Annotated in this window: 112 protein-coding genes, 1 riboswitch and 1 other annotated feature (1 of these 114 running past the window's edge); of the genes, 20 read left to right on the forward strand and 92 right to left on the reverse strand. The window is 34.6% G+C overall.

Features of this window, described 5'->3' with window-relative positions; genetic code table 11:
- The 6 genes from rluB to FS935_RS03890 form a co-directional block, all read right to left on the reverse strand.
- Nucleotides 1–130, reverse strand: the beginning of a protein-coding gene (gene rluB / locus FS935_RS03865) for a 23S rRNA pseudouridine(2605) synthase RluB (protein WP_146946192.1). The gene continues 605 nt to the left of window position 1, outside the view; only the first 130 of its 735 coding nucleotides appear in the window; it begins with the start codon at nucleotides 128–130; its stop codon lies beyond the left edge, outside the window.
- A gap of 396 nt (nucleotides 131–526) precedes the next feature.
- Entirely contained in the window at nucleotides 527–1,057 is a 531-nt protein-coding gene (locus FS935_RS03870) for a spore maturation protein (RefSeq protein WP_146946193.1), read from the reverse strand.
- Between the two features lie 6 nt (nucleotides 1,058–1,063).
- Nucleotides 1,064–1,651: a nucleoside recognition domain-containing protein gene (locus FS935_RS03875; RefSeq protein WP_146946194.1), complete on the reverse strand. Its 588-nt coding sequence runs from the start codon at nucleotides 1,649–1,651 to the stop codon at nucleotides 1,064–1,066.
- Nucleotide 1,652: 1 nt separating this feature from the next.
- Nucleotides 1,653–2,795: a D-alanyl-D-alanine carboxypeptidase family protein gene (locus FS935_RS03880; RefSeq protein WP_146946195.1), complete on the reverse strand. Its 1,143-nt coding sequence runs from the start codon at nucleotides 2,793–2,795 to the stop codon at nucleotides 1,653–1,655.
- A gap of 176 nt (nucleotides 2,796–2,971) precedes the next feature.
- The gene (gene scpB / locus FS935_RS03885) at nucleotides 2,972–3,568 is read right to left on the reverse strand and encodes an SMC-Scp complex subunit ScpB (RefSeq protein WP_146946196.1); all 597 of its coding nucleotides are present in this window, start codon (nucleotides 3,566–3,568) and stop codon (nucleotides 2,972–2,974) included.
- Nucleotides 3,569–3,572: 4 nt separating this feature from the next.
- Nucleotides 3,573–4,316 carry a segregation/condensation protein A gene (locus FS935_RS03890; RefSeq protein WP_146946197.1) on the reverse strand — a complete coding sequence of 248 codons (744 nt, stop codon included), beginning with the start codon at nucleotides 4,314–4,316 and terminating at the stop codon, nucleotides 3,573–3,575.
- 656 nt (nucleotides 4,317–4,972) lie between these two features.
- Here FS935_RS03890 and FS935_RS03895 point away from each other — a divergent pair.
- Both FS935_RS03895 and FS935_RS03900 read left to right on the forward strand, forming a co-directional pair.
- Nucleotides 4,973–5,068, forward strand: a complete 96-nt coding sequence (locus FS935_RS03895; RefSeq protein WP_146946198.1) for a YjcZ family sporulation protein — start codon at nucleotides 4,973–4,975, stop codon at nucleotides 5,066–5,068.
- A gap of 176 nt (nucleotides 5,069–5,244) precedes the next feature.
- Nucleotides 5,245–5,766, forward strand: a complete 522-nt coding sequence (locus FS935_RS03900; RefSeq protein ID WP_146946199.1) for a DUF309 domain-containing protein — start codon at nucleotides 5,245–5,247, stop codon at nucleotides 5,764–5,766.
- 65 nt (nucleotides 5,767–5,831) lie between these two features.
- Here the strand turns inward: FS935_RS03900 and FS935_RS03905 are convergent, their stop codons facing one another.
- From FS935_RS03905 to FS935_RS03925, 5 genes are all read right to left on the reverse strand, one after another.
- Entirely contained in the window at nucleotides 5,832–6,200 is a 369-nt protein-coding gene (locus FS935_RS03905; protein ID WP_146946200.1) for a GNAT family N-acetyltransferase, read from the reverse strand.
- 261 nt (nucleotides 6,201–6,461) lie between these two features.
- Nucleotides 6,462–6,926, reverse strand: a complete 465-nt coding sequence (gene ribH / locus FS935_RS03910; protein ID WP_146946201.1) for a 6,7-dimethyl-8-ribityllumazine synthase — start codon at nucleotides 6,924–6,926, stop codon at nucleotides 6,462–6,464.
- 123 nt (nucleotides 6,927–7,049) lie between these two features.
- Entirely contained in the window at nucleotides 7,050–8,243 is a 1,194-nt protein-coding gene (locus FS935_RS03915; protein WP_146946202.1) for a bifunctional 3,4-dihydroxy-2-butanone-4-phosphate synthase/GTP cyclohydrolase II, read from the reverse strand.
- Nucleotides 8,244–8,279: 36 nt separating this feature from the next.
- Nucleotides 8,280–8,927, reverse strand: a complete 648-nt coding sequence (gene ribE, locus FS935_RS03920; protein ID WP_146946203.1) for a riboflavin synthase — start codon at nucleotides 8,925–8,927, stop codon at nucleotides 8,280–8,282.
- 382 nt (nucleotides 8,928–9,309) lie between these two features.
- A riboswitch (FMN riboswitch) is annotated at nucleotides 9,310–9,461 on the reverse strand.
- Nucleotides 9,462–9,730: 269 nt separating this feature from the next.
- A complete protein-coding gene (locus FS935_RS03925; RefSeq protein ID WP_146946204.1) occupies nucleotides 9,731–10,165 on the reverse strand; it encodes a peptidylprolyl isomerase in 435 nt (144 codons plus the stop codon).
- A 228-nt stretch (nucleotides 10,166–10,393) separates the two neighbouring features.
- On the opposite strand from FS935_RS03925, the gene FS935_RS03930 reads away from it, so the two are divergent.
- Nucleotides 10,394–11,281: a DUF1002 domain-containing protein gene (locus FS935_RS03930; RefSeq protein ID WP_193559343.1), complete on the forward strand. Its 888-nt coding sequence runs from the start codon at nucleotides 10,394–10,396 to the stop codon at nucleotides 11,279–11,281.
- 338 nt (nucleotides 11,282–11,619) lie between these two features.
- Here the strand turns inward: FS935_RS03930 and lysA are convergent, their stop codons facing one another.
- The 21 genes from lysA to spoIIM form a co-directional block, all read right to left on the reverse strand.
- Entirely contained in the window at nucleotides 11,620–12,942 is a 1,323-nt protein-coding gene (gene lysA / locus FS935_RS03935) for a diaminopimelate decarboxylase (protein ID WP_146946205.1), read from the reverse strand.
- Between the two features lie 352 nt (nucleotides 12,943–13,294).
- Complete coding sequence (locus FS935_RS03940) at nucleotides 13,295–14,764, reverse strand: spore germination protein (RefSeq protein WP_146946206.1); 1,470 nt, start codon at nucleotides 14,762–14,764, stop codon at nucleotides 13,295–13,297.
- Nucleotides 14,748–15,326 carry a stage V sporulation protein SpoVABEA gene (gene spoVAEA / locus FS935_RS03945; protein WP_146946207.1) on the reverse strand — a complete coding sequence of 193 codons (579 nt, stop codon included), beginning with the start codon at nucleotides 15,324–15,326 and terminating at the stop codon, nucleotides 14,748–14,750. Before spoVAEA ends, FS935_RS03940 begins: the two co-directional genes overlap by 17 nt.
- Nucleotides 15,327–15,334: 8 nt before the next feature.
- Nucleotides 15,335–15,685 (reverse strand): stage V sporulation protein AE, encoded by a 351-nt coding sequence (spoVAE, locus tag FS935_RS03950; protein WP_146946208.1) that lies wholly within the window; start codon nucleotides 15,683–15,685, stop codon nucleotides 15,335–15,337.
- Nucleotides 15,685–16,707, reverse strand: a complete 1,023-nt coding sequence (gene spoVAD, locus FS935_RS03955; RefSeq protein ID WP_146946209.1) for a stage V sporulation protein AD — start codon at nucleotides 16,705–16,707, stop codon at nucleotides 15,685–15,687. Before spoVAD ends, spoVAE begins: the two co-directional genes overlap by 1 nt.
- 17 nt (nucleotides 16,708–16,724) lie before the next feature.
- Nucleotides 16,725–17,180: a stage V sporulation protein AC gene (gene spoVAC, locus FS935_RS03960; RefSeq protein WP_146946210.1), complete on the reverse strand. Its 456-nt coding sequence runs from the start codon at nucleotides 17,178–17,180 to the stop codon at nucleotides 16,725–16,727.
- Between the two features lie 13 nt (nucleotides 17,181–17,193).
- Nucleotides 17,194–17,619: a stage V sporulation protein AB gene (locus FS935_RS03965; RefSeq protein WP_146946211.1), complete on the reverse strand. Its 426-nt coding sequence runs from the start codon at nucleotides 17,617–17,619 to the stop codon at nucleotides 17,194–17,196.
- Nucleotides 17,603–18,229, reverse strand: coding sequence for a stage V sporulation protein AA (locus tag FS935_RS03970; RefSeq protein ID WP_146946212.1), 627 nt, complete (start codon nucleotides 18,227–18,229; stop codon nucleotides 17,603–17,605). Before FS935_RS03970 ends, FS935_RS03965 begins: the two co-directional genes overlap by 17 nt.
- A 211-nt stretch (nucleotides 18,230–18,440) precedes the next feature.
- Nucleotides 18,441–19,199 (reverse strand): RNA polymerase sporulation sigma factor SigF, encoded by a 759-nt coding sequence (sigF, locus tag FS935_RS03975; protein ID WP_146946213.1) that lies wholly within the window; start codon nucleotides 19,197–19,199, stop codon nucleotides 18,441–18,443.
- Between the two features lie 13 nt (nucleotides 19,200–19,212).
- Entirely contained in the window at nucleotides 19,213–19,653 is a 441-nt protein-coding gene (spoIIAB, locus tag FS935_RS03980) for an anti-sigma F factor (RefSeq protein ID WP_146946214.1), read from the reverse strand.
- On the reverse strand, nucleotides 19,650–20,003 hold the full coding sequence (spoIIAA, locus tag FS935_RS03985) for an anti-sigma F factor antagonist (protein ID WP_146946215.1): 354 nt from the start codon (nucleotides 20,001–20,003) through the stop codon (nucleotides 19,650–19,652). The genes spoIIAB and spoIIAA overlap by 4 nt, the downstream gene beginning before the upstream one ends.
- 95 nt (nucleotides 20,004–20,098) lie before the next feature.
- On the reverse strand, nucleotides 20,099–21,265 hold the full coding sequence (locus tag FS935_RS03990) for a D-alanyl-D-alanine carboxypeptidase family protein (RefSeq protein ID WP_146946216.1): 1,167 nt from the start codon (nucleotides 21,263–21,265) through the stop codon (nucleotides 20,099–20,101).
- Between the two features lie 257 nt (nucleotides 21,266–21,522).
- Nucleotides 21,523–22,506, reverse strand: coding sequence for a nuclease-related domain-containing protein (locus tag FS935_RS03995; RefSeq protein WP_146946217.1), 984 nt, complete (start codon nucleotides 22,504–22,506; stop codon nucleotides 21,523–21,525).
- Nucleotides 22,507–22,783: 277 nt separating this feature from the next.
- Nucleotides 22,784–22,918 (reverse strand): hypothetical protein, encoded by a 135-nt coding sequence (locus FS935_RS24150; RefSeq protein ID WP_275669558.1) that lies wholly within the window; start codon nucleotides 22,916–22,918, stop codon nucleotides 22,784–22,786.
- Nucleotides 22,919–23,173: 255 nt separating this feature from the next.
- Nucleotides 23,174–24,475 carry a pyrimidine-nucleoside phosphorylase gene (locus FS935_RS04000; RefSeq protein ID WP_146946218.1) on the reverse strand — a complete coding sequence of 434 codons (1,302 nt, stop codon included), beginning with the start codon at nucleotides 24,473–24,475 and terminating at the stop codon, nucleotides 23,174–23,176.
- A 20-nt stretch (nucleotides 24,476–24,495) separates the two neighbouring features.
- Nucleotides 24,496–25,323: a purine-nucleoside phosphorylase gene (locus tag FS935_RS04005; protein ID WP_146946219.1), complete on the reverse strand. Its 828-nt coding sequence runs from the start codon at nucleotides 25,321–25,323 to the stop codon at nucleotides 24,496–24,498.
- A 12-nt stretch (nucleotides 25,324–25,335) separates the two neighbouring features.
- Nucleotides 25,336–26,520, reverse strand: a complete 1,185-nt coding sequence (deoB, locus tag FS935_RS04010) for a phosphopentomutase (protein WP_146946220.1) — start codon at nucleotides 26,518–26,520, stop codon at nucleotides 25,336–25,338.
- Between the two features lie 208 nt (nucleotides 26,521–26,728).
- Nucleotides 26,729–27,622 carry a site-specific tyrosine recombinase XerD gene (gene xerD, locus FS935_RS04015; protein WP_146946221.1) on the reverse strand — a complete coding sequence of 298 codons (894 nt, stop codon included), beginning with the start codon at nucleotides 27,620–27,622 and terminating at the stop codon, nucleotides 26,729–26,731.
- 6 nt (nucleotides 27,623–27,628) lie between these two features.
- Entirely contained in the window at nucleotides 27,629–27,856 is a 228-nt protein-coding gene (locus FS935_RS04020) for a YqzK family protein (protein ID WP_146946222.1), read from the reverse strand.
- A gap of 185 nt (nucleotides 27,857–28,041) precedes the next feature.
- On the reverse strand, nucleotides 28,042–28,515 hold the full coding sequence (gene fur / locus FS935_RS04025) for a ferric iron uptake transcriptional regulator (protein ID WP_146946223.1): 474 nt from the start codon (nucleotides 28,513–28,515) through the stop codon (nucleotides 28,042–28,044).
- A 118-nt stretch (nucleotides 28,516–28,633) separates the two neighbouring features.
- Nucleotides 28,634–29,287: a stage II sporulation protein M gene (gene spoIIM, locus FS935_RS04030; RefSeq protein ID WP_146946224.1), complete on the reverse strand. Its 654-nt coding sequence runs from the start codon at nucleotides 29,285–29,287 to the stop codon at nucleotides 28,634–28,636.
- Between the two features lie 125 nt (nucleotides 29,288–29,412).
- On the opposite strand from spoIIM, the gene FS935_RS24375 reads away from it, so the two are divergent.
- Both FS935_RS24375 and FS935_RS24380 read left to right on the forward strand, forming a co-directional pair.
- Nucleotides 29,413–29,622, forward strand: coding sequence for a hypothetical protein (locus FS935_RS24375; RefSeq protein ID WP_338036893.1), 210 nt, complete (start codon nucleotides 29,413–29,415; stop codon nucleotides 29,620–29,622).
- Between the two features lie 41 nt (nucleotides 29,623–29,663).
- Complete coding sequence (locus tag FS935_RS24380; protein WP_338036894.1) at nucleotides 29,664–29,975, forward strand: GNAT family N-acetyltransferase; 312 nt, start codon at nucleotides 29,664–29,666, stop codon at nucleotides 29,973–29,975.
- Nucleotides 29,976–30,040: 65 nt separating this feature from the next.
- Here the strand turns inward: FS935_RS24380 and FS935_RS04040 are convergent, their stop codons facing one another.
- Complete coding sequence (locus tag FS935_RS04040; RefSeq protein ID WP_146946225.1) at nucleotides 30,041–31,207, reverse strand: endonuclease Q family protein; 1,167 nt, start codon at nucleotides 31,205–31,207, stop codon at nucleotides 30,041–30,043.
- Between the two features lie 39 nt (nucleotides 31,208–31,246).
- A complete protein-coding gene (locus tag FS935_RS04045) occupies nucleotides 31,247–31,801 on the reverse strand; it encodes an NUDIX hydrolase (RefSeq protein WP_146946226.1) in 555 nt (184 codons plus the stop codon).
- A gap of 66 nt (nucleotides 31,802–31,867) precedes the next feature.
- Between FS935_RS04045 and mciZ the strand changes: the two genes are divergently transcribed.
- Nucleotides 31,868–32,053, forward strand: coding sequence for a Z-ring formation inhibitor MciZ (gene mciZ / locus FS935_RS04050; RefSeq protein WP_240050804.1), 186 nt, complete (start codon nucleotides 31,868–31,870; stop codon nucleotides 32,051–32,053).
- Between the two features lie 71 nt (nucleotides 32,054–32,124).
- Nucleotides 32,125–33,033: an aldo/keto reductase gene (locus FS935_RS04055; RefSeq protein ID WP_146946227.1), complete on the forward strand. Its 909-nt coding sequence runs from the start codon at nucleotides 32,125–32,127 to the stop codon at nucleotides 33,031–33,033.
- Between the two features lie 75 nt (nucleotides 33,034–33,108).
- Here FS935_RS04055 and FS935_RS04060 read toward each other — a convergent pair whose 3' ends face one another.
- Entirely contained in the window at nucleotides 33,109–33,342 is a 234-nt protein-coding gene (locus FS935_RS04060) for a YqkE family protein (protein ID WP_146946228.1), read from the reverse strand.
- A gap of 863 nt (nucleotides 33,343–34,205) precedes the next feature.
- Between FS935_RS04060 and FS935_RS04065 the strand changes: the two genes are divergently transcribed.
- Nucleotides 34,206–35,111, forward strand: coding sequence for an alpha/beta hydrolase (locus FS935_RS04065; RefSeq protein ID WP_146946229.1), 906 nt, complete (start codon nucleotides 34,206–34,208; stop codon nucleotides 35,109–35,111).
- Between the two features lie 149 nt (nucleotides 35,112–35,260).
- Complete coding sequence (locus FS935_RS04070; protein ID WP_146946230.1) at nucleotides 35,261–36,484, forward strand: MFS transporter; 1,224 nt, start codon at nucleotides 35,261–35,263, stop codon at nucleotides 36,482–36,484.
- A 188-nt stretch (nucleotides 36,485–36,672) separates the two neighbouring features.
- On the opposite strand, the gene FS935_RS04075 is transcribed toward FS935_RS04070, so the two are convergent.
- The 5 genes from FS935_RS04075 to FS935_RS04095 form a co-directional block, all read right to left on the reverse strand.
- A complete protein-coding gene (locus tag FS935_RS04075; RefSeq protein WP_146946231.1) occupies nucleotides 36,673–36,915 on the reverse strand; it encodes a DUF2552 family protein in 243 nt (80 codons plus the stop codon).
- A gap of 10 nt (nucleotides 36,916–36,925) precedes the next feature.
- Nucleotides 36,926–37,249: an iron-sulfur cluster biosynthesis family protein gene (locus FS935_RS04080; protein WP_146946232.1), complete on the reverse strand. Its 324-nt coding sequence runs from the start codon at nucleotides 37,247–37,249 to the stop codon at nucleotides 36,926–36,928.
- A gap of 306 nt (nucleotides 37,250–37,555) precedes the next feature.
- Nucleotides 37,556–37,888 (reverse strand): YolD-like family protein, encoded by a 333-nt coding sequence (locus FS935_RS04085; RefSeq protein ID WP_146946233.1) that lies wholly within the window; start codon nucleotides 37,886–37,888, stop codon nucleotides 37,556–37,558.
- Between the two features lie 33 nt (nucleotides 37,889–37,921).
- The gene (locus tag FS935_RS04090; protein ID WP_158638525.1) at nucleotides 37,922–38,572 is read right to left on the reverse strand and encodes a GDSL-type esterase/lipase family protein; all 651 of its coding nucleotides are present in this window, start codon (nucleotides 38,570–38,572) and stop codon (nucleotides 37,922–37,924) included.
- 182 nt (nucleotides 38,573–38,754) lie between these two features.
- Nucleotides 38,755–40,017: a Y-family DNA polymerase gene (locus FS935_RS04095; RefSeq protein ID WP_193559344.1), complete on the reverse strand. Its 1,263-nt coding sequence runs from the start codon at nucleotides 40,015–40,017 to the stop codon at nucleotides 38,755–38,757.
- Nucleotides 40,018–40,397: 380 nt separating this feature from the next.
- Here FS935_RS04095 and FS935_RS04100 point away from each other — a divergent pair, with 380 nt between their 5' ends.
- Both FS935_RS04100 and FS935_RS04105 read left to right on the forward strand, forming a co-directional pair.
- Complete coding sequence (locus FS935_RS04100; protein WP_146946235.1) at nucleotides 40,398–40,586, forward strand: YqzH family protein; 189 nt, start codon at nucleotides 40,398–40,400, stop codon at nucleotides 40,584–40,586.
- Between the two features lie 242 nt (nucleotides 40,587–40,828).
- Nucleotides 40,829–41,047, forward strand: coding sequence for a hypothetical protein (locus FS935_RS04105; RefSeq protein WP_146946236.1), 219 nt, complete (start codon nucleotides 40,829–40,831; stop codon nucleotides 41,045–41,047).
- Nucleotides 41,048–41,237: 190 nt separating this feature from the next.
- On the opposite strand, the gene FS935_RS04110 is transcribed toward FS935_RS04105, so the two are convergent.
- From FS935_RS04110 to FS935_RS04125, 4 genes are all read right to left on the reverse strand, one after another.
- Nucleotides 41,238–42,098: a TRM11 family SAM-dependent methyltransferase gene (locus FS935_RS04110; RefSeq protein ID WP_146946341.1), complete on the reverse strand. Its 861-nt coding sequence runs from the start codon at nucleotides 42,096–42,098 to the stop codon at nucleotides 41,238–41,240.
- A gap of 100 nt (nucleotides 42,099–42,198) precedes the next feature.
- Complete coding sequence (locus FS935_RS04115; RefSeq protein WP_146946237.1) at nucleotides 42,199–42,747, reverse strand: GNAT family N-acetyltransferase; 549 nt, start codon at nucleotides 42,745–42,747, stop codon at nucleotides 42,199–42,201.
- Nucleotides 42,748–42,941: 194 nt separating this feature from the next.
- On the reverse strand, nucleotides 42,942–43,736 hold the full coding sequence (locus tag FS935_RS04120) for an SDR family NAD(P)-dependent oxidoreductase (RefSeq protein WP_146946238.1): 795 nt from the start codon (nucleotides 43,734–43,736) through the stop codon (nucleotides 42,942–42,944).
- 15 nt (nucleotides 43,737–43,751) lie between these two features.
- Nucleotides 43,752–44,720, reverse strand: coding sequence for an MBL fold metallo-hydrolase (locus FS935_RS04125; RefSeq protein WP_439116619.1), 969 nt, complete (start codon nucleotides 44,718–44,720; stop codon nucleotides 43,752–43,754).
- Nucleotides 44,721–44,964: 244 nt separating this feature from the next.
- Nucleotides 44,965–45,170: a binding site (T-box leader), on the forward strand.
- A gap of 128 nt (nucleotides 45,171–45,298) precedes the next feature.
- Here FS935_RS04125 and proC point away from each other — a divergent pair.
- Nucleotides 45,299–46,138, forward strand: a complete 840-nt coding sequence (gene proC, locus FS935_RS04130; protein WP_146946240.1) for a pyrroline-5-carboxylate reductase — start codon at nucleotides 45,299–45,301, stop codon at nucleotides 46,136–46,138.
- A 369-nt stretch (nucleotides 46,139–46,507) separates the two neighbouring features.
- Here the strand turns inward: proC and FS935_RS04135 are convergent, their stop codons facing one another.
- Both FS935_RS04135 and FS935_RS04140 read right to left on the reverse strand, forming a co-directional pair.
- Nucleotides 46,508–47,248 (reverse strand): class I SAM-dependent methyltransferase, encoded by a 741-nt coding sequence (locus FS935_RS04135; protein ID WP_146946241.1) that lies wholly within the window; start codon nucleotides 47,246–47,248, stop codon nucleotides 46,508–46,510.
- An 87-nt stretch (nucleotides 47,249–47,335) separates the two neighbouring features.
- Nucleotides 47,336–48,955 carry a M20/M25/M40 family metallo-hydrolase gene (locus FS935_RS04140; RefSeq protein WP_146946242.1) on the reverse strand — a complete coding sequence of 540 codons (1,620 nt, stop codon included), beginning with the start codon at nucleotides 48,953–48,955 and terminating at the stop codon, nucleotides 47,336–47,338.
- 154 nt (nucleotides 48,956–49,109) lie between these two features.
- Between FS935_RS04140 and namA the strand changes: the two genes are divergently transcribed.
- Nucleotides 49,110–50,126, forward strand: coding sequence for an NADPH dehydrogenase NamA (namA, locus tag FS935_RS04145; protein WP_146946243.1), 1,017 nt, complete (start codon nucleotides 49,110–49,112; stop codon nucleotides 50,124–50,126).
- 554 nt (nucleotides 50,127–50,680) lie between these two features.
- Here namA and rnz read toward each other — a convergent pair.
- On the reverse strand, nucleotides 50,681–51,619 hold the full coding sequence (rnz, locus tag FS935_RS04150) for a ribonuclease Z (RefSeq protein WP_146946244.1): 939 nt from the start codon (nucleotides 51,617–51,619) through the stop codon (nucleotides 50,681–50,683).
- Nucleotides 51,620–52,273: 654 nt separating this feature from the next.
- On the opposite strand from rnz, the gene zwf reads away from it, so the two are divergent.
- On the forward strand, nucleotides 52,274–53,749 hold the full coding sequence (gene zwf, locus FS935_RS04155; protein ID WP_146946342.1) for a glucose-6-phosphate dehydrogenase: 1,476 nt from the start codon (nucleotides 52,274–52,276) through the stop codon (nucleotides 53,747–53,749).
- 453 nt (nucleotides 53,750–54,202) lie between these two features.
- Here the strand turns inward: zwf and gnd are convergent, their stop codons facing one another.
- From gnd to urtA, 15 genes are all read right to left on the reverse strand, one after another.
- Nucleotides 54,203–55,615: an NADP-dependent phosphogluconate dehydrogenase gene (gene gnd, locus FS935_RS04160; RefSeq protein ID WP_146946245.1), complete on the reverse strand. Its 1,413-nt coding sequence runs from the start codon at nucleotides 55,613–55,615 to the stop codon at nucleotides 54,203–54,205.
- A 170-nt stretch (nucleotides 55,616–55,785) separates the two neighbouring features.
- Nucleotides 55,786–57,021 (reverse strand): DNA polymerase IV, encoded by a 1,236-nt coding sequence (locus FS935_RS04165; RefSeq protein ID WP_146946246.1) that lies wholly within the window; start codon nucleotides 57,019–57,021, stop codon nucleotides 55,786–55,788.
- Between the two features lie 623 nt (nucleotides 57,022–57,644).
- Nucleotides 57,645–58,112, reverse strand: coding sequence for a chemotaxis protein CheW (locus tag FS935_RS04170; protein ID WP_240050805.1), 468 nt, complete (start codon nucleotides 58,110–58,112; stop codon nucleotides 57,645–57,647).
- A gap of 162 nt (nucleotides 58,113–58,274) precedes the next feature.
- Complete coding sequence (locus FS935_RS04175; RefSeq protein ID WP_146946247.1) at nucleotides 58,275–59,087, reverse strand: urease accessory protein UreD; 813 nt, start codon at nucleotides 59,085–59,087, stop codon at nucleotides 58,275–58,277.
- Nucleotides 59,084–59,701, reverse strand: coding sequence for an urease accessory protein UreG (gene ureG, locus FS935_RS04180; protein ID WP_146946248.1), 618 nt, complete (start codon nucleotides 59,699–59,701; stop codon nucleotides 59,084–59,086). Before ureG ends, FS935_RS04175 begins: the two co-directional genes overlap by 4 nt.
- Nucleotides 59,702–59,727: 26 nt before the next feature.
- Nucleotides 59,728–60,414, reverse strand: coding sequence for an urease accessory protein UreF (locus tag FS935_RS04185; protein ID WP_146946249.1), 687 nt, complete (start codon nucleotides 60,412–60,414; stop codon nucleotides 59,728–59,730).
- A complete protein-coding gene (gene ureE / locus FS935_RS04190) occupies nucleotides 60,407–60,853 on the reverse strand; it encodes an urease accessory protein UreE (protein WP_146946250.1) in 447 nt (148 codons plus the stop codon). Before ureE ends, FS935_RS04185 begins: the two co-directional genes overlap by 8 nt.
- 9 nt (nucleotides 60,854–60,862) lie before the next feature.
- Nucleotides 60,863–62,569 carry an urease subunit alpha gene (gene ureC / locus FS935_RS04195; RefSeq protein ID WP_146946251.1) on the reverse strand — a complete coding sequence of 569 codons (1,707 nt, stop codon included), beginning with the start codon at nucleotides 62,567–62,569 and terminating at the stop codon, nucleotides 60,863–60,865.
- A gap of 12 nt (nucleotides 62,570–62,581) precedes the next feature.
- Complete coding sequence (locus tag FS935_RS04200; RefSeq protein ID WP_146946252.1) at nucleotides 62,582–62,890, reverse strand: urease subunit beta; 309 nt, start codon at nucleotides 62,888–62,890, stop codon at nucleotides 62,582–62,584.
- A gap of 35 nt (nucleotides 62,891–62,925) precedes the next feature.
- Nucleotides 62,926–63,228 (reverse strand): urease subunit gamma, encoded by a 303-nt coding sequence (locus FS935_RS04205; protein ID WP_146946253.1) that lies wholly within the window; start codon nucleotides 63,226–63,228, stop codon nucleotides 62,926–62,928.
- A 13-nt stretch (nucleotides 63,229–63,241) separates the two neighbouring features.
- Nucleotides 63,242–63,943, reverse strand: coding sequence for an urea ABC transporter ATP-binding subunit UrtE (gene urtE, locus FS935_RS04210; RefSeq protein WP_146946254.1), 702 nt, complete (start codon nucleotides 63,941–63,943; stop codon nucleotides 63,242–63,244).
- A gap of 1 nt (nucleotide 63,944) precedes the next feature.
- Nucleotides 63,945–64,688 carry an urea ABC transporter ATP-binding protein UrtD gene (gene urtD / locus FS935_RS04215; RefSeq protein WP_146946255.1) on the reverse strand — a complete coding sequence of 248 codons (744 nt, stop codon included), beginning with the start codon at nucleotides 64,686–64,688 and terminating at the stop codon, nucleotides 63,945–63,947.
- The gene (gene urtC / locus FS935_RS04220) at nucleotides 64,663–65,736 is read right to left on the reverse strand and encodes an urea ABC transporter permease subunit UrtC (RefSeq protein ID WP_439116620.1); all 1,074 of its coding nucleotides are present in this window, start codon (nucleotides 65,734–65,736) and stop codon (nucleotides 64,663–64,665) included. The genes urtD and urtC overlap by 26 nt, the downstream gene beginning before the upstream one ends.
- Before the next feature lie 16 nt (nucleotides 65,737–65,752).
- Entirely contained in the window at nucleotides 65,753–66,655 is a 903-nt protein-coding gene (gene urtB / locus FS935_RS04225) for an urea ABC transporter permease subunit UrtB (RefSeq protein WP_146946257.1), read from the reverse strand.
- Nucleotides 66,656–67,013: 358 nt separating this feature from the next.
- A complete protein-coding gene (gene urtA, locus FS935_RS04230; RefSeq protein WP_146946258.1) occupies nucleotides 67,014–68,258 on the reverse strand; it encodes an urea ABC transporter substrate-binding protein in 1,245 nt (414 codons plus the stop codon).
- 367 nt (nucleotides 68,259–68,625) lie between these two features.
- Between urtA and FS935_RS04235 the strand changes: the two genes are divergently transcribed.
- The gene (locus FS935_RS04235) at nucleotides 68,626–69,090 is read left to right on the forward strand and encodes a BsuPI-related putative proteinase inhibitor (protein ID WP_146946259.1); all 465 of its coding nucleotides are present in this window, start codon (nucleotides 68,626–68,628) and stop codon (nucleotides 69,088–69,090) included.
- A gap of 355 nt (nucleotides 69,091–69,445) precedes the next feature.
- Here FS935_RS04235 and FS935_RS04240 read toward each other — a convergent pair whose 3' ends face one another.
- From FS935_RS04240 to mce, 5 genes are all read right to left on the reverse strand, one after another.
- The gene (locus tag FS935_RS04240; protein WP_158638527.1) at nucleotides 69,446–70,603 is read right to left on the reverse strand and encodes an FtsW/RodA/SpoVE family cell cycle protein; all 1,158 of its coding nucleotides are present in this window, start codon (nucleotides 70,601–70,603) and stop codon (nucleotides 69,446–69,448) included.
- Between the two features lie 127 nt (nucleotides 70,604–70,730).
- Entirely contained in the window at nucleotides 70,731–71,807 is a 1,077-nt protein-coding gene (locus FS935_RS04245; protein WP_146946261.1) for a CAP domain-containing protein, read from the reverse strand.
- Nucleotides 71,808–71,972: 165 nt separating this feature from the next.
- The gene (locus FS935_RS04250) at nucleotides 71,973–73,091 is read right to left on the reverse strand and encodes a tripeptidase T (RefSeq protein WP_146946262.1); all 1,119 of its coding nucleotides are present in this window, start codon (nucleotides 73,089–73,091) and stop codon (nucleotides 71,973–71,975) included.
- A gap of 18 nt (nucleotides 73,092–73,109) precedes the next feature.
- Nucleotides 73,110–74,663: an acyl-CoA carboxylase subunit beta gene (locus tag FS935_RS04255; RefSeq protein WP_146946263.1), complete on the reverse strand. Its 1,554-nt coding sequence runs from the start codon at nucleotides 74,661–74,663 to the stop codon at nucleotides 73,110–73,112.
- Entirely contained in the window at nucleotides 74,664–75,077 is a 414-nt protein-coding gene (gene mce, locus FS935_RS04260; RefSeq protein ID WP_146946344.1) for a methylmalonyl-CoA epimerase, read from the reverse strand.
- Between the two features lie 158 nt (nucleotides 75,078–75,235).
- On the opposite strand from mce, the gene prli42 reads away from it, so the two are divergent.
- Nucleotides 75,236–75,328 carry a stressosome-associated protein Prli42 gene (gene prli42 / locus FS935_RS23350; RefSeq protein WP_158638528.1) on the forward strand — a complete coding sequence of 31 codons (93 nt, stop codon included), beginning with the start codon at nucleotides 75,236–75,238 and terminating at the stop codon, nucleotides 75,326–75,328.
- Between the two features lie 105 nt (nucleotides 75,329–75,433).
- Here the strand turns inward: prli42 and FS935_RS04265 are convergent, their stop codons facing one another.
- The 17 genes from FS935_RS04265 to FS935_RS04345 all read right to left on the reverse strand — a co-directional run bounded on the left by FS935_RS04265 (nucleotide 75,434) and on the right by FS935_RS04345 (nucleotide 96,764).
- The gene (locus tag FS935_RS04265) at nucleotides 75,434–75,943 is read right to left on the reverse strand and encodes a L,D-transpeptidase (RefSeq protein WP_146946264.1); all 510 of its coding nucleotides are present in this window, start codon (nucleotides 75,941–75,943) and stop codon (nucleotides 75,434–75,436) included.
- 51 nt (nucleotides 75,944–75,994) lie between these two features.
- The gene (locus tag FS935_RS04270) at nucleotides 75,995–76,954 is read right to left on the reverse strand and encodes an aromatic acid exporter family protein (RefSeq protein ID WP_146946265.1); all 960 of its coding nucleotides are present in this window, start codon (nucleotides 76,952–76,954) and stop codon (nucleotides 75,995–75,997) included.
- Nucleotides 76,955–77,482: 528 nt separating this feature from the next.
- Nucleotides 77,483–78,205: an amino acid ABC transporter ATP-binding protein gene (locus FS935_RS04275; RefSeq protein ID WP_146946266.1), complete on the reverse strand. Its 723-nt coding sequence runs from the start codon at nucleotides 78,203–78,205 to the stop codon at nucleotides 77,483–77,485.
- Entirely contained in the window at nucleotides 78,198–78,860 is a 663-nt protein-coding gene (locus FS935_RS04280) for an amino acid ABC transporter permease (RefSeq protein ID WP_146946267.1), read from the reverse strand. Before FS935_RS04280 ends, FS935_RS04275 begins: the two co-directional genes overlap by 8 nt.
- Nucleotides 78,861–78,940: 80 nt before the next feature.
- On the reverse strand, nucleotides 78,941–79,732 hold the full coding sequence (locus FS935_RS04285; RefSeq protein ID WP_146946268.1) for a transporter substrate-binding domain-containing protein: 792 nt from the start codon (nucleotides 79,730–79,732) through the stop codon (nucleotides 78,941–78,943).
- 327 nt (nucleotides 79,733–80,059) lie between these two features.
- Nucleotides 80,060–80,497, reverse strand: a complete 438-nt coding sequence (locus FS935_RS04290) for a BrxA/BrxB family bacilliredoxin (RefSeq protein WP_146946269.1) — start codon at nucleotides 80,495–80,497, stop codon at nucleotides 80,060–80,062.
- An 88-nt stretch (nucleotides 80,498–80,585) separates the two neighbouring features.
- Complete coding sequence (meaB, locus tag FS935_RS04295; RefSeq protein WP_146946270.1) at nucleotides 80,586–81,602, reverse strand: methylmalonyl Co-A mutase-associated GTPase MeaB; 1,017 nt, start codon at nucleotides 81,600–81,602, stop codon at nucleotides 80,586–80,588.
- Nucleotides 81,603–81,604: 2 nt separating this feature from the next.
- Nucleotides 81,605–83,749, reverse strand: coding sequence for a methylmalonyl-CoA mutase (gene scpA / locus FS935_RS04300; protein WP_146946271.1), 2,145 nt, complete (start codon nucleotides 83,747–83,749; stop codon nucleotides 81,605–81,607).
- A complete protein-coding gene (locus FS935_RS04305) occupies nucleotides 83,746–85,644 on the reverse strand; it encodes a methylmalonyl-CoA mutase family protein (RefSeq protein WP_146946272.1) in 1,899 nt (632 codons plus the stop codon). Before FS935_RS04305 ends, scpA begins: the two co-directional genes overlap by 4 nt.
- Nucleotides 85,645–86,127: 483 nt before the next feature.
- The gene (locus tag FS935_RS04310; RefSeq protein ID WP_146946273.1) at nucleotides 86,128–87,426 is read right to left on the reverse strand and encodes a dihydrolipoamide acetyltransferase family protein; all 1,299 of its coding nucleotides are present in this window, start codon (nucleotides 87,424–87,426) and stop codon (nucleotides 86,128–86,130) included.
- 42 nt (nucleotides 87,427–87,468) lie between these two features.
- Nucleotides 87,469–88,452 (reverse strand): alpha-ketoacid dehydrogenase subunit beta, encoded by a 984-nt coding sequence (locus FS935_RS04315; protein ID WP_146946274.1) that lies wholly within the window; start codon nucleotides 88,450–88,452, stop codon nucleotides 87,469–87,471.
- Between the two features lie 12 nt (nucleotides 88,453–88,464).
- Nucleotides 88,465–89,457, reverse strand: coding sequence for a thiamine pyrophosphate-dependent dehydrogenase E1 component subunit alpha (locus FS935_RS04320; protein ID WP_146946275.1), 993 nt, complete (start codon nucleotides 89,455–89,457; stop codon nucleotides 88,465–88,467).
- A gap of 104 nt (nucleotides 89,458–89,561) precedes the next feature.
- The gene (lpdA, locus tag FS935_RS04325; RefSeq protein WP_146946276.1) at nucleotides 89,562–90,986 is read right to left on the reverse strand and encodes a dihydrolipoyl dehydrogenase; all 1,425 of its coding nucleotides are present in this window, start codon (nucleotides 90,984–90,986) and stop codon (nucleotides 89,562–89,564) included.
- A gap of 209 nt (nucleotides 90,987–91,195) precedes the next feature.
- Complete coding sequence (gene buk / locus FS935_RS04330) at nucleotides 91,196–92,305, reverse strand: butyrate kinase (protein ID WP_146946277.1); 1,110 nt, start codon at nucleotides 92,303–92,305, stop codon at nucleotides 91,196–91,198.
- 125 nt (nucleotides 92,306–92,430) lie between these two features.
- Nucleotides 92,431–93,528, reverse strand: coding sequence for a branched-chain amino acid dehydrogenase (gene bcd, locus FS935_RS04335; RefSeq protein WP_146946278.1), 1,098 nt, complete (start codon nucleotides 93,526–93,528; stop codon nucleotides 92,431–92,433).
- 22 nt (nucleotides 93,529–93,550) lie between these two features.
- Entirely contained in the window at nucleotides 93,551–94,447 is an 897-nt protein-coding gene (yqiS, locus tag FS935_RS04340; protein WP_146946279.1) for a phosphate butyryltransferase, read from the reverse strand.
- Between the two features lie 244 nt (nucleotides 94,448–94,691).
- Entirely contained in the window at nucleotides 94,692–96,764 is a 2,073-nt protein-coding gene (locus tag FS935_RS04345; protein WP_146946345.1) for a sigma-54 interaction domain-containing protein, read from the reverse strand.
- Between the two features lie 327 nt (nucleotides 96,765–97,091).
- Here FS935_RS04345 and FS935_RS04350 point away from each other — a divergent pair, with 327 nt between their 5' ends.
- Nucleotides 97,092–97,328: a DUF2627 domain-containing protein gene (locus tag FS935_RS04350; RefSeq protein WP_146946280.1), complete on the forward strand. Its 237-nt coding sequence runs from the start codon at nucleotides 97,092–97,094 to the stop codon at nucleotides 97,326–97,328.
- A gap of 69 nt (nucleotides 97,329–97,397) precedes the next feature.
- On the opposite strand, the gene FS935_RS04355 is transcribed toward FS935_RS04350, so the two are convergent.
- Nucleotides 97,398–98,132 (reverse strand): glycerophosphodiester phosphodiesterase, encoded by a 735-nt coding sequence (locus FS935_RS04355; RefSeq protein ID WP_146946281.1) that lies wholly within the window; start codon nucleotides 98,130–98,132, stop codon nucleotides 97,398–97,400.
- Between the two features lie 50 nt (nucleotides 98,133–98,182).
- On the opposite strand from FS935_RS04355, the gene FS935_RS04360 reads away from it, so the two are divergent.
- From FS935_RS04360 to FS935_RS04370, 3 genes are all read left to right on the forward strand, one after another.
- Nucleotides 98,183–98,335 (forward strand): YycC family protein, encoded by a 153-nt coding sequence (locus FS935_RS04360; RefSeq protein WP_146946282.1) that lies wholly within the window; start codon nucleotides 98,183–98,185, stop codon nucleotides 98,333–98,335.
- A 561-nt stretch (nucleotides 98,336–98,896) separates the two neighbouring features.
- Nucleotides 98,897–99,871, forward strand: coding sequence for a ketoacyl-ACP synthase III (locus tag FS935_RS04365; RefSeq protein ID WP_146946346.1), 975 nt, complete (start codon nucleotides 98,897–98,899; stop codon nucleotides 99,869–99,871).
- Nucleotides 99,872–100,051: 180 nt separating this feature from the next.
- Nucleotides 100,052–100,570 (forward strand): ferritin family protein, encoded by a 519-nt coding sequence (locus FS935_RS04370; RefSeq protein ID WP_146946283.1) that lies wholly within the window; start codon nucleotides 100,052–100,054, stop codon nucleotides 100,568–100,570.
- A 60-nt stretch (nucleotides 100,571–100,630) separates the two neighbouring features.
- Here FS935_RS04370 and FS935_RS04375 read toward each other — a convergent pair whose 3' ends face one another.
- From FS935_RS04375 to dxs, 7 genes are all read right to left on the reverse strand, one after another.
- Nucleotides 100,631–101,134 carry a hypothetical protein gene (locus FS935_RS04375; RefSeq protein ID WP_146946284.1) on the reverse strand — a complete coding sequence of 168 codons (504 nt, stop codon included), beginning with the start codon at nucleotides 101,132–101,134 and terminating at the stop codon, nucleotides 100,631–100,633.
- A 257-nt stretch (nucleotides 101,135–101,391) separates the two neighbouring features.
- The gene (gene spo0A / locus FS935_RS04380) at nucleotides 101,392–102,180 is read right to left on the reverse strand and encodes a sporulation transcription factor Spo0A (RefSeq protein WP_146946285.1); all 789 of its coding nucleotides are present in this window, start codon (nucleotides 102,178–102,180) and stop codon (nucleotides 101,392–101,394) included.
- Nucleotides 102,181–102,493: 313 nt separating this feature from the next.
- The gene (gene spoIVB / locus FS935_RS04385) at nucleotides 102,494–103,771 is read right to left on the reverse strand and encodes a SpoIVB peptidase (RefSeq protein ID WP_146946286.1); all 1,278 of its coding nucleotides are present in this window, start codon (nucleotides 103,769–103,771) and stop codon (nucleotides 102,494–102,496) included.
- A 327-nt stretch (nucleotides 103,772–104,098) separates the two neighbouring features.
- Complete coding sequence (recN, locus tag FS935_RS04390) at nucleotides 104,099–105,799, reverse strand: DNA repair protein RecN (RefSeq protein WP_146946287.1); 1,701 nt, start codon at nucleotides 105,797–105,799, stop codon at nucleotides 104,099–104,101.
- Between the two features lie 100 nt (nucleotides 105,800–105,899).
- Nucleotides 105,900–106,349, reverse strand: a complete 450-nt coding sequence (gene ahrC / locus FS935_RS04395) for a transcriptional regulator AhrC/ArgR (protein WP_146946288.1) — start codon at nucleotides 106,347–106,349, stop codon at nucleotides 105,900–105,902.
- A 230-nt stretch (nucleotides 106,350–106,579) separates the two neighbouring features.
- Complete coding sequence (locus tag FS935_RS04400; RefSeq protein WP_146946289.1) at nucleotides 106,580–107,431, reverse strand: TlyA family RNA methyltransferase; 852 nt, start codon at nucleotides 107,429–107,431, stop codon at nucleotides 106,580–106,582.
- Nucleotides 107,428–108,527, reverse strand: a 1,100-nt coding sequence (gene dxs, locus FS935_RS04405) for a 1-deoxy-D-xylulose-5-phosphate synthase (RefSeq protein WP_146946290.1), incomplete at its 5' end; no start/stop codon positions are given. The genes FS935_RS04400 and dxs, both read right to left, overlap by 4 nt.

The raw sequence follows: 108,527 nt of genomic DNA on the forward strand, positions 1-108,527 counted from the left end.
CTGATACCTTTGTACCCAACTCTTTAATTACTTTTCCATTTACTTTTACTTTGCCTTCTAGTATTAATTCCTCAGCTTTTCTTCTTGATGCAACACCAGCATGAGCAATTACTTTTTGTAAGCGTTCCATAACTTTCACCTCGATAATATATTACTGTTTTCATTTTATTTTCACAAGTTTCGACAATTAAGTATAGAAAACAGTTTTATTAGCTCTATATCAAAAAGACACATATCCCTTATGTATCTGTCCTGTTATCTAAAATATCTTATATCAATTTTGAAAAGAAGCAGAAGTTGTCAAAATATGCTTTCCTATCATAACATAATTAATCATCAAAGTACTATCTCTCGTAATAGTTAGTGATACTAAACAGTTCAACTCTAGTCAATTCAATTTTCGTTAACTCTTTGAATGCATTTCACTACACAACAAAAAACTTGGCTAAAGCACTAGCCAAGTTTTTAATTTATTTATTTATTTTATAGTTAATTATGTAGAAGAGGAAGCTGTCAAAAGTCTAACTTATGAAAACATTAACGTGACAACTACAATAGCTGCAATAATTCCTACAACATCTGCTAACAATCCAACTTTTAACGCATCACCCATTCTTCTTATTCCTACTGCTCCAAAATAAACCGTTAGTACATATAAAGTCGTATCTGTACTTCCTTGCATTGTTGCAGCTAACATACCAATAAATGAATCTGGGCCATAAGTTGAAATGATATCAGAAGTTAAGCCTAATGCTGCAGTACCAGAGATTGGCCGAATGAAAGCCAAAGGAACAATTTCAGCAGGAATATTTAAAACTTCAAGAGCTGGTTTCATAAAATTCATTAAAAATTCTAATGCACCAGAGGCTCTAAAAACTGAAATGGCCACAAGCATTCCAACTAAATAAGGAATAATGGAAAACGAGATATTTATCCCTTCTTTTCCACCTTCAACAAATGACTCATATGTTGGAACTTTCTTTAGTGTTCCATAAATTAATATGAATCCAATTATAACAGGTATGATCCATAGAGATATTACACCAATGACACCCATGTTCTATCACCCTTTTCTCTTTCTCCTATAATAAAAGTAACGATCGATCATAATAGCTCCAGTTGTAGATAGAAGTGTTGCAATTAATGTTGGTCCAACAATACTAGTAGGTGAGGAAGAGCCATAGGTCATCATAATTGCAATTACTGTAGTAGGAATAAGTGTTAAGCTTGACGTATTAATTGCTAAAAATGTGATCATTGACCTGCTAGCTTTATCTGAATTTCCATTTAACACTTTTAATTGTTCCATTGCTTTTATTCCTAGTGGGGTTGCAGCATTTCCTAATCCAAATAAATTTGCCATCATATTTGAAAGCATATAACCCATCGCTGGGTGTTCAGGTGGCACTTCTGGAAAAAGTCTTGTCACAATTGGCTTGAATAAATTACCCAATTTCTCTAGTAAACCTGCATTCTCTGCAACTTTCATTAACCCAAGCCAAAAAACTAATACACTGATAAACCCAATTGAAATGGTAACTGCTTCTTTACCACCTTTGAAAATAGCTTCATTTACTTCTTCCATTGTTCCATTAAACATCGCAAACACTATTCCAATAACAGTTAACATCACCCAAATAATATTAACCATTTTACTTCACACCTGAAACAGCAAAAAACAGATTTCGAAACATCTCCCAAAATGAGCCTTTAGGCTTTTCAACCTTGCCATTATCAAAATATATAGGTACTTCTGCTATTTTTCTTTCATCTATTTTAACTAGGAGATTTCCTACAACATTTGGTACTACTTCCTCCCTTTCCCACTCTTCATCTGGCTTTTGTAATTTCACATTAATATTCACCTTGTCCTGCTCTTCTTTTGTTAGAGGGTAGATAACATCTCTTTCAAGAAAAATTTTATTATGATAAAAATCCTCTTCTATTCCTTTAAGAGTACCTTTATCTTTTAATTTCACTAACTCAAAATGGCTGTAAGCATAGTTATGAAGATTCATATGATCCTTCCAATCATCAGGATCATTTAATGTAACAACAATTGTATCAAAACCATCTTTAGTAGCCGTTGATACTAAAGTTCTTTTTGCCCGAACTGTATAACCTGTCTTCCCACCAGTACTGTATTCATATAGTTGTGTTAATAATTTGTTTTTGTTATGCCATACTCTGTCCCATTTTTCATTTGGGTTTGGTGCACGATGCGTTTCAGTACCAGATATCTTTTGGTACGTTTCGTTTTTCATAGCGTATTGTGTCAAAATCGCCATATCATAGGCTGTTGAATAATGATTTTCATGATCATCAAGTCCATGTGGATTTGCAAATTCAGTGTTTGTCATACCAATTTCTGCAGCTTTTTGATTCATCATAATGACAAAACCTTCTAAACTTCCACCAACATGCTCAGCTATTGCCACAGCCGCATCATTTCCTGAGCGTAGCATTAAACCATAAACTAAATCTTCTAATTTAATTTTCTCACCTTTTTGTAAGTAAACAGAAGATCCCTCAGCTTTAAGTACTCTTTCACTTACAGTAACCATTTCTTCTAGTTTTCCTGATTCAATAGCCAAAATCGCAGTCATAATTTTCGTTATACTAGCAATTCTCATTTTTTTGTGAGCATCTTTTTCAAACAAAACTCTACCAGATTCTTGATCTATTAAAATGGCAGTTTGAGCACTTACGCCAACAGCTGAAGTCTGGTGTGGGAGTAATGTGATTAGAAGTAAAATGATGAGTATCCCTGTTGTCATTTTCTTAATTTGCAACATAATGCATCCACGTCCCCTTACTTGTTTTGTACAAGTTTATGCAGTGGGACAAAGCTTATGATAAAAACTTCAATTTCTGTTGATTGTTTTTCATTTTAAGTATCTTAATAAATAATAAAAAAAACTGGTAAGGTAATGGCTTTAAAACCATTACTTTACCAGTCTTTAACTTGGGATTATTTTAACTCTTCTAACGTTTCATTAAACTTTTCAAAAAATAAATCTGCTTCTTCCTGTTCGAATTCGTCGTCCGTTTTCTCTGGAAGTGGAGGTAATTCTTTAATAGATTTTAGACCAAAATATTCCAGGAATTCTCTTGTCGTTCCATATAAAATAGCACGACCTGTTCCTTCAGCTCTTCCAACTTCTTTAATTAAAATTTTTGATACAAGAGTTTGAAGTGGTCTTTCTGTTTTTACACCGCGAACTTCTTCAATTTCTGCCCTTGTTATAGGCTGCCTATATGCTACAATAGCTAACGTTTCTAGCGCTGCTTGTGACAGAGAACTATTAACAGGAGATTCAACCAATTTTTTAATATATGAAGAATGAATTTTCTTAGTTGTCAGTTGATAATGCCCCGCAACTTCCACCAAATCAATTCCGCGTTTTTTCTCTTTATAACTTGAAGACAATTCTCCTAAAATGTCCATTACTTCTTGTTCTTCTAATTCTAATACTGTCATTAATTGCTTGAGAGAAAGCCCTTCATCTCCGGAAGCAAATAAAAGAGCCTCAACAATTGAATTCCACTCAATAACACCTAAGGACATGATCCTACTCACTCCCCATTATAAAAATATCTGCAAAATTGTTTTCTTGTTCAATAAGGATTGAATGTGTTTTCATTAGCTCTAATATAGCCAAAAAAGTTACAACTAAATGATCTTTATTATCAGATGTAAATAAGTCTGTGAATTTGCGTCTACCTGGATTTGTTCTAAGGTCCAATAAAATTTCTTCCATTCTTCTCTCAATCGGTATTTCTTGTCTTGAGATTGTTGTTTGCATCGGTTTTTTAATTTTTTTCCGACGAAGCATTTTTTGGAAAGCACCTAACATATCGTAAATTGAAACATTTAAAGAATCCATTTGATTTGATGATTCGATTATATATTCACTTAAATCACTTGGAGCCTTTGTATAGACCTGCAAACGATCTTCTTCAAGAGTTCGTAAATCCTCTGCTGCTTCTTTATATTTACGATACTCAATAAGTCTTTGCATTAACTCATCACGAGGATCCTCTTCTGGTTCATTACCAAATTCATCCTCAAAAAGATCTTCCTCTTGTTTTGGTAACAGCATTCTACTTTTTATTGACAATAAAGTCGCTGCCATCACTAAGTATTCTGAAGCTATATCAAGATGCATCTCCTGCATTGTGTGAATATATAGCATATATTGCTCCGTTATCTCAGACACAGGTATATCATATATATCAATTTCTAAACGATTGATTAAATGTAGTAAAAGATCTAAGGGTCCTTCAAACGCATCTATTTTCACATGATATTTCATACTTTATCCCACCATTCTTACAACTAGCCAACATATAGTATAGAGTAAAACTTCCTCATGTCCAATATTTATTTAAAAACAAGTTGCTCGATGCTTGCTTCTTTACCATATTAGAGATTATTTTTTAGATTAACGTATTAAAAAGTCTTTCTGATGACGGATTTCTTTGGTGTAACCGCATTCTCAACGTAATATTTAACTCTTTCTCCAAATTAATCCTTTACAGAGCTAAGTTTTAGAAATTTATTTTCAGGGTTCTCCGGAATTATCTTCATTAGAGATTTCCGAAAAAATCTCACTTTAATTTTGTCTATGTTAAAGGTTAATGTTGATTTTTAGGACATTGTTGATTGGAGGTGAATATATGAGACTCCTGCTAAGAGAAGCGTGTCAAAGGGAGACCCCACAGGCGCGCAGCTTACGAGGAGGCTCCCGGACCTAGGAAGAATGGTCCTTATTCTTCCCTAGGAAAAAACGAACTGCATTTTTTCCCAGGAAAGCGAATGCCTGTAACGGAAATCAACAACAAAGTTTAACAGAGCCTTAATTTAATGCACCCTAAAAAATAGGTGAAAATAGACACTTGCCTATACAACTCAGCTTTTTCCTCATATATTACCAATGTAACAGCTAAACATAAGGGAGGTATTTAAAAAATGGGTGAAGCAGTAGTTGGTTACGGCGGAGGATTTGCGTTAATTGTTGTATTGTTTATTTTATTAATTATCGTTGGTGCTGCTTGGGTATATTAAAAAATAAAGCTGCTGAGGTATCAGCAGCTTTTATACATACATGGAATTTCATTTTAATCACTTTTTGTTCAGTTATCTATGTGGGTTGCGTTTAAAGTTTGTTGTTTCACTAACTTGAAAATAATATGATACACTTATTTAAAAAGCTTTTTTATCAAGGGGGATTTGCTATAAATATGTATGATCAAGCTTATGTTGATTATCTTATTTACTTTCATTGTGAACGAGATTATTTTGAATGTCATGAGGTTCTTGAGGAGCATTGGAAAAAAGACCCACCAAAAGAACGGAAAAAATATTGGGTCGGTCTTATTCAAATAGCTGTGGGGCTTTACCATCAAAGGAGAGGTAACTATTCTGGTGCTTACAGAATGATGTCTAACGCAATTAACCTACTAGAACACGAGAAAGACATGCTCAACTTACTAGGATTACAAAGTGATGAATTACTAAATCAACTAAAACATAGAAAACAAGAAATCTTCAGCAATCAACCTTATCATAGTTATAACCTTCCAATTGTTGATAAAAAGTTACAAACGATATGTAATAACCGATGTTTACATGAGAATCTTACTTGGGGGAAACATAGTGACTTAAGTAATGAATACTTATTACATAAACATATAAAACGTGACCGATCAGAGGTTATTACTGAACGTGAGCTTCAGCTCAAAAAGCGGCATTCTAATAAATGAATGTACACACCTTGTTCTTCCCATAAAAAAACAAGCCAGAATTCAACGAATATCTGGCTTGTTTTTTATTCACAATCTTGAGTAGAATCATTCGAACATTTTTCAAAGAATGCCTTAGTATCTTCATTTGGCACTACGGCTTTATTTTTATAAAGATCTGTAACTGCATTGACCATAGATTTCCCAACACCTTGATGACGGTGAGATGGATTTACAGTGATATGCTGTACTTCTACAGTATCTTCACCTTTGAAAATAACACCAATTGCACCAATTATGTCTTCCTCATATTTCCATAAAAACAGCTGCCAGTTATCTTCAACTTCATACTGTTTTATCGTCTGCTGCAATTGCTTTATTTCCTTTTCGGCCGGCATAAATGACAATAAACCCATGGCAATCTTTTCAAAAGTTTTTTTATAGCGAATTAACATATATACCCCTCATTAACGAAATAGCTTCCTTTTACCAGAAAGCAAAGTACTATACCTAAAAAGCACAAATTTAATCCAATTAAGGTCCTACTAGTATCTAACGTTATACTTTTTTGGTTTTTGACTGACGCATATTCCTTGCCTTTAACCCCTGTTGTATATGCGGATAAACTAAAAGTTGCATTGAGTATCTGTTATTATATAGTTCTTCTCAAGATATTATATACAGTTTTCTACCTTTTTTAAACACTTTTACGTAAATTATTCAAAAGTGTTAAGTAAATTAGCCATTTCAATTGCAGTTACTGCAGCTTCATAGCCTTTATTTCCTGCTTTTGTACCAGCTCTTTCTACTGCCTGTTCAATTGTCTCTGTTGTTAATACTCCAAAAATAACCGGCACTCCAGTTGTTAATGATGCTTGTGAAACACCTTTTGCTGCTTCGTTACAAACATAATCATAGTGAGTAGTTGCTCCACGAATAACAGTACCTAAAGTAATAACTGCATCATATTTACCTGATTCTGCTAACTTTTTCGCTACCAATGGTAATTCAAAAGCACCTGGTACCCATGCAACTGTTACATTTTCATTTTCAACTCCATGTCTTCTTAAACCATCCTCAGCTCCACCAAGAAGCTTTGATGTAATAAATTCATTAAAACGAGCTACTACTATTGCAACTTTTAAACCACTACCAATTAAATGTCCTTCAAATGTTTTCATTTTTATTCCTCCAAATTTTATTAGAAATTTTTTAAGTATATAACTACTGTATTATAGTCGAATGACATCTTTTCTTTAACAGATGGCATCCTCTGTATGAGATGTCTTCATACTGAAGACATCTTAGAAATGTAAGAAATGTCCTAGCTTTTCATACTTTGTACGTAAGTATTGTTTGTTTTCTTCTCGTTCTGGCATTTGAATTGGAATACGATCAACAACCGTTAATCCATATCCTTCTAACCCGGCAATTTTACGAGGGTTATTAGTTAATAACTTCATTTTTTGTATACCTAGATCTCTGATTATTTGAGCTCCAATCCCATAATCTCTAAGATCAGGAGCAAAGCCTAGCTTTTCATTTGCTGCAACTGTGTCATATCCTTCTTCTTGAAGCTTATAGGCTCTCATTTTATTAAGTAAACCTATACCTCTTCCTTCTTGACGCATATAAAGCAGTACACCTGTACCTGCTTTTTCAATTTGTGTGAGTGCAGCATGAAGCTGAGGACCACAATCACATCTAAAAGAACCAAACACATCTCCAGTTAAACATTCGGAATGAACTCTTACAATAATGTCTTCACTAGAGTCAATGTCACCTTTTACAAAAGCAACATGCTCTTTATCATCTAAAGTGTTTGAATATCCAATTGCTTTAAAAGATCCAAACTCTGTTGGTAGATCTATTTCTACTTCGCGTTTCACTAATTTTTCGGTTGTGTTTCGATATTTAATTAAGTCTTTTATTGTGATAATCTTTAAATTTAATTTCTCTGATAGTACTAATAAATCCGGTACTCTCGCCATTGTGCCATCTTCTTTAATAATTTCACAAATAACTCCACCTGGTTTAGCTCCACTTAGTAAAGATAAATCAACTGCAGCTTCAGTATGACCAGCACGTCTTAGAACACCACCTGTTTTTGCAATTAACGGAAAGGTATGTCCTGGTCGTTTAAAGTCAGCTGACTTTACATCTTCTGATAAAAGAGCTTTAACAGTGTCCGCACGTTCAAAAGCACTGATCCCAGTTGTGTTAGTTTTGTAATCTACACTTACTGTAAAAGCTGTACCATGTGGATCTGTATTTTGAGATACCATTGGCGTTAAATCTAATCTCTTAGCTTGTTCTTCTGTAATAGGAACACAAACTAGTCCTCTACCATGCTTAATCATAAAATTGATTGTTTCAGGTGTAACTCGATCAGCTAATGAAACAAAATCACCTTCATTTTCACGATCTTCATCATCCACCACTATGACAACTTTACCTTCCTTTAGATCTTCTATCGCTTCGTCTATTGTATGAAACATCTAAAAACCCCCTATCAAATTAAGTTTACATTCTAATTAAGCATATCCATTTTCTTCTAAAAACGATTTGCTTAGTGAAGAGTTTTTTGGAGTTATTTGTTGGTTGACGAACTTCCTAATATACTTACCCACCATATCACACTCAATATTTACAATATCCCCTACATCCTTTGATCCTAATATTGTTTCACTCAATGTGTGAGGGATAATTGAAATCGTCACTTTTTCTTTTTCTAGCCCGAAGATTGTTAAGCTAATACCATCGATTGTAATAGATCCTTTATGAATGAGTGTATCTGTTAAATGCTCTGAAATTTTCAAATCATAATAAACAGCATTTGAGAATCTTTGTTTTTTTATTATTTGAGCTGTTCCATCAACATGTCCTGATACAAAATGACCACCAAACCTACCATTAGCTGCCATTGCTCTTTCTAAATTCACTTTTGATCCTTGCTTTAATTGTGACAAAGAAGTACTTTTAACTGTTTCCGGCATTACATCAACTGAAAATGAGGATTCATTATATTCAGTTACTGTTAAACAAACACCATTAACCGCAATACTGTCTCCTAATTTTATATCTTGTAAAATTTTTGTCGCTTCAATTGAAAATACAATCGCTTCTTTAGAGCTTTGTAGTTTTTTTATTGATCCTATTTCTTCAATAATTCCTGTAAACAAATAAATCCCTCACTTTACAATATGCTGAGTCTAAATTATACCTCTCCTGAATTTTTGCCATATTATCGTTTACATAAAGTATTTAGGACTATTCATGGGTGGTATACATGTAAAGTAACAAATAAACCACTTATGTTTTACCTGCTTAAAAAGACACAAAGTAAAAAAGCCCGAAGTCATAGACTTAGGGCTTAAATAGTTAAGTAATTGATATTTGAGTATGTCAAATAAGAGTATTGTAATCCTTTTTTTGAAAAGTGTTGTAAAAACTCGTTACATTCAAGTTAAAGTTATTATCACTTCTCCCTATGGAGCGGATATCCCTGTACTTAATGAACACAGTTAAACACAAAAAGAAATTCAATACACCGCAAAAAATTGCGCAATTCTTCTCCCATCCAGACTTTAACTGTCGGCCCTAGAGTTTCACTAGATCCACCGCTAACTTGTTGTTAACGGGTCACGGACTTAGAAGTTACTATATTGTAACTCATCACCGCCGGTAGGGAATTTCACCCTGCCCCGAAGAATGTATAAAACGAAATATGAAATTGTAAGTTACTTGTAATACAACCAATAGTTCTGCTCAAGCTCTAGTCGTTAATTTGTTGCTTTAGAGAATAACTATAATTTATTTTATCTGTATAATGACCTACATGCAATAATTAAGAGCTTATAATTTAAATATTTTTTCAATCTGCTTTGTTTCTCATAACTGATTGAAATGAACTGATTCGGTTTTTCATAGAATTTCTACAAAAAAGCTAAAAAGCTGTACCTAATAAGGTACAGCTTTTTCACGCTTATTCTTCTGAGATTTTTACTTCTTTCATAACATCATTTGGTTTGATGTTATAAATGGCATCTAAATTATCTGTTACTTTTCCAAAAACAGTGTGAACACCATTTAAATGTGGTTGTGGCTCATGTACGATGAAGAATTGGCTACCACCTGTGTCTTTTCCTGCATGTGCCATTGAAAGTGATCCAGCCTCATGTTTATGAGGATTTCCTTGTGTTTCACATTTGATTGTATATCCAGGTCCACCTGTTCCTGTGCCGTTAGGGCATCCACCTTGAGCTACAAAGCCAGGGATAACACGGTGAAACGTTAAACCGTTGTAATATCCTTCATTTGCTAATTTCTCAAAATTTGCAACAGTTCCAGGTGCTTCGTTTGGATATAACTCAATACCAATTGTATCTCCATTTTCCATTGTAATTTGCGCTTTTTTCATATGTATGAAACCTCCAATAAGTATTATACGTCTAATAGACATGAACACCTATCTATTCTACTATAACTAAGTTGTAAACACCAAATAGATCAGCCTATAAAACATAAAAAGATTTTAAAAATCATGTTCTTTTACACTTCTTAACAAAAATAGGGTATTGACTATTGATAAAAAGCACTATAATAGATGTGATAGAATTAGTTTTGGAAAAACACGGAGGTATTTCACTTGAAAAAAATTATCCTAACCTTAATGGCTATTCTTTTGTTTGCTTTTCCATCTTTAAGTTTTGCAGATGCAGTTGTCGGAGATATGATTATTACACTTGGAGAAAATTTATCTGAACAGCAAAAACAAGCTCTTTTAAACGAAATGAATGCAACTGGAGAAGATCAAATCATCACAGTATCTAATAAGGAAGAACATCAATATTTAGGGAATTATATTCCTAAAGCTACAATAGGAACAAAAGCAATTTCTTCAACTAGTATCACAATTGAAAAAGCTGGATCTGGTCTTGAGGTCTCTACTAAAAATATAAACTGGGTAACTGATGAAATGTATTTAAATGCTCTCATGACTGCCGGTTTAAAGGACGCATCAATCTATGTAACAGCACCTTTTGAAGTATCTGGAACCGCTGCATTAACAGGTTTAATTAAGGCCTATGAAATTTCATCAGATGAAGTCATTCCAGAAGATGTAAAACAAGTAGCAAATGAAGAGTTAGTAACGACCGCTAAGCTTGGTGATGAAGTTGGAGCTGAAAATGCAGCAGCATTAATGGCTAAGATCAAAGACGAAATCGCTAAGAATGGTGTACCTGAAACAGAGGCGGATTTGCGAGCTCTTATTGAAAATGCAGCAAATGAACTTGGTATCACATTAACTGAAGAAGATATAAACAATTTAATTAATCTATTTAATAAAATGAAAGAACTAAATATTGACTGGAATCAAGTTGGTCAGCAGCTTGACCAAGCAAAAGATCAGATTTCAAATTTCTTAAATTCTGAGGAAGGTCAAACATTTTTACAGCAAGTGAAAGAATTCTTTATCGCATTATGGGATGCTATCATTTCAATCTTTACAAACAGTGAACAAAATGCAGCTTAAGAGCTAAATACTTTTACAAATCTATTGGCTATGTTAAAGGTTAATGTTGATTTTTAGCACATTGTTGATTGGAGTGAAAGGCATGAGACTCCTGCGGGAGAAGCGTGTCAAAGGGAGACCCCACAGGCGCGCAGCTTACGAGGAGGCTCCCGGACCGCCCGCGGAAAGCGAATGCCTGTAACGGAAATCAACAACAAAGTTTAACAGAGCCAATCTATTTAATAACTTCAAATCTAACAAAGTCAACACAAAAGAACCTGCAGATTCATCTACAGGTTCTTTTGCACTTGAGTTCAAGTGTATTCTCTTAAACTGAGCTGCTTATATTAGTTTACAACTTAATTTTGAATAACTTTCGATTTAAGCGGCAAATCATTCACTATAAGATCTTCAAAGCTTTCCCTTTTGATAACAAGCTGTTCTTCTCCATTTTCAACGAATACAACTGCAGGGCGAGGAATTCTGTTGTAATTATTTGCCATCGAGTAGCCATATGCTCCCGTACAAAATACAGCAAGAATGTCATTAGGGTTCACTTCTGGCAAAGGTAGGTCCCAAATTAACATATCTCCACTTTCACAGCACTTACCTGCTATTGAAACAGGTTGTTCATGTTTTTCGTTTACACGGTTCGCTAGTACGGCCTCGTATTTTGCTTGATATAGTGCTGGACGAATATTATCACTCATTCCTCCATCAATTGCAACATATTCTCTTATATTAGGTACTGTTTTTTGTGATCCGATTGTATACAGAGTAGTTCCCGCATCTCCTACTAGTGAACGCCCTGGTTCAATCCAGATTTCTGGCATTTTAATACCCATTTCACTTACTTGTTTCTTTACTGCTTCTACAATTTGTTCAACATAATATGTTGCTGGAAGTGGTTCATCTTCCTCGGTATATCTAATCCCAAAGCCTCCACCTAAATTGACAACCTCTGGGATGAATGAAAATTCACTTTTCCATTCTTCAATTTTTGCAAAAACACGTTCTGCAGCAAGCACAAAACCTGCAGTATCAAATATTTGAGAGCCAATATGACAATGTATACCTAATAAATGAATCCCCTCAATTTTCAGTACTCGATCAATCGCTTGCTCTATTTGTCCATTTAACAAACCAAAACCAAATTTCGAGTCTTCTTGACCAGTTGTAATATAATCATGAGTATGTGCTTCAACACCTGGTGTTACACGTAACAGTACTGGAACTTTTGTGGAATACTCTTTTGTAAGCTCTGCTAATAATTCGATTTCATAGAAGTTATCAACAACAATACAACCAACTTTTTGCTCTAAAGCCATTTTTAGTTCAGCTCTACTTTTGTTATTACCGTGTAAATGGATTCTTGAAGCTGGAAAGCCAGAAGCAATCGCTGTATATAGCTCGCCACCTGAAACTACATCTAAAGATAAACCTTCTTCATCAATTAACTGAAACATAGCAATTGAAGAAAATGCTTTACTTGCATATGCCACCTGTGCACGGACATTCATTTTTTCAAAGGCTTCTTTAAAACTCCGGGCACGTTCTCTTATTAAAGCAACATCATAAATATAAAGTGGTGTTCCATATTTACTCGCTAGATTTACAGTATCTACTCCACCTATCTCCAAATGACCGTTTTCATTAATTCTACTAGTACCATGTAAGAACAACTTGCTTCCCCTCTTTCTACAACTAGGCTCTTTCAAAGATCTAAAGTAACATGTTTTCATCTCGTTAATTTTTAACATCTATCAAACAAGTTTCGTTCTTATTTGTAACTTTTCTGAAGGATTGTTATTAATAATCGACCCAATAACATGTTAAAAAAGTGCTATTAACAAATGTAAGGTTCTATTATCACAAGAAAAGATGCCACTATACTTTTTTATACAGTGCTGTTTGCTAACCTTAAGGAAAAAGACAGTTAACACCAGTGGCATTAACTGTCTGTTATAAAAGCGAATCAACATTAAATTAAAGATACAATATCATAAAAGAGGGGTTCTTTCAATGTCACTTTACCTAATTCGACTGTTTTTTTATATTTTGGGGATGTACAATGCTTGGTCTTAGCTTAGCACCTGGTACAGATGTACGGATGATGATCTGCCACAATGCCTTAGCATTAAAAGGTAGAAATGGCCATAAGTAAGGAGTGTTTAATGATCTGATACTCGCGAGAAGTAAAACAAAAACTGTACTACCAACTACAAATCCTTCTAATTGAAACGCTGCAACAGAAGTTAGCAGCAGTAATCTTGCTATTTTATTTGCTCCACTAAGCTCATAGCTTGGTGTCGCGAATGTTCCGATTGCAGCAACTGCTACATATAAAATAACTTCAGGTACGAAAAGACCAACATCAATAGCTATTTGTCCAATTAATGCAGCAGCAATTAATCCCATTGCAGTTGATAGAGAGGTTGGCGTGTGTATGGCTGCCATCCTTAAAAATTCAATACCAAAATCGGCGAGAAATATTTGAATAACAATTGGTATATTCTTCTCCTCATTTGGTCCTATAAACGCTATTTCCTTTGGTAGCAATGATGGCTCTGATACGTATAAAAACCATAACGGCAGAAGAAATATGGATGCGATAATACCTAAAAAACGTACCCACCTTAGTAATGTTCCCACAGCTGGTGCTTGGCGATATTCCTCAGCATGCTGCACGTGATGAAACATTGTTGTTGGTGTTATAATCACACTCGGTGATGTGTCGACCATAATTAAAACATGACCTTCTAATAAATGATTCGCAGCTACATCTGGTCTCTCAGTATAGCGTACTAGAGGGTATGGATTGAATCCCTGCTTCACTAAAAATTCTTCGACAGATTTATCCGCCATTGTTATACCATCAATTTCAATAGCTTCTAATTCTTTTTTTATAATTTTAATTAATTCAGGATTCGCAACATCTTTTACATAAGCAACACAAACATCTGTTTTCGAGCGCTCTCCTACTTTTAACATTTCATATCGTAATCGTTCATCTCTTATTCTTCGTCTAATTAGCCCTGTGTTTACGATTATATTTTCAACAAAACCATCTCTAGCACCACGAACGATTTTTTCTGTATCTGGTTCCTGTGGCTGTCTTCCCGGATAGCTTCTAACATCCACAACTATCCCATAATCACTACCTTCAATCAGAAAGACAATTAAACCAGAAAGTAATTGATCAACTACTTCATCCAATGTTCTAATTTTCTCTACTGATTGATTGACAATACGATTTTCTAAAATTTCCTTGAACTTGACATGATCAACTTCATCATCACTGATAGCTGTTATTTTGTTTAAAATTTGCACAATGTAGGCTGTATCACATAAACCATTTAAAAAATACATATTTACTTGATAGTCCATAATATATAACTTTCTTATACCCAAATCAAAACTAGTATTTAATCCAACATGCTCTTTAAAAAATTTCTCATTCTCAGCTAAATTACCTGAAATGGGGTATTTATTTTTGGTTGTCATGATATCCGCTCCTTTCTAAAATTAATTCAACAGCTTTTAATGTAATTGGACATCCATTTTTCACACTATCTTTTCTCGCCATTTTCCCAATATCTCCTATTCCGACAATAATAGGAACATTCAGTTGATCTAGACAATAAACTGTGTCACCGCTTATCCTTCCTAATTCAAGGTCTTTTAATCCACTTTTATCTACTCCGTACTCTGTTAATTCTCCAAACCGATCTATACTGACATCTACTTTAGCCCACTCTGTTTGGTGAGTCTTTGAAGCAACTGCAATTATTCCTAACACCTCAATCTCGGAGTGCTCTGCCACATACTTTAAAGCTATTTCGCCAGCTCCTTCCCCAAGCAAGCCACAATCATCAAACATTACAAAAACAGGATCATTTTTGGCTTTGAGGATGAGCTGAACAATTTGTGATCCTGTTAATGTAGTTGGATTTCCCTGTGATTGTGATATTGCTCTTCCACCTATATTAGCCGCTACATGCTGAATTGTTCGGGCAGCATACTCATCACCATCTGTTACTAGAATGACCCTTCTTTTTTTTGTCAATGTTTATCCTATCCTTTCGGCTTAAAAATAATAGCCATTATAAAAGCAAATAAAATTGCTGAAGAGATACCTGCAGAAGTTAATTCGAAAATTCCAATACCAATTCCAATAAAACCATGTTCATTAGCTTGTTCCATTGCTCCATGCAAAAGAGAATGACCGAAGCTTGTTATTGGAACTGTTGCTCCTGCACCAGCAAATTCAATCAATTTATCATAAAGACCAAAGCCATCTAAAATGGCTCCAGTTACAACAAAGGAACTCATAACATGTGCAGGAGTTAGTTTAAATATATCTAAGAGTAATTGACCTATTACACAAATTGCTCCTCCAACTACAAAAGCTAATAAATATTCCATCAGCTATCAGCTCCTCTATCTGTTCTTTCAAATACTACTCCATGAGCAATAGTAGGAATTGTTTCTTTCTGCTGTACCATTGTTGGACTTAGAAGAGCACCTGTTGCAACAACTAACACTCTTGTAAGATTACCGCTTTGCAACTCATTAAAGATATGAGAATAAGTGACAACAGCGGAACATGCACAGCCACTACCTCCAGCAAATACCTTTTGATCAGGTCGGTAAATCATTAATCCACAATCATTATGTTTGTTATGAACGTCGTATCCTTCTTGCTTCAATAATTCCTTAACAATCGGACTACCAATACCTGATAAGTCTCCCGTTATGATCATGTCATAATCGTCTGGTGTACGATTTAAATCCTTTAAATGCTGTGTGATTGTATCAGCTGCAGCTGGTGCCATAGCAGATCCCATATCAAAAGGATCTGCAATACCTAGATCTGCTACTTGACCTATTGTTGCAGATGTAATTTTTATATTACTAACTTCTTTGTTAATAAGAACTGCACCTGAACCCGAAACTGTAAAGGTTGCTGTATCTGGCTTTTGACCTCCATATTCTGTAGGAAAACGAAACTGTCTTTCAGCTGTAGCATTATGGCTACTTGTTGCCGCTAATACAGTATTAGCAAATCCACCGTCAACTAATGCAGATCCAAGGGCAACGGTTTCCATTGATGTTGAACAAGCACCAAACATGCATAAAAATGGAACTTGTAAATGTCTTGCAACATAGTTAGATGTTACATTTTGGTTTAAGAGATCTCCGGCAAGAAAAAGGTCTACATCATCTGAAGTCTTGTTCCCCTTTTTCAAACATTGCTCAATAGCTTGTTCCATTAATCTTCTTTCCGCTAATTCCCAATTATCCTCACCACAATGTAGCTCTTTATGCTTGATATCAAAAAGCTGACCCAGGGGTCCTTCAGCTTCTTTTGGTCCTACAGCTGTACCACTAGAATGAACGAACAATGGATTTTCAAATTGCCATGTTTGTTTCCCTGTTAATTTCATGCTGATTCCTCCTCACACTAAAATGCTAGTCCATATAAATAACGAATAATTCCTACAACATAAGCTGCTACAACTCCAAATACAATGACACTTCCTGCAAGTTTAAACATATTTGTAGCAACTCCAAGAACAATTCCTTCACTTCTATGTTCCATAGCTGCACTTGTCATGGAATTAGCAAATCCCGTAATAGGAACCGCTGAACCAGCACCTGCAAACTGACCTAATTTGTCGTAAATCCCTAATCCGGTCAGAATAGCTGAAAGAAGAATTAACGTAGCAGCAGTTGGATTTCCTGCATCTTTTTCAGAGAAGTTAAATACTTCAATATAAAAGTTTTGTATTCCTTGACCGACCATACAAATAAACCCACCAATTAAAAATGCCTTAAGGCAATTCAAGAAATAAGGTGGTTTTGGTTGAAAATCCTTGATTTGATTTTTATAGTCATCCTTCATTTTTGATTTCGCCATTTTATTACCTCCCTTACTGATTAACAAAATAAATCCAATGGAATAAAGACCCAACTATCTTCCCAAGTACGATAGCCATTAGTAATATGATGATTTTTTCTCCGAATCCTATACGTTTAGCTAAAATCGGAAAAACATTTAATACTTCTGTAAGTGCTGCAGCCAGCATTCCGATAAAAACACCACATAAAAGTCCAATTGGAATAAGCCATAATTCTGATTGGAAAAGCTCTGTGTTTCTTAAACTCATCCAACCTACGATAACTGCACCTAATATGATTGCCCATTCATAAACGTGGATCAAACGATATGTTTTTGTCAGTTGAGTGAGTCTTGGAATAATTCCTAACACAGCTAAAAATGCAACAAAACCAGAACCTACAACAAGTCCCCCTGATAGGCCAACGATCATTAAAATAATGTTACTTAAGATCGTCATCAACACTATTTAAATTCTCCTTGTTTTCATTCATTGCAACATACTGATCTAAATCTAACTGATAATTAAAGATCTCAACTTCTAAGGGACTTGGTTCTTCGTTGATTCTCTTTTTGAATAAATGATTAAAAAATAACACCATACCTAATCCCAATCCTATAGAGTATGGAATTTGCAAAATTAGTGGCTGATCATTTTTCTTTCCCGTCACAATTTTATAAATTCGTTGATGAACTTCCTGCATGCTTACATCTTCATGAAAATTCATGATTGCAAGACCAGCTCCAATAAAGAGCAAAAGCCATACAGCTCCAAATAAAAGTGGTGAAACCTTCTTTTTTTCATATAAAATTTCTACAATTGTTTGAGTTGACCCAATTATTTGAACATCTAGTTGGTGGTCAAACTTATGTATTGCTTTTAGTACATGCATCACATCTATTACCACCATATTTTTATCATTCGGATGAATTTGGTGTAACTTAATTTCTCTAAGCTTTTCGGTCAACTCCTTTTCACCGACAATAAGAGCAATCTTGTCAATTGAAATAACATCGTTAGGATGTACTTGAATGCGATGACGAAGTCTTAAATAAACCGTCTTTTCCACCAAGAATCACTTCCTATCGATTAAATTAAAAGCACAAAAATAACAATATAAAGCAGTCTAAATTAATTTGTTTGTATCTGTAGTATGCATTGGCTTAATTTTAATCATACAAAGCTTTAAGTAAGTCCATTAATTACCATTGATCCAGAAACAAAAAGAGACTGACTTACAAGTGTATGATACACATTGTAAGTCAGCCTCTCTTTGTTTTTTATTGATTCATTCTATCTTTCATTTGTTGCAAAATCTTTTTCTCAAGTCTTGATACTTGAACTTGAGAAATACCTAAACGATCTGCAACCTCAGATTGAGTCTGATCCTTATAATATCTGAGAAAAACGATAAGCCTTTCTCGTTCATCTAAATCACGGATAGCATCCTTTAATACGATTTTATCAAACCACTTTGTTTCTGTATTATCTGCAATTTGATCTAATAATGTAATAGGATCTCCGTCATTTTCATATACTGTTTCATGAATAGATGATGGTGCTCTAATTGCTTCTTGCGCGAGAACAACTTCCTCTGGGGAAATTTCTAAGTAATTTGCAATTTCTGCAACAGTTGGAACTTTCCCCATTGTTTTTGATAACTCATCTCTTGCACGACGAATTTTATTACCTAGCTCTTTTAATGATCTACTTACTTTCACTGTGCCATCATCACGAATAAACCTTTGAATTTCCCCAATTATCATTGGTACCGCATAGGTTGAAAATCTTACATCATAAGATAAATCGAATTTATCTACAGATTTTAACAATCCGATACTTCCAATTTGGAATAAGTCATCCGGTTCATAGCCGCGGTTCAAGAAGCGCTGAACAACAGACCAAACTAGTCTCATATTTCTTTGGATAATTAAATCACGAGCATCTTGGTCCCCTTCTTGACTACGACGAATCAATTCCTTGACTTCATGATCTTTTAACTGCGTATTTGTCTGATCGTTCTTGACCTCCACATCCATAGCAAGTCTCCCTTTAATTGCATAAAGCTTTACTTTTAGATAAGTGTTTAGTTAACTTAACTGTTGTACCGCTTGTAGCCGTTGAGTCTACTGTAATTTCATCCATAAAGTTTTCCATAATTGTAAAGCCCATTCCTGATCTTTCGAGCTCTGGTTTTGTCGTATATAAAGGCTGTCTAGCTTCCTCGATATCAAATATTCCAATCCCTTCATCACGAATTGTCATATGAATTACCTCATCCTCTAGTGTGACCGAGATATACACAATGCCATTGGGATCATTTTCATATCCGTGAATAATTGCATTTGTAACCGCTTCAGATACGACTGTTTTTATTTCTGTTAATTCATCCATTGTTGGATCTAATTGTGCAATAAAAGATGCAACAGTAACCCTTGCAAAGGATTCATTTTGACTTAATGCAGAAAATTGTAGGTTCATTTCATTTCTCATGATGCCACCCCCAATGTCTGGAGTGCTTTCATTTCGTTTTCTTCTAAACGAATGATTTTAAATAAACCCGACATATCAAATAGACGTTTAACGGCTGGTGAAATAGCACAAACGACCATTTCCCCACCCATTGCTTTAATTTGTTTATATCTACCTAGAATTACGCCCAAACCAGAACTATCCATGAACGCTAAATTTTCTAGATTTAATACAATATGCTTGGATTGATTTGCAGCTAACATTTCCGTAACCTTCGTACGTAGTTCTTCAGCCGCATGATGATCAAGCTCACCTGAGAGTCGGATACATAATACAGATTTTTTTACATCAAGTTCAATTGCAAGACTCAAGGTTTTACCCCTCCTTAATTTCTGGATAAAGAGTCTTTCTTGATTGAACTTTTAATTTCCTGCATGATGACAAAACTAGTGTAAATTCGTCAACATTAGCTAGACTTTGTGAAGCTTCCCATTACACGTTTAAATAATTGCCACCAACTAGCTTCTTCTACATCTTTTTCAGCAACGATCTTACTTTCTGCAATGACCTTGTCTTCTTTAACTAATTGAATAGAACCTAATTCATCTCCTTTTTTCACAGGAGCCTGTATACCCTCTTTTAATACAATCTCTTGCTTTACATCATCCACCTTTTCACCTTTTTTCGTTAAAACTGAAATCGGTTCTGATGTCATAAGGTTTACTTCTTTTTCACTACCTTTACTCACCTTTGTCTTTGTTAATACTTCATCCTTTTTAAATAGTGGGTGAGTTTGATATTGACTAAAAGCATAATCTAACATTTTAGTGACCTGTGCATTTCGATCCTTCGGAGTTTCTGCTCCAAACACAACTGCAATAACACGCATATTATCTTTTTTAGCAGTAGCAGTTAAACAATATTTGGCTTCATTCGTAAATCCAGTTTTAACTCCGTCTACACCAGGGTAAAATTTAACTAATCGATTTGTATTCACTAGCCAGAATTTTTCCTCTGTACCTTCTCTTAAATAATCTTCATATTTACCTGTGAAATTTGTAATCTCTTCATACTTTAATAATTCTTTTGCCATTAATGCCATATCATGAGCAGAGCTATAGTGATCTGACTCTGGAAGACCTGTCGGATTTTTGAATTGGGTATTTTTCAACCCCAATTCCTCAACTTTTTTATTCATCATGTTGACAAACTCTTCAGCAGATCCTGCGATTTTTTCCGCCATAGCAACAGATGCATCATTACCAGATCCAATCGCAATTCCTTTGAGCATTTCTTCAACTGTCATCTCTTCGCCAGGCTCTAAAAATATCTGCGATCCACCCATTGAAGCAGCATATTCACTTGTTCTAACTTTTTCATCCCACTTGATTTGGTTTTTATCTAGTGCCTCCATAATAAGCAGCATTGTCATTATCTTTGTCATACTTGCTGGAGGAAGCTTTTCATCACTATTTTTATCGTACAAGATCGTACCTGTATCTCGTTCAATTAAAACAGCAGACTTTGCTTTATCTGCAAGCTCAACAGTTTTTGTATCTTCTTTGGCTAAAGCCATTGGTGTAACAGAGACAAGCATTGCTATAAGTGTTAAACACGAAATTATTCGTTTCATTTCATAAGCCCTCCATTCTTTATACATCCCATTTTTTCCAGAAGGAGGGAAAATATACTATGCTTGGAAAGATTTTTATATATTTCGTTTTAATAAATCGCTATGTTAAAGCTTAATGTTGATTTTTAACACTTTATTGATTGGAGTGAAAGGCATGAGACTCCTGCGGGAGAAGCGTGTCATAGGGAGACCCCACAGGCGCTAGCGCCGAGGAGGCTCCCGGACCGCCCGCGGAAAGCGAATGCCTGTAACGGAAATCAACAACAAAGTTTAACAGAGCCTAATAAATAGTAAGAAGTAGATTTACCATGTCCAATTTGAGGTAATTTCATAGAAGCTAATATTTTATAAGTTGTGGAGGGTGAAGATATTTGCAGAAAATCTCTTGTTTGTTTATTCGTAATAGTAGTACCAAATAATAGTTTATAGTCATTAAAGGTTTCTAAATGGGCATTTCTTGAGGAAAAGTTACATTCACCACAATACCATGTACCCCTTACTCTTTGTAATGGATAACAACCGCAATTTGTGCAAAACACTCCCTTACATATATCATTTGAATTTAGTTCAAACAGATGAAAAATATTAAATTCAGATGGTATATGACCCTTCAGCAAACTCTTGGCTACTTTACGTAGATCCTTTATCGTAAAAATTGGAGCTTTATACTTTTGTTTATAATACTCAACCTTAGTTATAAGCTCACTACTTCTCATAATGGTATCTAAGTATTTCCTACTATTATTTTGATTTCTTAATAATGCTGAATTGTTCGTCATAACTACCTGCGTTTCAATTGGTAAACTTACGATTTTTTTCTTATTCAAATATCTTATTAACTGATATTTTTGATGATTAACTTGCAGAACAGGATCAGGAAATACTTCTTCAACATCATTGAATTGTCTAATTAATTGGTGGTACGTTTCATCAAATGTAATTTTCCCAGAAATATTTTTAACTTCTAAAATCAGAATAAAGTACTGAGATAAAATTAGTATATCTATCTGGAAATAATTTCTGTTGTCTATTGTTAGTCGTAAATCGTGTAAGATCATATATTCTTCTTCTGGAAGAAAACTCAAATAATATAAAAGGGATTTTTCACCTTTATATCCCGCCGTAGTCTTAGCTAACTCTTTCTCAATTTCTTTCAATTTTACATGGGTTGGAAATAGACGTTTCTTTAGTACTTCAAGCTTTTGTATCTTTACCGGTTCCTCTAATGGTTTTATGATCAAGTATTTTCCTCTCCTCTATTATTTAGTCTAGATAGTTTTCTCCCATATTTATTGGTTTTCCTTTTTTGTCACTTTGTAAAGCTAACTGTAAAAATTAAATGTAAAGAGCGAAAAATGAGTTTCTTCTATATTTAATTTCTCATTATGTAGTGTTATCCAAGTTAAGATAGCATCGAAATTTCTATTTTATCAATCTTTACAATATCTTTAGTTTTTAAATCTATGTTCATGCTTTCCTACAGTCATAAAATGTACTTTATCGATCATAAAATTCAATTTATCGTCCATTCTCCTGCATTTGTCGATCATCTTTATACGTTTTCACGCCATACTCGTTTTTCTCGACCATTAAATTCAATTTATCGACCTTTCTCCCGCATTTGTCGATCATCTTTACATGTTTGCACGCCATACTCGCTTTTCCCGACCATCAAATTCAATTTCTCGTCCATTCTCCTCCACTTGTCGATCATCTTTACACGTTTGCAAGCCAACCTCGCTTTCACGTCCACCACCTCTTATCTAACCGACTATAACCCATTACAAGCCGCTAGCCATGTCTAACTAAACTAGATTTTCAACCCTGTTCCTATTGCACAAGCCTTTCACACCATTAAAACATCTAAAAAACCACAGTCCAAAGACTGTGGTTTTATCACAATAAACATTATTCAACTGTAGCGTAAATTAATTTTGGTTCTTCCACTTCGTTAGTAGAAATCGAAATACTATTATATAATTTGTTTCTTACGTCTTCGATGTCTTCCTGGTTACTATGAATTGTAACTAATGACTCACCTTTATTTACTTTATCACCAATTTTTTTATTTAAAACTAATCCAACAGCTAAATCAATGACAGAATCTTTTGTTGCACGACCTGCTCCTAATAGCATGGCAGCCGTTCCAACAGAGTCAGCAATAATTTCTGATACATAGCCATCATCTTTTGCTTCTAGTTCAAATTGATATTTTGCTTGAGGAAGGGTTTCAGGATGATCAACAACTGAGCCATCTCCACCTTGTGCCTCAAGAAAAACTTTCAATGTTTGCAGTGCTTGACCATTTTTTATAACCTCCTCTAACATTGAGCGTGCTTCTTCAAGTGAAGCTGCTTTTTCAGCTAAAAGAACCATATAGCTTCCTAATACAAGACAAAGCTCTTCTAAATCTTTTGGACCTTTGCCACTTAATGTGTCAATTGCTTCTTTTACCTCAAGAGCATTACCAATGGCATATCCTAATGGTTGACTCATATCTGAGATAACAGCCATTGTTCTTCGACCAACAAGATTACCGATATCTACCATGGCTTTAGCTAGTTTCTTTGATTCGTCTAAGTCTTTCATAAAGGCACCAGCACCCGTTTTTACATCTAAAACGATTGCATCTGCACCTGCAGCTATTTTTTTACTCATAATTGAACTTGCGATAAGCGGAATGCTGTTTACAGTAGCTGTCACATCTCGTAATCCATATAAGCTTTTATCTGCTGGGGTAAGGTTTCCACTTTGTCCTATTACAGCAATCTTATTTTTATTAACAAGTTCGATAAATTGCTTATTTTCTATTTCAACATGAAAGCCTGGAACAGCTTCTAATTTATCGATTGTTCCACCTGTATGTCCCAAACCACGACCTGACATTTTTGCAACTGGTACACCAACTGCAGCTACTAATGGACCCAGCACAAGAGTGGTTGTATCACCAACACCACCCGTGCTGTGTTTATCAACCTTTATACCTTCAATTTCACTTAAGTCAATTGTATCTCCAGAATGAACCATAGCCATTGTCAATTCAGCGCGCTCTTGATCAGCCATTCCTTGAAAATAAATGGCCATTGTTAAAGCACTCATTTGATAATCAGGAATATCACCTTTTGTATATCCATCAACAATAAAATGAATTTCTTCTTTTGTTAATTCATGACCGTCTCTTTTTTTCTCTATTAAATCAACCATTCTCATCGTGTATCTCACCTTTTTCTTTAGTTTGACGAATGTAATTTCTCTACAATATTTTTAACTAAATCCAAGAAGTTTATTTTTACCTTTTCAGTTGTTTCAATTACTTCATCATGTGACAATGGTTGGTCTAGAATTCCTGCAGCCATATTTGAGATACAAGAAATCCCTAATACTCCTAAACCAGCATGCTTTGCAACAATAACTTCAGGAACGGTTGACATACCTACCGCATCTCCGCCCATTACACGAAGCATACGTATTTCAGATGGTGTTTCATATGAAGGACCTGTGTTACCAACATAAACACCTTCTTGAAGCTTTATGTTCAATTTTGTTGCAACATCCTTCGCTAATTGTCTAAACTTTTTATCATAGCTTTCTGACATATCAGGGAAACGAACACCGATTTCTGAATCATTAGGACCAATTAATGGATTAGTTCCCATATTATTTATATGATCAGTAATTAACATTAAATCTCCAGCTTCAAATGACTCGTTAATTCCGCCTGCAGCATTTGTTACAATTAATGTTTCAACACCAATTTCTTTCATAACTCGAACAGGAGCTGTTACTTTATCCATGCTATATCCTTCATAAAAATGAAAACGCCCTTGCATAGCAACAACTTGTGCTCCTTTTAGTGTTCCAAAAACAAGCTGCCCTGCATGACCCTCAACTGTTGAAACAGGAAAATTAGGTATTTCGCTATATGGTATTTTCACCGGATTTTCAATTTCATCAGCTAAAACTCCAAGACCTGATCCTAGTATTAAACCGATTTTTGGAATTTCTTGATATTGTCTTTTTAGATAATGAGCTGCTTCTTTAATTTTTTCATAATTCATTATGTAATCCTCCTATTTTAAATCAGATAAAAAGCTTTTTCCGTTAGCTGGCATTTTCACATTAAAATTATCGGCAATTGTTGCCCCTACATCTGCAAAAGTACTTCTAATTTCTAGCTCACTTCCTGCATCTAATCGTGGGCTATAAACTAGGAGCGGAACATATTCTCTTGTGTGATCTGTTCCATGGTGTATCGGATCATTTCCATGGTCAGCTGTGATAATTAATAAATCTTGTTCAGTTAATGTTTCAAGAACGTGTGATAATCTAACATCATATTCCTCTAAAGCCTTACCATACCCAGCAGGATCTCTTCGATGTCCAAACAATGCGTCAAAATCTACTAAATTCAGAAAACTCATACCAGTGAAATCCATTGAAATGGTTTCATTTAATTTATCCATACCATCCATATTTGAGACCGTTCGTAAGGATTTCGTGATGCCCTCACCATCAAAAATATCTGATATTTTACCAATTGAAATAACATCATAACCGCTGTCTTGAAGTTCATTCATAACTGTTCTATCAAAAGGCTTTAATGCATAATCATGACGATTAGATGTTCTTGTAAAGTTACCTGCTGTGCCTAGGAATGGTCGCGCAATAACACGCCCAACCATATACTTTTCATCTAAAGTCATTTCCCGTGCAATCTCACATATTTTATATAACTCTTCTATTGGAACAATTTCTTCATGTGCTGCAATTTGCAAAACAGAATCTGCTGAAGTGTAGACAATTAAAGCACCAGTATTTAAATGTTCTTCACCAAGTTCGTCTAGGATTTCTGTTCCTGAAGCAGGTTTGTTTCCAATCACCTTACGACCTGTTTTTTCTTCTAGAGCGTTAATTAATTCTGGTGGAAAGCCATTTGGAAATACTCGAAACGGCTGTTCAATATGTAACCCCATAATCTCCCAATGTCCTGTCATTGTATCTTTTCCGTTTGAAGCTTCTTGCATTTTTGTATAGTATGCTAATGGTTTTTCTTGAATCGGTATTCCTTTTATTTCGTTTATATTACTTAAACCTAATTTGGCCATATTAGGCATCGAAAGACCACCCATATGATCTGCTATATGACCTAATGTATTTGAACCAATATCATTGAATTTGTCAGCATCAGGTGCTTCACCAATACCAAGTGAATCAAGAACAACTAGAAACACACGTTTATATGTATAATTTGACATCGATATCCTCCTTTGATTATTACCTTCACTTAATGTTCCATAAAGTATTATATTCCATTCGAAACATTAAACTTGTCGGAAGTCTGACAACTACTACCTACCTTCATTATAAACCCCTTTCAAGCTCATTTACAACTTTAAATAAAACTATTTATACTAATGTCTTGATCACGCTAAAAAAGCATCTCCACAATTTTGTGTGATGCTTTTAGGCTCTTGGATGAAACTGATTATACACATCTTTCAATCTAGCTTTTGTCACATGTGTATAGATTTGTGTTGTTGATATGTCTGCATGTCCTAGCATTTCTTGTACCGCTCTTAAATCTGCACCATTTTCAAGTAAATGAGTAGCAAAGGAATGCCTTAAAGTATGTGGTGTTATTTCATTCTTTATATTCGCTTCTGTAGCGAATTGCTTTAAGTTCTTCCAAAAACCCTGTCTTGAGATTCGTTTACCATGGTGATTAACAAATAACGCTTCTGTTGGCTCTTTGCTATTAAGCAGCTTCGATCTAGCATTTTCTATATAATTCATTAAAGCTTCCGCTGCAGTCTTTCCTATAGGTACAATTCGCTCTTTATTTCCTTTACCATAACAACGAATGAACCCCATTGTTAAGTGAGCATCTGTTAAATTCAAGTCAATCATTTCACTTACCCTCATACCAGTTGCGTATAACAGCTCAAGCATTGCTTTATCTCGATATCCAAATGGTGTTGTAAGCTTTGGGGTTTCTAACAACTTCTCTACCTCGTATAAAGATAGGATTTTCGGAAGACTTCTCTCCAATTGTGGTGATTCAATTAATACTGATGGATCCTGGTCAGCTTGCTTTTCTCTTAATAAAAACTGGTGAAGGCTTCGTATTGAGGCTGTATGTCTTGCTAATGTTTTACTCGATTTTCCAGACTCTTTGAGAAACTTTAAAAATTGGATGATATGAAAACGTGTGACCTCATTAAATGAAAAAATTTGTTGCTTTTCTACTAAGTGCTTTTCATAGCTCTTCAAGTCACGCTCATAAGAAATAATTGTATTATTTGATAGACCTCTTTCTACGATTAGGTAGTGTATAAAATCTTTAATTTGATCTTTCAAGTTTTTCTACTCCCCATTGTCAATAAAAAAAATAAACCTGTTTAACCAGCTATCATCTTCATTATTGACCATATTGGTTACCTTTAAAGCAGCACCTTCTGGTTGGTCATAACGATGAATTTCTTGGTACTCTAAGTTCACCCAAATGATAGCATAATAGAATAAAATCGTAAATCCAGTGAATAAAATAAACACTTTCATCATATCTCTAAATGTTCTAAACCATCTAATCATTAAATAACCTCCAAAATCAAGTTAATTCATATATAGAATAAAGGGATGATTATTAGAAGATATGCCAAAAAGGACAAACTTTATACATCGTTTTTAATGAATTTCAGTATTTATTTCTAAAGGGGAACCTAGATTGTCAAATAGCCAAAAGTAAAAAGCCTAACCTTTATAAGCTAGACTTCGTTTTATGCGTTATCATCATTATTTGATTCATCTTCAACCTTATCTTGACATTTCGTACATATACCATGAAATGTTAGACGGTGATCTTTAATTTGAAATTTAAAGTCTCTTTCGACGATTTCTTCTACATCTTCAAGGAGATCATCTTCTATTTCAGCGACAGATCCACATTCGATACATACTAGATGATGATGAAAATGGGCTGCCCCTTCTTTACGAAGATCATATCTAGAAACTCCATCTCCAAAATTTATCTTATCAACAACTTTTAATTCAGTTAAAAGTTCTAACGTTCTATAAACTGTTGCAAGACCAATTTCAGGTGCTTTTTCCTTTACAAGAAGATAAACATCTTCTGCACTTAAATGGTCTTCCTCATTTTCCAATAGCACTCGAACAGTTGCTTCACGCTGTGGTGTTAACTTATAGCTAGCAGAATGCAACTGCTTCTTAATCCGATCAATGCGGTTTTCCATAACTACTTTTCCTCCCTCGCCGCGTTCCCAAAACCATTATATATCAAATAAGAGGAAAGTGTCCAACTAAAATGATTATAATCTAATAAATAGAAATATTATCATATAATAATTATTATTATTTACTAACAAACTCAACAACATTTTTCATTAAGAAAGGTGATGCATATGCCTCAAATCCGGATGCGATGATAGCAAGAACTCCAATAAATAAAAATACTGAAGCATATCTCATAAATAATGAGAAAGGAGCTTCCATGTTATTGGTTTTCTTCACAAATAGCTGCCTAATTATTTTTAGTGTAAACGATATGGCAACAGCTGACATTAATATAAATGCTGGTATAAGTAAGATATTTTGTGGCAGAACAGTAACAAAAGATAATAAAAACCCTTTGAGTCCTAATTGGTTAACTAGAAAACCTACCGTAAATCCAACTACCATACCTTTAATAAATAACATAACTAAAATTACAGGTAATCCTATGATCGAAATCCCTAATATCCACATAAGTCCTAAATATTTCAAATTATGAAAGAAGCTCTGTTGAAACATATCTGCTGAGCTTGCAACCTTTCCTTCTGCAACTTGTCCAAAAAATCTGTTTAAATAGTAATATAAATCCTCTTTCTGACTCAAATTCATACTATTAACAATTATGGCTCCAAAAATAACCCCCATTAAAAATAACACAAATACAAAAAGATATATGGACGAATGCTCCTTAAGGTGCTGCTTCATCATTGCACTTAATGGCAGTTGTTTACGCATAATCATTTCCTCCCGTCATTCACTTACTAGAGTATATGAGAGGACTAGCATTCTATGACTCAAAATTGGTTTTCTTTTCTAGTTACCCTAGTTTATACTAACTAAAAATGTAAGGATGTGATTGGATGAATGCTATATTACTAGATTTCCCTTCGGAGTTTACAACTAAACGACTTTTTCTTAGATCTCCACAATATGGAGATGGCAAAGCAGTGAATGCTGCTATACGTGCATCTATTAATGAATTAAGACCATGGATGCCATTTGCTCAACAGCTACCTAAGGAAGAAGAAACTGAAAGTAATATTCGAGAAGCGATGGCAAAGTTATATTAAGGGAAGATTTACGTTTCCTTATTTTCGACCGTTTCACAGGTGTGTTTATTGGTAGTACCGGTTTACATCGGATGAAATGGAATGTCCCTACTTGTGAAATTGGATATTGGATTGATTCAAGATATAGTGGAAAAGGATATATAACTGAAGCTGTTGAAGGCTTAATCCATTTCGCAGTTACTGAACTAGAAACAAAACGAATTGAAATTAAATGTGATACTAATAATGATAGAAGTAAAAAAATCCCCGAGAAGCTTGGTTTCACACTAGAAGGGACATTTCGCCAAGATAATTTGTCAGCAGATGGTAAGTATGTACGAGATACATATGTTTTTGCTAAGGTGTTTTCGTGATCTTATTCCTTGATACTTAAAAAATGATCATAAAAAGGAGAATTACAACAAGTAATTCTCCTCATCTAAACTCCAGTAACCTTCCCATATGTCCCTCCGCCACCTGAAGATACTTGAAGTTTTCCTTCTCTTGCTGCAATGATAAATTCTGCAAGCTTGTTTGGAACAACTTTTTGAAGTTCTTCTTTTGGAACGTGATGTAAGATATTCATTTCAGTACCAAACAGGTCCTTTAATTTATCTAATGTCTTCGGTCCAACACCAGGTATAAATTGTAATGGCACTTGATGTATATATGGAGGACGAACTTTTTCATTTTCACGAATACCGGCTAATTCCTGTATTCGCTTTGATACACCTTTAGTAAATCGAATACTTCCGCAATGGCTACATTCTACTTCATTTAACTCTGGCTTTAAGCCGCATTTTTCACAAGTAGTTTCATAATATTTACCCAAGTAAGGATTTAACCCGTAATTCGCTTGAACCGTTCTCCCCTCTTTAGAATGCAAAGCTTTTTGTAACTCGAGAAAGCTTGGCTCCTTTAATAGTAGCTTTTGATATTCACGAGCAATTTTCGGTAATGAATGTGCATCTGAATTTGTTAAAAAAGGAAACTGATGTAATTCTTCTATTTTGTCTGCCATTAATGTATCTGAGCTTAACCCTAATTCAACAGCATCAATTAATGAAGAAGAAAAAACTTCTGTTAATGAAACACTCACTCCACTGCCATATAAGCTTTTGTGAGGTGTAAAAATATGCGCAGGTATAAATAGCCCGCCTAGTTTCTTTGCATATTTCTGAAGATTTTCTCCTGTTTCATATATTCTCTGCGAGCTAAGTGTAATATTCTTAAGTCTTGATGAAATCCATATAGAAAATTGCTTCATTTTTTCTAGTGTTGGCATTAAAACTAAAACATGTACAGGTCCTTTACAGGTATCATCATAAAGTTCAAGCTCACTGCCGAGGATTAATGTTGTATTTTGAAACCTAATACCACCATCATCTAATTCGTAACACTCACCTTCCTCAATAAGCTTTGTTAGTGTTAGCAATACCTCTGGAACATGACAATCGATTACGCCGATGATATCAATTCCTTTATGATCACTTGCTTCAACTAAAATGTTTTCGAGTGTTAATGAACGTGATGCTGTTATTTTCACTGGTTTTCCTGACTTTGTTTGTCCGATATGAATATGTAAATCAGCAAAATAGCTTTTCATCTCTTGAATAGAACACCCTCCTTCCTTAAGTAGCTTTGATTATTTTTGTTTGCTTTTTTGCATTAACTGCAAGTATTGAACTGCATATGCTGTTTTGGCATCGAAAATTTGTTGATTCACGATCATTTCCTGTGCTTCTTCTAGCGTGATTTCCATTACTTCTACAAATTCATCTTCATCTAACTCTGCTTTATGTGTTAGCTTTTTCAAATCCTTCGCAATAAATAAATGAACAAGTTCATCTGCAAAACCAGGTGATGTGTAAAAAGAGATTAATGGCTCTAATTCTTCACATGTATACCCTGTTTCCTCCTCCAGCTCTCTTTTAGCCGTTGTTATTGGTTCTTCCCCTTTTTCAAGCTTTCCTGCTGGTATTTCAACAATTGTTCGTCCAAGTGGTTTACGATATTGCTCGACCATCACAATTTTATGATCATTGGTAAGTGCTAATACCGCTACTGCACCTGGGTGTTTGACAATTTCTCTTGTACTTGTTTTCCCATTTGGCAATTCGACTTCTTCTACATATAAATCGATAACTCTTCCTTTAAAAATCTCTTTTGAAGATATTGTTGTTTCTTTTAAGTTTTCCACATGATCCACTCCTGTTCTACATACTTTTTGATTTTCATATATTCTATCATACCTTACTGGAAGGGAATGGATATAAAAGTGAAAATCTATCGAAATGAAAAAGGAATTGTGTTAATAGGAAAACCCCATGAAATTCAATCTAAATTAAAGGAGTATGTTAGATTATATGAAACATTAGATCAACTGATTCAAAGTAAGAATACGAGAAAAGGGAGAGTTCTTCTTTCTCCTACCTACAAGCTTAGTGATTGATTCTTATCATTTGATTTTCCCATCACTTTATACTACCCTCAACATAAAGAACTCTAGAGGAGTGATAAGCTTTGCGAAAAAGACAGCTTGGGAATTCAGATTTATATGTAAGTGAAATTGGATTAGGCTGCATGTCACTAGGAGATAATGAACAGCACGCTCTCTCTTTGATTGACAAAGCAATTGATGTAGGAATTAATTATCTAGATACAGCTGATTTATATGATTTCGGAAAAAATGAAGAATTAGTTGGAAAAGCGATTAGAAATCATCGACATGATATCATATTGGCAACAAAAGCAGGTAATCGCTGGAAAGAAGATAAATCTGGCTGGACTTGGGACCCTTCTAAAAAATACATAAAAGAAGCTGTTAAGCATAGCTTAAAGCGCCTACAAACAGATTATATTGATTTATATCAACTCCATGGTGGAACAATTGAAGATAATATTGATGAAACAATCGAAGCCTTTGAGGAATTAAAACAAGAGGGACTTATTCGTTACTATGGTATTTCATCGATTCGCCCAAATGTGATTAAAGAATATCTAAATAAATCAAACATTGTGTCCATTATGATGCAATATAGCCTTTTAGATCGACGTCCTGAAGAGTTATTTCCACTTATTAATGAACATAATGTAAGTGTCATTGCTCGCGGCCCACTTGCAAAAGGACTTTTAACAGAAAAACCTTTGTCCTCTAAATTACAAACTGAAAACTATCTTTCCTACTCAAAGGATGAGCTAAAAACACTACTTAGTGAATTTGAAACAATAGATTCTCCACTGACAATGACAGAGCTTGCCCTTCAATATTGTCTTTATGAAGAAGCGGTTGGTGCTGTCATTCCTGGAGCTAGTAAACTTCAACAGTTACTTGAAAATGCAGCTGCTGGAGATGCCAGTCCGTTAAGTGCTGACACTTATCATAAGCTCCAGCAAATCTCTAAACAAGATAAGTATGAGCAACACCGATAGATAGTAGCTAAAATAACATTCTAATAGAAGAGCTTAGTAGAATTTTCACCTCTCTAAGCTCTCTTTTAACGTATTTTACTTATACTCTTTCCAAGATAACGAACTTTCGTTTAATAATTCTTCAAAGCTTTTGTTTTTTTCTTTCTGTTTTCGCTCTTCTATTTTTTTCTTCTCAAGCTCAGCTTCTCTTTCTTCTTGCTCCTTTGTTAAACCTTTTTTCACTGCTTTTAATTGCTCTAATAAATCGCTATTTAAATGATCTGAAACAGATACGTTTTTATCATCTTTTTGCTTTTTCGATTTTCTCATCTTTGTTGCCCCTCTTTTCTAAACTTATCTTAAAATTATAGGTATAACATTGTATAAATATCAAGCATTAGACATTGATCTTTTTAAATTTTAACCATGAATAAATACAAGCATACTGCCAAAAGGATAAATGTACCTTATTGAAAAAGGCATCTGTCCCCCCTGTATATTTTATTACCATTACTGACATTTTATATGGTAGGAAGGAGTGATTAATCATGGCAAAACAACAGAGTCAAAAAGGGAAACCTAATGCTGATACTTCTAAGAAGATGATGGCTGCTGAAGAGATGGAAAAAGCTATTCATCCTACTAAGAGACAAAATTCTGAGCAATGACCCAAAAGAGGATGGGACATAAGTATTTAAGCTAATGAAAAACCCGAATTATTAGGTGATATGTCAATTAAACATTCGCCTAATAGTTCGGGTTTTTATTTGCAGTCTTCAATGTTTTTTGATTTTGCATACTATTTTTAAGAACTAGTGTAATGGAGCGGAAGACATTTGACTCCTGCGGGTGCAGAGGAAAGGCTCTAGACCCCACAGGTGCGCAGCTTACGAGGAGGCTTAGCTTCCTCCCCGGCGAATCTTATGTCTGCAGCGCAATGGAACGAACTTGTTTCTTTCAACTTAACTGAATTTAGATTTATTCGTCTTTTTGAATGTTTTTTTAAATTATGTCCCAGCCTCTTCTTTGTAGATAAGATAGTATATATATTCTTCACTAAGTTTTTTAATATCTAGATCTAGGTACCATTAACTCTAGCGGAAAAATAACACCCTTTCATATCACGTTTACTACCTAATTTATGATATTATTCGTATAGATGAACGAATCAATAAGGTAAGGAGTTAATTTTTATGAAAAAACTTGTAATTGGTCTACTCATCTTTTTTTCTTATGTTTTTATCATCGGATTTTTCTTTACGAATAAAATGATGTATATCAAGAAGAAAACAGATAAAGAACTAATTGATCGTGACACAAATTTTGGGCTATTTAATCAACATGAGTATGATGAATTAGAAAAGCGACATTTTTCAATTCCATCTAAATTCGGTTATAACATTAAAGGATCACTTATTGCTCCCTATCAACACAATCGGTATATGATTATTTGTCATGGAGTAACTGTTAACAGACTTAATTCTGTTAAATACATGAATCTTTTTTTACAAAAAGGCTGGAATGTTGTGATTTATGATCATCGAAGACACGGAGAAAGCGGTGGTAAAACCACTAGCTATGGTCATTATGAAAAGTTTGATCTTCAATCTGTTGTTCATTGGCTAAAAACAGAAGTTGACGACTCTATTTTATTAGGTATTCATGGCGAATCAATGGGTGCTGTTACAACTTTGCTTTATGCAGGTATGGTTGAGGATGGTGCTGATTTTTATATAGCTGACTGCCCGTTTTCTGAGCTAGAGGCTCAGCTTCTTTTTCGCCTAAAAGTTGAATTTAAGATTCCAAGTGTTTTTATTATGCCCATTGCAAAGCCTTTTGTGAAACTTCGTGATCGTTATACTATTCAAGAGGTATCTCCATTGAACGCTGTGCAAAATATTACAAATCCTGTTCTTTTTATCCATAGTAAAGACGATGATTATATACCTGCTGAGATGTCCAAACAGCTATATCAACAAAAAAAGGGAGCCAAAAAGCTCTTCATTGCAGAAAACGGATCCCACGCTATGTCATACACCACCAATCGCGAGGAATATTCTAATGTTGTTGATGAATTCCTTAAAGAAATTGGTTTGTAGAATTTAAACGGTACTATTCCGCCCTTAGTATCGTTCCTTTATATCCTACAACAAATACCTTAACAGAACGGAGAAATAGTCCAGTGTAAATTAAATCCCACCTTACCAGCTAAACAAATAAATCAATAATTATATAGGGCGGGATTTTTATGTTTAAAAAGTCATTTCATTTTTTATGGATCGGTCAAGCATGTGCAAATAGTGGTGATGTTTTCTACATTATTGGTGTTATTAGCTTAATATACCAACTCACTGGCTCAGCTTTTTATACTGCTTTACTACCTTTCACAATTACATTAGCACGATTTTTTGGGAGTTTAGTTGCTCCTTGGGTATTGGATCGGATGTTATTAAAACATGTGTTAGTAGGTTCACAAGGTGTAAAGACCGTATTGTTTGTTATTACATCTATTCTTTTTATTTCAGACTATATAACAGCTACCACAGTTCTATTCATTTTTCCACTTGTCAGTTTTATCGCCTTTTTAGATGGATGGGCTGTACCAGCACGGCAAGCTCTTATTGTAAAAATACTTGATCGAAAACAACTTTTAAAAGGTAATAGCTTTCTTTCAGTTGTTGATCAAATCATTAACCTAGGATGTTGGCCTTTAGGAGCAATCATCACATCAATAGTAGGCGGGCAAGGATTACTTCTTATGACAAGTATTTTATTTTCAATTTCCACTTTTCTTATGTTGTTTATTGTTGTAGAAGATAACAAAAGAGACTCTTTTTCATCAACACAAAGTAAGAGTGGGTCCTTTCTTGATGGTTGGAGGATGATTTGGAGCACACCTTCTATCAGAACTATAGCAATGATCGATGTTTTAGAGTCTTTAGCAAGTGTTGTTTGGATTGCTGCTATTTTATACATTTATGTTGAGGAAATTCTTCAGAAGCCTGAAGCTTGGTGGGGGTATATTAATTCAACATTTTTTGCAGGCTTGTTAGTAGGTGGCTTTATCACTTTAAAGTTTCAGCGTTTGTTTGCAACCCATGTACACAAAACAATGCTTATAAGCTCTATTCTTATTTCTTTACTTACCATTCTATTTGGCTTTACTTCAATCGGATCGGTCGCACTCATCTTTTCGGCTGCTGTTGGTATGTTCAGTCAATTTAAACTAATACTTTCAACAACAATTTACCAAACCGTAGCGACAGAACACGCGCTTGCAAAAGTATTTTCAGCTCGTGATGCTATTCTGACAGGATCCTTTGCAGTAGGAACTCTTCTTTTCGGAATCATGGCAGACTTTTTTCATGTGACATTACTTTTTATAATCTCTGCCGCTTTTATTTTCCTTTCTTCAATCATCATTTTACTAGGTAAACGTTTTTTATCGATCCATATTTTGATGGGAAAATAAGCAGATAAAAGGGCTGACTTTTTCATAAGTCAGCCCCTTTTTATCTTAAGAATTGTTTTGTGAATTTGCTTTTTCCGTAAACAGATGTAAAAATCACTAATAAGTCTAGGAAATTTTCTTGTTAGAATTGTACTTATCACGTTTTTAACGTTTAATTAGATCGATTTGTAACAATCATTGGAAAAGAACTATCCTAACACATCTGAAATATGATCCATATGTTCTTCCATCCACTTTATTGCCTCATCTATAGTAGGGAATTCCTGTGCTTCAAAGGACATTTCATCCTGAAGCAACCAAACGTCCTTTGTATCTTCATGAACACCTCCAATAGACCAATGGAGGAGACTATATGGATGGTTATCATTTAAAAATGACACCCATGTTTTATTTAGTGCAACATTTTTTATTGAATTTAATCGATCCTTCACTATCTTTCCCTCACTTTACAAGCAAGCTCATGCGCGGATTTAAAATTTGTGAAGGGCTTTTTAACATATAACAGTTTGCTGTTTTATTATATGAAACAGTAAGCTCTTCATCTAAAAACACCATTTTTGTTTTCTCAACAAATAATGGCACATAATTTGTTTCAATTTTCACGTCATCATCATCTAACTTCTCTACTAACCATAAAGCTGTAACTCCGCTCATAACACATCCACAGCCTTCTGTATCATATTTCATTTTCAAATAACGCCCTTCATTTTTTTCAATAACAGGTGTTAGATGATCAATTGCTTCCTTTGTCATTGTTATCTTCATGATAAATCTCCTTCACAGTTGTTCTAATAATAGTTTATCATACAGATTTCTATCCTGCATGATTCTGCTACGCTAGTAACGTTGATTTCCTACTTGTTTCGGTTTGTCTACATGTTATTTCTAGAGGGGTAGTAATCAATATGTACAAAAGATAGCTAGGGTCTAAGATAAATTAAGATACTGAAGTAGAATTGTTATTAATGACAATTTTTGTAGATGCGAATGTTGTAGTGTTACTGCAGTAGAAATAGTAGAGGATTATTTTAATTTTGAAGGATGAGGTTTGACTCACCCTTGTTGTTATAATTATTTTCTCTTGACATCAATTACATCTGTCAGTGGTAACTGTAAGCGCGTGTTTGTGTGTTCATCCACAATCCGAAGTGTTTGCTGTATCGGATCCATATAGTGAACATAACCTGAACATGTATGAAAAAAGTGGTTTTTATAATACGTAAAAATAAGCTCTACATGTTCTTCCATCGCATGGAAAATCAGCTCATTAAATTGCTCCAGCTGTTGTTCATCAAGTTCAGGCTTTTCTTGATACATATCTGTCTCAGACCAAGCTCTTAATAATTTAACATGCTCTGGTAGCATCATTGATGTCCATTTAATATTTCCTCTATCGCGTATCAACTATGTCACCACCTAAATAAACCATTTGTATTGTTAAACAGCAGGATAGCCTAATTCACTCAATGTTTCGGCAATTTTTTTATATCCTAAGTTATTAGGATGAATACGATCTCTTGATAAAAGCTCATCTTGCCTGCCTTGAAAAGCAGAATATAGATCAGCTACTAAAATGGTTTTACCATTATGAAAACTATTTAAATGCTGATTAAATAGTTTTACCCATTTATCAGCAAGTTGAATTTGTGGTAGTGGATTATAGAGGTTAAGCAAATAAACACGATACGGGATACCACATTGCTGTTTTAACTTGTGAATTGTTCCCATAATTCTTACCATATTACTGTGACAATCCTTCACAGATTGAACAAGCTCAGCTGTTTCTCCAGATTCAATAAAGTCCTTACTTGCTTGAATCAAATCATTTCCTCCAGCTGAAATTGTAATAATATTCGCACGCTCAATTTTACTATGCAGTGCTTGACTCCGGGCAATGTCTAATACTCCATCTGTTTCAATCCCAGACCTCGCGTAAATATTAGTACACACATTTACATGTTTTTCTTTCTCTATTAACCTCACGTATCGGCCTACAAATCCTGGTGCTAGAAATGATGCACCAACTCCCACCGTTAAAGAATCTCCCAAAGCTACATATGTGATAAATGATTGGTGATCAGCTTCCACGTAACACCCTCCAAAAAAAAAATAAAGTATGACTTATCCGAATTCTAAACAGATATCCTGTATGTGATAGCTTTTTAGAGTGCTTGTGTGTCAAAAGGATAAGATCTTTATACATTATTCTTAAATAGAAGTGTTGTGCTTTTCCTTAATAAAATGGTCAGTAAAATGCGGGTAGCTACTTGTCATGCTTTATGACCACCTACTAGTTTTGCACGGTGCTTCGCTGTTCCGGCTGTTGTGTATGACACAGCACGCAGAAGAGCATCTGATCCATATTTATGTCGAATCGAATCCATCACATATCCTAGTGTCCGCTCCTTCGTTCGATTTGGTCGAAATAAGTCAAGCTGCATATCACAATCTTCTTCAATATTTGATAGTGCAATCGAGATCTTCCTTACTGTTTTATTGGCATAAAATTTTTCAAATAGTTGTAAACAAGCTTCATAAATGTCCATTGTAATATTTGTTGGCTGTTCAATTGTTACAGAGCGATGAAAACCACCCCCAAATTCATCACGGCTATAACCAATTCCAAGGCTAATTGTGCGACCCACCTTTTTATGTTGTCTTGCTCTTCGGGCAACTTCTTCACTTATCTCTAAAATGACATGCTTTACTTCCTCTGGATCTGGATAGTCGCGAAGTAAAATCTGACTTTTGCCAAAGCTGATTTGTCCCTGCATTATCGGCGCACCAATCTCAGATAAATCTACTCCCCATGCATGATAATAAAGCTGATTTCCCATTACTCCAAATTTCTTTTCAAGCAGCTCAAGTGGATAATTAGCAAGTTGACCAACATTGAAGATCCCCATTCGATTCAAGGTTTTCTGAACTTTTGAGCCTATTCCCCACATTTCACTAAGTGGCTCAAGCTTCCAAAGCTTTCTTTCCACATCATCATATGTCCATTCTGCAATACCAGCTTTTTTTGCTTCAGTATCTAAACAAATCTTGGCTAAAAGCATATTTGGACCAATACCAATTGCACTTGGAAGTTGAAATTCCCTCTCCATATCATCACGAATTTTTTCAGCAATTGTTCGTGCATCACCCCAAATATGCTCTACCCCATCCACTTCAATAAAGCTTTCATCAACGCTATACGTATGAATGGCCTCTTTTGGTACATAGCGATGAAATAGCTTTGTTAGCTCAGTAGAAATGCGAATATACATTGCCATCTTTGGATTTACAATTGTAATGCGAGGGTCATTAGGAACTTCAAATAGACGAGACCCCGTTTTAATGCCAAATTCCTTTTTTAATCGTGGAGAAGCCGCTAACACAATACTGCCTTGCCGCTCTGTATCACCAACAACAGCCAAATAGCATGTTAATGGATCCAACCCAAGTAAAACCGCAGCACAGCTTGCATAAAAGCTCTTTATATCGATACAAAGAATTTTTCTTTTTGGCAATTGATCGTAATTTTCAATCATAGCCAATTCCTCCAAAACAGAATATATGTTCGTATTTAAGTATATACTTTATCTTAAGGGAATATACGTTCGATTTCAATGGTAGTTTTCACCAAGATTAAGACTGGATAAGAGCGACTTATAAGAAAAGAAGGGGTACTTACAATAGCCTTTAAGATAAATAAGTTATATTTTAGCTGTTTTCACAAACTTTGTTGCTTTTAAATATACGAAAAATCAATACAATAGTAAGTCTAGTGGCATCTTTTCTTCATAAAATGGTAACCTTTTATGCGAAAATACACTATTTCCACTGTATATTTTGGTTACATAGCAACAATCTTTCAGAAAAGAGCCTAAATAAAAGAAAAGTCTGATACTATTAAATAGTGAGGTGTATGATGGAAGAAAAGTTTCTATTAAAAATGCTAAGGAAAAGTTTTTTACAATATGGAAGAGACTTGAATGAAAATCCTCTTTCCAAAGAAGATACTGAAGGTTTATTAAAGCAACTAAGAAGGTCTAAAACAGAAGATACAGAATGGTATGAAATCATTGAAGATATCGTATATAGTTATTTAACGAATTAAATAGAGGATAAAAATGACAGTATTCAATTTCTACTTTACAACTTGATTAGTTGCTACTTTAGCGTATAATCAATAATAATCAATCAATAAAATTCCTCTTGGTACCCTTTCACCATAAACAAAATATTTTAATAATAATTCTAGAGAAATCGGCTCCTAATTTTAATCCAAATATTCAAGAAAACAGCTTGTTAAATATTCAAGATAGATAGAAATAACTTAATTTTCCTAGGGGTGTCAAAATGGAGAGATTTTTTACCAAAGCAGAGCAATGGCAACAAGACAATATCCTTTTACGCGTAACTTACTCTAAAGCAAGAGTTGGCACAATCACTTTCTCCGGACGTGTACTTCAAATATCACCTGATCATAAACAGCTCTTATTTTATAATGATGATACGAAATCTGTCTTAAATCTAGAATTAAATGCAATTGATGACGTTCTCCCTTTTGAAAATTAATAAGGCTCTTCTCTGAAAAAAGTTGTTGGGAGATACAAGGTTCTATTCCATCAAAAAAGATGCGACTAAACTTTACACAGCACTGTTTTCTTCAAGAAGTTAAAGCAACGAAGTTTACGAAAAATTGCCTCAAGTAGATAACACAAGTAAACGCAGTCCTTAGATGAAACTGCGTTTTACTACATAAGACCTATTCGCAAACAATAACCTCTCTAGTAAATGTTCCCTTTTTTGCCACACAACGATCTCTTATGTTAAAGCCGGCCTCTCGTAGGGTAGAATCAATAGGTTCAATTGTGATCACGACAACTTTCTTTGCGATCCTTCGTGCACTTAATAGCATATCAAGCTTTTCTTCAAAAGGAAGTACAGAACAAAGATTATAGGGCATATCAATAATCGCTACATCATAAGTATCTTTTATTTGCCTTATCTCTCTCAACATCACTTCACCTTCAAAGCCAAAAAATGCAATATTCTCTCTTGCTCCAGTTGTAACAAGTGGATTACGATCACTGCCAACAATGTTAATATTCATTGAAAGTGCTTCAATTAAAACCGTCCCAATTCCACAGCAAGGATCAATCGCATTTACCCCATTAATAGAAGGTATAGCAATGTTAACCACAGCTCTTGCAAGACGTGTACTTAGGGCAGTAGAATAGTTTTGCGGTTTATTTTGATGATGTAACCAAACGGAATCACTTTTAGTATACTCTCCAAACATCCACTCTCCATCAACTTCCATTATGGCAAACTGTGTCTGTGGAGCAAGTAAATCAACATTTCCTTTTAGTTGTAAACCAACCTTCCTTTCAATAAAGCGCCTTTCTTTAAAACCGAGTTTATTGGAATGATTTTCAAGGCAAATCACCTTAAAGGTATCTTCACCTATCTCTATGCCTTCCACATGATGTATTAGTTCATCTAAGCTCTCAGATTTATAAAGTACTTCGATTCTTTCTTTAATAAACGGACTTCGAGTTGGATTAATTCGTTTTGTACTCTTCAGATATGATGTTTGAGAATCATATCCAAAGAGAGAGCGCATTTCTAACTGACAAAGTGACTTTTCATCTTCATGAAAAGCGTAGGTGTATATGTAATACAAAGGATGATTTAATATAGACAAGCTTTTTCCACCTTTTTTACTAAATCGTTTTATCTCTATCGTCTTGTTCAAGCCACTCAGGCTTTAGTATACTCATTTCCCAAAGACTCCAATAACCTTGACCAACTTTCCGACAATCTCTTAATAAACCTTCCTTTTTAAAGCCAGCTTTTTCATAGCAAGCAATCGCAGAAGTATTAAAGTCAAACACTCCTAAACTTACACGATGAAGAAGGAGGTCATTGAATGCAATCTTCAGTAGTTCAACAATCATTAAATAGCCGATTCCTTTTCCTCTTACACTTTCATCGCCAACTAATACTTTACCAATTCTAGCTGAGCTATTTTCTCTATCAATAGTAGATAAAGATATATGTCCAATAACATTTCCAGTGTCTTTAAAAGTCACACAATAAATAAGGCAATCAGAGTTCTCTGTGTTAGCATTTGCCATATAATTCTCTAGTTGCTCTAAATCTAAAGGAAAGTGAAAAGCAGGTCCTCCCCATTGCATGAGAAACTCGGGTGTTTTAACCCATTTTATAAGCTGGTCCATATGAGAACGATCAAAATATCGCAATTCAATCATATACTTACTCCTTTAATAAATCTTTTAACTAGTAATTTTATATTACTACTGAACATAAGAAAGGACAATTTTGATATTGATTAATTTATCTACCGCTTAGGAGTCATGTGTTTCCTAAATTGCATCACCACAATATAAATTTAAAAACAACAAAAAACACCATGCAAAAAAAGCATCGTGTCATGACGTAAAAGTTATTTCTTATAAAAAGCTCTTCCAGCTATTCGTTCAAATAATCTTGGCATAACTTGGTATAACGTACTCCCAGCGTTCATCCAACCAGGTAAATTAATTTCCCGTTTAGGTGTTAACATCGAAGCAACTATTATTCGTGCTACCTTATTAGGATCAAGCATCCAGCGTTCAACATTTTTGACATAATCACCTTTTTTATCAGCAATGTTGAAAAAATTAGTTTTAATAGGTCCTGGATTAACAGAAGTTACATAAATGTTACTAGGCTTAACTTCAAAACGAAGACTGTTTGTAAATCCTAATACAGCATGCTTACTAGCTGAATAAAGACTTGATTTTGGTGTGGCAATTTTACCAGCCTGTGAAGCAATATTGATTATATGACCTTTTTTCCTTTTAATCATCTGAGGTAACACCATTTTAGTACTAGCAATTAAGCCATATACATTAACCTCAAACATACTCTTCATTTCATCAAAAGTTGAATCAAGTACATCGTTAAAAATACCAAAACCTGCATTATTAACAAGAATATCAATTTGTCCAACTTCTGCTTCAATTTTTGAAAAGACCGATTGAATAGACTCCAGCTTCTGAACGTCTAGAGGATAGTAGTAACACGAAACACCATAATCTTTAGAAATTCGATCAGCAAGTGTAGCTAATAATTCTTCTCTTCTCGCAAGTAAAATCACATGTGCCCCTTGTTTCGCACACTCTATAGCAATTTTCTCACCTATTCCACCAGAAGCACCTGTTATTGCAACATAACATCCTTGTATTCGCGTATTCATATTTTCCACCTCTATTTATGTAACAAAATACATATGTTGATTCTTTGATATATCCACTCTAATTTGACCGATTTCTTGTAAATAGTCAAGTTGACCGACTGTTTCTGACATCGTAAGCATTAGCTGTTTATAATAAATAGTTGGAAATAAAACTTTGCTAACTTCAAAAGCAGTTAAAGGTTTTTCAGCAATGAATTTACGAACTTGTTCAGCTCTTTCAGCTTGTTTCTTTAATCTGTATGTAATTAAATCATTTACTTCTACAATATTTTCACCATGACCAGAATAAACAAGAGAGATAGGCAACTCTAGCAGTTTAGCGAGAGATTCATTTAACTGAAGCTGTGGTTTAGGGCGATCATTCACCCCTTCGATCATAGAAGGCTCTAGTAACGGGTTTGGTGAAATATGTTTAAGTAACAAATCACCACCTATTAACACTCTTGATTTTTCTTCGTATAATACGATATGACTTTGAGCATGACCAGGCGTTTCTAGTACACGCCAGTTATCCAGACCATCAATCTTATCTCCTTCTTTAAGAACACCTGTTAACTCTCTGTGACAGGAATAAACTAACATATCATTTAATCTTTTCACATATGGCATAAACCTCTGATCAACACCAAACTCAACTAGAATTTGTTCGAAAAATTGAGCTTGCTTAATCATAAATTGTGGATCCTGTACTAACCATGGACTATTAAAGACGTGACCATAAACAGGAATATCTTTACTAAAAAAGTCCAGCATTCCAACATGATCAGGATGGTGATGTGTAATAATAATTTGTTCAATATCCTCAGGCTTATAGCCAACTTCATTCAATTGTTGTAAAAACGAATGCCAGGCTTCTTCTGTTTTTGGACCAGCATCAACAAGTGTTAAACGTTCACCCTTAATCAAATAAACATTTACATCTCCAACTGGGAATGGTGTTGGCAATTCGAATTTATAAACTTGTTCAGAATCTGTATCTGGCATCATACTCTCCGCCCCATTTATTATTTTTAAATAAAGCTATCTTTAATCATTTTTTTATAAAATTAACGTTATATAGCTATTGTAACTTGTTAAGACACTAGTGTCATTATATTCAAATAATTCAACTATCATTCTCCTATGAGTACTCATGTGCATAACTCGATAAAAGCTTGACAAAGTACTAATTCAGCAGTCATAATGAATAAAAATTCAGAATGTTGTATGTTTAAGTGAAATCAATATAATCAATGTGTTGACTAGGAATAGTAAATAGAATTGCAGCAGCAGAGAGTGGGACTCACGGCTGAAAGGTCCCATTGCAAGTTAAGCTATTGAACCTGCCCTATGAGCAGTCAGGAAAAAACTGACCGTATATCTGCGATAAAGACGAAAAGTTGGGAATGTTTTTTCCAAATAAGGTGGAACCGCGGAGTCAATTTCGTCCTTTTTAATGAGGATAGAAGTGGCTTTTTTTGATGTGAAAATTAACATATATTGTGATCGTATAAAATAGCGTTATCCAAAGAGTTCTTAAAATAAGCTATTGATAGAGTTCATAAACAAAAGGAGAATCGATTATGGGTAGTATTGGGTTTATTGGCGCTGGTTCTATGGCAGAAGCAATGGTGGCAGGATTATTAAAAGGAAAAGTATACAAACCAGAGGAAGTGGTGGTTGCCAACCGCTCGAATTCCGCTCGCCTTGAGCAGTTATCTAAAATGTATGGAATAAAAACAACACATGATAAAGAAAGACTGGTAAAAGAATCATCCATCATCGTTTTGGCAATGAAACCAAAAGATATACAAGCAGGTATTGATGGAATTCAAGAGTTAATAGAAAATCAATTAATCGTTTCTGTATTAGCAGGAATCTCATTTGAAACAATAACGAATATTCTTGGGAAACAAACTGCAATCGTACGTGCCATGCCTAACACATCAGCAGCAATCGGAAAATCAGCAACAGCTATAGCTGCTAGTAAAGATGTAACGAACGAGCAAATTGAAACTTGCAAATCGTTATTTGAGGCAATTGGTATATGTAAGCTTGTAGAAGAAAATCAACTTGATGCAGTGACAGGCCTTTCCGGTAGTGGTCCAGCTTATATTTATTATCTAGTAGAAGCGATGGAAAAAGCGGCTATTGAGGTAGGATTGGAATCAGCAGTTGCAAGAGATTTAATTGTACAAACCCTTCTTGGAGCTTCTGAAATGATTGCAATCTCAGAAAAGCACCCCTCACAGCTTAGGAAAGAAGTCACAAGCCCTAATGGAACAACTGAAGCAGGCATAACAATTCTCAAAGAAAGAGGATTTGAAGACTCACTTGTTACATGTATTAAGCGAGCAACTGAACGTGCTACAGAGTTAAAAGTAATGTTTGAAGATGAACTGATTACAATAGAAAAAAAGTGACATAGAGGCTGGGACATAACTAAAGAAGTCATACAAGAAAACGAATAAATACTAAATTCAGTTAAGCTGAAAGAAACAAGTTCGTTCCATTGCGCTGCAGACACTAGCTTTCCACGGGGAGGAAGCTAAGCCTCCTCGGCATGCCTGCGGGGTCTCAGCCTTTCCTAAATTCCCGTAGGAGTCGGTGTCTTCCGCTTCATTCCACTAGTTCTTAGATAAAATTAGTATGCAAAATCAAAAAATCTATTGATGACAGCAAATAAAAACCCGAACTATTAGGCGAATGATTAATTTAATATATCACTTAATAATTCGGGTTTATAATTTGCTTTAATACTTATGTCCCAGCCGTTAAAAAAAGCAAGACGTTTATAATGTGCATTCAAACACATTAAATGACTCTCCCTCTCCATAACCATTTACCACTTCATGAAATACTACATGCTGAAATCCTTGTAAATAGAGTAATTCTTCAAATTCTTTTCTTTCATAAAGACGAATGCAAAAATCCATTATTTCAGATTTTATGAGATCTTCGTTTTGAATTAATTCATACTTTAGCTGGGTATTTAACAAAGAATTTCCTTTGTCATATTCCACCGTTCTGTATTCAACAATAAACTCCTGGTCAAATTGGATTCTATTGGTTTCTTTCCAGGTGCTTGTTTCATTGATATTATCGCTTTTAGTCACAATCGTTAATAAAATCTTACCACCTTTTTTTAATGCTAGTTTTAAATTGGTAAGGCTATTGGCTACTAGTTCATCAGGCAACAGAGAAAACGAACCAAATGGAATGATGATTAAGTCGTATAATTGATCAGTTTTAAAGTCTTCTATTTTCCCAATAAAAACATTAGGATTTAAGTTTAATTTTCTAGCTTTAATTTGACATACCTCAAGCATATGTTCAGAAAGATCAAAACCATCAATTTGTATTCCCTCTAACATAAATGGGATAAGCAGCCTCCCATTCCCACACATCGGCTCTAACACTTTCGTACTTTTGTCTTTTATAAATGATAGATAAAAGTCTACCTCTTTATTTCTAGCCAATGATTTGTCACTTTCATAAACTTTTGTACATAGATCTCCATAATACGTGTTCATTTTTTGTCTCCTACTCTTTTAATCTTGCTAAAAATATATTTCATTCAACACTTCCTATTTTACCTCTGGTCATATAAATCTATCAGCTTATCTCAAAAGCGATTTAATCGCATATTCAAGAATAGAAGGTAATGTATCAAATGCATATGGAATATGTAGCCGTTCTGTCCATTTATGAGGATCTCGCCCTACAGGCCCAATATTTAAAACAGGTATATTCAGACTTTTCATCTCCTGAAATGGTAAGTGAAAATGATTTCCATACAAAGGCATACTTGTTGTAAGTTGAGCAATTGATTCCTTACTTTCATTTAATTGAACAAAACTTAAATCAGAGAGCCCCGGAAAATAATGCTGATGATTTAATGTAATACCGAACTGATCTTGAGTGTACGAGATCACTTTCTGTATCGTTTTCTGAATAAGACGATCATTACTAGATGAAACGGCTGGATAAAATGGTGGACTATAAAAAAGGACAATCATAGGACTGTATTCCTTACAAAGCCCTGCTAGCTCAGAAACCATCCTGGTGGAGAAATCTCGATCTCCTTGGGCACCTCTGTTTGCTGCCAAATAATTTAGTCTTCTATGTACTTCACTTTCCCCAGATTTTGCAACTGCTTTTTCAAGTAATTCTTCGTAAGTAAAAACATTAACTTTTAAATCAAGCGGAGTAAATGCAACAAATTGTTGATAATTTGTTGCTCGTTCTTTATAAAATTCCTCTACCTTAATAGCCGCTATTTTCGCAACAGACAAAAGCTTTTCATGAATGTCATTAATGGATTGATTGAACATAAGAATGTTATACATCGATACTGATGTGTGTGGAATTTGAACAGAATATTCTTGCTTTAAATCTCTCATCATTAAACCTGTTGGTGGAGGTGTCACTTCATTTCCTATCTGTTCACAGAAAGAATCATTCAGCTCCATGATACGGTTAATTTCTGAAATTAATATAGTTGCATTAAGACCGGAAAATGGTTCTCCCACATGGGTTTCTATTCCTGAGCAATAAAAACTAGCGAGCATCTTACCAATAGATCCCGAATAAATGTATTGATTTTCATCATTAGGGTACTTTGCAAACATCGGCTCTGAATTGATACATGCTTTGTATGTTAAATCATATTTTTTTCTAATATCCTCTAATATAGCTACTGCACTTAACATACCCGCAGAATTAACTTCTTCATCAGGAACAGTTACTAATAAGATATTTCCCTGGAATTCCCCGCTAATTGCTTTTTCTAGCATAGATAGCTGTACAGAAAGACCTGCTTTCATATCCATTGTTCCTCTTCCAAATAACCATTCATCAGATTCTAAATCTTTTAACACTTCTTTAGATAGCTGTGATTTTCTGTTTTTCAACTCATTTGTTAGCTGTATTGGTTGAAAGGCTAATTTTTTTAAGTCTCCATAATCATTCACATCAACCACATCAAAATGACTTAAAAGAACAATGGTCTCTTTGTAATCTCCCTGTTTAACTAAAGCTGTAACAAATGATCTTCCATCATGAACAGGATGTAAACCTAGATATTCTCTATTTTGTTGAAAATATTTCTTTCCCTTTAGTAGATAATAAATATATTCTGACAAAGCTACTTCTTCCTGTGAACCCGTTATACTAGCTCGTTCAACAAGACTTATTAAAAGCTCCAATAACTGTTCTTTTGAATTCCATTGATGTTCCAATCACCTTCACCCACCCTTTTATCATCTTTTCATCATTGTATTAAAATTCCGAAAAATTAGAAAGGAGAATTCTGCTTTGAGCAGGAAAGATGACGATTCGAAAAATATATTGTTATAATTTTTTTAGACAAAATCGATTTGGAGGAAACACAAAATGAAAACAAAGCTTTTTCAACCATTCAAAATAAAAGACATCACATTAAAAAATAGGATTGTTATGTCTCCAATGTGTATGTATTCTTCAACTGAAGAAAAAGGTTATATAGAGGATTTTCATTTAACTCATTATATTAGTCGTGCAGTAGGTCAAGTTGGCTTGATTATGGTTGAAGCAACTGCAGTCACTCCTCAAGGGAGAATTTCAGCAAAAGATCTTGGTATTTGGAGTGACGAACATATACCAAAGCTTACACAACTAGTTGATGGTATAAAAAAGTATGGTTCAGCAACCTCTATACAGCTAGCACATGCAGGTCGTAAAGCAACCGTTGATGGAGACATTTATGCACCTTCAGCAATTCGTTTTGATGATAAATACAAGATGCCCACTGCAATGTCGAAAGAAGAAATAAAAAACACAATCACTGCATTTAAAGAAGGTGCAGCAAGAGCAAAAAAAGCCGGCTTTGATATTATTGAAATTCATGGTGCTCATGGCTATTTAATAAATGAATTTCTTTCACCACTTTCTAACAAACGCGACGATGAATATGGTGGGTCACAAGAAAATCGCTATCGCTTTTTACAAGAAGTTATCGGGGCAGTTAAAGAAGTGTGGAATGGTCCATTATTCGTGAGGATTTCCGCATCAGATTATCATCCTGAAGGATTAAGTATTGATGATTATATTGAGTATTCTTCAAGAATGAAAGAACAAGGTGTAGATCTAATCGATGTGAGCTCAGGAGCGGTTGTACCAGCAAAAATCAATGTTTATCCTGGATACCAAGTTAAATTTGCTGAAAAAATCAAGGAACAAGCTAACATTCCAACCGGTGCAGTTGGCTTGATTACAAACGGCTTACAAGCAGAAGAAATCCTACAAAACGAACGTGCCGATCTAATTTTCATCGCCAGAGAATTGCTACGTGACCCATATTTCCCAAGAACCGCTGCTGCACAACTAGGCGAGGAAATTTCAGCACCCGTTCAGTATGATCGTGGTTGGTAAATAAATTGAAAGACAGAAGGATAGGGAGAAAACTCCTTATCTTTTTTGCTTTCTGTACTTGTGTTCAAAAGAAATACCATGGCTATTGTTTCAAAGTTAAGAACACGTTTAAGATTTTTCCTAGGGCAGCCTTTTAGTAGAAAAGATAACACCTTTTTTAGCAGTATTATATTAATTAGTAACAATTCTTCAGAAAAACACCTTCAAAAAGGCAACCAACTAAGGTAAGGTAATGCTAAAGCTACAAAATAAACAAATAGTAAGCCTTTGAAAGCCCTAACATAATAGCTCAGATTTTGAGTTTATAGAGTTATCTTCGATTTTAGCAATTTATCATCGATTTTCTGGATTTATCTTCGATTCTTGAAATTTATCTTCGATTTTTCTAGCTTATCTTCGATTAGACATTTTACGACAAAATTCACCTCCGTTGACTATCTATTACCAACGAATAAAAGGACCTCCCTAAGTTTGAAAAACTCAAGAAAGTCCAATAAGAAAATTATATTTATCGTTTCTTTATCAACTATTCATCATCAACAAAATTGAAAAAATCATATATGTTCGCGTTTCTTCGGAATCTCCACTTGCATAAAATCCGAAGCGATGAAAGAGCTTGGGAATATGGCTTGTGCTTCTTTTACTAGTGTGCCAAGGTCCTCCTCTGTTTGATATCTCGAACTAATATGTGTGAGAATAAGCTTTCTGGCATTAGAATGTAAAGCAATTTTAGCAGCTTGCTTTGTTGTAGAATGAAAATAATCATATGCAAGTTTTTCATCTTCTTCTGAAAAGGTTGCTTCATGAATTAATAGATCAGCATCTCTAGCAAGCTCTAAACTGTTTTTAGTATATCTTGTGTCACCTAGTATTGAGACAATTCTCCCTTTTTGGGATGGACCAATAAATTCAGCACCATTTATGAATGTGCCATCTTCTAGTGTGATCGTTTCTCCACGCTTAATTTTTTGATAAATTGGTCCTGGCTTAATCCCTATATCCCCAAGCTTATCAACCAATAAAGTTCCTTGTAGATCTTTTTCCTTTACTCGATAGCCATAAGAATCAATACCATGCTCTAGCTTTTTAGCACTTACTTGAAACAAATGATCTTCAAAAACGATACCTTCTTTAATTTCAATAAACTTCAAAGAATATGTAAGGTAAGTAGAACTAACTGATAAAGCGGTTCTTACAAACTCCTCTATTCCCTTTGGACCATATATTGTTAATAGACCTTCCCCACCCTGAAAGGAGCGACTACTTATTAATCCTGGTAAACCGTATATATGATCACCATGCATATGTGTAATAAATATCTTTTCAATTTTTCTAGGCTTTATTGTCGTATGTAAAATTTGATGCTGAGTTGCTTCACCACAATCAAACAACCACACAGCATTTCTCTCTTCTAATAATTGCAAAGCAATACTTGTTACATTACGGGATTTTGCTGGAATTCCAGCACCCGTACCAAGAAACATAACATTCACTTACAGTTCCTCCTATTAAAAATGGCTTCTTTTTCAGTAACTTTGTTTTTTAAAGTAAATTGAAGAAAAAAGCTTTGTATAGTCTAGTTAAAGATAGTTCCTTTTATAAGAATAACCAACCATGTCACAAAGATCATCAGAAAAAATACAATCGATCAGAAGAAAGCTATAATAAATCACTATCACTACTTTAAGAATACACGAAAGTGAAAAATAGAGAAACAAAACAACATGATGATTCTATAAATCTCCAGATCTCCAGCTTAGGAGGTTGCACATTCAATACTATAGTTTATTTATCGGTTTAAACGGATAAATCTAAGTAAGAATACTTGACCAAACTAATATTATTTACTAAAATAGACTGAATTATATAAACATTTTATTAATTTAGGTGCATATAAGACGATATTTTTTCAACTATCGTTTATAATAAGTAAAGAATCAACTTTTAAAGGTTTATGGTTTGATTTACTTTACAATTACCTTTAAAATTAAGTATTTGTATAGGAGTATTTTACGATCAGTGGTCAAATATTGCGATTACATATATAGAAACTAGCTTTTTCAATTCAAAATACGTATCGTTTCTGTATTTTTTTCACTGATAAAATAAATAAATAAATGCATTTGACAAAGTGAGGTACGAACGTGATTACACAAGAACAACCAAAATCAGTTATTGTCATTTTCGGAGCAACAGGTGATCTAGCAAAAAGAAAGCTGTTTCCATCTATTTATCGCCTTGTACAAAATAATAAAATTGGCGAAAATTTTGCAGTTGTAGGTGTTGCTAGAAGACCATGGACAAATGAAGAATTTCGCAGTAATGTTACCGATTCTATTCAAACATCAATAAAAGAATCAAAAGATCTGGATGAGTTCACATCTCATTTCCATTATCATCCTTTTGATGTGACAAACCCTTCTTCTTATTTAGAGCTTAATGACTTATTAAATAAGCTAGATGGAACGTATCAAACTGAAGGCAATCGAATTTTCTATTTAGCGATGGCACCAGAGTTTTTTGGAACAATTGCACAAAACCTTAAAAAAGAGGGATTAACTGCAACTGATGGCTGGAGCAGACTTGTTATAGAAAAACCATTTGGACATGATTTACCATCTGCACAAAAGCTAAATCAGGAAATTAGAGAAGCTTTTAACGAAGATCAAATTTATCGTATTGATCATTATTTAGGCAAAGAAATGGTTCAAAATATTGAAGTTATTCGATTTGCAAATGCCTTGTTTGAACCACTTTGGAATAACAGGTACATATCAAACATTCAAGTGACTTCTAGTGAAGTGTTAGGTGTGGAGGATCGCGGACGTTATTATGAAAAATCAGGTGCACTTCGCGATATGGTTCAAAACCATATGCTTCAAATGGTCGCATTACTTGCTATGGAGCCACCGATTAAATTAACAACAGATGAAATTAGAAGTGAAAAAGTAAAAGTATTAAGAGCTCTTAGATCAGTAAAAGATGAGGATGTTTCGAAATACTTCATCAGAGGACAATATGCAGGTGGAAAATTAGGAGATAAACAACTAATTGGATATCGTGAAGAAAACAATGTAGAAGATACATCTCAAACTGAAACATATGTGGCTGGGAAGCTTCTTATTGACAACTTTAGATGGGCTGGTGTTCCTTTCTATATCAGAACAGGAAAAAGGATGGCTGCAAAATCAACTAAAATTGTTGTTCAGTTTAAAGATATCCCAATGAATCTTTATTATAATAAAGGTGAAACAGTTCCTCCAAACTTACTTGTTATTCATATTCAACCAGAAGAGGGAATCACACTTCAATTAAATGCTAAGAAAGATGATGAAGCTGATTACTCTAAGCCAGTTAATTTAGATCTTTCTAATAACTTCCTAGAAGGTATAAACACACCAGAAGCATATGAAAAACTTCTCTATGATTGTATGCGTGGTGATGCAACGAATTTCACGCATTGGGATGAAGTTGCCCTATCTTGGAGCTATGTAGATCCAATTTCAGACGCTTGGAAAAAAGGATTAGCTGAACTTACTACTTACCCATCAGGTTCTTCAGGTCCTGACGAAGCTGATAACATGCTTAAACAAGATGGATTCCAATGGTGGCCACTAGGATAATAGGTATTATTGTAAACACTATTTCCTATAGTAACAATGTGGAATCGATATCAAACATAAACCAACATTAAAATAAAAAGCCGATCAAAGAATTTTAAAATCTCTGATCGGCTTTTTTGCAATGATAAACATAAGCTCCTTAACATTCATTATTCTTTCAAGAATAGTAACCAACATATTAAAAAATGTGCGGATTAGCCTGTCTATTTGACTCATGCATTCAATTTAACGAAGCATATAATAAGAATGTAAGAGGCAACCCTAGCAAGCTCCTTAATTAAGCTATCACCTATGTGGTAGCTCCTTTTTAGCTTTAAACATGTTTTTATAGTTGTTTGTTTAGCTATACCTTAATTGTTGATCTGACCCAAATTGAGAGCCAAGGAATAGATAGATAAGAAACGAAAAAAAAACGGACAAACCAATTAGCTGGTTTGCCCGTTTTTATTTCTATTATTTTTCCATCCATTCTGTATGGAAGACACCTTCTTTATCAACACGTTGGTATGTGTGAGCACCAAAGTAGTCACGTTGAGCTTGAAGCAGGTTAGCTGGAAGTGTTTCAGTACGGTAGCTGTCATAGTATGCAAGTGCAGACGAGAAGCAAGGTACTGGCACTCCATTTTCGATAGCTACTGATAAGATTGTACGAAGTGCTCCTTGATAGCCTTCAACAATGTCTTTAAAGTAGTCATCAAGTAAAAGGTTTGCTAATTTTGGATCTTTGTCATATGCATCTTTAATTTTCTGAAGGAATGCAGCACGGATGATACAACCTCCACGGAAAATCATTGCGATATCACCGTATTTTAAATCCCAGTTATATTCTTCAGAAGCAGCTCTCATTTGAGCAAATCCTTGAGCATATGATACGATCTTGCTCATGTAAAGTGCTTTACGTACAGCTTCAATTAACTCTTCTTTATTACCTTCAAAAGGCTTCACAGATGGTCCTGAAAGGATTTTGCTTGCTTTTTGACGCTCGTCCTTCATTGCTGAGATAAAACGTGCAAAAACAGATTCTGTAATGATCGGAAGTGGTACACCTAAATCTAGTGCACTTTTACTTGTCCATTTACCTGTGCCTTTTTGACCAGCAGTATCTAATATCACATCTACTAGAGGCTTACCAGTTTCTTCATCCTTTTTCGTGAAGATATCAGCTGTTATTTCAATAAGGTAGCTATCAAGTTCACCTTTGTTCCACTCAGCAAACACTTCATGAAGCTCGTCTGCCGTTAGGCCTAAAACATTTTTCAAGATGAAATATGCTTCAGAAATTAATTGCATATCTCCATACTCAATTCCGTTATGCACCATTTTCACATAGTGTCCTGCTCCATCTGGACCAATGTAAGTACAACAAGGATCTCCACCTACTTTTGCAGAAATAGCTTCTAAAATAGGTTGTACTAGATCAAATGCCTCTTTTTGTCCACCCGGCATAATTGAAGGCCCTTTAAGTGCTCCTTCTTCTCCACCTGAAACGCCAGTACCTATGAAATGGATTCCACTTTCAGCTAGATCTTTATTTCGACGTTGTGTATCTGTATAAAGCGTATTTCCGCCATCAATTAAGATATCGCCTTTATCAAGATGTGGTAAAAGCTGTTCAATTGTAGCATCTGTAGGAACACCTGCTTTAACCATTAATAAAATTTTACGTGGTGTTTCTAAAGATTGTACAAACTCTTCAATACTGTATGTACCTACTACATTTTTTTCTTTTGCTTCTGATAAAAATTCTTCTGTTTTCTCTGCAGAGCGATTGAAAACAGATACTGAAAATCCACGACTTTCAATATTTAATGCTAAGTTTTTGCCCATTACTGCTAAACCAATTACACCAATTTGTTGTTTCGACATACGTTTACGTCCCTTCTAATCCTTAATAGTATGTAAAACTAAACGAGAAAAGTTTAGTTTTCCGACACTTCTTTAAATTGACACATAATTCGAATTATTTATTATAACTACAACTTTGAAAATAACACATTTTCAAGATACATTTCAAGTAACATATCTTATGAAATCGCTTACTCCCTTAAAAAATCTTTATTAAAGCTAGTTCCAGATGAAATGTCCTGCTTCTTTTCTCCTTTTACACCACGTTTAATAAGCTGATTTCCATACTTGGAATTAATTTTATCAATGACGGATAATAAAGGCTCATCTTTGGCATCTTTTTCAAAGGAAAACAAATCTAGCTGCTTAATAGCATCATTTTTTTCAATTAACTCTTGACCAGTAATACCTAATAATCGTATCGGATCTTCCTCCCAGTGTGAATAAAACATCTGTCTTGCTACAGTATATATATCTGCTTCTTCATCAATAGGATTCTCTAATTTCTTACTTCTAGTAATTGTTTTTAAATTTCCATAACGAATAGTGATAAAAATTTTACTTGCTAGAACATCTTTCCGTTTCATTCGAATAGAAACCGAACGTGCAAGCTTATGTAAAACTTCATTTATTTCTGATTCACTTGTTGTATTTTTAGAGAGGGTCGAAGAATTGCCAATGCTTTTAAAATCATAAATGGAATCAGGATCCACTTCTCTTTCATCGATACCATTTGCTCGTTCTTTTAAACGTTCTCCATTGATCCCAAGCAGTGCTTTTAGTTTGACGGAATCAGCGTGCGCTACATCAAAAATTGTATTTATATTTATTGTTCTCAATTTTTCTGCTGTTTTTTCACCTATTCCATGCATCTCATTAGCAAGTAATGGCCAAAGTTTTAAAGGAAGATCTCGCTTTCTTAAAATTGAGATTCCAAGAGGCTTCTTCATATTCGAAGCCATTTTTGCTAAAAATTTATTAGGAGCTATTCCAATACTGCATGGAAGTAAAAGTTCGTCAAGGAGGCGCTCTTGAATGGATTTTGCCATTTCTAATGGCTTAGCTCCATCAAATTCGCTAAAATCTACATAACCTTCATCAATTGACACTGGTTCCACTCGATCAGTAAATTCTCGGAGTAGGTCGAACATTGCTCTAGATGCAGAGCGATAGCGGTCAAAGTTCGGTTTTTTAATGATAAGCTCTGGACATAACTTTTTAGCTTGCCAAAGTGGCATCGTCGTTTTGACTCCCTTAGAGCGAGCTTCATAGCTACAGGTAACAATGATCCCTTTTCTCTCCTCAACATTTCCTGCTATCGCAAGTGGTTTACCTTTAAGTGAAGGATCATAAGCCATTTCAACAGAAGCATAAAAGCTATTCATATCAACATGTAAAATTACTCTTCTATTAGTCGTTTGCCCCATACTCCTTCACCACACATAATTTTCTTCTTACTATTTTACCATGATTACGAATTAATTGTTTTCATATTCGCTTACTATACTAGTAAATCATTTTAAAAAATAAAGAGCCTAAGACATAATTAAAGAAATCATAAAAAAAGACGAATAAATCTAAATTCAGTTAAACTGAAAGAAACAAGTTCGTTCCATTGCGCTGCAGACAATCGCTTTCCACGGGGAGGAAGCTGAGCCTCCTCGACGCAAGCGCCTGCGGGGTCTCAGCCTTTCCTCTATTCCCGTAGGAGTCGATTGTCTTCCGCTCCATTCCACTAGTTCTTAAAAATAGTATACAAAATCAAAAAAACTATTGAAGACAGTAATAAAACCCGAACTAATAGGTGAATGTTTAATTGACATATCACCTATTAATTCGGGTTTATCATTAGAAGCTAAAACACTTATGTCCCAACCTCATTATTTGTAGACAAAGTATATTTTCAAGCCCTTCAGACTGGTTGAAAACATTTGAATTTCGAGGCACAAAGCCTTGTGAGGAGCGGTTTTACCGTGTTTGGTAATGAGCACAACATCAAAGTGAGTAACGAAGAAAGCGGTCGTTTGTATACAGTCTGAGTCACCAATAATTATTGGTGACTCACAATCTCTTCTTTCACAATAGCAATGCCTTCAAGTCCAGCTATTAATAAGTTAGGATCTATGATCGTAATAAGACGATCTTCTATGCTTGCAACAGCAGTAAAGTATTTAGTAGCTTGAAAAGCGCCTACTGAAATTGACTTTAATTGTTCTTCTTCTATATCTAGGATTTCTTTTGCTTCTTTTACAATAAGCGCTGCAGATAATTCTTCAGAGTGAACAACAATTAATTTTGTTGTTTGTTCATCAATAATACTGTCTTGATGATAGAGAATTCTATTTGTATCAAGCACAGGAATTAATTCTCCTCTTACCTTAACAACACCCTTCATATAATACGGCATATTAGGGATTACGTTGATATCTTCTAGTTTTTCAATAGAAATAACATGTTGAATCGGCAAACCATATTCTTCATTACCTTCACGAAAAACAACTACTTTTGATAGTTCCATGATAATCTCCTCTCGGATACAGCTTGTACTCGATATATCTATGACTATCATACTATGAAAGTAGTAGTTTTGGAAGGTCTTATCTTTCTGTATCAGTTCAAGTAGTCTAGAAATCACACAAATATAATGGAAATTAAGCATCTACTTTACCAGTGAGTATCTTTAATTTTTCCGCCAATTGATTTGCTCAGTTTTGTACAATTTATCATGAAGAATTTTTTCGCATTTGGAAAAAATTGTTTCTATAACTGGAGTACCGCAAGCTAAGATCCTTATCACGAGCCCTTTCACATTTAATTCGCTAATACCAACACGAACATCCGCAATATCTTTTAGAGTATGTCGCAATTCTTGAAGAAGTTCATCATTTACTTCTTGATGAATGATAAAAAGTGTGCCAATATGACTATATCCTTCAAGCTGCATGATATTCTCCAGCTGATTACAAGGCTTCAGGAGCTGATGATCAAAAATTTCAAGCCTTCCATCTACGTAGACTTTCATTTTCATCGCTAGTTTTTTATATTGAAAAAGCAAACCATCAGCTGACCAACCCGGTGTTACAATTTCAGTATAATAAAAAACCGACGATGATTTCATATATATATTAGTATATTGCCTAAAATCTGCATCTTTATATAAAATTAGTGAATCTTGTTTTAGAAACAACTCACTTTCATTACCCAAGAAATAATCCATTTCCTGTGAGACACCATGCTTTAAACATTTATAGACCTTTGTAGAGGCTTGTGTTGTTAATGCAAATTTTGCACCATCACCTATTTTTACCTCCGTTTTATAACGATCTCCGTCCACATAACCTCCACCTACATGAATAAGCGTAAGCAATGGCAAGCCATCTGGAAGATAGGTAGGACGTGTGATTTTGAAAACTCCATCAAAATAACTATTCGAAATAACAGACCGATTATGTTTTTTGCCTACCTCAAGTTGCAGGTAGCCTGTATACGTCATGCTTCTAATCCAACTAAAAATGCTTCCTTACGAATCCAATCCACCACATCTTTTACTCCTGATCCATCTTTGAGATTCGTAAATATAAATGGTCTGTCTCCACGAGAAACTAGTGTATCTTTCCGCATAATTTCAAGATCGGCTCCAACATATGGTGCTAAATCAGTTTTATTTATAATAAATAAATCCGATTTAATCATTCCCTGACCACCTTTACGAGGAATTTTTTCCCCCTGTGCAACGTCAATGATGTAGATTGAAAAATCAACTAATTCCGGACTAAACGTAGCTGCAAGATTATCTCCACCACTTTCCACAAAAATCAAATCTAGGTTCGGGTGACGTTCATTTAATTCATCAATTGCATCAAAATTCATTGACGCATCTTCGCGTATGGCTGTATGTGGACAACCGCCTGTTTCAACACCAATAATTCGATCTTCAGGAAGAGCACCATTTTTTATTAAGAATTGTGCATCTTCTTTTGTATAAATATCATTAGTAATAACGGCAATTTCCAGTTCATCCATTAACTCTCTCGTTAATTTATCTACTAATAATGTCTTCCCTGCACCCACAGGTCCTCCAACTCCAATTCGTATTGGTTCACTCATGTATAATTACATCCCTTCAAAAAATTTTATGACATAAATAAACGAACAGACAGCTCTTCATGTAGCATTTGAGCAATCTCTAAACCTTGTGCACCAGCACCAAAATCAGCTTCATCAAGTGATAATATTTCTTCAATTATTTCATTTAAATATGGTTGAATCTCGATCAAAAGTTTTTGACCATCCGTTTGTCCTAGCGGAATACCTCGAACTGCATTTTGGACTAGTGAGGAAGTAGCCGCAAACAAATAAGTTTCTAGTGTTGTTTTTAAATCAACTTCTAACCCTAAGCAGACCATCGCAAAAACGATAGAGCTATGTCCATGAACTTGTTTTTTCACAAGCTTTTCACGATATTCAATAAGATAATCATTAACATATAATTCGTTCATAACCTTCGCTAGCTGTCTTCCTATCCTTCTATTTCCCTCACGCGTTTCCTTTGCCAAAGCTAGAGCAAACAATTCAGAATCTACTTGCCACACCTTTTCAAGGACATTATCTTCCATATATTCATAGGATATCCGGCAAGCCATTCCGTCAGTATAGACGAACTGCGTTTTAATAAACTCCTTCAAAGCTACTAAAAAACTATCCTTGTTATATACTTTGTTTTCTTGGATATATGTTTCAAGTCCAAAAGAATGAGAAAATGCACCTGAAGGAAAGTTAGAATCACAAATTTGTAGCAAGTGAAACAATTGATTAGTCATGAGAATGTCCGATATGTTTAAATGCTTTGTTCATTCTCCTGTTTTCTCTCACAAACGGGACTTCTAATTCTTTTAGTAATTTTTCTACTAAATAATCGTATTGAACAACCATTTCACTGTTCTCAAATTGAGCTGGGAGATGGCGATTTCCAAGTTGATGTGCAATTTCCCCCATCTGTAAGATGCTCGTAGGCTTTATGACAATTACATCATCTTCAACAACACTAATAATTATTGAGTTTTTTTCATCTTGATATAAAATATCGCCATCTGTTAGTTCCTTCACATCTTTCAGTCGAATACCAAGTTCTTTTCCATGATCTGTTTTCACTCTTTGGATCTTTTTCACTAAATCATCACTTCTTAAATAAACACGTTCAACATGATGTGGGGCTTTGTCTAATTCTTTTACATTTCCAACTATTTTCTCAATAATCATCTTTTCACCTCAAAATAAGAAATATCGTTGCGCTAAAGCAACTTTTTCATCTGGCTCACAGGTTATGAGCTCACCATCTACCTTTACTTCATATGTTTGTGGATCTACCTCTATTTCAGGTGTTTCTCCATTTAATTTCATATCAGCTTTTTGTAGCTGACGTATATTTTTTACAACGGCAATTTTCTTTTCAAGTCCTAGTTCTTCATGGACTTTTAGCTCATATGCAGCTTTAGAGATAAAAGTCATAGAAGTTGAATATTTCGCTTTACCAAAGCTAGCAAACATCGGACGATATAATGCTGGTTGTGGGGTTGGTATTGAAGCATTAGGATCACCCATTACACTCCAAGCAATCATTCCACCTTTTACAATAAGCTCTGGTTTCACACCAAAAAATCCAGGGTCCCATAATACGATATCTGCTACTTTCCCTACTTCAATTGAACCAACATATTCTGATATTCCATGAGTTAGTGCAGGGTTTATCGTATATTTCGCAATATATCTTTTTGCTCTAGCATTATCATTTTGTTCACCATCAACAAGTTCGCCACGTTGTCGCTTCATTTTATCTGCCGTTTGCCATGTTCTAGAAATGACTTCTCCAACTCTTCCCATTGCTTGCGAATCAGAGCTGATCATACTAAACACTCCTAGATCATGGAGAATATCTTCAGCGGCGATTGTTTCCTTACGTATTCTAGAATCAGCAAACGCTAAATCTTCAGGTACAGAAGGATCTAAATGATGACAAACCATAAGCATATCTAAATGCTCTGCAATTGTATTAACAGTATAAGGTCTTGTTGGATTAGTAGAAGAAGGAAGAATATTAGGGTATGAAGCCGCTTTAATTATATCTGGCGCATGACCGCCACCAGCTCCTTCTGTATGATACGTGTGAATAACACGACCATTAATTGCTTTTATTGTGTCTTCTACAAATCCACCTTCATTTAAAGTGTCACTGTGAATAGCAACCTGAATATCGTATTTATCTGCAACTGTTAACGCTTTATCAATATTTGATGAAGTTGTTCCCCAATCTTCATGAAGCTTAAGTCCGATTGCTCCTGCTTCTATTTGTTCGATTAATGCCTCTTCGTTTGACGCATTTCCTTTGCCAAGAAACCCAATATTCATCGGAAATTCTTCAGCTGCTTTTAACATATTCTGAATATTCCACTTACCAGGTGTACATGTTGTCGCATTCGTTCCAGTCGCTGGTCCTGTTCCTCCACCAATCATTGTTGTTACACCTGACTCGATTGCTGTTTGAATTTGTTGTGGACAAATAAAATGAATATGTGCATCAATACCCCCAGCTGTTACAATCATTCCTTCAGCTGCAATGACCTCTGTAGAAGCGCCAATAACAATGTTAACAGAGTCCATTAATAAAGGATTTCCAGCTTTACCGATCGAAGTAATAACACCGTCTTTAACACCAATATCAGCTTTGTAGATTCCAGAATAATCAAGGATTAATGCGTTCGTAATCACAAGGTCAACAACATCTTTTCTTGTTGCTAATGGATGTTGACCCATTCCATCACGGATAACCTTACCTCCACCAAACTTTACTTCATCACCATATGTTGTGTAATCTTTTTCTACTTCAATAAATAGTTCAGTGTCTCCTAACCTTACCTGATCACCAACTGTTGGACCGAACATATCGGCATATTGATGTCTCGACATCTGAAAGCTCATATTTACACTCCTTTACCTCAACGCGTCATTTGTTAAATTATTTAAGCCATATACTTTTCTTTCTCCTGAGAATGGTATAAGCTCTACTTCTTTTTTGTCTCCTGGTTCAAAACGAACTGCTGTTCCAGCTGCAATATTTAATCTTTTACCAAATGAATCTACTCTATTAAACTCAAGAAAAGTATTCACTTCAAAAAAATGAAAATGGGATCCTACTTGAATAGGTCGATCACCAATGTTAACAACCTCAACATTCGTTACTTCCTTATTTTCATTACATATAATAGGAGTTTTCTTTAACTTATATTGACCTGGAATCATGAGCTTCACCTCTTACTCTTATTTAATGTACCCACCTATTGGATAGGATCATGAACTGTAACTAACTTCGTTCCATCAGGAAATGTTGCTTCTACCTGAATGTCGTGAATCATTTCAGGGATACCTTCCATCACATCTTCTCGAGATAAAATATGACGACCATCCTGCATTAATTGAGATACTGATTTACCATCTCTTGCTCCTTCCATTACTTCATAAGTTAAAATAGCTATAGCTTCGGGATAATTTAGTTTCAATCCTCGTTTTTGTCGCCTTCTCGCTAAATCAGCTGCAACGACAATCATGAGCTTTTCTTGCTCACGAGATGTAAGCTTCATTAATATTTCCTCCTTAAACGGCTAAGTGCTTATATAGTTCATCCTCATTAACATTTTCACAATTTCCATTCTTCACCATACAACCACGATCAAGAATATAATAATGATCCGCACAAGATAAAACAGCATCTAAATTATGTTCAACTAATATAATCGACATTTCTTTCTCTTTTGCTATTTTCACTAAAACATCTTGAATCAATTGAACAATTGACGGTTGTATTCCTTCCATCGGCTCATCTAAAAGAAGAAGCTTTGGGTTTGAAATTAATGCTCTCGCAATTGCTAGCTGCTGCTGTTGACCACCACTAAGATCTCCACCTCGACGATCAATCATTTCCTTCAATACAGGAAACCATTGAAATATTTCCTCAGGTATTGTTTTTGATCGTTGTGATTTTGGTAGTGCTTCCATCCCTATAAGAAGATTCTCTTTTATCGTTAAATCTGAAAAAATCTCCCTACCTTGTGGAACATATGCAATCCCTGCTCGTGCTCGATGCTCAGGCTTTTCCTTTTTTAAGGATTTCCCATCAAATACAACTTGACCGTTAACTGTAGGTATAAGTCCCATCAACACTTTCACTAAAGTTGTCTTTCCCACACCATTTCTACCTAAAAGCCCGACAATTTTCCCCTTTTGAATACCAAATTCAACATTCCGTAAAATCATTGTTTCGTTATACCCAGCTTGTAGCTCTGACACATGAAGCATATTAACCACTCCTTCCTAAGTAAACATTCTTCACTTCTTCATTTTCTTGAATATCCTTCATCGAGCCCTGACAAAGTACTTTCCCCTCATGCATGACCACGACTTTGCTTGAGAAATTGCGTACAAACTCCATATCATGTTCTACAACAACAACTGTACACTCTTTTGCTATTTCTTTAATAAGTTCACCAGTTTTTGTTCGTTCCTCACCTGACATACCTGCTATTGGTTCATCTAATAATAATAATGTAGGCTCTTGAATGAGCTGCATTCCAATTTCAAGCCATTGCTTTTGTCCATGAGATAATGATCCCGCTAATTTGTGACGATCTTCAAACAAACCGACTTTTTTTAGAATCGCCTCGATTTTCTCATGCTGTACTTGTGTCATTTTTGCTAATAAAATGGATAGTAAGCTTTTCTTCTGCTTCATCGCAATCTCTAAATTTTCAAAAGGTGTTAAATGAAGGAAAATGGAAGGTGCCTGAAACTTCCGAGCAATTCCTTCCTGGACGATTTTCTGTTCTGGAAGTTTTGACAACTCAATTTTTTCTTCAAAAAGAATTTGCCCACTACTTGCTCTAGTTTTTCCACAAATACAATCTAGTAAAGTGGTTTTCCCAGCTCCATTTGGACCAATTAAAAATAACACCTCTTTATTCTGCACATCTAGATCTACACCTTGAAGGGCTTTAAATCCAGAAAAATCAACCATAACATTACGACACGAGAGAATCGGCTTCACGTTGTTTTACCTCCTTCTTTTCCTTATTAGAGCTAAAACGAGCTTTAATTTGTTCAACTAAACCTGCTAAACCATTCGGTAAATATAGAACAACTAGTAGGAATAATCCTCCAAGAAAAATCGTCCAGAAGTCTGGATATGTTTCACTTAAAAAGCTTTTTGCACCATTCGTTAAAATAGCTCCTATTGCAGCACCTAAAATAGAATATCTTCCACCAATAGCAACCCAAAGCACCATTTCAATTGAAGGAATAATCCCCATCATTTCCGGAGAAATAATACCAACTTGAAGAACAAATAACGCACCTGCAATTCCAGCAAAAGCAGCTGATAAAGCATAGATAAAGACTTTAAAAATAGCTGGATTATACCCTAGAAAACGCAATCTATTTTCACCATCACGTATCGCAATTAATAAACGACCAAAACGTGATTTTGTTAATAAGAGGGAAACTCCCATAATAACTGCCAACAATGCTACAGTAATAAAATATAATATTTGCTTTGTTCCAGGATCAGCTAGCGGTACTTGGAAAACAGTAAAAAAGTTAGTTAATCCACTAGTTCCACCAGTAATATGCTGACTACCAATAAATAAAGTTACTGTTACTACAACAACTGCTTGAGATATAAGAGAGAAAAACACTCCCTTAATACGATTTTTGAACGTAAAGTAACCGATAATCCAAGCAACACAAAATGGCAGGAGAACAGCTGCTGCTATAGCAAAGAAGGGATTTTTAAAAAGTGTCCATATAAAAGGAAGCTCTGTAATACCGTTCCATTCCATAAAATCTGGTAATCCACTTGGTGATGCCTCAAGCTTTAAATACATAGCCATACAATAAGCTCCTAAACCAAAGAAAACACCATGACCTAAACTTAAAATACCGGTAAAACCCCAAATTAGACTTAAGCCAACAGCGATAATCGCAAAACATAAGAATTTAGCTAGCAGCCCCATCCGAAAATCGGTAAGCAGCAATGGGGCGATTAGTAATATTAGAAAAAACACACCGTAATAGGCTCCTTGACTATATTTTTTCAACATAATTGCACCTCCGTTAATCTAATGCTCGCACTCTAACATTAACAAGACCAGTTGGTTTCCATTGTAAGAAAATAATAATAAAAGCAAATACAATAACTTTTGCAATCGTTGCGCTTGTTGATAGCTCAACAAATGTACTTAAGATACCTAACATTAATGCAGCCAATACTGTACCCTTTAGCTTTCCTACTCCACCTAAAATAACAATCATAAATGCATCAACAATATAGGTTGTTCCTAGTGTTGGGCCAATCGAGCCAATTAAGGTTAAAGAACACCCTGCGATCCCAGCAAAGCCGCTTCCTAAAGCAAAAGCTGTACTATCAACTTTTCTAGTGGAAACACCTAAGCAAGAAGCCATATCACGATTTAACGTAACAGCCTTCATTCTTCTGCCAGAAGGAGTTTTATATAAATAAAGAAATAACAAGAAGATACTTACACCAACTAAAGCAATAATAAATAATCGTTTATAAGGAAATGTCATAGTACCAATCGTTAATGCACCACTTAGCCAATCTGGTGCGACAACAGCAACATTTGGTGCTCCAAAGATTGATCTCGCAACTTGTTGTAAAATCAAACTAACTCCCCAAGTTGCTAGTAAGCTATCAAGTGGACGTTCATATAAAAATCTTACAATTGATTTCTCCATTAAAAATCCTATAAATGCTGCAATCACAAAGGATAGTGGAATCGCTAGAATAAAATATAAACCAAAGATGGATTCTGGAAGATATTGAATGAATGCTTGCTGGAGAACATACGTAGTATAAGCTCCAATCATAATGAACTCACCATGAGCCATATTGATAATGTTCATAAGACCAAATGTTATCGCAAGACCTAAAGCGATCAATAATAGAATTGATCCTAAACTCAAACCATTAAATAATTGAGAAATGATAATTGACAAGGATTATTCCTCCTTTATATGAAGTGAAAAGACAAGCAAGATCAAGTAGTAAGAATCTATTATAATAGGGGGAATAGAAATACATTTAATTGATCCTGCTTGGCTTTTCCTTCATTTTTTCATTTTTAAGATTGTTTAGCATGAATTAAAGTTTTGTAAAAACGACTTTTAAATACTCTGGATTATTTTTACATATTTCTAATGAATTCGTTCGATTGCGCTCAAGACTCAAGATTTACCGAGGAAGAAACGCTAGCCCCCCTCGGCTTCACCTATGGAGTATCAATCATTTAACTAAAGCCAATTCTAGTTCAACAAATTTCCGAGAAAACATCCATAAACTAAAACTTACTTTCTATTATTCACTTAAACTAGTTGCCCAATCATATGATTTTAAATATGGATCAGGTTTTACTTGTTCGCCTGAATTCCAAACCTCTTTAAATTGACCATCAGTTTGAACTTCTCCAATTCGTACGGTTTTATAAATATGCTGAGTTTCTCCATCGATTTTAACTACTCCACCTGGTGCTTTAAATTCAATACCATCAGATGCTGCTTTCACTTTATCAACTTCAAACGAACCAGCCTTCTCAACAGCTGCTTTCCATAAATAAACCGCAATGTAAGCTGCTTCTATAGGATCACCAGTAACTCGATCATCACCATATTTTGCTTTGTAATTTGCAACAAATTCTTTATTTTCAGGAGTATCAGTTGTTTGGTAATAGTTCCAAGCAGCAAAGTGACCCGCTAATACATCTGTTCCAATACCACGAATTTCTTCCTCTGCCACACTAACTGACATAACAGGAATATCCTCTGCAGTAATTCCTGCATCTTCTAATTGTTTAAAAAAAGCTACATTACTGTCACCATTCAATGTATTAAAAATTGCATCTGGTTTTGAAGATTTGATTTTGCTAATAATTGTGTTGTAATCTGTATGACCAAGTGGTGTATATTCTTCTGCAACAACTGTTCCACCTTTTGCCTCAAGCTGTGCGTTAACAATTTTGTTTGCAGTACGCGGGAATACATAATCAGATCCTACTAAGAAGATATTTTTACCTTGATTCTCAATCATCCAATCAATTGCAGGAACAATTTGTTGATTTGTAGTTGCTCCTGTATAGAAGATATTTGGAGATTGTTCCATACCTTCATATTGAACCGGATACCAAAGTAAACCATTATTTTGTTCAACAACAGGTAGCATCGCTTTTCTACTTGCTGAAGTCCACCCACCAAAAATTGTTGCTACTTTATCTTGTTGAAGTAATTTTCTTGCCTTTTCAGCAAATGTCGGCCAATCAGATGCTCCATCTTCAATGATCGGTTCAATTTTCTTTCCAAGAACTCCTCCAGCTGCATTTATCTCTTCAATTGCCATTAATTCTGCATCACGTAAGGAAACCTCACTTATCGCCATCGTGCCACTTAATGAGTGCAGTATCCCTACTTCAACTGTGTCACCATCAACAGTAGCTTTAGTATCACTGCCTTCTGTTGTTGTTTCAGGCTCACTTGTTTGAGAAGCACAAGCACCAAGCATAACCATCGTTGACATCATTAACGCTAAAAACCTCTTTTTCACTTTCATAAAAGAACAGCCCCTTTTCATTAATGGAATCTTCTAACAGTAATGTTATACAACATAACTTCGTATGTAACAAAACTTAACATCACTTTATATTTCACATTATACAGAGTTTTGACTGATATACAATGAATTTTTTAAATTTTTTTAATATTTCATTATGTAAACGTTAACAAAAATGGATTTTTTTGATTTAACATTCGGATAAAAAGGAAAACTATTACTAATAAAACTTCACTCAATCAATTCGACATATTCCTTGTTATAATTTCTTACATAGAAATTGAAGTGTTGAATTTGTAACTTTATTGGTGTAAATTACGACAATGTAAGTAAGAAGACATAAAAAGAAAGGAAGATAATCTTGAAGATGTTGAAAAAAAACTGGTTTATTTTTTTGATCATTACAATACTAGCTGGGTGTGGGACAGGAAATACAAATAGCAATACTGAAAACGAAGGAAGTAAAAATGGTGATGATAAACAAATTATCGCTGGAGAAATGGTAGCTAGTTTAACAGAATCTAGTCCTTTACATTACACCTATAAAGTTAAGAACCAAACAGAAGAAGTTGAAAAAATGGAGTTTACAAGCTCACAACGAGTTGATTATCAAGTACTAACAAAAGATGGAGAGGAAATTTTTCTATTCTCGAGTACAGCTTCATTTCTTGCAGCATTAGGTAGCGAAGAAATAAAGCCTGGTGAAGAATTTACTTACGATATTAATTTGTCAGAATTAAATCTTTCAAGTGGGGAATATGAGCTTTCAGTATGGATGACACCTAAAGAGGGTAAGAAGTACGAAGTGAGTAAAAATTTCATAGTTAATTAATTCGCATTTATTCACGGTAAAAGATTAAATTTTTCTTCTATATAATTTTTCACAACGAAGAGGTTAGGACAAAGTATTTTCACTAATGAAAAACCCGAATTAATAGGTGATATTTTCAATCAATCTTTCACCTAATAGTTCGGGTCTTTATGTAAGGCTATTAAGTTTAGTGGCATCTCTTCTTTAGAAAATAGTTGCCTTTAAGCGAAAATACATTGTTTCTACTGCATATTACATAGCAACAATCTTTCAGAAAAGAGCCTTATGTAAGGAGACTAGGTTATTATTACAGAAATCCTTCATAAAGACGAATAAATCTAAAATTACACCTATTAAGCTAAAACTAATACTCCGCTTAATCTGAAAAAAAGTAATCTCTTTTCTTTAATGATACATTCAGAACTAAACCAATCCCCATCATACTAGCCAATACAGAGCTCCCTCCGTAACTCATAAGCAGCAAAGGTATTCCCGTAATCGGCAGCAGACCTGTTACCATTCCGATATTTTGAAAGCTATGGAAGGTAAAGAGCGCAACCATTCCAATACATATGTAAAACTCAAAAATATCCTTCCTCACATACATTGCAATTCCTAGTATTCTATAAATAATAAAGAAATATAGAGCAATGACTATTGATCCACCCAAAAAGCCAAACTCTTCTGCTACAATAGTAAAAATAAAGTCTGAGTGTGCTTCTGGTGTATAAACATTACTATTTTGAAAACCCTTCCCATCAACCATCCCCGATCCTATAGCATGAAGAGATTGATTTAATTGGTAACCTATACCTTTAGCGTGCTGTTCTGGATCTAACCAAGAATAAATTCTGTTTAACTGGTATGTCCCAAAAACCTCCAGGAGAATGTCTGGATTTGTAATAAAGAGATACACGAGTACACCAACCACTCCTAGTAGAACAAACACGATAAAGCTAATTATCCTCCAATCTATACCAGATAAGAAAATGACTGAAATGGTGATAACAAGGATGACTAACGAAGAACCAAAATCATTTTGCATCAAAATTAATAGCATAGGCAAAAATGACGTTGCACCTATTTTAATTAGTAAAGATAAATCTTGTTTAAACGTTCTTCGATAATCGTCTTTATAATGACTTTGTGTTATTTTAGCAAGCATTAAAATTAAAAATATTTTCATATATTCAGAGGGTTGTATCGAACCAAATCCAGGTATAATAAACCATGACTTTGCACCATTACGAACTGGTGCAATTGATTCAGGCGCAATTAATATCCCAATTAATAAGAGGACTCCAATTCCATAAAAAAATGGCGCTAGCTTACTTATTTGTTCAAAATCAAAGAGAAAAATTAATCCTGCAACAACAATACCTAAAACAAACCATATAATCTGCTTCATTACAAAATTTTCATCATATTGAGCATACTTTTGAGCACTTAGAATACTCACACAGCTACAGATCATTAGTAAAAATAAAAAAAAGATCAGTGAAACGTCAAAATAAGCGTATTTTTTTGATGTCAAAGAAATCACCATTTCTACTATTTAATTTTTTGGAGTGTAAAATAAAGAAAATCCACCTCTTATTTATTAAGTTACCATAAATGAGGTGGATATTATACAAATATTAGGTTATTTTACTAAAATTTGATTATCTTCCAACAAACATCTGTGTCCAATGGTGACCATTTTTGTCATACCCTACACCAATATGAGTAAAATCCTTACTCAAAATGTTTTTCCGATGACCTTCACTATTCATCCAAGCATCAACAACTTGCTGTGGTGTTTGTTGTCCTTGGGCAATATTCTCACCTGCAGTTTTATATGTTACGCCAAAATCACGCATCATATCAAATGGTGATCCATAAGTCGGACTTGTATGTGAGAAATAATTATTTTGTCTCATATCTTCTGATTTCTTTTGAGCTACTCCATTTATTTGAGTATCTGCTTGTAAATCAGGAAGACCATTTTTTCGTCTTTGTTGATTTGTTAATTCAATAACCTGTTGAACTGCTTCATTCATGTTTTGTGCAGGCTGTTGTGTTTCAGGTTGCTTTTCTGCTTGATTTTGCTCTTGCTTAGGAGCAGGTGCTGGCGCTTGCTGTTCTTGCTTCGGTTGAGCCGGTTCCTCTGCTTGTTGAGTTGGTGCTTGTTGCTCATTTGCCTTAGCCTGTTGCTTTGCTTGTTGTTGTTCTTGTTTACTTTGTTGTGCTTTTTCTTGAATTTGCATTTGTGATTTTTGATGTTGTTGTGCTAATTGTTGTGCTCTTTGAGTTCCTTGTTGTTTTTGTTGTTCGATAAATTGGTTTGCACGCTGTTTTGCATCACCAGCATTATTGGCAACAAACTTATATTTTGCTTCTTGAACGACTATTGCCTTTGTATGTGGGTAATTCTTACTCGACAAATCTGTTTTGGAACTAGAAATTGTCATACCATCTAAATCACCATTTGTTAATGAATCATCAGGAACAAAATCTAAGTTATTATCTTCGTTCATTGGTCCAAAACGATAATCATCGTCAAGCCCATTAGGCATTGTTTCTCTCGTATCAATTTGACGAGCAAACGGCCCATAGGTATGATTACCGTTGTCATTTACATTTTGAACATCTCTTGTGCTTAATCTATTTTCATCAAAGGCTCCTTCATTATTATTACAACCAACAAGCCCTACAACTAAAGCACTTGCAGCGATAAATCCTACTCTTTTCTTTATCAATCATAACTCCTCCTTTTACATTAAAAATACTTACCATCATATTTTCCTTCAATATCATGAAAATATAGGTGGTAATTATATTTTCAATTGGAGGGTTTGAACTCATATTGTTAAAAAAAACCAAAAAAATACTCAGATCATTGATCTAAGTATTTTTTATCAATCTTATTTAGACACTTCTTGTATAATAGAAAGCACTAATTCTGCTGTTTTCTCTAATTCTTCAATAGGCATTTTTTCATTTTTTGTGTGAATGTCTTCATATCCCACTGCCAAATTGACTGTTGGAATTCCATTTCCCGCTATAACATTGGCATCACTTCCACCACCGCTTGTTTGGAGTTCACTAGTGCGCCCAATTTTAGCAGAAGCTCGCTTAGCTACCTCTACAACATGATCTCCATCTGCAAATTTAAAGCCTGGATACATAACCTCTACCTCTACTTCTGCACGACCACCCATTTCAGCAGCAACATTTTCAAAAGCTTCTTTCATAGCAGCCACTTGTTTTTCCATTTTTTCTGGAATTAATGATCTTGCTTCAGCCAAAATATGTACCAAATCACAAACGATATTTGTTTGTGTTCCACCTTCAAAACGACCAATATTAGCCGTTGTTTCATGATCAATTCTTCCTAAAGGCATTTTTGAAATGGCTTTAGCAGCTATTGTGATCGCTGATACACCTTTTTCTGGTGCAACACCTGCATGTGCCGTTTTTCCGTAGATTGTAGCCCTTACCTTAGCTTGTGTTGGTGCTGCTACAATAATTGTACCTACTTTTCCATCACTATCTAAAGCATATCCAAATTTTGCAGTCATCAAGGACGGATCTAAAGCCTTTGCACCAACTAAACCAGATTCCTCACCAACTGTAATAACAAATTCAATCTTCCCATGTTGAATGGATTGTTCTTTTAGTGTCTTTATTGCTTCAAGCATTGCTGCTAATCCTGCTTTGTCATCAGCACCAAGAATTGTTGTTCCATCTGTAATCACATATCCATCTTTAATACTAGGATTGATTCCATTTCCAGGAACAACAGTATCCATATGTGAAGTAAAATAGATTGTATCGATGCCATCTTTTGTTGCAGGCAGTGTACATACTAAATTACCTGCACCATGTCCTGTAATAGACATAGTATCATCTTCTACAACGTCTAAGCCTAAAGAAGAAAACTTTTCCTTTAGCACTTTAGCAATTGCTGCTTCATGTTTTGTTTCTGAGTCAACTTGAACAAGTTCTAAAAATTCATCTAACAATCTTTTTTTGTTAATCAATTGATGTACCTCCTACAATTAAAGGGGAATATTCCCATGTTTTTTTATTGGTCGAATTTCTTTTTTTGTTCTTAACATATCAAGAGCTTGAATGAGCTTTAACCTAGTATCTCTCGGGTCAATGACATCATCAACCATCCCTTGACTAGCTGCAACATATGGATTAGCAAATTTTTTTCGATATTCCTCTATTTTCTCTGCTCTCGTTTTGTCAGGATCTTCACTATTTTGTATTTCTTTTGCAAAAATAATATTAGCTGCTCCTTGAGGACCCATTACGGCAATTTCTGCATTTGGCCAAGCAAACACAAGATCTGCACCTATTGATTTACTATTTAAGGCGACATATGCTCCACCGTAAGCTTTTCTTAAAATAACTGTTAGTTTAGGTACAGTCGCTTCAGAATAAGCAAATAAGATTTTAGCTCCATGTCTGATAATTCCTCCATGCTCTTGCTTAACACCTGGGAAAAACCCGGTAACATCTTCAAACGTTATTAAAGGTATTTGAAAGGAATCACAAAAACGAATAAACCTTGCCGCTTTATCTGATGAATCTATATCTAATCCACCAGCCATAACTTTTGGCTGATTACAAACAAGCCCAACTACCTCACCTTTTATCCTCGCAAGACCAATAACAATATTTTTCGCAAAATCTTTTTGTACTTCCATAAAAGAATTCTTATCAACAACTTGATCGATGACAATCCTAACATCATAAGGTCTTACAGAATCAAATGGAATTAAATCAGTTAATTCAGGTCGATCATGTGTTTTTTCTTCAAAAGAAGATCTTGGTGGCTTTTCTTCATTATTTTGTGGTAAGTAACTTAATAGCCTTCGAACTTGAAGCAATACTTCTTCCTCTGTAGAGCCGGCAAAATGAGCATTACCACTAATAGTATTATGTACAACTGCTCCACCTAAATCTTCAGAGCTAATTTTTTCTCCTGTTACTGTCTCAATGACTTTAGGACCTGTAATAAACATTTGACTTGTTTGTTCTACCATAAAAACAAAATCAGTAATAGCAGGAGAATAAACTGCTCCACCTGCACATGGCCCTAAAATGACAGAAAGCTGAGGAATAACACCAGAATAAATTGTATTGCGATAAAAAATTTGTCCATAACCATCTAATGATAACACACCTTCTTGAATCCTCGCACCGCCTGAATCATTTAAGCCTATAAAAGGCGTTCCATTTTTAGCAGCTAAATCCATGACTGCAGCTATTTTCTTCGCATGCATCTCACCTAGTGCCCCACCAAATACAGTGAAATCCTGCGAAAATAGATATATTGGTTTGCCATTGACTTTCCCATAACCTGTGACAACACCTTCACCAGGTCCTTTTGTATCTTCTAATCCAAAATCATTACAGCGATGCTCCATAAAAGGATTGATTTCAACAAATGTACCTTCATCTACCAATAAATCAATTCGTTCTCTTGCTGTTAGCTTACCCTTTTCATGCTGTTTATCAATCCTTTCATCTCCACCTCCTAATTCAATCTTTCTTCTCAGCTCATATAATTCATTTATTTCTCCATAGATATCCTTTTGCATTTACCTTTCACCCCGCTTTTTTTCACATAACTCAATCAATACATTATTAGCAGCCTTTGGATGGATAAAAGCAATCTCCATATCTGCTGCACCCTGTCTCGGCTTCTCATCAATAAGAGGCAATCCTAGCTCTTTGATTTCTTGTAATCGAGATTCGATATTTTTAACCCCAAATGCAATATGATGAATACCTTCTCCTTTTTTAGCAAGGAACTTTGCAATTGGACTATCTTGTGATGTTGGCTCTAATAATTCAATCTTTGTATTTCCTGCATGTAAAAAAGCAACCTTTACTTGCTGTATTGTGACTTCTTCAAAGCCTAATAAATCAAGCTTTAAAACATCTATATAAAATGACAATGCTTTTTCTATAGAATGTACTGCAATTCCGATATGATCTACTTTATTTTCCATATAGACATCCAACCCCTTTGTTGAAAACGCTACCATTACAGATAAATTCTCTTTCAGAATAGAATTCTCCTTCTTATTCGTCGAATTTCTTTCACATTTTACATGTTGTCCTAATTCCTTATTCACGATAAAATAATACGTACAAGGAGTGAAGTATAATGTCACGTAAAACACAAAAATTCGTTGTATATTTAATGATAGGTGTAATGCTTATTACAACCTTACTTGCCGGTGTATCTGTTTGGTTTTAATCTCTCTATATTGAAAGTACTGATCTAACATTACTTTTACATTTTATTATCTTTCAAACATAAAAATGAGTCTATTGGCAAAAGAAAACTTTCGCCACAATAGACTCATTTTTTTAATGCACCATATTCTATTCCTAGCTGTTCAAAGCTTTCCTGAGAATTAATAATTAAAACATTTGTTCCTATAGGAACTTTTTCATATAACTTTTCTACATTTTCATTTTGGAGCCTTACACAACCTTGAGTAACATAATGACCAATGGATTCTTTATTATTCGTTCCATGGATACCGTAAATTCTTCCATCTGTATCTTTTGCATTAAAGCCAATCCACCTAGTGCCTAATGGATTATTAGCATCTCCACCTGGTATATCTTTTTTTCGGTAATAAGGATTTTTTGCTTTTACTGTTATCGTAAACTTTCCTTCTGGAGTATGTTCTTCTGTCACTCCAGTAGCAACGTGAAAAATATCTTTTATTTCATTTTCATTTATATAAGCAAGCTCATTATTTTGTTTATTTATAATGATAAACGGATCTCCGACAATCGGATTTTGTCCTAAAGGCCAAATTGGAGAAGATATAATAAAAAATAAAAGAAGCATTGTTTTCATTCTATCAACGTCCTTTTATTCTTAATATGTTCAAGCAATATGAAATAAATACTACGCGTTTGCTTTCATCCCTTTAAATTGACTTTTAATAACTAAGTAGTTCTCCATTTCCCTTAGAAAGTGAAACAGAGCAGCTCTTACCTCAAATTCCTCTCTTGTGTCCGGTAAATCCATTTCCTCTATTTCTTGTCTCATTTTAAATAATTGCATAAGAAATCTATTTGCTGTATTTCCCGGATGAATATTTAATCTTAATTCATGTATAAAATCAGCTATCATTCTACTTTGATCTATTGCGATATGTATCGAAGTAATAATTGGTATGACTCTTTCAATGATTTCAAATTGTTTTTCTCTCATTTTAAAGTAATGATAGTATGTATTTTCATGTCGCAAAAAATGATTTTCAACATCACGAAAAGCAAGGGTTTTAGCTTCATCAATTAAAATTGCAGTTTTGGTAATTTCCTGTCCATCCCATTTTCGATCTTTTTCAAGTAAATATAGCTCAATTTCTTTAAAGATATTGGCAATATTATCCTCAATTTCTTCCTGATAATTCTTCAGCTTTCTTTCTACACTTGGCATATACAAGTTCATGATTAGGGCCATCCCAATTCCAATTGTTACTAATAAAAGTTCATTACCTATCAATTCAAGTGTTATTTTTTCAGCACTATATAAATGAAAAATAACAACTGTGCTTGTAACAATTCCTTCAGTCGCTTTAACAATAACAGTAGTTGGAATAAAGAATAAAAGTAATAAACCAATTACTACAGGATGATAGGTAATCCCCTCGAAGAATACAAATGAAAAAACCATGGCAATAGAACAGGCAAGAAATCGAGCCCATGAACTTTTTAATGATTTCTTTTTAGTTACTTGGATACATAATATTGTTATAATACCGGCTGATGTATAATTTTGAAGTTGTAGAAACTCAGCAAGCATAATAGCAATTGTTGTTCCTAAAGCTGTTTTTGCTGTTCGATACCCAATTTTAAACATTAAGCTTCTCCCCATTTTCTGCTAAAAAGTTCTTAAATCCAATTAATTAACTTATAGCCATTATAGGTTATTTCTAAGAACAAGGTAAACTTTCCTTATTTATGATACATAGTTTACACTAAATAAAGCAAAGAGATAGCTTTATTCATTCTTCAAATTCTCTACTATTTTAAGCTGAGGAAAAGAGGCAGGGACATAAGTATTTAATCTAATGATAAACCCGAAATATTAGGAGATTTTTTAATTAAATATTCTCCTAATTTTTCGGGTTTTTATCTGCTGTCTTCAATTAATTTTTTTTGATTTTGCATACTATTTTTAAGAACTAGTGGAATGGAGCGGAAGACATTTGACTCCTGCGGGTGCAGAGGAAAGGCTGAGACCCCACAGGCGCGCAGCTTACGAGGAGGCTTAGCTTCCTCCCCGGCGAATCTTATGTCTGCAGCGCAATGGAACGAACTTGTTTCTTTCAACTATTATTCGTCTTTTTGTATGACAACTTTAATTATGTCCAGCCTCTTTTGTGAATTATAACATTTTTTCTAAAAATAGCTGAGCACGCTTTGTTTTAGGATTGGAGAAAAATTCAGTTGGTGGAGCATCCTCAACAAGCTTTCCTTCATCAAGAAAAAGAACACGATCTGCTACTTCTTTTGCAAAACCCATCTCATGAGTAACAATAGCCATCGTCATACCTGTCATTGCCAGGTTTTTCATAACATCTAACACTTCTTTTACCATCTCAGGATCAAGCGCAGATGTAGGCTCATCAAAAAGCATCACTTCAGGCTTCATCGCAAGAGCTCTTGCGATGGCAACTCTTTGCTTTTGACCACCTGATAAACGATTTGGAAATTCAGAAGCTTTTTCAAGTAAACCAACTTTATCCAATAATTCTTTTGCTTGTTTTTCCGCTTCTAGCTTTGATAAACCCTTAACTGTGATTGGTGCATACGTTAAGTTATCAAGTACAGATTTATGCGGAAATAGATGAAAGTGCTGAAAAACCATCCCCACATTTTGTCTAAACTTAGATATATCAGTTTTTGCATTTGTAATCTCTTGATTATCAAACAAAATCTTCCCTGAAGTTGGTTGCTCTAATAAATTTAAACACCTTAAAAAGGTAGACTTCCCTGAACCAGATGGTCCTATTATAGCGATCACTTCACCTGAAGCAATAGTTGTAGATATACCTTTTAACACATTTAATTTACCAAACGATTTATGCAAATCTTCAACTTTAATCACTACGTCTCATTCTCCCTTCAATACCCTTACCAAGGAGTGTTAACACCATAACTAATAGATAATAAACTAAACCTGCAAATAATAATGGTGCAAAATAATTGTAAGAATCTGCTCCAACTTGGTATGCACGTCTCATGATATCCCCAACACCAATAACTGTCACAATCGCTGACTCTTTTGTTAATGTTATAAATTCATTCATTAATGCTGGTAAAATATTTTTAAAAGCTTGTGGTAAAATAATATCCTTCATCATCTTTGAATAAGGAATACCTAAAGCCATTGCAGCCTCTTGTTGTCCTTTATCAATTGCATTTATACCTGCACGTATAATTTCTGATATATATGCACCTGAGTTTAATGTAAATGCTGCAACTGCTGCTGGATATGGATCTATTGGAAATCCGAGAATTTGCGGCAGTCCAAAATAGATAATAAGTAATTGTAACACTAAAGGTGTTCCCCTAAAAATAGACGTATAAGCATCTGCAAACCACATTAAAGGTTTTATTCTACTAATTTTGCATAACGCTAAAATAATTCCCCAGGCAAACCCTAGTAATAAAGATAATACAACAATTTTTAATGTAACCCATACCCCTTCTAAAATAAACGGAAGAGACGGGACGATTGATGAGAAATTCAATATATCCATTTTTATCTAATTCCTTTCACATATAAATAACATTAAAAAGGCTGACAAGTTATTATTGTCAGACCCTTGTACATATACTGTTATTTTTGATCTCCGAACCATTTAACAATTAATTTATCAAGTTCGCCATTTTCTTTCATTTCTTTTAATGCAGCATCAAATTCTTCAGTATATTGACTTTCTTTTTGGAATGCAATTGCTGAACCAGCTTCTTCAGATGAATCAAGCGTAAAACCTGCTAACTGGTCGTCTTTTGCAAAATAACCATTGGCAACAGTATCTTCAATAATTGCCGCATCAATTCGTCCAGCCTTTAATTCTTGAACAAGCTCTGAAATCTTATTACGATTTTCAACTTTGATTGTTACTTCTTCAGAAATTTCAGCAGCTTTTTCTTCTTGAATAGAACCAAGCTGAACACCAATTGTTTTACCTTCTAACTCTTCGATACTTTTTACTTCATTATCCTTTAAAGAAACAATCATGTGATTCGCTGTATAGTAAATATCTGTAAAGTCTACATTTTCAGCACGTTCTGGTGTTGGAGTCATACCAGCTAATACTAAATCTATTTGTTTTGCTTGAAGAGCTGGAATCAAGCTATTAAAATCCATATCTTGTACTTCTACTTTATAACCAGTTTTTTCTGCTAAAGCATTTACTAGATCAATGTCAAACCCGATAATGTCGCTTCCTTTTGCTGTATCAATATATTCAAATGGTGGATAATCAGCAGATGTAGCCATTTTCAATACTTTTTGCTCACCAGATTCAGCACCAGTGTTTTGTTCACTTTCATTTTTTGCCGTACCACATGCTGACACTAAAGCAACAACTAATAAACTTATAATGAATAACGATATTTTCTTCATAATAGTTTCCCCCAATAATTTCTAATGTGTATGTTTTCTATGCATAAAAAACTAATATTTATTCGATATTTTGTATTTTAACACATACTAATAATTATGCAATATGTATTTATAAAAATGTAATTATCTATGTTTTTTGTATATTTTAAGTTTTCTGAAATAGTTTTTAATAAAGTAGAATGTTATATAAAATTTTCCATTTTTGAGGTTTTCTACAGAAAATAAAAGGAGAGGTGTTTTTACGTCAATAGAAAAAGACCAAATCATCGTTGATTTGGTCTTTTCTATTGATCACATTAAAGATTAAGTTTGATATAACCTAATTATTTATACTTCTTCGCAATATTCATCAAATGCTGCTTGTAGTTTTGCAACAACTGACATTGGATCATGGCCTTCAATTTCATGACGCTCTACCATTGTCATAAGCTGTCCGTCTTTTAGCAATGCAAAAGAAGGAGAAGACGGTGGATAACCTGTAAACATTTCACGTGCACTAGCTGTAGCATCTTTGTCTTGTCCAGCAAATACTGTAACTAACTGATCTGGGCGCTTATCATAGTGAACAGCATGAGCAGCCGCTGGTCTTGCAATTCCACCTGCACATCCACAAACACTATTAACCATTACTAGAGTTGTTCCTTTTTTATTAAATGTTTCATTTACATCTTCTGGAGTTTTTAGCTCTGTATATCCTGCAGCAACTATTTCTTTACGTGCTTGTTGTACTACATCGTTCATAAATAAATTAAAATCCATACTCAATGAAATCTCTCCTTTTAACATCAGTACTACTATTTTACCAACAAGTTAATGTATTGAGCAAATTGTTAGCTTAAAAATCTGTTTTCTCCTAAAACTCTTTTGCTTTGTTAAAAAAAGCTTCTAATAAGTTAACAGCACTTGCAGAAACAGTTTTTTCTCCCTTTACAATTGCTTCTTCTAAAATAGGAAGCTTTTGTTTAATGGAAGGATGGTCATAAAATACTTTATAAAGCTCCTGCTCTACTAATGTATACAGCCATTTCCGTTGTTGCTCACTTCTTACTTGATCAAATACAGAGCTTGTTTTTGTTTTGATTTCAAAGTCTTGTATCACTTTCCAAATCTCATCTATACCTGTTTCTTGTACTGCTGATGCAGTCAGCGCTCTTGTTGTCCATCCTTTTGTATAAGAATGTAGAAAATGAAGAATTGTATTATAATCTCTTTTCGCCACATTAGCTTTGTGTAGATTATCCCCATCAGCTTTATTAACAACAACTAAGTCTGGCAATTCCATAATGCCTTTTTTCATAGTTTGTAACTCATCACCTGCACCTGTTAGCACAAGAAGTAAAAAGAAGTCTACCATGTCTCTAACAACAAATTCTCCTTGACCCACACCCATCGTTTCAACAAGTATCACATTATAGCCCGCAGCTTCACACAAAAAAATTGTTTCTCGTGTTTTGCGACTAACCCCTCCTAGATTTCCACCAGATGGAGAGGGTCTAATAAATGCATTAGGATCTTTTGATAAACGTTCCATTCTTGTTTTATCACCCATAATACTTCCTTTTGAAACCTGGCTACTAGGATCTACAGCTAGCACTGCTACTTTATATCCGTTATTTGTTAAGTATGTGCCAAAAGCATCAATAAACGTGCTTTTACCTGCACCTGGAACACCAGTAATTCCAATTCTAATAGATGTGTTTTCCTTTTGTAAAAGATGCTCAATTATTTTTTGCGCTTTTTCAAAATGACGTGATGCATTGCTTTCTACTAGCGTAATCGCTTGAGCTAACATCACTCTGTTACCATTTACGATTCCCTCAACAAGATCATCCACCGTAACCTCGTGAATTTTTTTAATATATTTGGTCATTCTCAAACTTCCTCATAGCCCAAACGTTCAAGAATCTTATCCAAAACCTTTGTCGCAGCTACAGGTATAACAGTACCAGGTCCAAATATTTCGGAAGCTCCTTTTTCCTTTAATTCAGCATAATCCTGAAAAGGAATAACACCACCTATTATTACAACAATGTCTTCTCTACCTAATTTCTTAAGCTCAGAAATCAACTGTGGAAGCAAGGTATTATGTCCTGCAGCGAGAGAGCTTATTCCAACAACATGAACATCATTTTCTACAGCTTGAACAGCTGTTTCCTCAGGTGTTTGAAATAGTGGACCAATATCAACATCAAATCCTAAATCCGCAAAAGCTGTTGAAATAACCTTTGCTCCTCGATCATGACCATCTTGACCCATTTTCGCAATTAAAATTCTTGGTCGTCTACCTTCTAGTTCATAAAATTGGTCTGTTTTTTCCCTCACTTTTTTTATTTCTTCTTCATTCGAATATTCTGCGCTGTAAACACCACTAACAGATTTAATCATTGCTTGATGACGTTTACTCACTTTTTCAATTGCATAAGATATTTCTCCCAAGGTTGCTCTAGCTCGTGCTGCCTCTACTGCTAATTCCAATAAATTGCCCTCATTGTTTGCACTAGCATCGGTTAATGCTTGGAGTGTTTCACTAACAGACTTTTCATTTCGATTTTTCTTTAGGGTGTGAAGACGCTCTATTTGTTTGTTTCTAACTACAGTATTGTCTATTGATAAAATATCAAGTGGATCTTCTTCCTCTAACCTAAATTTATTCACTCCAATGATCGCTTCTTTACCAGAATCAATTTTCGCTTGTCTTCTGGCAGCCGCTTCCTCAATTTTCATTTTTGGAAGACCTGTTTCAATAGCCTTTGTCATACCACCAAGCTGTTCTACTTCTTCTAAGTGTTCTTTTGCTCGCTGAATTAAACTATTTGTTAGAGATTCTACATAATAAGAACCACCCCAAGGATCAATTACATCACAAATACCAGTTTCATTTTGCAGGTACAATTGAGTGTTTCGGGCGATTCGAGCCGAAAAATCAGTTGGTAAAGCAATGGCTTCGTCTAAAGCGTTTGTATGAAGAGATTGTGTATGTCCCATTGCTGCAGCATGTGCTTCAAGACAAGTCCGAACGACATTATTGTAAGGATCTTGCTCTGTTAAACTCCATCCAGATGTTTGCGAGTGTGTTCTTAGCATGAGTGATTTAGGATTCACAGGATTAAATTGCTGCATCATTTCTGACCACATAAAGCGAGCTGCTCTCATTTTTGCAACTTCCATAAAGTAATTCATACCAATTGCCCAAAAGAATGATAATCTTGGGGCAAATTGATCAATATCTAAACCAGCTTTTAAACCAGTTCTAATATATTCGAGTCCATCTGCTAACGTATAAGCCAACTCAAGATCTGCAGGTGCACCAGCTTCTTGCATATGATAACCTGAGATGCTGATACTATTAAACTTTGGCATATGCTGTGCTGTGTATTTAAAGATATCACCAATAATTCTCATTGACATCTCAGGTGGATAAATATACGTATTACGTACCATATATTCTTTTAAAATATCATTTTGAATTGTGCCTGACAGTTTTTCCTTAGCCACACCTTGTTCTTCAGCCGTTACAATATAAAAAGCCATTATTGGTAATACGGCACCATTCATCGTCATTGAAACAGACATCTCGTCTAAAGGAATACCGTCGAATAATATTTTCATGTCCAGGATCGAATCTATCGCTACCCCCGCTTTCCCAACATCACCGTCTACGCGCGGATGATCTGAGTCATACCCTCTGTGTGTTGCTAAATCAAAGGCTACACTTAAGCCTTTTTGCCCCATCTCCAGGTTACGTCGATAAAAAGCATTACTCTCCTCTGCTGTCGAAAAACCAGCATATTGACGAATTGTCCAAGGACGATTTTTATACATTGTCGCATATGGTCCACGCAGAAATGGTTTCACTCCAGGATAAGTATTTAGATGTTCAACTTCCAATAAATCTTGACTTGTATAATGATTTTTTATCTGTATTTGCTCATTCGTATTATATGTTTCTACTGAGGAGTTCACATAATGATTGATATTTATAAGCGGTGCAGATGTAATAGATCGCCTTTTCATCATATACCTACCTCCATAACGTTATGAATATTGAGTAAAAGCTCATACACATTTATGTCCGAAGAGATAGTTCCACTCAATCCATATTTATTCACCTTGTCTAAAGCATTATTTCCTAGCAAATAAATTTCTTCAATTGTGCTATCAGATTTTAATTTATTAAAATCTTCCACTTGAATAGCATCATAAGCTTTGTCTGTCCCACAGAATATAACAATTTTACTATCAATCTTAAGATCATTGATATTGTCATATGAAATTACATCACTATAAATGCCACCTGCAGTTAACAGTCCAATGATAAAATCAAGTCGGGGTTTATAATCTTTTAATGTTCCGATCGTTACAATCAATACCTTAGGGGTAAATCCTGTTTTTTCTTTAAAGTTTGTTGCATTCAACCTAAGCTTTTCAAAATGCTCCACCAAACGCTGTGTTTTTAATGGTTCTATTTTTATCTCATCTATATTTTCACTAATTATTCCAGGTACCTTCTTTTCTACATCTACATATTTCATTGCCTCTTCAAACGTATATACTTTTATGTTGGTTTCTTGTTTTTTCAATTCAGCTTTATAGCTTATATCTAGCTGATCATTCGGATTAGCATAAACATTTGTTCCAATCACATGCAATTTTCTAGTATTTACATGATTAATTTTTTGTTTATGCAGTAAGCTAATATTTTTTTGGAGTTCTCCTTTTTTTAAAATTTCTAGAAAGCCACCCAGGTCATCTATCTTCTTTATTTCACTCCAAGCGATTTCTGCTAACTGATTCGTTAATGCTTCAACATAGTAAGAACCATTTGTAGGATCAAATACACCTGCTAAAAAACTTTCTTCTTTAAAAATAAATTGCATGTTTCTAGCAATTCTTTCTCCTAATTTACTAGTATTGTTAGATACAGTATCAAATGCGTCAATCGTCATTTCATCAACACCAGAAACAGCAGCTGCAAATCCTTCTGTTGTTGTTCGAAGTAAATTTACATAGGTATCATTTTTTGTTTTATTATAGATCGATGTTTTTGTATGTAAATAGATTTTTTGGGTTTCCTCACTACCACCTAGAGCTGAAATAAGAGAAGCCCATATTTGCTTAGCAGCTCTTAGCTTTGCTATTTCCATAAAAAAATTGCCACCAATATTAAAAGAAAAGATCATATTACGTGCAATTGTATCAATCGAAATGTTTCGATTTAATAATTCATTAATCGCTTCTAAAGCGTGACTAAAAGCATATATTAACTCCTGAACAGAATTTGCTCCAGCTTCATGATAAACATTCCCTTTAATAAGTAATGTTTTTGTAGAAAAATGACTTTCATCCTTCCACCTCATAATATCAGCAAGATAATCTAGCTTCGTTTCTAAACCTATAGTAGAAGATCCTGTTAATACTAGTTCTTCGTAAGGATCAAAAGCTATGACGCCATTAAATTTTTTAATAGTTTGTTGATCTTGAAAATGATAAAATAGCAAGCTAGCAAATCCAATGTTTTCTCCAATGTCAAAAAAGAGAGAATCATTTTCCAAATCTATTTCTTGTAAAGCTAACGTTAGATCATCACTATTTTTTATAAAATTAAATTTGTTAACGAAAAAAGAGTTCTGACCACGTTTTTTTGCATCTTTTACTTTATCTGAAAAATCTAATGAATTATCACCAGCTATTTCCTGACTTATTTTCCAGTCACTGTTTGAGGAAATAGTTCGTTGCTTTGTTGCTTTTGTTATATTTTCTATATCACTTGAATCGTATAAAGGCTTTAATTTTATTCCTTCATATGTTGAAGAGTATAAACTTTCAAACGCTTTACCCCTTAACGCTCTCTCAGCCTCTTCTTTCCATTCATTCCAACTACCGCTGCTTGTAACACTTTGATTTTCACCCATAATATGCGCCTCCTACATAGGAGTAGGAAGCCCACCCCCTTTGACTCAAATGAATTTCTTCAACTTGGTACAGTTTATGCAGTGCTACTTCAATATAATTTAATATGAAACAATATTTTTCGAATTGAATGCGTTTACATTTTAATCGAAATGTAAACATCTCCAATTTTATTCTATTATAATTTATATCAACTAGCAACGTAGTTTCCATTTATGGGTAAAAATTGACGTGTTTACTGATGTAATATTTTATAAAATCGCTTTGTCATTTTGTTGCTTTTAATCCTGTTAGCATTTCTTTGCAAAACAGACTTTTAAAAGTACAAACTAGCTTTCTGTACCTCTAGAAATATTTAAAAACGCACTTTAAGAAATTGATTTAATTAAAAAAAGCTTATAGAGAAACAAGGCAAAATTTCTCTACAAGCTTTTTTATTTATGATTTTATTCATAACCTAACTACAAAGTTCAAGAGATTGAAAATTAATAAATTGAAGTTGTTTCTTTAGATGTTTGTTCTAAAATTTCCTTCACTCTTGCTAAAAAGCGCCCACATATTAACCCATCTAAAACACGATGGTCCAGTGACATACATAAATTCACCATATCACGTACAGCGATCATACCATTTATGACAACTGGTCGTTTGACAATCGATTCTACCTGAACGATTGCGGCTTGAGGATAATTAATAATGCCCATAGACTGAACAGAACCAAATGATCCTGTATTATTAACAGTAAAGGTACCACCTTGCATCTCTGAAGAAGTTAACTTCCCATTTCTAACTTTATTTGCTAACTCTGTAATCTCTCTTGCAATACCTTTAATCGTTTTTTCATCTGCTGCTTTAATAACAGGTACATACAATGAATCCTCTGTTGCAACAGCGATTGAAATATTAATATCTTTTTTCTGTATAATCTTATCTCCTGCCCACATTGAATTAATTTCAGGATATTCCTTCAATGCTTGTGCTATAGCTTTTACAAAGAAAGCAAAAAACGTTAAATTAAAGCCTTCTTTTTTCTTAAATTCATTTTTAATTGAATGACGGTATTCAACAAGATTTGTTACATCCACTTCCATCATCATCCACGCGTGAGGTGCCTCATGTTTGCTTCGTACCATATTTGCAGCAATTGCTTTCCTCACACCTGAGACTGGAATTTCTATATCACCAGGCACTGCTGCGTTAGAAGTCGCAGGTGATGTTTTCTTAACAGCTTCTTGCTCAGCTAACGTCCTTGAATCTTCTTTATTTACTATTTCTTGTTTTGGATCTTGTTTCACAGGAATTGACCCATTATTAATAATCGTTTGCAGATCTTTTCTCGTTATTCTTCCACCTGCACCTGTTCCGTCAACTAACGTTAAATCAATGTCATTTTCTTGTGCAAGTCTTAACACTGCTGGAGAATAACGTGCTTTATTTGGAGCATCTGTTTTGTTGGCTATAGTAGATTCATCGTTTGTTATAGAAACATTTTTGGGAGCTTTTTCATCAGATATGCTTTCTGTAGTAGATGCAGTTTCACCACCTTCAACCTCAACAGTACAAATGACTTCTCCAACCGCTAAAGTTTCATCTTCTTTTGCGATCAGTTCTTTTATAACTCCTGTAAATGAAGATGGAACCTCTGCATTCACTTTGTCAGTCATAACCTCAGCAATAGGATCATATTTATTTACCTTATCACCAACAGCTATTAACCATTTGCTTATTGTACCTTCTGTTACACTCTCACCTAACTGAGGCATTTTAATTTCTTCTATCGCCACTTGACTACCTCCTTTTAAAGGCTATTCTTGTAAACTACGATATTAAAATTCAGCAAGCTTTCTTAATGCTGCTTCTACTTTATCTGGGTTAAGCATGAAAAACTTCTCCATAGTTGGTGCATAAGGCATAGCTGGAACATCCGGACCTCCAAGCCTCATAATAGGTGCATCCAAGTCAAATAAGCAGTTCTCAGCTATAATGGCAGAAACTTCTCCGATAATACTTCCTTCTTTAGTATCCTCAGTTACAAGTAACACCTTTCCTGTTTTAGAAGCTGCTTCGATGATTGCTTCCTTATCTAGTGGATAAATCGTTCTTAGATCTAACACATGAACAGAAATTCCATCCTGAGCTAATCTTTCTGCTGCTTGTAAAGCAAAGTGAACACATAGCCCGTAAGTTATGACAGTGATGTCTTCTCCTTCACGCTTTACATCGGCTTTTCCTATTGGCAGTACATAGTCATCATCAGGAACTTCTCCTTTAATTAGACGGTATGCGCGTTTGTGTTCAAAATATAAAACTGGATCTTCATCACGTATAGCTGCTTTCAGTAAGCCTTTTGCATCATAAGGTGTTGACGGAATAACAATTTTCAAGCCTGGTTGATTAGCAAATATTGCTTCCACAGATTGAGAATGGTACAAAGCTCCATGAACTCCACCACCAAATGGAGCACGAATCGTAATTGGACAGCTCCAATCATTATTTGAGCGGTATCTTATTTTAGCCGCTTCTGAAATAATTTGATTTATAGCAGGCATAATAAAATCAGCAAATTGCATTTCTGCTATAGGTCTCATCCCATACATAGCTGCACCAATACCAACTCCAGCAATCGCAGACTCTGCTAGTGGTGTATCTATCACTCGTTCTTCCCCGAATCTATCATACAAGCCTGCAGTAGCTTTAAAAACTCCACCTTTTCTACCAACATCTTCTCCAAGCACAAAAACTTTCTCGTCTCGTTCCATTTCTTCTCTCATCGCCATAGTAATAGCGTCAATATATGAAATTATCGGCATTTTAGTTCCCCCTTACTCTGCATAGACATATTTTAAGGCATGCTCTGGATCGGCATATGGCGCCGCTTCTGCATATTCTGTTGCGTCATTTACCAATTTCACAATTCGTTCAACAATTTCTTTCTCTATCTCTTCTGTTAAGATATTTAAGTCTTTTAAATAACTAGCAAACTTAAGGACAGGATCATTTTTCTTAGCTTCAGCTACCTCATCTTGTTCACGATAGCTACGATCATCATCATCACTAGAATGTGGAGTTAATCGGTAAGAAATCGCTTCTATTAATGTAGGTCCTTCTCCACGACGACCTCGATCTCTAGCATCCTTCACAGCACGATACACTTCAAGCGGATCATTCCCATCAACTGTTTCTCCTGGCATACCATATCCAATTGCTCGATCGGAAATTTTCTCACAAGCTACCTGCATTTCATACGGAACAGATATTGCGTATTTGTTATTTTCACACATAAAAATAACTGGAAGCTTATGAACTGCAGCAAAATTTGCACCTTCATGAAAGTCACCTTGATTTGACGAACCTTCTCCAAACGTAACAAAGGTAACAAGATCTTTTTTCTGCATTCTACCTGCTAAAGCAATCCCTACTGCATGTGGTACTTGAGTTGTAACAGGTGAAGAGCCTGTTACGATTCTATTTTTCTTCTGTCCGAAATGCCCCGGCATTTGACGTCCCCCTGAGTTAGGGTCCTCCGCTTTAGCAAAAGCTGATAGCATTAACTCTTTTGCTGTCATTCCAAATGCTAACACAACACCCATATCACGGTAATAAGGAAGCACATAATCTTCTTTACGATCTAAAGCAAAGGCAGCTCCAACTTGTGCTGCTTCCTGTCCTTGACACGAAATAACAAAAGGAATCTTTCCTGAACGATTTAACAACCACATACGCTCATCTATTTTCCTAGCCAACAACATTGTTTCATACATGCTAAGCACATCTTCATTTGTTAAATTTAGTGAAATATGACGATTCTCTGTCATGTTAATCCCTCCTTAATAAGAAAAGCGCAAGCGCCTTGGTTAGCCTAGAGCTAGACACTAATATATAAATTATCATTTTATTTACTAGCATTGATCTAAACGATTCAATAATGAATCGCTTTCCCATATACGGCAAGTGCTGCTTCACCAATTGCCTCAGATAATGTAGGATGTGGATGAATAGTATGAGATATCTCCCAAGGTGTTGCATCTAAGACTTTAGCAAGACCTGCTTCTGAAATCATATCAGTAACATGAGGACCAATCATATGAACACCTAATACATCCTCTGTGTCCTCATCTACGACAATTTTTACAAACCCTTCTGTTTCTCCAAAAACAAGAGCCTTACCGATTGCACTAAATGGAAATTTACCAACTTTTACTTTAAAGTTTTTCTCCTTAGCTTCTTCCTCTGTGTAACCCACACTCGCAATTTCAGGCGAACTGTAGATACATTTCGAAATTAGTGATTCATCAATTGGAAGAGGTTTTTGATTTGCTATATGCTCCACTGCTACAATTCCCTCATGTGAAGCTACATGTGCAAGTTGTAAACCGCCAATCACATCGCCAATTGCGTAAATATGTGATTCTTTTGTTTGGTAATATTTATTTGTATCAATATAGCCCTTTTCTATTTTGATATCAGTGTTTTCAATACCAATACCTTCTATATTAGGTAAGCGTCCAACTGAAACTAAAATTCGGTCCGCAGAAAAAGATGGTTTCTCATTATTCAATTCTGCTTGAATCGTTACTGAATTTTCATGCTTGACAAGAGTTTCAGGTAATACCTTTGCATCTGTAATAATCTTAATACCTTTTTTCGTCATTAATTTCTTCATTTCATTTGCGATCTCTTTATCTTCTGTAGGAAGAATTCGATCAGAATATTCTAATACGGTTACTTCTACATCAAAATCAGATAACATAGATGCCCACTCAATTCCAATAACACCACCACCAACGATAATAATTGATTTTGGCAAACTTTCTAAATCTAGTGCTTCATCTGAAGTTAGGACCAATTCTCCATCAATGTCTAGTCCCTGAAGGCTCCTTGGACGTGAGCCAGTTGCAACAATAACATTTTTTGGAATCAACATCTCGTTTTCTTCTCCATTATTCATTTCAACAGAAATCGTACCTGACATAGGAGAGAAGATAGAAGGACCTAATATCCGGCCAATTCCCTCATAAATATCAATATTGCCTTTCTTCATTAAGTGTTGCACACCACTATGTAATTGTTCGATAATCGATTGTTTTCGTTGTTGAACTTTAAGAAAATTAAGCTTTACTTCAGCAGTTTCAACACCAAAATCTTCACTTTTTTTAGTTGTTGCAAAAACCTCAGCACTTCTCAGTAACGCCTTACTTGGAATGCACCCCTTATGAAGGCATGTTCCACCTAACTTACTTTTTTCTACTACTGCTGTTTTAAGTCCTAGCTGTGATGCACGAATAGCCGCTACATAACCACCAGTTCCTCCACCAAGAATAACGAGATCGTATTCAGTAGCCATTTTCGAAAGCCTCCTTTAAACGAATCTTCCTCAACATTAATTAAGGCTGTTTTCGTAAACTTTGTCGCTTTTAACATATGAAGAAAACAGCACTGTATAAAGTCTAGTGGCATCTTTTCTTCTTAGAATAAGTACCTTATATATTATGATAAAACCATTGTTACTACTGGAAATTAGGTTAATCAGCAACAATCCTTCAGAAAAGAGCCTTAATTAAAAATTTTCGAGGTCATCTTTTCATTAGGATAATCTTTTGCTTCTTCTTCTCCTAATAAAACGCGTAAAGCACCCTCTGCTAATGCTTGAAGTTCATTTTCACCAGGAAATACTAATACATCAGCAATCCAATCTATATAAGAAGAAATTTCTTTTACAAATTTCTTACCGTAAGCTAAACCACCGGTTAAGACGATAGCATCTACTTTACCTTTTAAAACAGCACTAGCAGATCCTATTTCCTTCGCAATTTGATAAGCCATTGCAGAGTAAATGAGTGTCGCTTCTGGATTCCCCGCCTCTACCATCTTTTCTACTTTAACTGCATCATTCGTTCCTAAATAGCCAACAAGACCACCTTGACCTACAAGCTTCTTCATCATTTCTTCACGAAAGAAATCACCTGAGTAGCACATTGAAACCAAATCCCCGGCAGGAACTGTACCTGCACGCTCTGGGCTAAATGGTCCATCACCATGAAGACCATTATTCACATCAATTACACGTCCCTGCTTATGAGCTCCTATAGTTATACCTCCACCCATATGTGTAATAATAAGGTTCATTTCTTCATATTTGCGACGATGATCTGCAGCAACTCGTCGCGCAACTGCCTTTTGGTTTAATGCATGAAAGATACTTCTTCTTTCAATTGCTGGAACTCCTGATACTTTTGCTATTTCATGCATTTCATCAACCACAACTGGATCCACTATATAAGCAGGAATATTTAATCCATTTGCAATCTCAAAAGCAATAATTCCACCTAAATTTGATGCATGCTGCCCTGCAAATCCGTTTCTTAAGTCTTCTAGCATTTGATCATTTACCGTATACGTGCCACCTTCTATCGGACGCAATAATCCTCCACGTCCACAAACAGCATTTAGTTTGGAAATATTAATGCCTTCTTCATCAAGTGTTTCAAGAATCGTTTGCTTTCTAAATTCATATTGATCGATAATGCTTGAAAACTTATTAATCTTCTCTGTATCATGTCTAAGTGTTTTCTCAAACATAGATCTTTCATTATCAAAGACACCTATTTTCGTTGATGTGGAACCTGGATTAATAACAAGGATTCGATATTCATTTACTTGCAACGTTTAAACCTCCGTATAAAGTGAGATTTCCTTTCCCATTTCGGGTTTATCACCCTTATCTATCTTAATGTGAAATTGGAGTTAAGAGATTCCTCCTCCTAACTCCAGTAAATGCGTAAATGCTACTATGACTTACGACTTAAAATATGATGACCATTCTGAAGGAACTGACTTCGTGAATTTCTCATACGCGCAATTCTTTCTTCAGCTAAACGATCAGCAGCTACATATGTTGGAATATTGTCGCGTTTTGCAATCTCAATAACACGCTCAATATTACTATAAATACCTTCTACCTTTTTTAAAGCTCGCTCACTATTATAACCATATAATTCGTCTGCTACATTTATAACTCCACCAGCATTGATCACATAATCAGGAGCATAAACAATCCCCATTTCATGAATTAGATCTCCATGCTGTGTATCTTTTAATTGATTATTAGCAGCACCAGCAATAACACTTGCTTTCAGTTGTGGAATAGTCACATCGTTTATTGTTGCTCCAAGTGCACAAGGAGCATAAATATCACATTCGACAGAATAGATATCATTAGGTTCTACAGCTTTTGCATCAAAGTCTTCAACCGCTCGACGCACTGCATCTTTATTAATATCAGTAACAATTAATTGTGCTCCTTCTTCATGAAGATGTTTACACAAGTTGTATGCAACATTTCCAACACCTTGAACAGCAACAACTTTCCCTTCGAGTGAATCTGTGCCAAATGCCTCTTTTGCCGCAGCTTTCATTCCACGATATACACCATAAGCTGTAACAGGTGACGGGTTACCAGATGAACCAAATGCAGGTGAAATTCCTGTAACATAATCTGTTTCTTCATGAATCAGATCCATATCTGCAACAGTTGTGCCAACATCCTCAGCTGTTATGTAACGTCCATTTAATCCTTGAATATATCGTCCAAAAGCGCGGAATAACTCTTCATTTTTATCTTTTCTAGGGTCTCCAATAATAACTGTTTTGCCACCACCAAGATTTAAACCTGCCGCTGCATTTTTATAAGTCATTCCACGCGCTAAACGAAGAGCATCTTCAATTGCTTCTTCTTCTGAATTATATGTCCACATACGAGTTCCACCTAATGCAGGTCCTAGTGTCGTATCATGAATGGCAATAATTGCCTTTAACCCTGATTGTTTATCTTGACAAAAAACTAGTTGCTCATAATCATACCGTTCCATATATTTGAAGATTTCCATGTTGTATTTCCTCCTAATTTTCTCACTTTTCAGTAGAACATAATGCTAATGCTAAAGAATATAATTTACTTTCTGAAGTATCCGATCGACTTGTTAAAACTATTGGAGCTTTAGCCCCAGCAATAACCGCGCCTACTTTTGCTTTAGCAAAATAGATGAGTGATTTATATAGAACATTTCCTGTTTCAATAGAAGGAACTAATAAAATATCTGCTTGACCTGCTACAGGACTGCTAATTCCTTTTAATTCAGCTGCATCTAAAGATATTGCATTATCAAGTGCCAACGGTCCATCAATAAGGCAATTTTTAATTTGACCTCTTTTATTCATTATGGTTAAGGCAGCAGCATCAATTGTTGCTTGCATTGATTGATTAATGGTCTCAACAGCTGTAATAGCAGCAACTTTAGGCTGATCAATGCCTATTGCTCTTGCAACTTCAACCGAGTTGTTTATAATTTGCTCTTTTTGACTTAGATCTGGAGCGATATTCATGGCTGCATCTGTCACTATTGTTAATTTTGAGAAATTCGGGACTTCAAAAACTGCAACATGAGATAACACTTTTCCCATTCTAAGTCCATATTCCTTATTTAATACAGCTTTTAATAAAGTTGAGGTCGGAACATGACCTTTCATTAAAACTGATGCTTCATTTTCAAAAACGGCTTTAACGGCCTGTTGAGATGCTTGTTCCTTAGATCTTGTGTGAATAACCTTTACATAGTCCTTGTTACAACCCTTTTTCACTAATAACTCTTCAATTTCCTCTTTATTTCCAAAAAGCAAGAATTGTGCTAAGTCTCGATTAATAGCTTCAGCCACAGCTTCTATCACTTCTTCATCCTCTGCAGAAGCAACTGCTACAGTATTACCTCTTAATTTTGCAGCTTCTATTAGCAGATCATCTAAATTCATTTAATCTTCAAATCCTTCCACTAATGTTTTCATCTGCATCTATTATCTTTAATGCAATAATCGTGCCAATAAATCCTTTTTCGAAATATTTTTTTATCGATATATCTAACTTGTCCTTTTTCCTTATATTTAAGGCGATCTTTCTGCACTTTTTAAGAATTATGTATTTAGAGCACACTAATAGTTTTTTATAAGTTCCTTTATATCATATACCGATCATGCACCTTTTTGCAAACTATGAATTTTATTGCATGCTATTATTTGCAAGGTTATACTTTTCCATCTTATAATATAAACTCCTTAAAGAAATCCCCAGTGCTTTTGCGGTTTTTGTTCGATTATATTCATGAAGCTCTAATGAGTTTTTAACTACTTCTGCTTCCACTCTTTCAACAACCTCAGAAAGCGTCTCTTCATTATTATGAACAAAACGTCCAGTTTCTTGTGCTTTTCTTTCTTTAGATGAAAGCTGCAGCATCGGAATATGCTTTCCATCAATTTCAATTTCGTGATGTTCCATAAATATAATAGCCCTACCAAGGATATTCTCAAGCTCACGAACATTACCTGGCCAATCATATTGCAGTAGAAGTTTAAGTGCTTTTGCATTTACACACTCAATATTCCTTCCATAATCTTGATTTAATTTCCCGACTAACCTTTCACATAAAGCTGGAATATCTCCTTTACGGTCTCTTAGAGGAGGTATTGAAATTGGGTATCTATTCAAACGATAGTAAAGATCTTCCCGAAAATCTCCTTCAGACATCGCCTTTTCAATATTGACATTTGTGGCAGCAATTACTCGAACATTAACAGCAATTGGCTTGGTTCCTCCAACTCTTACAATTTCATTCTCTTGCAGAACTCTTAATAGCTTCGCTTGCATGTTAGCCGATAATTCACCAATTTCATCTAAAAAAATACTACCATTATTCGCTTCTTCAAAAAATCCTCGTTTCCCTCCGCGCTTCGCTCCAGAAAAAGCTCCTTCCTCGTAACCAAATAGCTCACTTTCAAGTAAATTTTCTGAGATTGCAGCACAATTAACTCGGATAAATTTGTTATACTTTCGATCACTTGCGTTATGTATAGCATGTGCAAAAAGCTCTTTACCTGTCCCAGATTCACCTCTTAATAAAACAGTAGCAGGTGTTTTCGCTCCAAGTTTCGCTTGCTCTATAGACATTTTAATTTCTTCACTTATACCTATAATATCTTCAAAGGTATATTTCGCTTCTAAAGTACGGATAATTTGCCTAGCTCGATTTAGCTCAGTTGTTAATGTTTGAATTTCAGACATATCATGTATAACACCAACACTACCTTTTAGCTTACCATTCACAATTACTGGCGCTACATTAACAATCACATCTTTTTTTGAAGGACCAACCTTCATTCTAGCTCCTCTAACAGCACGTCTTGTTTTCAGTACCTGCATATGCATACTTTCACCTTCAGATATATCCGCAGTCGCCGGCTTTCCAATAACCTGTTCCTCTGTTAATCCGGTCATCTTGGTATAAGCTCGATTAATAAGAATCCCATGCCCTTCTTCATCAACTACAGAAATTGCTTCCTCTGAAGATTGAATAATCGCCTCAAGCATAACTTGAATTTCCTTTAAATTCGTCACTTCTTCTGCTAAATTAACAACTTCAGTAATATCCTTAAACAAAGATAACGCTCCAAGTAAATTACCCGATTCATCTATCATTGGAATTCTAGTTGTAATGATCTTTAAACCATTTTCTAATACTTGTTCTTGATTTGTTTCAAGCTCTCTTGTTTTTAATGTTCTTGAAAGCATGCTGGAGGGTACCACATCATTTATATTCATACCTAGCGCAGCTTTTCTGGAAAAACCCGTGATTTTCTCAGCTGTTTTATTGAAAAGGATAATTTTTTCGTTCGTATCAATAACAATCATTCCATCATTTGTTGAATTCAATATTGTTTGTTGCTTATATGCTTCCTCTTTAAGTCTTGCAATCAAAACTTCTTTTTCATCAACTAGTTCAGAAATAATATAAGCTACTGAGCCAGGAATAATCACAACACCTTGAGCTACATCTCTATGCAACTCTTGCATAACCTCTTCATTACCTGTCGCTTCAATAATAATACTTATCTTCTCATTCATCATCGTTTTCCAATTAGAACCTATGTTTATACCTAATTTTTTTGCATATTCTAATCCTGGTGCTCTCTCATTTATATCAACTACAGCAATAACATGCATAATGTTAGTTTCTACAATTCTTTTTAATAGTGCTGTTCCACCTTTACCCGCTCCTACAATCATCACTTGTTGCATATTCTCATATCCCCTTCTAAATAAACTTGTTACTTTCCACCCCATTGTTAGACACTGCAATTTTTTGCATACCTATATCATAGCCTATCGAATAACACTTGACAAACAGGTAATAGAAACAGACAATTAATATGGATGATGGCTGTTTTCGTATATTTTGTTGTTTATATAATCCTATTGGAAACAACTCTGAATAAATACTAGTGGCATCTTTTCTTCTGCAGATTGTACTCTTTATCGAATAGAAAACTGATTCTAACAGATAAAGAAGTCAATTAGTAACAATCATTCAGAAAAGAGCCTTGATGATAAAGAAAGGACTTTTGTATGTCTAGAATAATTGCATTAATCATTATGGTGATTCCTGGAATTTTAGCTGTATATGGAATTAAACTTATGCGTGATATGACATTCGGCTTACTTCAGCCGCCTATACCGTTTTTATGGTTACAGTTTATTATAGGTCTTTTATTATTTTTAGGAGGCTTGAGTTTTGTAGCTGGCTTTATTTTCTATCGTGATCGTAAAAGAAATAAGGTACAGAAAAGATTCGCGAGAAAATAAGGTTAATTTAGCAATTTTCACTAACATCTATAAATACGAAAGCAAAAAGAGTGAGCTATAAATTTTAGCTCACTCTTTTTTATCGTTATACAATTCTATTGCACGCTCAGGAAAGTCAGTAATAATAGCTGCTACACTATCACTGAACATTTGTTTCATCACCAATGGATCATTTACCGTAAAAGGTCTTACATCGATTCCACAAGACTGCGCTTCATAAACTATTGGACTTTTGGCAGCATGAAAATATGGATGCAAACCTTGTGCGCCAATACTTTGCGCATATTCCCACGGCTTATATAAGCCCTCCATATATAAAATAGCTGTTTTGATGTTATTTGAAATAGATTTACATTTTACTAAACTGTAATGATTAAAAGATGAAAGTATTACTCTATCTTCTAGCTTATATTCCGAAATTAATTCGATCGTTTTTTCTTCCAATTCAGGATACTCAATAATCCCATTTTTTAATTCAATGTTCACCAATATAGATGGATTCGTAACTGCCCATGCTAATACTTCTTCAAGTGTAGGTATACGAGCTTTGCCACTAAACTGTGGAAAAGAATCGCTTGCGTCTAACATTGTTATTTCTTTATAATCCAAATCTTTAATAAACCCTTTGCCATTAGTTGTACGATCGACTGTTTCATCATGAATGACAACAATCACTCCATCATTCGTCATTTGCACATCTAACTCAATTCCATGAGCCCCTGCTTGAATAGCCGCATCAAATGAAAGCATTGTATTCTCCGGAAACGTTCCTGCAGCACCTCTATGACCAAAAATTAATGTCATTCTTGTATGCACCTTCTTTTCGTGTAAAATAGAATTAGGAGGAATGTAAAATGAGACCATTACAAATATCTGCTGATACAGCACAAAAGCTTGCAAAATCACTAAACATCCCACTAGAACAGGTCATGCATATGCCTCAGCATATATTACTTGCCAAACTAGCCGAGCTTAACACAAAGGAAGAAAACGACAAGAAGGACTGAAAACAGTTCTTCTTTTTCTTTCACGAAAACATTTCTGCCATTTAAAACAAGCTTCTTTTCTACATCGCTCACCCTTTTCATTATATTACTTTTCTATAGGCGTAAAACATATAATTGATTATTTACCACCATTCTTTAGAAATACTTTTCTTTCACCTTAATTTTTATCGTTAAAACATAATGCTATTATACTCTTATATCTCACTTTTCTTATCTACTTTCACATTGTTACATTCCCTTTAAATACTTACTAATCATGTGTCTTTTTTTACAATAAACAAATTGCAAGAACAACCTCTACTTTAACATTGCCTGAAATGAATAAAAAAACATTTTTTTAGTACCAAGTACTAAAATAAGATGTTATTATTAGGTTATAAAATATAACTGTTTTTTAGAAGATTGATGCTCTAAATTCATTTTAGTGAAATGGAGAAAAAGACACTTGACTTTCTCCCGGCAAAAACTGTGTTTAAAGAGGAATGGAATGATGACGTTACTTACCCACAATTTATTAAAACAAGTAAATATCAAAACATCCAAAATAAGAGGTGTACATACATGAATTCAAAAGCTCGTATTACCGCTATAGGAAGTTATGTTCCAAATAACGTAATGACTAATGATGACCTTGAAGAACTTGTAAACACAAATGATGAATGGATCACAAAAAGAACTGGTATTAAAGAGCGAAGAATTGCAGGTGTTGACGAATATTCAAGTGACTTGTCTTTAAAAGCAATTAATGATTTAACAAAACGTTTTGATAAAGACATTAGTGATGTTGACATGATTATTGTTACAACACTAACACCTGACTATCAAACACCAAGTGTAGCTTCATATATTCAAGGTAAACTAGGTATAAAAAATGCTGGTGCTATCGATCTTAATGCAGCTTGTGCAGGATTTACTTATGGATTACATATGGCAAATAGCTTAATTACTAGTGGATTACATAGAAAGATCCTTGTCATAGGTACCGAAACATTATCAAAAATTATCGATTTCACAGATAGAGCAACTTGTATTTTATTCGGAGATGGAGCTGGAGCAGTTCTTGTTGAATACAGTGAAAAAGGAGGATTTCTATCTTCACTCGTTACTTCTGAAGGAGAGAAGGCACACCATTTATATGGAACAAATTTATCAAGTTCGATGTTTGGTGAAGAACTTCAACATAAGCGTCAACTTGTTCAAAATGGACGAGAAGTATATAAATGGGCGGTATCCACTGTTCCCAAAGGTATGATTTCAGTAATGGAAATGACTCCATATACATTAGATGATGTAGACTGGTTTATTCCCCATAGCGCAAATCTAAGAATGGTTGAATCGATTTGCACTAAAGCAAAATATAGTATAGACAAAACGTTATACAGTATGGAAAAGTTCGGTAACACATCGGCAGCTTCTATCCCTTTAGCTCTAGACCTTGGAATTAAAGACGGAAAGGTAAAAGCGGGAGATCGTTTGTTATTGTACGGATTTGGTGGGGGTCTTACACAATGCGGACATTTAATTGAATGGGGATAAGTTAAATCAATTTCTTCACATTAACTTATTTGCAACTTTACCTTTGTAAAAACAATAAATTGGATCTACACTCTCTTATAGTTCATTTTTTCTTGTGAAGTTTCTAATCATTTTTACATATAACAATTAGCTATAGGAAACACTAGATAAAAAATGTATTTTTCTATAGGAGTGAAATATGTGAACAAAATACTTATAGCTTCTATTCTGTTCCTTGTGTTTGCTTTTTCTACCATAAACGAAGCCTTTGCAAAAACCCCAGATTTTTATGGGGCAAACGGTGTTCTTAAAGAGCACCACCTATCACTAGTCAAAGCACTAACTTATTCACTGGAAGACGAATATTTATCTCAAGCGAACTATGATGTATATATTGAAGAATTCGGTGCTATTCGTCCTTTTGTACAGAATAAGGTCGCGGAGAAACACCATATAAATAAACTCCTATCACTATTCAAAAAATACAATATTGATGTACCAACGGATATAGCTAAAAAATTTACAACTAAACCCAAAACACTCGAGAAAGCATTTTCTCAAGCAACAAAGAAAGAATTGGACACTATCTCGATGTATAGCAAGCTTCAGTCAATAAAAGTATTTCCTGAGGATGTACTAACAACATTTTCTGAATTAAAAATGGATTCTTATAATCACTTTAAAAAGTTAGAATATAATCAAACAAACTCTCTACATTAAAGATAGAGAGTTTGTTCCTTTATATTTCAATTATCCCTTACGCAGTTAAAAATCAACAAGTCAATTGAGCTTTAATGGAACTCTAAATTCTACACCCTCAAATTCCACCACTAATGTATTTTTATTATTCTTAATTTCTTCTTCACTAAAAGAAAACAATAGGTTACCTTCTAATGTACCTGTAGATGATTTATTAAAATTAATCACTCTATCTTTTTCAAGATATTCAAAGTCCTCATTCGATGGTAAAGCTTCATAAGGAGTTATATCAGCTTCTCCTTCACTTTCTATCGAAAAATTTGTATGATCAAGTTCAATATCTCCAGCATGTAATGAAGTATCTATTAATATAGCTTTATGTCCTTCTTCAAATGTTAAATCCATTTCTTCACCATTTTCAACGATTACTAGTTTATCCTTTATTTCTGTTCCGGTTACCGTTAACCAACTTTCACCATATTCTAATTTCTCACTCACTTCTCCAGTAACTACTTCTGCGGAATTTTGACATCCAACAATCAGTATAGAGATTAATAATATTAAAATTACATTAGCTTTGTTCATTTCTCTCTAACCCTCTTTTACGTTTTATATATTCCATATATCTCCTTGAATAATATATCAATAAATACAAATCCTTACAATAAAAAATTCGATAGATAGTGAATTATCAACATGAAAAACCTCTAAGTTTAATTGTTCATCTAAACTTAGAGGTTTTTAAATTAGTCAGTCACTAACTTGTATTCGCCGGTCACTGCTGCAGTGATCCAAAAAATACAAGTTAGCGCCTATTTCTATTCATGATAATACTAGTCAGTTCAGCTAGCTTTATGTTCCAAACGTAGCTTATCTGCCACCATCGCAATAAACTCACTGTTCGTTGGTTTTGCTTTCGTCATGCTTACTGTGTAGCCGAATAACGTTGAAATTGAATCGATATTCCCACGACTCCAGGCAACTTCAATTGCATGACGGATTGCACGTTCTACACGTGATGCTGTTGTATTATATTTTTTTGCAATGTCTGGGTATAACACTTTTGTAATAGAACCTAATAATTCGATATCGTTGTATACCATAGAAATCGCTTCTCGTAAGTATAAGTATCCTTTAATATGAGCCGGAACTCCAATTTCATGAATAATACTTGTAATATTAGCGTCAAGATTTCTTCCTTTAGTTGGCGTTTCATTTGTTCTCATACTTGAGTTAGCTCTTTTAATGATAGGTGCTGCATTTCCACTAACTTGACGAATATGACTAGCTAGGCCTTCCATATCAAACGGTTTAAGAATGAAATAAGCAGCTCCAAGATCAACAGCCTTTTTTGTTACATCTTCTTGTCCGAACGCAGTTAACATAATAACATTTGGCTGTGGACGATCGATTTGTCTTATTTTTTCTAAAACACCTAAACCATCAAGATGTGGCATAATAATATCCAATACTAAAACGTCTGGATCTTTTTCCTTTAACATAGTTAAGCATTCTTGCCCATTATATGCTACACCAAGAACTTCCATATCTTCTTGACTTGATAAGTATTCCTCAAGTAAACCTACGAGTTCTCGATTATCATCTACAATACAAACTTTAATTTTATTCACAAAAATTTCCTCCTCTGTCCTGATTAGCACGTATGCATTTATATATCTATTATATATACGATTACGTTAACAATTTCGACATTTCTTCAAAGATTCCTTTAATTTTTTAAAAAAACTTTGAAAAATGGAGGAAAAGATAGTTTTTCTCCATTTTACTCCTAAATTCGACTAAATACACCATTTGACTTTTATATTAAATGCGTTTTGTCGAAAAATCTTTTCTTTCTTATATTGTACCTAACACTTCATTAAATGGAAAGCTAAAAATAATAAAAACTGTCAAGAAAACAGAATTTTCTTGACAGTTTTTATTTTAACTTACTTTTTGTTGTTGTTTAGAGTAGATATCGATTCCAGCTTCATTTAACATCCATTCGATATGAACACCATATCCTGAAGTAGGATCATTAACAAATACATGTGTGACTGCACCAATTACTTTTCCGTTTTGAATGATCGGGCTACCACTCATCCCTTGAACAATTCCACCTGTTTTGTCCAAGAGTCTTTTATCTGTGATTTTTATAACCATACCTTTAGTTGCAGGAAACTTTTGTGGAACCGAGCTAACAACTTCCACTTCAAATTCTTCTACCTTATCATTGTCAACAACAGTTAAAATTTTAGCTGGTCCTTCTTTTACTTCATTCGATAAAGCGATCGGCATAGCTTTGTCCATTACGCCATTATTCATGTCCTGATTAAGCTCACCGAAAATTCCGAAAGCACTATTTCTTGTTATATTGCCAATAATTTTTCGGTCTCCAGAAAATCTTGCTAGTTTTTCACCTGGATTTCCATTACTTCCTTTTTCGATCGAGGTTACTGTTGATCTTACAATTTGCCCATCCTCAACAACAATTGGCTTTTTTGTGTCCATATCAGATATAACATGACCTAAAGCTCCATATTTCTTTGATTTAGGATCATAAAAAGTCATCGTCCCAATACCAGCTGCTGAATCCCTAATATACAAACCAATTCTAAAGGATCGATCATTTTCATCTTTTAGAGGATATAGCTTTGTTTTAATTTCTTCATCTTCTCTTTTTAGTACTAAATCAAGTGGCTTTCCTGTTTTTCCAGCATCTTGAATGTACGGTGTCACATCACTCATTTGTTCAATCTTTGTTCCATTAATGTTAGTGATGATATCACCAACTTCTACCCCCGCAATTTCTCCTGGTGACTTCTTACCTTCTGCTGTATTGATTTGGTGGTGTCCTACCACCAATACGCCAAGACTATTTAGTTTTACACCAATGGATTGTCCACCTGGAATTACTTTAAAATCAGGTAAAACATCAACACCAACTTTTTTCACAGGAAAACCTGCAAGGTCGAAAACCACTTCTCCTTCGCCTGCTTTTTTTCCTTTTACGTCAAGAGTTTGACCATCACTATTTTTTTGAACTGTAAATGCTTCTGCTGAATCTTGTGAAGCAATTACCGGAAATGAACTTTGTACTGTTACATTTTGCGTTTCAAATACTTTTAATTGATTTGGTATTTGAACGTATTCCCTAACTTCTTTAACAAAACCTAAACTTGTAAATAAAACAAGGAGAAGTACACCAATTATTTTTCTCATTTTATCTGTCTGCAAAAACCTTCACTCTCCTCGCTCCTACCCACACCATAAGTTTATATATGGCTACAGTTTTAATGTAGCCTTTTCGGTGCTTATTTATAACTTGAATAAGTAGAAATTTAAAGGATTTGTTGTAAGAATTAGGAGATCATGACGAGAAATCAATAATGTTAGTTTATCCATAAGACACTGAATAAAATTGCTTTTTTAAAAAATGTAGTTTTTGCTATGTGTTTTATAGAATTCAAAAAAGTCATCCATAAAAATGGATGACTTTTTGATTTAGAACCTAACAATTGCAAATTAACCTTAGATTCGTGGAAATTCTTATCCTTTTGATGTATGAGCAAGTGATAATAATTCTTTCGCATGTTGTTTAGATAACTCTGTCACTTCTACACCTGCTATCATACGACCTATTTCTCTGATTTTTTCTTCTTCTTTTAATGGCTTTACACTTGTTTTTGTGCGTCCAGAGGAGGTTTCTTTCGCAATATATAAGTGAGTATCAGCCATTGCAGCAACTTGTGGTAAATGAGTGATGCAAAGTACCTGCGATCCATTTGAAACACGGTAAATTTTTTCAGCAATTGCTTGAGCAACACGTCCACTAACCCCAGTATCAACTTCATCAAAAATAATCGAGGTTATCCCTTGATGCTGAGAAAAGATACTTTTCATAGCAAGCATGATACGAGAAAGCTCTCCACCTGATGCTGTTTTACTCAAAGATTTCAAAGGTTCTCCAGGATTTGTTGATATGAAAAATTCTACATCATCTGCACCATTTGCTGTATATTTTACTTGTTGTCCAGATGTTTGTTTTAATGAAATATTCACATCAAAAGTAGTTTTTTCCATATAAAGCTCTTTTAATTCTTGATGAATTTCATCTATTAAGACTTCCGCAAAATTTTTGCGAATACTTGTTACATTTTTCGCCTCAATCGATAAATCTTCAAGAATAGAATCTAATTCTTTTTGAAGCTTATATAAATGACTATCTTTATTTTTTATCGTATCAATTTCTTCTTCTATTTTGGCAGAATACGTTAAAATTTCTTCTACAGATTGCCCATATTTCCGTTTTAATGTGTTAATTTCGTTTAATCTGCTTTCAACAAAATTTAGGCGTTCAGGATCAAACTCTAACGATTCCAATTCATTTCTTACTTGATATGAAATGTCCTCGAGCATGTAATATGCATTTGAAATTGTTTCCGAGAGATCTTGTAATGTTTTATTTATACTACCAACATTCTCAAGATTACTCATAGCATGTCCTACCCAATCTAATCCTCTTTGCTCTCCATGTAAGGCACTATAGCTATTTTGCAGTGATTCATACACTTTTTCATAATTAGAGATTTGATTTTTTTCTTCTGTAAGCAACTCATCTTCTTTTGGTTGTAATTCCGCACCCTCAATTTCTTCTAGCTGAAATTGTAAAAGATCTAAACGATGAGCCATTTCTTGTTCATTTTCTGATAGCTGTATGATTTTCTTTTGTAATGTATCAAAATTACGATAAACATCAAAATAATTCTCAAGAGCCGTTTTAATTTTTTTACCACCATATTGGTCAAGTAGATTTATGTGGTTTTCTTCATTCATTAATTCCTGATTATCATGCTGACCGTGAACATCAACTAAATATTGACCTACCTCACGCAAAACAGCAATAGTGACTAATTTGCCATTAATGCGACAAATACTTTTTCCAGTTGCCGATAAATCTCGACGCAAAATGATCATACCATCACTTATATCAATACCAAATTCGTCACACTTATTGTATACAGGATGTTTATCATCATCCATTAAGAAAAGCGCTTCTAGTTCAGCACGCTTTTCCCCAAAGCGCACAAACTCCGATGATCCTCTGGCCCCAGCTAAAAGATGGACTGCGTCAATAATAATGGATTTACCTGCACCAGTCTCTCCCGTTAATACTGTTAATCCCTTTTCAAAAGAAACAGTTAATGACTCAATAATCGCAAAATTTTTAATTGATAATTCCGCTAACAAACAGAATCACACCTCTTATATATTTTTATAGCTGCAAAAGAATTTGATATTTGCATATAAATTAGTACTACTTCATTTTTTAGCATACCTATATAACTGCTTAAAGCATGTCTAAAAATCGCTGTGTTATGGAATCAGTATCATTCGAAGTTCGACAAATAATTAAAATCGTATCATCTCCACAAATTGTTCCGAGTACTTCATCCCAATCTAAGTTATCGATTAACGCACCAATAGCATTTGCGTTACCAGGAAGTGTTTTCATTACTAGCATATGACCAGCAGAATCTATTTTAACAAACGCATCCATTAACGCACGTTTTAGCTTTTGTAGTGGATTGAAGCGTTGATCAGCTGGTAAGCTGTATTTATACCTTCCATCAATCATCGGAACTTTCACTAAATGTAATTCCTTGATATCCCTAGAAACAGTGGCTTGTGTTACATTAAAGCCCATTCCCTTTAATAAATCAACTAATTCATCTTGAGTTTCAATATCATTATTAGTAATAATTTCACGTATTTTTATATGTCTTTGTCCTTTATTCACGTTAAGCACCCCTTTTGCAATGATGCATTACAATCAATCTTTGCATGTTTATACCTTACATCTTATATGAAAACCCTTAAAAAGTACAGATTTATTGAAAAAAACTCAGCTAAAACTGCATAAAAACCATAAAAATTCTACTATACTAAAATATATTATAAATCGGTAAAATAATTTATTTGCATGAATATACAGATTATTCCGTAAAAAAAACAAGAACTGTCTTACTTCTACAGTTCTTGTTTTTCAACTAATTTATTTTCCTTTAATTGTGTATGTGCTTCTTCCACAATATTTTTAGCTGTTTTTGAAAAGTTATTAGCTTGCATTTCTGTTGGACCATTCCAACGTAGATGAAGAAGAAATTCAATATTTCCGTCTCCTCCTGTGATAGGTGAGTAGGAAAGATTTTCAATATGATAGCCTTCCTTTATGACAAAATCGAGTATCTCTTTTAAAACATACTCATGTACTTCAGGATCACGAACTATTCCTTTTTTCCCGACAAAATCTCGACCAGCTTCAAACTGCGGTTTAACTAATGCAACAATATCACTATTAGGTACTAAAATTGTTTTTAACACAGGAAAAATCAATTTTAGTGAAATAAATGATACATCAATAGTAGCAAATTCTGGCATGCCTTTCTCAAAATCCTCGGGTTTCACATAACGGAAATTTGTTCGTTCCATCACAACTACTCTTTCATCTTGTCGCAATTTCCAAGCAAGCTGATTATAGCCTACATCTAAAGCATAAGAAAGTTTAGCTCCATTTTGTAAAGCACAATCGGTAAAACCACCTGTAGATGACCCGATATCAATCATAATTTTTTCATCAACAATTAAATCAAAATCTTTCAATGCCTTTTCTAATTTTAGTCCTCCACGGCTTACATATGGTAACGTCTTGCCCTTTACTGTTAAATGGAGGTCACGTGAAACCTTTTCTCCTGGCTTTTCTAACCGTTCTTCATTTCCGTAGATTTGGCCAGCCATAATAGCCCGTTTAGCTTTTTCACGTGTTTCAAATAAGCCGTTTTCAACCAAAAGTATATCTAGTCTTTCTTTTTTACCACTCATGACCTCATAACCTTTTTCTCTTGTTCTGGCATCATTTCTTTTAATTCCTTTACAACGTTTTCTGTTGTCATACCTATTTCTTCTAAAAGTTTTGAGACACTACCATGTTCAATAAAACGATCCGGAATACCGATTCTGGAAATTGTTGATGTTGCATGCTGCTGTTGAGCGAATTCTAGCACTGCACTTCCAAATCCACCTTGTAACACTGCTTCTTCAATTGTCAATATTGGGATTCCTTCAGCAAAAATATTTTTTAGCATATCTTCATCTAAAGGTTTTATAAATCGAGCATTTACAACTCTAATGGACTTACCTTGTTCAGATAATAGATTGGCCGCTTCCATTGCCATCTCTATTGTTGTTCCAAATGTTAAAATGACAGCATCATTACCCTCTTTTAACACTTCCCATGTGCCTATCGGAATCACTTTAAGATCGTCGTCCATTTGTACTCCAATCCCATTACCGCGAGCATATCTAAGAGCAATTGGTCCATTATCATATTTTAATGCTGTATTAACAAGATGCTGTCCTTCATTTTCGTCTTTTGCCATCATAATAACCATATTAGGAATATGTCTTAAAAAAGCAATATCAAAAACACCTTGATGTGTTTCTCCATCTGCACCAACTAATCCTGATCGATCTATCCCTATAAAAACATTTAAGTTTTGTCGACAGATATCATGTACAACTTGATCATATGCACGTTGAAGAAATGTTGAATATATCGCTAAAAACGGCTTCATGTCTTGTGTAGCAAGACCTGCTGCTACAGTTGTTGCATGCTGCTCAGCAATTCCTACATCAAACATCCGATCAGGGAATTCCTGGGCAAATCCTTCTAGTTTAGAGCCTACAGGCATAGCAGGTGTAATTGCTACAATACGCTCATCCGTTCTTGCCAGCTTTCGAACCGTTTCACTCACAACCTTACTCCAAGCTGGTCCCACTACAGTTGGCTTTACAAAATCACCTGTTTCTATTTTATAAGGACCTGTTCCATGCCATGTCCCAATCGTATCGGTTTCAGCAGGTTGATAGCCTTTACCTTTTTTTGTAATGACATGTAGTAATACAGGGCCTGGTGTTT

The sequence above is a fragment of the Metabacillus litoralis genome, from assembly GCF_007994985.1.
In the GTDB taxonomy this organism is placed as follows: domain Bacteria; phylum Bacillota; class Bacilli; order Bacillales; family Bacillaceae; genus Metabacillus; species Metabacillus litoralis.

Excerpts from the sequence above, each read along its gene's own strand:
- FS935_RS03870 (WP_146946193.1), bottom strand. The coding sequence starts at position 1,057 with ATGGGTGTCATTGGTGTAATATCTCTATGGATCATACCTGTTATAATT.
- FS935_RS03875 (WP_146946194.1), bottom strand. The coding sequence starts at position 1,651 with ATGGTTAATATTATTTGGGTGATGTTAACTGTTATTGGAATAGTGTTT.
- FS935_RS03880 (WP_146946195.1), bottom strand. The coding sequence starts at position 2,795 with ATGTTGCAAATTAAGAAAATGACAACAGGGATACTCATCATTTTACTT.
- scpB (WP_146946196.1), bottom strand. The coding sequence starts at position 3,568 with ATGTCCTTAGGTGTTATTGAGTGGAATTCAATTGTTGAGGCTCTTTTA.
- FS935_RS03890 (WP_146946197.1), bottom strand. The coding sequence starts at position 4,316 with ATGAAATATCATGTGAAAATAGATGCGTTTGAAGGACCCTTAGATCTT.
- FS935_RS03895 (WP_146946198.1), top strand. The coding sequence starts at position 4,973 with ATGGGTGAAGCAGTAGTTGGTTACGGCGGAGGATTTGCGTTAATTGTT.
- FS935_RS03900 (WP_146946199.1), top strand. The coding sequence starts at position 5,245 with ATGTATGATCAAGCTTATGTTGATTATCTTATTTACTTTCATTGTGAA.
- FS935_RS03905 (WP_146946200.1), bottom strand. The coding sequence starts at position 6,200 with ATGTTAATTCGCTATAAAAAAACTTTTGAAAAGATTGCCATGGGTTTA.
- ribH (WP_146946201.1), bottom strand. The coding sequence starts at position 6,926 with ATGAAAACATTTGAAGGACATTTAATTGGTAGTGGTTTAAAAGTTGCA.
- FS935_RS03915 (WP_146946202.1), bottom strand. The coding sequence starts at position 8,243 with ATGTTTCATACAATAGACGAAGCGATAGAAGATCTAAAGGAAGGTAAA.
- FS935_RS03925 (WP_146946204.1), bottom strand. The coding sequence starts at position 10,165 with ATGAAAAAAGCGCAAATTACAATGGAAAATGGAGATACAATTGGTATT.
- FS935_RS03940 (WP_146946206.1), bottom strand. The coding sequence starts at position 14,764 with ATGACAACCAAAAATAAATACCCCATTTCAGGTAATTTAGCTGAGAAT.
- spoVAE (WP_146946208.1), bottom strand. The coding sequence starts at position 15,685 with ATGGAATATTTATTAGCTTTTGTAGTTGGAGGAGCAATTTGTGTAATA.
- spoVAD (WP_146946209.1), bottom strand. The coding sequence starts at position 16,707 with ATGAAATTAACAGGGAAACAAACATGGCAATTTGAAAATCCATTGTTC.
- spoVAC (WP_146946210.1), bottom strand. The coding sequence starts at position 17,180 with ATGGCGAAATCAAAAATGAAGGATGACTATAAAAATCAAATCAAGGAT.
- FS935_RS03965 (WP_146946211.1), bottom strand. The coding sequence starts at position 17,619 with ATGACGATCTTAAGTAACATTATTTTAATGATCGTTGGCCTATCAGGG.
- sigF (WP_146946213.1), bottom strand. The coding sequence starts at position 19,199 with ATGGATGTGGAGGTCAAGAACGATCAGACAAATACGCAGTTAAAAGAT.
- spoIIAB (WP_146946214.1), bottom strand. The coding sequence starts at position 19,653 with ATGAGAAATGAAATGAACCTACAATTTTCTGCATTAAGTCAAAATGAA.
- FS935_RS03990 (WP_146946216.1), bottom strand. The coding sequence starts at position 21,265 with ATGAAACGAATAATTTCGTGTTTAACACTTATAGCAATGCTTGTCTCT.
- FS935_RS24150 (WP_275669558.1), bottom strand. The coding sequence starts at position 22,918 with ATGGCGTGCAAACATGTAAAGATGATCGACAAATGCGGGAGAAAGGTC.
- FS935_RS04000 (WP_146946218.1), bottom strand. The coding sequence starts at position 24,475 with ATGAGAATGGTTGATTTAATAGAGAAAAAAAGAGACGGTCATGAATTA.
- FS935_RS04005 (WP_146946219.1), bottom strand. The coding sequence starts at position 25,323 with ATGAATTATGAAAAAATTAAAGAAGCAGCTCATTATCTAAAAAGACAA.
- deoB (WP_146946220.1), bottom strand. The coding sequence starts at position 26,520 with ATGTCAAATTATACATATAAACGTGTGTTTCTAGTTGTTCTTGATTCA.
- FS935_RS04020 (WP_146946222.1), bottom strand. The coding sequence starts at position 27,856 with ATGATTAGATGGTTTAGAACATTTAGAGATATGATGAAAGTGTTTATT.
- fur (WP_146946223.1), bottom strand. The coding sequence starts at position 28,515 with ATGGAAAACCGCATTGATCGGATTAAGAAGCAGTTGCATTCTGCTAGC.
- spoIIM (WP_146946224.1), bottom strand. The coding sequence starts at position 29,287 with ATGCGTAAACAACTGCCATTAAGTGCAATGATGAAGCAGCACCTTAAG.
- FS935_RS24375 (WP_338036893.1), top strand. The coding sequence starts at position 29,413 with ATGAATGCTATATTACTAGATTTCCCTTCGGAGTTTACAACTAAACGA.
- FS935_RS04040 (WP_146946225.1), bottom strand. The coding sequence starts at position 31,207 with ATGAAAAGCTATTTTGCTGATTTACATATTCATATCGGACAAACAAAG.
- mciZ (WP_240050804.1), top strand. The coding sequence starts at position 31,868 with ATGGATATAAAAGTGAAAATCTATCGAAATGAAAAAGGAATTGTGTTA.
- FS935_RS04060 (WP_146946228.1), bottom strand. The coding sequence starts at position 33,342 with ATGAGAAAATCGAAAAAGCAAAAAGATGATAAAAACGTATCTGTTTCA.
- FS935_RS04065 (WP_146946229.1), top strand. The coding sequence starts at position 34,206 with ATGAAAAAACTTGTAATTGGTCTACTCATCTTTTTTTCTTATGTTTTT.
- FS935_RS04070 (WP_146946230.1), top strand. The coding sequence starts at position 35,261 with ATGTTTAAAAAGTCATTTCATTTTTTATGGATCGGTCAAGCATGTGCA.
- FS935_RS04080 (WP_146946232.1), bottom strand. The coding sequence starts at position 37,249 with ATGAAGATAACAATGACAAAGGAAGCAATTGATCATCTAACACCTGTT.
- FS935_RS04095 (WP_193559344.1), bottom strand. The coding sequence starts at position 40,017 with ATGATTGAAAATTACGATCAATTGCCAAAAAGAAAAATTCTTTGTATC.
- FS935_RS04100 (WP_146946235.1), top strand. The coding sequence starts at position 40,398 with ATGGAAGAAAAGTTTCTATTAAAAATGCTAAGGAAAAGTTTTTTACAA.
- FS935_RS04105 (WP_146946236.1), top strand. The coding sequence starts at position 40,829 with ATGGAGAGATTTTTTACCAAAGCAGAGCAATGGCAACAAGACAATATC.
- FS935_RS04110 (WP_146946341.1), bottom strand. The coding sequence starts at position 42,098 with ATGCGCTCTCTCTTTGGATATGATTCTCAAACATCATATCTGAAGAGT.
- FS935_RS04115 (WP_146946237.1), bottom strand. The coding sequence starts at position 42,747 with ATGATTGAATTGCGATATTTTGATCGTTCTCATATGGACCAGCTTATA.
- FS935_RS04120 (WP_146946238.1), bottom strand. The coding sequence starts at position 43,736 with ATGAATACGCGAATACAAGGATGTTATGTTGCAATAACAGGTGCTTCT.
- FS935_RS04125 (WP_439116619.1), bottom strand. The coding sequence starts at position 44,720 with ATGCCAGATACAGATTCTGAACAAGTTTATAAATTCGAATTGCCAACA.
- proC (WP_146946240.1), top strand. The coding sequence starts at position 45,299 with ATGGGTAGTATTGGGTTTATTGGCGCTGGTTCTATGGCAGAAGCAATG.
- FS935_RS04135 (WP_146946241.1), bottom strand. The coding sequence starts at position 47,248 with ATGAACACGTATTATGGAGATCTATGTACAAAAGTTTATGAAAGTGAC.
- namA (WP_146946243.1), top strand. The coding sequence starts at position 49,110 with ATGAAAACAAAGCTTTTTCAACCATTCAAAATAAAAGACATCACATTA.
- gnd (WP_146946245.1), bottom strand. The coding sequence starts at position 55,615 with ATGTCGAAACAACAAATTGGTGTAATTGGTTTAGCAGTAATGGGCAAA.
- FS935_RS04165 (WP_146946246.1), bottom strand. The coding sequence starts at position 57,021 with ATGGGGCAAACGACTAATAGAAGAGTAATTTTACATGTTGATATGAAT.
- FS935_RS04170 (WP_240050805.1), bottom strand. The coding sequence starts at position 58,112 with ATGGAACTATCAAAAGTAGTTGTTTTTCGTGAAGGTAATGAAGAATAT.
- FS935_RS04175 (WP_146946247.1), bottom strand. The coding sequence starts at position 59,087 with ATGACGTATACAGGCTACCTGCAACTTGAGGTAGGCAAAAAACATAAT.
- ureG (WP_146946248.1), bottom strand. The coding sequence starts at position 59,701 with ATGAGTGAACCAATACGAATTGGAGTTGGAGGACCTGTGGGTGCAGGG.
- FS935_RS04185 (WP_146946249.1), bottom strand. The coding sequence starts at position 60,414 with ATGACTAATCAATTGTTTCACTTGCTACAAATTTGTGATTCTAACTTT.
- ureE (WP_146946250.1), bottom strand. The coding sequence starts at position 60,853 with ATGATTATTGAGAAAATAGTTGGAAATGTAAAAGAATTAGACAAAGCC.
- ureC (WP_146946251.1), bottom strand. The coding sequence starts at position 62,569 with ATGAGCTTTCAGATGTCGAGACATCAATATGCCGATATGTTCGGTCCA.
- FS935_RS04200 (WP_146946252.1), bottom strand. The coding sequence starts at position 62,890 with ATGATTCCAGGTCAATATAAGTTAAAGAAAACTCCTATTATATGTAAT.
- FS935_RS04205 (WP_146946253.1), bottom strand. The coding sequence starts at position 63,228 with ATGAAGCTTACATCTCGTGAGCAAGAAAAGCTCATGATTGTCGTTGCA.
- urtE (WP_146946254.1), bottom strand. The coding sequence starts at position 63,943 with ATGCTTCATGTGTCAGAGCTACAAGCTGGGTATAACGAAACAATGATT.
- urtA (WP_146946258.1), bottom strand. The coding sequence starts at position 68,258 with ATGAAAGTGAAAAAGAGGTTTTTAGCGTTAATGATGTCAACGATGGTT.
- FS935_RS04235 (WP_146946259.1), top strand. The coding sequence starts at position 68,626 with ATGTTGAAAAAAAACTGGTTTATTTTTTTGATCATTACAATACTAGCT.
- FS935_RS04255 (WP_146946263.1), bottom strand. The coding sequence starts at position 74,663 with ATGCAAAAGGATATCTATGGAGAAATAAATGAATTATATGAGCTGAGA.
- mce (WP_146946344.1), bottom strand. The coding sequence starts at position 75,077 with ATGGAAAATAAAGTAGATCATATCGGAATTGCAGTACATTCTATAGAA.
- prli42 (WP_158638528.1), top strand. The coding sequence starts at position 75,236 with ATGTCACGTAAAACACAAAAATTCGTTGTATATTTAATGATAGGTGTA.
- FS935_RS04265 (WP_146946264.1), bottom strand. The coding sequence starts at position 75,943 with ATGAAAACAATGCTTCTTTTATTTTTTATTATATCTTCTCCAATTTGG.
- FS935_RS04270 (WP_146946265.1), bottom strand. The coding sequence starts at position 76,954 with ATGTTTAAAATTGGGTATCGAACAGCAAAAACAGCTTTAGGAACAACA.
- FS935_RS04280 (WP_146946267.1), bottom strand. The coding sequence starts at position 78,860 with ATGGATATATTGAATTTCTCATCAATCGTCCCGTCTCTTCCGTTTATT.
- FS935_RS04285 (WP_146946268.1), bottom strand. The coding sequence starts at position 79,732 with ATGAAGAAAATATCGTTATTCATTATAAGTTTATTAGTTGTTGCTTTA.
- meaB (WP_146946270.1), bottom strand. The coding sequence starts at position 81,602 with ATGACCAAATATATTAAAAAAATTCACGAGGTTACGGTGGATGATCTT.
- scpA (WP_146946271.1), bottom strand. The coding sequence starts at position 83,749 with ATGATGAAAAGGCGATCTATTACATCTGCACCGCTTATAAATATCAAT.
- FS935_RS04305 (WP_146946272.1), bottom strand. The coding sequence starts at position 85,644 with ATGGGTGAAAATCAAAGTGTTACAAGCAGCGGTAGTTGGAATGAATGG.
- FS935_RS04315 (WP_146946274.1), bottom strand. The coding sequence starts at position 88,452 with ATGCCGATAATTTCATATATTGACGCTATTACTATGGCGATGAGAGAA.
- FS935_RS04320 (WP_146946275.1), bottom strand. The coding sequence starts at position 89,457 with ATGACAGAGAATCGTCATATTTCACTAAATTTAACAAATGAAGATGTG.
- lpdA (WP_146946276.1), bottom strand. The coding sequence starts at position 90,986 with ATGGCTACTGAATACGATCTCGTTATTCTTGGTGGAGGAACTGGTGGT.
- bcd (WP_146946278.1), bottom strand. The coding sequence starts at position 93,528 with ATGGAAATCTTCAAATATATGGAACGGTATGATTATGAGCAACTAGTT.
- yqiS (WP_146946279.1), bottom strand. The coding sequence starts at position 94,447 with ATGAATTTAGATGATCTGCTAATAGAAGCTGCAAAATTAAGAGGTAAT.
- FS935_RS04345 (WP_146946345.1), bottom strand. The coding sequence starts at position 96,764 with ATGCAACAAGTGATGATTGTAGGAGCGGGTAAAGGTGGAACAGCACTA.
- FS935_RS04350 (WP_146946280.1), top strand. The coding sequence starts at position 97,092 with ATGTCTAGAATAATTGCATTAATCATTATGGTGATTCCTGGAATTTTA.
- FS935_RS04355 (WP_146946281.1), bottom strand. The coding sequence starts at position 98,132 with ATGACATTAATTTTTGGTCATAGAGGTGCTGCAGGAACGTTTCCGGAG.
- FS935_RS04360 (WP_146946282.1), top strand. The coding sequence starts at position 98,183 with ATGAGACCATTACAAATATCTGCTGATACAGCACAAAAGCTTGCAAAA.
- FS935_RS04365 (WP_146946346.1), top strand. The coding sequence starts at position 98,897 with ATGAATTCAAAAGCTCGTATTACCGCTATAGGAAGTTATGTTCCAAAT.
- FS935_RS04375 (WP_146946284.1), bottom strand. The coding sequence starts at position 101,134 with ATGAACAAAGCTAATGTAATTTTAATATTATTAATCTCTATACTGATT.
- spoIVB (WP_146946286.1), bottom strand. The coding sequence starts at position 103,771 with ATGAGAAAAATAATTGGTGTACTTCTCCTTGTTTTATTTACAAGTTTA.
- FS935_RS04400 (WP_146946289.1), bottom strand. The coding sequence starts at position 107,431 with ATGAGTGGTAAAAAAGAAAGACTAGATATACTTTTGGTTGAAAACGGC.